General features: G+C 47.7%; 96 protein-coding genes, 18 tRNA genes, 1 pseudogene and 1 other annotated feature. Of the genes and pseudogenes, 18 read left to right on the top strand and 97 right to left on the bottom strand.

Features of this window, described 5'->3' with window-relative positions; genetic code table 11:
- The 22 genes and pseudogenes from EKM87_RS12525 to EKM87_RS07345 form a co-directional block, all read right to left on the bottom strand.
- Window positions 1–483 (bottom strand): annotated as a pseudogene (locus tag EKM87_RS12525) (RNA-guided endonuclease TnpB family protein); the annotation flags it as partial.
- Between the two features lie 195 nt (window positions 484–678).
- On the bottom strand, window positions 679–1134 hold the full coding sequence (locus EKM87_RS07445; protein ID WP_125683387.1) for an arginine repressor: 456 nt from the start codon (window positions 1132–1134) through the stop codon (window positions 679–681).
- 92 nt (window positions 1135–1226) lie between these two features.
- On the bottom strand, window positions 1227–2042 hold the full coding sequence (locus tag EKM87_RS07440; protein ID WP_125683385.1) for a TlyA family RNA methyltransferase: 816 nt from the start codon (window positions 2040–2042) through the stop codon (window positions 1227–1229).
- Window positions 2039–2947 carry a polyprenyl synthetase family protein gene (locus EKM87_RS07435; RefSeq protein ID WP_125683383.1) on the bottom strand — a complete coding sequence of 303 codons (909 nt, stop codon included), beginning with the start codon at window positions 2945–2947 and terminating at the stop codon, window positions 2039–2041. The genes EKM87_RS07440 and EKM87_RS07435 overlap by 4 nt, the downstream gene beginning before the upstream one ends.
- Window positions 2937–3185, bottom strand: coding sequence for an exodeoxyribonuclease VII small subunit (locus EKM87_RS07430; protein WP_125683381.1), 249 nt, complete (start codon window positions 3183–3185; stop codon window positions 2937–2939). The genes EKM87_RS07435 and EKM87_RS07430 overlap by 11 nt, the downstream gene beginning before the upstream one ends.
- Entirely contained in the window at window positions 3178–4530 is a 1353-nt protein-coding gene (gene xseA / locus EKM87_RS07425) for an exodeoxyribonuclease VII large subunit (RefSeq protein WP_125683379.1), read from the bottom strand. The genes EKM87_RS07430 and xseA overlap by 8 nt, the downstream gene beginning before the upstream one ends.
- 1 nt (window position 4531) lies before the next feature.
- Entirely contained in the window at window positions 4532–5383 is an 852-nt protein-coding gene (locus EKM87_RS07420) for a bifunctional 5,10-methylenetetrahydrofolate dehydrogenase/5,10-methenyltetrahydrofolate cyclohydrolase (RefSeq protein WP_125683377.1), read from the bottom strand.
- A 774-nt stretch (window positions 5384–6157) separates the two neighbouring features.
- A complete protein-coding gene (nusB, locus tag EKM87_RS07415) occupies window positions 6158–6589 on the bottom strand; it encodes a transcription antitermination factor NusB (RefSeq protein WP_125683375.1) in 432 nt (143 codons plus the stop codon).
- Window positions 6589–7029, bottom strand: coding sequence for an Asp23/Gls24 family envelope stress response protein (locus tag EKM87_RS07410; protein ID WP_125683373.1), 441 nt, complete (start codon window positions 7027–7029; stop codon window positions 6589–6591). Before EKM87_RS07410 ends, nusB begins: the two co-directional genes overlap by 1 nt.
- Window positions 7030–7067: 38 nt before the next feature.
- Window positions 7068–7628: an elongation factor P gene (gene efp / locus EKM87_RS07405; RefSeq protein WP_125683371.1), complete on the bottom strand. Its 561-nt coding sequence runs from the start codon at window positions 7626–7628 to the stop codon at window positions 7068–7070.
- A gap of 77 nt (window positions 7629–7705) precedes the next feature.
- The gene (locus EKM87_RS07400; RefSeq protein WP_225428412.1) at window positions 7706–8767 is read right to left on the bottom strand and encodes a M24 family metallopeptidase; all 1062 of its coding nucleotides are present in this window, start codon (window positions 8765–8767) and stop codon (window positions 7706–7708) included.
- 403 nt (window positions 8768–9170) lie between these two features.
- The gene (rpmA, locus tag EKM87_RS07395; protein ID WP_269801535.1) at window positions 9171–9464 is read right to left on the bottom strand and encodes a 50S ribosomal protein L27; all 294 of its coding nucleotides are present in this window, start codon (window positions 9462–9464) and stop codon (window positions 9171–9173) included.
- Window positions 9465–9488: 24 nt separating this feature from the next.
- Window positions 9489–9827: a ribosomal-processing cysteine protease Prp gene (locus EKM87_RS07390; RefSeq protein WP_125683367.1), complete on the bottom strand. Its 339-nt coding sequence runs from the start codon at window positions 9825–9827 to the stop codon at window positions 9489–9491.
- A gap of 27 nt (window positions 9828–9854) precedes the next feature.
- Window positions 9855–10163 carry a 50S ribosomal protein L21 gene (gene rplU / locus EKM87_RS07385; protein WP_011667708.1) on the bottom strand — a complete coding sequence of 103 codons (309 nt, stop codon included), beginning with the start codon at window positions 10161–10163 and terminating at the stop codon, window positions 9855–9857.
- 20 nt (window positions 10164–10183) lie between these two features.
- Window positions 10184–10264: a sequence feature (ribosomal protein L21 leader region), on the bottom strand.
- Between the two features lie 48 nt (window positions 10265–10312).
- Entirely contained in the window at window positions 10313–10954 is a 642-nt protein-coding gene (locus tag EKM87_RS07380; protein ID WP_225428411.1) for a TetR/AcrR family transcriptional regulator, read from the bottom strand.
- Window positions 10955–10992: 38 nt separating this feature from the next.
- Window positions 10993–11535 carry a dUTPase gene (locus tag EKM87_RS07375; protein ID WP_125683365.1) on the bottom strand — a complete coding sequence of 181 codons (543 nt, stop codon included), beginning with the start codon at window positions 11533–11535 and terminating at the stop codon, window positions 10993–10995.
- Between the two features lie 13 nt (window positions 11536–11548).
- Window positions 11549–12490, bottom strand: coding sequence for a hypothetical protein (locus EKM87_RS07370; RefSeq protein ID WP_125683363.1), 942 nt, complete (start codon window positions 12488–12490; stop codon window positions 11549–11551).
- Window positions 12483–13361 (bottom strand): exonuclease SbcC, encoded by an 879-nt coding sequence (locus EKM87_RS07365; RefSeq protein WP_125683361.1) that lies wholly within the window; start codon window positions 13359–13361, stop codon window positions 12483–12485. The genes EKM87_RS07370 and EKM87_RS07365 overlap by 8 nt, the downstream gene beginning before the upstream one ends.
- A 706-nt stretch (window positions 13362–14067) precedes the next feature.
- Window positions 14068–15408 carry a type I glutamate--ammonia ligase gene (glnA, locus tag EKM87_RS07360; RefSeq protein ID WP_125683359.1) on the bottom strand — a complete coding sequence of 447 codons (1341 nt, stop codon included), beginning with the start codon at window positions 15406–15408 and terminating at the stop codon, window positions 14068–14070.
- Window positions 15409–15452: 44 nt separating this feature from the next.
- Complete coding sequence (locus tag EKM87_RS07355; protein ID WP_125683357.1) at window positions 15453–15839, bottom strand: MerR family transcriptional regulator; 387 nt, start codon at window positions 15837–15839, stop codon at window positions 15453–15455.
- Between the two features lie 122 nt (window positions 15840–15961).
- Window positions 15962–16879 carry a tRNA (adenosine(37)-N6)-dimethylallyltransferase MiaA gene (gene miaA, locus EKM87_RS07350; RefSeq protein ID WP_125683354.1) on the bottom strand — a complete coding sequence of 306 codons (918 nt, stop codon included), beginning with the start codon at window positions 16877–16879 and terminating at the stop codon, window positions 15962–15964.
- Window positions 16880–16881: 2 nt separating this feature from the next.
- Window positions 16882–17631 (bottom strand): glycerophosphodiester phosphodiesterase, encoded by a 750-nt coding sequence (locus EKM87_RS07345; RefSeq protein WP_125683352.1) that lies wholly within the window; start codon window positions 17629–17631, stop codon window positions 16882–16884.
- 151 nt (window positions 17632–17782) lie between these two features.
- Between EKM87_RS07345 and EKM87_RS07340 the strand changes: the two genes are divergently transcribed.
- Window positions 17783–17959 (top strand): DUF3042 family protein, encoded by a 177-nt coding sequence (locus tag EKM87_RS07340; RefSeq protein ID WP_125683350.1) that lies wholly within the window; start codon window positions 17783–17785, stop codon window positions 17957–17959.
- A 107-nt stretch (window positions 17960–18066) separates the two neighbouring features.
- Here EKM87_RS07340 and EKM87_RS07335 read toward each other — a convergent pair whose 3' ends face one another.
- From EKM87_RS07335 to EKM87_RS07305, 7 genes are all read right to left on the bottom strand, one after another.
- Entirely contained in the window at window positions 18067–18483 is a 417-nt protein-coding gene (locus EKM87_RS07335) for a rhodanese-like domain-containing protein (protein ID WP_125683348.1), read from the bottom strand.
- Window positions 18484–18512: 29 nt separating this feature from the next.
- Entirely contained in the window at window positions 18513–19484 is a 972-nt protein-coding gene (locus EKM87_RS07330) for an ROK family glucokinase (protein WP_125683346.1), read from the bottom strand.
- A 4-nt stretch (window positions 19485–19488) separates the two neighbouring features.
- Window positions 19489–19719, bottom strand: coding sequence for a YqgQ family protein (locus EKM87_RS07325; RefSeq protein WP_125683344.1), 231 nt, complete (start codon window positions 19717–19719; stop codon window positions 19489–19491).
- 42 nt (window positions 19720–19761) lie between these two features.
- Window positions 19762–20442 (bottom strand): rhomboid family intramembrane serine protease, encoded by a 681-nt coding sequence (locus EKM87_RS07320; RefSeq protein WP_125683342.1) that lies wholly within the window; start codon window positions 20440–20442, stop codon window positions 19762–19764.
- A 15-nt stretch (window positions 20443–20457) separates the two neighbouring features.
- Window positions 20458–21009: a 5-formyltetrahydrofolate cyclo-ligase gene (locus EKM87_RS07315; RefSeq protein ID WP_125683340.1), complete on the bottom strand. Its 552-nt coding sequence runs from the start codon at window positions 21007–21009 to the stop codon at window positions 20458–20460.
- Window positions 21010–21067: 58 nt separating this feature from the next.
- The gene (rpmG, locus tag EKM87_RS07310; protein WP_011667723.1) at window positions 21068–21217 is read right to left on the bottom strand and encodes a 50S ribosomal protein L33; all 150 of its coding nucleotides are present in this window, start codon (window positions 21215–21217) and stop codon (window positions 21068–21070) included.
- A gap of 129 nt (window positions 21218–21346) precedes the next feature.
- Window positions 21347–23461, bottom strand: coding sequence for a peptidoglycan D,D-transpeptidase FtsI family protein (locus tag EKM87_RS07305; RefSeq protein ID WP_125683338.1), 2115 nt, complete (start codon window positions 23459–23461; stop codon window positions 21347–21349).
- Between the two features lie 151 nt (window positions 23462–23612).
- Between EKM87_RS07305 and EKM87_RS07300 the strand changes: the two genes are divergently transcribed.
- A complete protein-coding gene (locus EKM87_RS07300; RefSeq protein WP_318530970.1) occupies window positions 23613–26258 on the top strand; it encodes a YfhO family protein in 2646 nt (881 codons plus the stop codon).
- Between the two features lie 153 nt (window positions 26259–26411).
- On the opposite strand, the gene EKM87_RS07295 is transcribed toward EKM87_RS07300, so the two are convergent.
- From EKM87_RS07295 to pheS, 6 genes are all read right to left on the bottom strand, one after another.
- A complete protein-coding gene (locus EKM87_RS07295; protein WP_125683334.1) occupies window positions 26412–26720 on the bottom strand; it encodes a HesB/YadR/YfhF family protein in 309 nt (102 codons plus the stop codon).
- A gap of 261 nt (window positions 26721–26981) precedes the next feature.
- A complete protein-coding gene (greA, locus tag EKM87_RS07290) occupies window positions 26982–27458 on the bottom strand; it encodes a transcription elongation factor GreA (RefSeq protein ID WP_125683332.1) in 477 nt (158 codons plus the stop codon).
- Between the two features lie 106 nt (window positions 27459–27564).
- Window positions 27565–28248, bottom strand: coding sequence for a uridine kinase (udk, locus tag EKM87_RS07285; RefSeq protein ID WP_125683330.1), 684 nt, complete (start codon window positions 28246–28248; stop codon window positions 27565–27567).
- Window positions 28249–28251: 3 nt separating this feature from the next.
- Window positions 28252–29385, bottom strand: a complete 1134-nt coding sequence (gene mltG / locus EKM87_RS07280; protein WP_125683328.1) for an endolytic transglycosylase MltG — start codon at window positions 29383–29385, stop codon at window positions 28252–28254.
- Window positions 29386–29721: 336 nt separating this feature from the next.
- Entirely contained in the window at window positions 29722–32130 is a 2409-nt protein-coding gene (gene pheT, locus EKM87_RS07275) for a phenylalanine--tRNA ligase subunit beta (RefSeq protein ID WP_125683326.1), read from the bottom strand.
- A gap of 9 nt (window positions 32131–32139) precedes the next feature.
- On the bottom strand, window positions 32140–33186 hold the full coding sequence (gene pheS / locus EKM87_RS07270) for a phenylalanine--tRNA ligase subunit alpha (RefSeq protein ID WP_125683324.1): 1047 nt from the start codon (window positions 33184–33186) through the stop codon (window positions 32140–32142).
- Between the two features lie 225 nt (window positions 33187–33411).
- On the opposite strand from pheS, the gene EKM87_RS12615 reads away from it, so the two are divergent.
- A complete protein-coding gene (locus EKM87_RS12615) occupies window positions 33412–33543 on the top strand; it encodes a hypothetical protein (RefSeq protein ID WP_263853769.1) in 132 nt (43 codons plus the stop codon).
- A 22-nt stretch (window positions 33544–33565) separates the two neighbouring features.
- On the opposite strand, the gene EKM87_RS07265 is transcribed toward EKM87_RS12615, so the two are convergent.
- The 3 genes from EKM87_RS07265 to EKM87_RS07255 form a co-directional block, all read right to left on the bottom strand.
- Window positions 33566–33934, bottom strand: coding sequence for a winged helix-turn-helix transcriptional regulator (locus tag EKM87_RS07265; RefSeq protein ID WP_125683393.1), 369 nt, complete (start codon window positions 33932–33934; stop codon window positions 33566–33568).
- 35 nt (window positions 33935–33969) lie between these two features.
- Window positions 33970–34467: an HD domain-containing protein gene (locus EKM87_RS07260; RefSeq protein WP_125683322.1), complete on the bottom strand. Its 498-nt coding sequence runs from the start codon at window positions 34465–34467 to the stop codon at window positions 33970–33972.
- 123 nt (window positions 34468–34590) lie between these two features.
- On the bottom strand, window positions 34591–35361 hold the full coding sequence (locus EKM87_RS07255) for a TrmH family RNA methyltransferase (protein ID WP_125683320.1): 771 nt from the start codon (window positions 35359–35361) through the stop codon (window positions 34591–34593).
- Between the two features lie 116 nt (window positions 35362–35477).
- Here EKM87_RS07255 and EKM87_RS07250 point away from each other — a divergent pair, with 116 nt between their 5' ends.
- Window positions 35478–35750, top strand: coding sequence for an acylphosphatase (locus EKM87_RS07250; protein WP_125683318.1), 273 nt, complete (start codon window positions 35478–35480; stop codon window positions 35748–35750).
- 225 nt (window positions 35751–35975) lie between these two features.
- On the top strand, window positions 35976–36890 hold the full coding sequence (yidC, locus tag EKM87_RS07245; protein WP_125683316.1) for a membrane protein insertase YidC: 915 nt from the start codon (window positions 35976–35978) through the stop codon (window positions 36888–36890).
- 459 nt (window positions 36891–37349) lie between these two features.
- Here yidC and EKM87_RS07240 read toward each other — a convergent pair whose 3' ends face one another.
- The gene (locus tag EKM87_RS07240; RefSeq protein WP_125683314.1) at window positions 37350–37754 is read right to left on the bottom strand and encodes a YxeA family protein; all 405 of its coding nucleotides are present in this window, start codon (window positions 37752–37754) and stop codon (window positions 37350–37352) included.
- Window positions 37755–37956: 202 nt separating this feature from the next.
- On the opposite strand from EKM87_RS07240, the gene EKM87_RS07235 reads away from it, so the two are divergent.
- Together EKM87_RS07235 and EKM87_RS07230 are read left to right on the top strand one after the other, a co-directional pair.
- A complete protein-coding gene (locus EKM87_RS07235) occupies window positions 37957–38193 on the top strand; it encodes a hypothetical protein (protein ID WP_125683312.1) in 237 nt (78 codons plus the stop codon).
- A 199-nt stretch (window positions 38194–38392) separates the two neighbouring features.
- Window positions 38393–39265, top strand: coding sequence for a hypothetical protein (locus EKM87_RS07230; protein WP_125683310.1), 873 nt, complete (start codon window positions 38393–38395; stop codon window positions 39263–39265).
- Between the two features lie 112 nt (window positions 39266–39377).
- Here EKM87_RS07230 and EKM87_RS07225 read toward each other — a convergent pair whose 3' ends face one another.
- Both EKM87_RS07225 and EKM87_RS07220 read right to left on the bottom strand, forming a co-directional pair.
- Window positions 39378–41012: a HAMP domain-containing sensor histidine kinase gene (locus tag EKM87_RS07225; RefSeq protein WP_125683308.1), complete on the bottom strand. Its 1635-nt coding sequence runs from the start codon at window positions 41010–41012 to the stop codon at window positions 39378–39380.
- A complete protein-coding gene (locus tag EKM87_RS07220; protein WP_125683306.1) occupies window positions 41009–41695 on the bottom strand; it encodes a response regulator transcription factor in 687 nt (228 codons plus the stop codon). The genes EKM87_RS07225 and EKM87_RS07220 overlap by 4 nt, the downstream gene beginning before the upstream one ends.
- Before the next feature lie 417 nt (window positions 41696–42112).
- Here EKM87_RS07220 and adhP point away from each other — a divergent pair, with 417 nt between their 5' ends.
- Entirely contained in the window at window positions 42113–43129 is a 1017-nt protein-coding gene (gene adhP / locus EKM87_RS07215) for an alcohol dehydrogenase AdhP (RefSeq protein ID WP_125683304.1), read from the top strand.
- 43 nt (window positions 43130–43172) lie between these two features.
- On the opposite strand, the gene EKM87_RS07210 is transcribed toward adhP, so the two are convergent.
- A complete protein-coding gene (locus EKM87_RS07210; protein WP_125683302.1) occupies window positions 43173–43844 on the bottom strand; it encodes a matrixin family metalloprotease in 672 nt (223 codons plus the stop codon).
- A gap of 192 nt (window positions 43845–44036) precedes the next feature.
- Window positions 44037–44855 carry a Cof-type HAD-IIB family hydrolase gene (locus EKM87_RS07205; protein WP_125683300.1) on the bottom strand — a complete coding sequence of 273 codons (819 nt, stop codon included), beginning with the start codon at window positions 44853–44855 and terminating at the stop codon, window positions 44037–44039.
- 206 nt (window positions 44856–45061) lie between these two features.
- Between EKM87_RS07205 and EKM87_RS07200 the strand changes: the two genes are divergently transcribed.
- Window positions 45062–45841 (top strand): hypothetical protein, encoded by a 780-nt coding sequence (locus tag EKM87_RS07200; protein WP_125683298.1) that lies wholly within the window; start codon window positions 45062–45064, stop codon window positions 45839–45841.
- Between the two features lie 343 nt (window positions 45842–46184).
- Here EKM87_RS07200 and rpmF read toward each other — a convergent pair whose 3' ends face one another.
- The 26 genes from rpmF to EKM87_RS07070 form a co-directional block, all read right to left on the bottom strand.
- On the bottom strand, window positions 46185–46373 hold the full coding sequence (gene rpmF / locus EKM87_RS07195; protein ID WP_048731903.1) for a 50S ribosomal protein L32: 189 nt from the start codon (window positions 46371–46373) through the stop codon (window positions 46185–46187).
- A 66-nt stretch (window positions 46374–46439) separates the two neighbouring features.
- Window positions 46440–46991 (bottom strand): DUF177 domain-containing protein, encoded by a 552-nt coding sequence (locus EKM87_RS07190; protein WP_125683296.1) that lies wholly within the window; start codon window positions 46989–46991, stop codon window positions 46440–46442.
- A gap of 52 nt (window positions 46992–47043) precedes the next feature.
- Window positions 47044–48210 carry a nucleotidyltransferase gene (locus EKM87_RS07185; protein WP_125683294.1) on the bottom strand — a complete coding sequence of 389 codons (1167 nt, stop codon included), beginning with the start codon at window positions 48208–48210 and terminating at the stop codon, window positions 47044–47046.
- Between the two features lies 1 nt (window position 48211).
- Window positions 48212–48955, bottom strand: a complete 744-nt coding sequence (locus tag EKM87_RS07180) for a class I SAM-dependent DNA methyltransferase (protein ID WP_125683292.1) — start codon at window positions 48953–48955, stop codon at window positions 48212–48214.
- Entirely contained in the window at window positions 48952–49308 is a 357-nt protein-coding gene (gene rsfS, locus EKM87_RS07175; protein WP_125683290.1) for a ribosome silencing factor, read from the bottom strand. Before rsfS ends, EKM87_RS07180 begins: the two co-directional genes overlap by 4 nt.
- A 13-nt stretch (window positions 49309–49321) precedes the next feature.
- Window positions 49322–49930 carry a bis(5'-nucleosyl)-tetraphosphatase (symmetrical) YqeK gene (yqeK, locus tag EKM87_RS07170; protein WP_125683288.1) on the bottom strand — a complete coding sequence of 203 codons (609 nt, stop codon included), beginning with the start codon at window positions 49928–49930 and terminating at the stop codon, window positions 49322–49324.
- A complete protein-coding gene (locus EKM87_RS07165; protein WP_125683286.1) occupies window positions 49920–50552 on the bottom strand; it encodes a nicotinate-nucleotide adenylyltransferase in 633 nt (210 codons plus the stop codon). The genes yqeK and EKM87_RS07165 overlap by 11 nt, the downstream gene beginning before the upstream one ends.
- A gap of 15 nt (window positions 50553–50567) precedes the next feature.
- Complete coding sequence (yhbY, locus tag EKM87_RS07160) at window positions 50568–50891, bottom strand: ribosome assembly RNA-binding protein YhbY (protein ID WP_125683284.1); 324 nt, start codon at window positions 50889–50891, stop codon at window positions 50568–50570.
- A gap of 2 nt (window positions 50892–50893) precedes the next feature.
- The gene (gene yqeH / locus EKM87_RS07155; protein ID WP_125683282.1) at window positions 50894–52036 is read right to left on the bottom strand and encodes a ribosome biogenesis GTPase YqeH; all 1143 of its coding nucleotides are present in this window, start codon (window positions 52034–52036) and stop codon (window positions 50894–50896) included.
- Entirely contained in the window at window positions 52017–52559 is a 543-nt protein-coding gene (locus EKM87_RS07150; RefSeq protein WP_125683280.1) for a YqeG family HAD IIIA-type phosphatase, read from the bottom strand. Before EKM87_RS07150 ends, yqeH begins: the two co-directional genes overlap by 20 nt.
- Window positions 52560–52750: 191 nt before the next feature.
- Window positions 52751–53110, bottom strand: a complete 360-nt coding sequence (rplT, locus tag EKM87_RS07145) for a 50S ribosomal protein L20 (protein WP_125575242.1) — start codon at window positions 53108–53110, stop codon at window positions 52751–52753.
- Window positions 53111–53179: 69 nt separating this feature from the next.
- Window positions 53180–53374, bottom strand: a complete 195-nt coding sequence (rpmI, locus tag EKM87_RS07140; protein ID WP_125683278.1) for a 50S ribosomal protein L35 — start codon at window positions 53372–53374, stop codon at window positions 53180–53182.
- A gap of 50 nt (window positions 53375–53424) precedes the next feature.
- On the bottom strand, window positions 53425–53928 hold the full coding sequence (gene infC, locus EKM87_RS07135) for a translation initiation factor IF-3 (protein WP_125683392.1): 504 nt from the start codon (window positions 53926–53928) through the stop codon (window positions 53425–53427).
- A gap of 640 nt (window positions 53929–54568) precedes the next feature.
- The gene (gene thrS / locus EKM87_RS07130; protein ID WP_125683276.1) at window positions 54569–56548 is read right to left on the bottom strand and encodes a threonine--tRNA ligase; all 1980 of its coding nucleotides are present in this window, start codon (window positions 56546–56548) and stop codon (window positions 54569–54571) included.
- A 431-nt stretch (window positions 56549–56979) separates the two neighbouring features.
- Window positions 56980–57906 carry a primosomal protein DnaI gene (dnaI, locus tag EKM87_RS07125; protein WP_125683274.1) on the bottom strand — a complete coding sequence of 309 codons (927 nt, stop codon included), beginning with the start codon at window positions 57904–57906 and terminating at the stop codon, window positions 56980–56982.
- Window positions 57907–57909: 3 nt separating this feature from the next.
- Window positions 57910–59289: a replication initiation and membrane attachment family protein gene (locus tag EKM87_RS07120; protein ID WP_125683272.1), complete on the bottom strand. Its 1380-nt coding sequence runs from the start codon at window positions 59287–59289 to the stop codon at window positions 57910–57912.
- A gap of 3 nt (window positions 59290–59292) precedes the next feature.
- Window positions 59293–59814, bottom strand: a complete 522-nt coding sequence (gene nrdR / locus EKM87_RS07115; RefSeq protein ID WP_125683270.1) for a transcriptional regulator NrdR — start codon at window positions 59812–59814, stop codon at window positions 59293–59295.
- Window positions 59814–60443: a dephospho-CoA kinase gene (gene coaE / locus EKM87_RS07110; protein WP_125683268.1), complete on the bottom strand. Its 630-nt coding sequence runs from the start codon at window positions 60441–60443 to the stop codon at window positions 59814–59816. Before coaE ends, nrdR begins: the two co-directional genes overlap by 1 nt.
- Window positions 60436–61296: a bifunctional DNA-formamidopyrimidine glycosylase/DNA-(apurinic or apyrimidinic site) lyase gene (mutM, locus tag EKM87_RS07105; protein WP_125683266.1), complete on the bottom strand. Its 861-nt coding sequence runs from the start codon at window positions 61294–61296 to the stop codon at window positions 60436–60438. Before mutM ends, coaE begins: the two co-directional genes overlap by 8 nt.
- A gap of 21 nt (window positions 61297–61317) precedes the next feature.
- Entirely contained in the window at window positions 61318–63984 is a 2667-nt protein-coding gene (polA, locus tag EKM87_RS07100; protein ID WP_125683263.1) for a DNA polymerase I, read from the bottom strand.
- A 360-nt stretch (window positions 63985–64344) separates the two neighbouring features.
- Window positions 64345–65049: a Bax inhibitor-1/YccA family protein gene (locus EKM87_RS07095; RefSeq protein WP_125683261.1), complete on the bottom strand. Its 705-nt coding sequence runs from the start codon at window positions 65047–65049 to the stop codon at window positions 64345–64347.
- 165 nt (window positions 65050–65214) lie between these two features.
- Window positions 65215–65940, bottom strand: a complete 726-nt coding sequence (pnuC, locus tag EKM87_RS07090) for a nicotinamide riboside transporter PnuC (RefSeq protein WP_125683259.1) — start codon at window positions 65938–65940, stop codon at window positions 65215–65217.
- 142 nt (window positions 65941–66082) lie between these two features.
- The gene (murC, locus tag EKM87_RS07085) at window positions 66083–67414 is read right to left on the bottom strand and encodes a UDP-N-acetylmuramate--L-alanine ligase (protein ID WP_125683390.1); all 1332 of its coding nucleotides are present in this window, start codon (window positions 67412–67414) and stop codon (window positions 66083–66085) included.
- Window positions 67415–67554: 140 nt separating this feature from the next.
- On the bottom strand, window positions 67555–70422 hold the full coding sequence (locus EKM87_RS07080; RefSeq protein ID WP_125683257.1) for a DNA translocase FtsK: 2868 nt from the start codon (window positions 70420–70422) through the stop codon (window positions 67555–67557).
- 225 nt (window positions 70423–70647) lie between these two features.
- Window positions 70648–71286, bottom strand: a complete 639-nt coding sequence (gene ytpR, locus EKM87_RS07075; RefSeq protein WP_125683255.1) for a YtpR family tRNA-binding protein — start codon at window positions 71284–71286, stop codon at window positions 70648–70650.
- A gap of 26 nt (window positions 71287–71312) precedes the next feature.
- Complete coding sequence (locus tag EKM87_RS07070) at window positions 71313–71642, bottom strand: thioredoxin family protein (protein WP_125683253.1); 330 nt, start codon at window positions 71640–71642, stop codon at window positions 71313–71315.
- Window positions 71643–71819: 177 nt separating this feature from the next.
- Between EKM87_RS07070 and EKM87_RS07065 the strand changes: the two genes are divergently transcribed.
- Window positions 71820–72146: a hypothetical protein gene (locus tag EKM87_RS07065; protein ID WP_125683251.1), complete on the top strand. Its 327-nt coding sequence runs from the start codon at window positions 71820–71822 to the stop codon at window positions 72144–72146.
- Window positions 72147–72883: 737 nt separating this feature from the next.
- On the opposite strand, the gene EKM87_RS07060 is transcribed toward EKM87_RS07065, so the two are convergent.
- The gene (locus EKM87_RS07060) at window positions 72884–73390 is read right to left on the bottom strand and encodes a universal stress protein (protein WP_125683249.1); all 507 of its coding nucleotides are present in this window, start codon (window positions 73388–73390) and stop codon (window positions 72884–72886) included.
- 33 nt (window positions 73391–73423) lie between these two features.
- Window positions 73424–74824 (bottom strand): dipeptidase PepV, encoded by a 1401-nt coding sequence (gene pepV / locus EKM87_RS07055; protein ID WP_125683247.1) that lies wholly within the window; start codon window positions 74822–74824, stop codon window positions 73424–73426.
- Window positions 74825–74964: 140 nt separating this feature from the next.
- Here pepV and EKM87_RS07050 point away from each other — a divergent pair, with 140 nt between their 5' ends.
- Window positions 74965–75798 carry an NAD(P)H-hydrate dehydratase gene (locus EKM87_RS07050; RefSeq protein ID WP_125683245.1) on the top strand — a complete coding sequence of 278 codons (834 nt, stop codon included), beginning with the start codon at window positions 74965–74967 and terminating at the stop codon, window positions 75796–75798.
- A 78-nt stretch (window positions 75799–75876) separates the two neighbouring features.
- Here the strand turns inward: EKM87_RS07050 and EKM87_RS07045 are convergent, their stop codons facing one another.
- Both EKM87_RS07045 and EKM87_RS07040 read right to left on the bottom strand, forming a co-directional pair.
- Entirely contained in the window at window positions 75877–76557 is a 681-nt protein-coding gene (locus EKM87_RS07045; protein ID WP_125683243.1) for a 16S rRNA pseudouridylate synthase, read from the bottom strand.
- Window positions 76558–76567: 10 nt separating this feature from the next.
- The gene (locus tag EKM87_RS07040; RefSeq protein ID WP_125683241.1) at window positions 76568–78208 is read right to left on the bottom strand and encodes a putative polysaccharide biosynthesis protein; all 1641 of its coding nucleotides are present in this window, start codon (window positions 78206–78208) and stop codon (window positions 76568–76570) included.
- A 333-nt stretch (window positions 78209–78541) separates the two neighbouring features.
- Here EKM87_RS07040 and EKM87_RS07035 point away from each other — a divergent pair, with 333 nt between their 5' ends.
- Both EKM87_RS07035 and EKM87_RS07030 read left to right on the top strand, forming a co-directional pair.
- Window positions 78542–78862, top strand: coding sequence for a hypothetical protein (locus EKM87_RS07035; protein ID WP_125683239.1), 321 nt, complete (start codon window positions 78542–78544; stop codon window positions 78860–78862).
- Window positions 78863–78985: 123 nt separating this feature from the next.
- Window positions 78986–79750 carry a flavodoxin family protein gene (locus EKM87_RS07030; RefSeq protein WP_125683388.1) on the top strand — a complete coding sequence of 255 codons (765 nt, stop codon included), beginning with the start codon at window positions 78986–78988 and terminating at the stop codon, window positions 79748–79750.
- Between the two features lie 94 nt (window positions 79751–79844).
- Here EKM87_RS07030 and EKM87_RS07025 read toward each other — a convergent pair whose 3' ends face one another.
- The 3 genes from EKM87_RS07025 to leuS form a co-directional block, all read right to left on the bottom strand.
- Window positions 79845–80516: an AAA family ATPase gene (locus EKM87_RS07025; protein ID WP_125683237.1), complete on the bottom strand. Its 672-nt coding sequence runs from the start codon at window positions 80514–80516 to the stop codon at window positions 79845–79847.
- Between the two features lie 13 nt (window positions 80517–80529).
- Complete coding sequence (locus EKM87_RS07020; RefSeq protein ID WP_125683235.1) at window positions 80530–81288, bottom strand: hypothetical protein; 759 nt, start codon at window positions 81286–81288, stop codon at window positions 80530–80532.
- Between the two features lie 493 nt (window positions 81289–81781).
- Window positions 81782–84211, bottom strand: coding sequence for a leucine--tRNA ligase (leuS, locus tag EKM87_RS07015; RefSeq protein ID WP_125683233.1), 2430 nt, complete (start codon window positions 84209–84211; stop codon window positions 81782–81784).
- Between the two features lie 393 nt (window positions 84212–84604).
- Here leuS and EKM87_RS07010 point away from each other — a divergent pair, with 393 nt between their 5' ends.
- From EKM87_RS07010 to EKM87_RS07000, 3 genes are read left to right on the top strand one after another with little or no spacing between them, the layout of a single operon-like run.
- A complete protein-coding gene (locus EKM87_RS07010) occupies window positions 84605–85243 on the top strand; it encodes a phosphatase PAP2 family protein (protein ID WP_125683231.1) in 639 nt (212 codons plus the stop codon).
- Window positions 85244–85810 (top strand): class I SAM-dependent methyltransferase, encoded by a 567-nt coding sequence (locus EKM87_RS07005; RefSeq protein ID WP_125683229.1) that lies wholly within the window; start codon window positions 85244–85246, stop codon window positions 85808–85810. It abuts the gene before it with no gap.
- 28 nt (window positions 85811–85838) lie between these two features.
- Complete coding sequence (locus EKM87_RS07000) at window positions 85839–86177, top strand: hypothetical protein (RefSeq protein WP_125683227.1); 339 nt, start codon at window positions 85839–85841, stop codon at window positions 86175–86177.
- A gap of 56 nt (window positions 86178–86233) precedes the next feature.
- On the opposite strand, the gene EKM87_RS06995 is transcribed toward EKM87_RS07000, so the two are convergent.
- The 3 genes from EKM87_RS06995 to EKM87_RS06985 form a co-directional block, all read right to left on the bottom strand.
- Complete coding sequence (locus tag EKM87_RS06995) at window positions 86234–86953, bottom strand: adaptor protein MecA (RefSeq protein WP_125683225.1); 720 nt, start codon at window positions 86951–86953, stop codon at window positions 86234–86236.
- A gap of 199 nt (window positions 86954–87152) precedes the next feature.
- Entirely contained in the window at window positions 87153–87560 is a 408-nt protein-coding gene (gene spxA / locus EKM87_RS06990; protein WP_125683223.1) for a transcriptional regulator SpxA, read from the bottom strand.
- Between the two features lie 207 nt (window positions 87561–87767).
- The gene (locus tag EKM87_RS06985; protein WP_125683221.1) at window positions 87768–88508 is read right to left on the bottom strand and encodes an MBL fold metallo-hydrolase; all 741 of its coding nucleotides are present in this window, start codon (window positions 88506–88508) and stop codon (window positions 87768–87770) included.
- 126 nt (window positions 88509–88634) lie between these two features.
- Here EKM87_RS06985 and EKM87_RS06980 point away from each other — a divergent pair, with 126 nt between their 5' ends.
- On the top strand, window positions 88635–89147 hold the full coding sequence (locus EKM87_RS06980) for an antibiotic biosynthesis monooxygenase family protein (protein WP_125683219.1): 513 nt from the start codon (window positions 88635–88637) through the stop codon (window positions 89145–89147).
- A gap of 140 nt (window positions 89148–89287) precedes the next feature.
- Window positions 89288–90505, top strand: a complete 1218-nt coding sequence (locus EKM87_RS06975; RefSeq protein ID WP_125683216.1) for a DUF2075 domain-containing protein — start codon at window positions 89288–89290, stop codon at window positions 90503–90505.
- Between the two features lie 159 nt (window positions 90506–90664).
- Here EKM87_RS06975 and EKM87_RS06970 read toward each other — a convergent pair.
- The 18 genes from EKM87_RS06970 to EKM87_RS06885 form a co-directional block, all read right to left on the bottom strand.
- Window positions 90665–90738 (bottom strand) — tRNA-Asp (locus tag EKM87_RS06970).
- 2 nt (window positions 90739–90740) lie between these two features.
- A tRNA-Met gene (locus tag EKM87_RS06965) sits at window positions 90741–90814 on the bottom strand.
- 25 nt (window positions 90815–90839) lie between these two features.
- A tRNA-Glu gene (locus EKM87_RS06960) sits at window positions 90840–90912 on the bottom strand.
- 9 nt (window positions 90913–90921) lie between these two features.
- A tRNA-Ser gene (locus tag EKM87_RS06955) sits at window positions 90922–91009 on the bottom strand.
- A 4-nt stretch (window positions 91010–91013) separates the two neighbouring features.
- A tRNA-Ile gene (locus tag EKM87_RS06950) sits at window positions 91014–91088 on the bottom strand.
- Window positions 91089–91094: 6 nt separating this feature from the next.
- Window positions 91095–91165 (bottom strand) — tRNA-Gly (locus EKM87_RS06945).
- A 19-nt stretch (window positions 91166–91184) separates the two neighbouring features.
- Window positions 91185–91257 (bottom strand) — tRNA-Phe (locus EKM87_RS06940).
- 52 nt (window positions 91258–91309) lie between these two features.
- Window positions 91310–91383, bottom strand: a tRNA-Asp gene (locus EKM87_RS06935).
- Between the two features lie 2 nt (window positions 91384–91385).
- Window positions 91386–91459 (bottom strand) — tRNA-Met (locus tag EKM87_RS06930).
- 9 nt (window positions 91460–91468) lie between these two features.
- Window positions 91469–91558, bottom strand: a tRNA-Ser gene (locus tag EKM87_RS06925).
- A gap of 33 nt (window positions 91559–91591) precedes the next feature.
- Window positions 91592–91665, bottom strand: a tRNA-Ile gene (locus EKM87_RS06920).
- Between the two features lie 14 nt (window positions 91666–91679).
- Window positions 91680–91753, bottom strand: a tRNA-Met gene (locus EKM87_RS06915).
- A 27-nt stretch (window positions 91754–91780) separates the two neighbouring features.
- Window positions 91781–91854: transfer RNA gene (locus EKM87_RS06910), tRNA-Pro, on the bottom strand.
- A 6-nt stretch (window positions 91855–91860) separates the two neighbouring features.
- A tRNA-Arg gene (locus tag EKM87_RS06905) sits at window positions 91861–91934 on the bottom strand.
- 38 nt (window positions 91935–91972) lie between these two features.
- Window positions 91973–92044 (bottom strand) — tRNA-Gly (locus tag EKM87_RS06900).
- Between the two features lie 4 nt (window positions 92045–92048).
- Window positions 92049–92121 (bottom strand) — tRNA-Thr (locus EKM87_RS06895).
- Between the two features lie 51 nt (window positions 92122–92172).
- Window positions 92173–92245: transfer RNA gene (locus tag EKM87_RS06890), tRNA-Lys, on the bottom strand.
- A 3-nt stretch (window positions 92246–92248) separates the two neighbouring features.
- A tRNA-Val gene (locus EKM87_RS06885) sits at window positions 92249–92321 on the bottom strand.
- Between the last annotated feature and the right edge of the window lie 4 nt (window positions 92322–92325).

Raw genomic sequence — 92325 nt, 5'->3', positions numbered from 1 at the left:
CACGCAAGATTTTAGGCTGGAAGAGTCCATCTGAAGTTTTCTTTGGGACAAAGTTACACTTGATTTGACAATTCGTCCTACAAAAGAATAGTTGCTCTGACGAACAAAATCTGCTTGTGGTCGACGAAACTGGATGGATTTCACCAACCAAGTTAGGTCTCTAGGAACTTGAACCCATTTGCTTTCTTCGTTCTTGTAACGGTAAGGATGCTGTTTTATCTGTTTCTGCACAGTTTTGTAACGAGCTGAGACCGTCCGAAAAACAGATTGGATCATCTGACTATTGAGTGATGATTCTTGCCGAAATCGTTTGTAAAACTGGTGGTTGATTTTTAACCAACTCAGCTGGAACTCATGGTCAAAAATCCATCGACTGACAATGTTAGCTAATCGTTGATACTCTTGACTCATTGCTAGAAAAGCGGCTGCCTGATCAGTGTCCGGATAGAGTCTCAATTTGATTGTTCGCCCTAACTTAACCAATAGCTACCTCCCCCTGTAGATTGGATTAAGTATACCATGTTTAAATTCCTAGGGGAACGTATGTTTTGAAAAAGAATACTAAATTCCAGCATCCATCTCGCGATTAAGATTACAGGCTTTCTGCTTGGTTTTTAATAAAACGACCACCGCTGCTTCGTCAGCGCTAATGCTGGTGAGTCAGTCGTGGTCGGTGTCTTAATCCGCAAGCATGCGGTCAATCGTTTTTTCTAGTTGTAGGGCGCCTTGATGGTTGACGCACACCGTCAAAACGGAACTGTCATCGCCCACCGTACCAAATACAAAGTCATACCGCATCTGATCCAGCAACGAAGCAATCACGGGTCCGTTACCTGGCAAAACCTTTAAAATCGTAAATTGATCTTGCACAGCAAAGGAAATATAGGCGTTCTGCAAGGTTCGCTGCAATTTCTTTTGCGTATCGATTTTCTTTTGCACGGGTAAACTGTACCGATAGCCACCAGAATCAGCTGGTAACTTGACCAGCTGCATTTCCTTAATGTCCCGTGAGATGGTGGCCTGCGTCACGTGAATCCCGTCTTCGGCTAACAGCCGCACAAAATCCTCTTGTCGTTCAATTTCTCGGGTCGTCAGTAGCCGCTTAAGTAATTGCTGACGTTCTTGCTTCTTCATACCTAGCCCCCCTTATGTGATAAAAATGCATAATCTTATCATATACCAGACCTAAGTATTTGGAAAGCATATTCTCATAATTTTCTCATAATCTACTGATTTAGGCCTTTATAAGCATTGTCAATAGTATGTTCCACTGAGACAGAACTTGCAACAACTGCATGTTTATCAACTGACTGTAAGTGGACTAAGAACTCAATATTCCCTTCACCACCACGAATTGGTGAGAAATCGAGTCCTAAGACACTGTAACCGGTAGCCACCGCAAAATCCAAAATCCCGGTTACCACGGATTCATGGACCCGCCGTTCTCGAACGATACCATGCTGACCAACGTCTTCCCGATCCGCTTCAAATTGTGGTTTAATCAGGGCAACCACTTCCCCATTTTCAGGCAGAATGCCCTTCAACGGCGGTAAAATCAATCGTAATGAAATAAATGACACGTCAATTGAGGCAAACGTCGGTTGTCCCTGTGTGAAGTCGGCCAGCTTACTGTAACGGAAATTGGTGTGTTCCATCACAATAACGCGGGGATCCTGCCGTAGTTTCCAAACTAACTGATTACTCCCAACGTCCAGCGCATAGCTAAGTTTGGCTCCATTTTGCAGCATGACATCCGTAAAACCACCGGTTGAAGACCCAATATCCAAAACGGTGCGATCCTGAACGCTAATGTTAAAGCTTTCAAGCGCCTTAGCCAATTTAAATCCGCCCCGCGAAACGTATGGGAGCGGATGGCCCTTTAAATGGAGCTCGGTATCTGCCGGAATCATTGATCCCGGCTTATCCAGTCGCTCTTCGTTGGTTCCCAGGATTTCCCCCGCCATTACGGCGCGTTTTGCCTCATCCAATGAAGTGTAAAGACCCTGTTCAACTAAAAGGTCAGCGACGCGTTTCTTTTTCATCTATTTTCCACCCGTTTCGTGTCAAAGTAACTAAAGAATGCGGCCAATTGATTCCGGGCAGCACTAGCTGGCAACGTCTGTAAAGCCGTTTGACCGACCTGAATCGTGTCGATCAAGGCTTGGTTGGCACCTTGTAGCCCGAGCTTGCCTGGATACGTGTTCTTGGCTTCACCGGCATCCTTCTGCGTTGCCTTGCCCAACTCTTGCGGTGTACTGACCACATCCAAAATATCATCATAAATTTGAAAGGCCAGCCCAAAGGCGTCTGCGAATTGAAGGTAAGGTGCCCATTGATTTTGCGGTGTTTCACTCAGAATCAAGCCGGCTTGAACTGCGTAATGCAGCAACGCGCCAGTCTTTTCCTTGTGCAGAACTCGTAACCGTGCCAATGGCAGGTCCACGTGTTCAGATTGAACGTCCTTTGCTTGACCCGCAACCATGCCATGAGGTCCCGCCGCCTGGGCGAGCGCCTGGGTCAAAGCTGCTTGGGTCTGTGCTGGCAAATCCGTTGCCGTCAGCCACTGAAAAGCCAACGTCAGCAAGCCGTCACCAGCTAAGGTGGCCATCCCCGCACCAAATTTAACGTGATTGGTGGGTTCACCCCGACGCAAGTCATCATTATCCATGGCTGGTAAATCGTCATGGATCAGTGAATAAGTGTGCAAAAGTTCCAGGGCCATCACTGGTCGCCAGTGCCGATTGGCATCAAAAGATACGCCACGCGCCTGCATGGTCGCCACGGTCAGCAAGGGCCGAAGCCGCTTGCCGCCAGCCAGGACAGAATACTGCATGGCTTCGGCCAAACGCGCGTCCCCACTATCCGCGGCAATCGCTGCCGCTAAGGGCGCGTTCAATTGTGGGACCCAGGTCGTCTCAAATTCTTTTAACTGCGCATCAATCGGCATCACCCGTGCCCCCTTGTGGCGCCTCAAAGGCCACCTCTTGGTCTGAATCATTCATCATAGTCGTCAATGTCTTCTCGGCATCCTGCAGTGTCGCCTGCAAGTTTTTGCTGAGCGCAACGCCCTTTTGAAATTGATCCAAAGCTTGTTCCAAAGGAATATCGCCTTGTTCAAGTTGTGAAACAATGGTTTCTAGGGTCGTTAAATTTTCTTCAAAGGTTGGTTTCTTATCTTCACTCATGTGTATCCTCCGATGCTGGTTTAATTGCCGTAATGTTGGCTTCAGCCGTCCCATCACTCAGGTGGATGGTTGCCTTAGCCGGTTTCAAGTCACTGACCTGACGCACAACGTGATCGTCCTGCGTCACGTAACTATAGCCACGTCCCATAATTTTTAAGGGACTCAGGTAGTCTAGCCCATTAATTAACTGCGCGACGTGTTCTTGTTTCGTCGTCAAATACCGTTTGGCTTCCGTATTTAACCGCGCACTAATCTGGCTCACCGTCAATTGATCACGGTGCACTCGTTCCAGTGGGGACTGGCTGACCAGTCCCTGCTTAGCCAACTGAAAGCGCTGGTTCCGTTGGCGCAATGTCGTTTGCAGGTTACGGGTCAATCCCTGCTGGGCCCGATCAAGCCGTTGTAAATAGGTCTCATACAGCCGCTGTGGTTGCCGAAAAACGTAGGCGGTCATGAGTTTCTTAAGCCGCTCACGTTGAAAATTAAGACGGTTACTCATCGCGTTATAGAGCCGCGTACGCTCTTGCTGCAGCTTAAGCAGCTCGTCGTTCAAAACTGGAACCGCTAACTCCGCCGCAGCCGTTGGGGTGGCCGCCCGTACATCGGCCACCAGGTCAGCAATCGTCGTATCGGTCTCATGACCAACGGACGAGATCACCGGTAGCTCACTGGCAGCAATTGCGCGGGCCACACTCTCTTCGTTAAATGGCCAGAGGTCTTCGATTGAGCCACCACCCCGGCCAATAATCAGCGTGTCAAAGTTTCCCGCCGCGTTAGCGCGTTGAATCTGGCGAACAATGTCGGGCGCCGCAGCGTCACCTTGAACTACCGCCGGATACAGCACAATTTGGGCAATCGGATAGCGGCGCCGCGCAGTCGTAATAATATCACGAATAACGGCACCACTGGGACTCGTTACCACGGCGATTCGTTTCGGGAAACGCGGTAATAGCCGCTTAGGTGCATCGAACAAGCCTTCAGCAGCCAGTTTTTTCTTCAACTGTTCGTACGCCTGATAGAGCTGACCAATACCATCCGGCTCCATGCGTTCCACGTAGATTTGATAACTCCCACTGGGTTCATACAGGGAAATGCGCCCGGTCACGAGGACCTTCATCCCGACTTCGGGCGTAAATTTTAATTTTTCAAAGGCTGATTTAAACATGATGGCACTGATTTTAGCGTGGTCATCCTTGAGACTAAAATATTGATGCGCATGTGGTCGCAGACGAAAGTTAGAAATCTCCCCCGTCAGATAGACCTTGCCCAAGTATGGATCCACGTCAAACTTACGCTTTAGATACTGCGTCAGCGCCGTGACCGTCAGATAATCATTTGTCGCCAAGTTATTCACTCCACTCACATAAATCAACAGTTTGTTCCATCAAGGTGGCAATCGTCATTGGCCCAACACCACCAGGTACCGGCGTAATGGCTGCTGTTTTCTCCGCAACACCATCAAAGTCGACATCTCCGGTCAGTTTGCCATTTTCATCACGGTCCATTCCCACGTCAATGACGATGGCGCCAGGCTTCACGTCGGTTTCCTTGATCAAATGGGCCACACCGGTCGCCACGACTAAAACGTCGGCAGTCCGGGTCAATTCGCTTAAATTCTTCGTATAAATGTGGGCCACACTAACCGTCATGTCGGCATTCAACAGCATTGCTGCCATTGGCCGACCAACGATCATACTCCGGCCAACCACCACCGCATGCTTGCCCCGCAAATGAACAGGTAAGGAATGCAGCATCGTCATGATGCCCCGCGGAGTGCAGGAAACTGGATGATTCCCTGGCAAATTAGCAAACAGCCGCCCAACGTTCAAGGGGTGGAACCCATCGACATCCTTAGCAGGATCGATGGCCGCTACAATGGCCTGTTCATCCAAGCCCACTGGTAACGGAGATTGTACCAGAATCCCGTGAACGCTCGGATCCACATTGTAGGTTTCAACGATGGCCAGCAGTTCTTCCTGGCTAACCGTTGCGGGGAGCTCCCGCACAATGGAATTGATGCCCAATTGTGTGGCCTTACGGTGCTTGTTACGCACATAAATGGCACTGGCTGGATCATCCCCCACGATGATCACCACGAGCCCAGGAACGAGGCCACGCTCTTTCAGTGCGGATACCCGTTCCTTAGTCTTTGCGTTAACTTCCTTAGCAAGTTGCTTGCCATCGATGATGGTCGTCATGAAGCTCGTCCTCCCCAAAATTTAAAGTTACCTATTATTTTAGCATATTCGTCAGCAAAACGGGACCGAACACCTCAGTTCAGGTCGCACTTTTAGTTTAACCAATCGGATGTTTTCCAACCGGTCAAATAAGTTGCCTACTCATTTCCATTCAGAATTGTCACCTTGGTTTTGACCGGTCCAATGAGTCTGTTTTCCAGCCTTGACCTAATTAGTCGCACTCAGGGGGACAGAGATGTCGCCTGCTGAGGGGATGCTTCGGCCAAAGAGCGGGCTTCTCGCTGGATTTGAAGCCACGAAAACCACGTGTCTTCAAATTCGCCCGTGCTGTAAGCTGGAAAATCACCAGCAAACACCACAATCACGGCTGGATACATCTCCGGCCTCCCCTGGCTCTGATTATGGTATAACATTTTTCTCGCTAACAGGATTTAGTAGAACCGCTCATGACAATCTAGCCGATAGCAAACAGCTGAGCTGATAACTGATAGCAAAATCCGGTGTAAGCCGAGAGGTCGCCGGATATGGGCTCAGGCGCATCGTTCTGCTTTGTCAGTAGGTGCTTTTCCTACTGGCTTAGCAGAAGACCAAGCTTGGAGACTCGGGTCTTTCGAGGCTTCAAGTTGCGTCTGCACCGTTCCAGCCCATATCTGGCGGCCGGTAAGGCGGAAGTTCACACCGGATTGCCCAGCTTTCGGCCTTCGGACTTCAGACGGGAATAAAAAACGAGGACCCACCGGCTAATTGCCAGCGAGTCCTCGTTTATTTAAATGACTAGGATTCTGTGTTCGCGTCGTCGCCATCTAACGTATGTGCTAACACACCGTTGATGAATCGACGGGAGCGGTCGTCACTAAACTTCTTGGCTAATTCCAAGGCTTCGTTAACGGCTACTCGGTTAGGAACCTCTTCCACGTCATCGATTTCGTAAAATGCCAACCGCAAGATCACCAAATCAGTCTTGGCGATCCGCTTTAATTGCCACCCAGTACTCAGGTATTGGTCGATTTGCGCATCCAAATCACTTTGGCTTGCTAAAACGCCGTCTACCAGAGTCTGTAAGTAATCTGGCACTGGAACGAGTTGGTTCGGGTCATCCGTCAAAACACGTTGGAACAACGCATCATGATCGGCATCGGGATTGGCGTTCAAGGCAAAAAGCATTTGAAACGCGCGTTCCCGAATTTGATGTCGTGTAAGTGTCACTATTGGTCACTGTCTCCTTCATCGGTCTGGTTGAACAGGTTATCTGGATCGACCTGTTGCGCCGTCTTTTCGGGAATGACGCCTTCCACGTGAACGTTAACTTCACGTAAATCGAGGTCCGTCATGAACAACAATTGTTGCTTCACGCTATCTTGAATGGCCAAGGCAACCTTGGGAACCGCTACCCCGTAATTCAAGTAAACGTAGACATCGACCGCTAATTCGTCGCCGTCAAAGACTAACTTAACGCCCTTGCCGTGTTGCTCCTTGCGACCAAATAATTCGGTGACGCTGTTTGCCAGAGAACCCCGCATCCGAGCGACCCCTTCAGTTTGGCTAGCCGCGATGCCGACGATGATTTCGAGGACTTGCGGTGCCACTTCGATCTTGCCCAAAGCAGGTTCCTTGGATTCTAAAATAATATTAGTATCTTCTGCCATTCGTTGACCCTCCCTTACTGATTAAACGTGTGGTAAACCTAGGCGCGAGAAATGTACGTGCCGTCGGTGGTGTTGATGGAGAGCTTGTCGCCTTCGTTAACGAAGAATGGCACTTGTACGACTAAGCCAGTGTTCATGGTAGCAGGCTTGGAACCACCAGAAGCGGTGTTCCCCTTGATACCAGGTTCAGTAGCCGTAACTTCCAAGACAACGGTGTTCGGTACTTCGATTCCTAAGACTTCGGAATTGAATTGAACCAAGTCAACGTTCATGTTTTCTTGTAAGTATGGCAGTTGATCCTTGATCTGGTCATCTGGCACTTCGATTTGTTCGAAGTTGTCAGTGTCCATGAAGACCCGGTTGTCAGCGTCTTCGTACAGGTATTGCATAGAACGCGTTTGGATGTCAGCACGTTCCATCTTTGCACCGGCACGGAAAGTCTTTTCTTGAACGGCACCCGTCCGTAAGTTCTTAAGCTTTGAACGAACGAAAGCGCCACCCTTACCAGGCTTAACGTGTTGGAATTCAATGATCCGCCAGATTGCGTGATCGACTTCAATAGTTAAACCGTTTTTAAAATCAGCAGTAGAAATTGCCATAATGTGTTCAGCCTCCTAAAATATGTCCTCTTTATAATATCAATTCTTACCCATAAAAAGCAAGATACGTGGGCCACTTACAGAATAATTAAATTCCGGGGTACCGTCGTCAGGACTTCGTGACCGGTTGGCGTCACCAATAAGTCGTCCTCAATTCTGATACCACCCTTGCCGGCAAAGTAAACACCGGGTTCTACCGTAACGACCTCGTTAGCAGTCATTACGTCTGGCCAACCATGCCCAATGTTCGGGCCTTCGTGAATGTCCAGGCCAATTCCATGGCCGGTTCCGTGAATGAACGCCTCGCCAAATCCGCGTTCGGTCAAGAAATTTCGACCGATTGCGTCCAGTTCGCCGCCAGTCACACCGGGTTTAACCGCTGCCATGATTTTTTCTTGGGCACTTTGAACGGCCTGATAAGCCGTCTTCAACATTTCACCAGGGTCGCCCAAAGCTACCGTCCGGGTCACATCAGAGGTGTAACCATCCACGTAAAAGCCACAATCGACTGTTACGAGTTCGCCGTGAGCTAACACTTTGTCGCTCGCTTGTCCGTGTGGCCAGGCGGAACGCTCCCCACTAGCTACGATGGTCCCAAAGCTAGGACCCGTTGCACCGTGATCTTGCATCCAGCGTTCGAGCCACTGGGCAGCCTGCCGCTCAGTCATCCCGGGTTTGAGTACATCAAAGAGGGCTAATAGCCCTTCACTCGTCAGGGTCGTGGCGTGCCGAATAGCGGCTACCTCGGTCGGTTCCTTGATTTGACGGAGCCCATCGACCACACCAGCCATTGGCACGATGTCAGTCATCAGGTGCTCGTCTAACCAATCAAATTCGGCCAAGGTCAAACTATCCTCGATACCCAATACAGTCGCGTGAGCAGCCTCTAAGGCGTCGTCAACGGCCTGCAAATAGTTACGGGTGATTGTTTGTGGCATGTTCGGCATGGTTGCCGCTAATTCACTCTGATAGCGGGCATCGGTCACAAAGACTGCCGAATTGGCCGTCACTAATAAATATCCGTCACCAGGTTCGACACTCGCACCAGCTAGATATAACTGGTTGCTGGGTGATGAAACCAAAAAGCTATCGATACTCAGGTCAGCAAACTTGGCCTGCAACTGTTCAATCCGAGTCATCATGACCGCCTCCTTGAAATTGTTCCCTTAAACATGGGAATTCGCCTTACCGGTCGGCCCTCCTGGGCTGGAACGGTGCCGACACAACTTTAAGCCTTGAAACCCACAAGTCTTAAAGCTTGGTCTTGTTCTAAGCCGTAAACGGCTAAGAACAACGAGGCGCCTGAGCCCAGGAAGGCCGACCTCTCGGCTTACACAGCTTTTAACCACAATTAACCGGCATAATTATTCTTCATCAGTCAACAATGCTCGACGTTTTTAGCCGTTCAAGTTCCTGGTAAATTCACAATGACACTTAATCATGTTTTTCCAACTGGCACCCCATTTTAAGGCGAAAAAAGAAGAACTCAAAGCGAATTGGTCTCGCCTCAAGCTCTTCAGTCGTTACGAGGAAAACCTCGTGTTATTTAGCTGCTTCTTCTGCAACTGGGTATACGGATACTTGACGCTTGTCACGGCCAAGACGTTCGAATTTAACGACGCCAGCAACCTTAGCAAACAGAGTATCGTCACCACCGCGGCCTACGTTCAAGCCAGGGTAGATGTGCGTCCCACGTTGACGGTAAAGGATAGAACCACCGGTAACAGTAGAACCGTCAGCAGCCTTCGTCCCAAGACGACGACCAGCAGAGTCACGACCGTTAGCAGTAGACCCACCACCTTTATGGTGAGAGAAGAATTGTAAGTTCATGTTCATCAGCATAAGTTTCACCTCCGCGTTTCAATCTTTGGTTTCAGCGAATTGAATGTAATCCGCGTAATTTGTGGCGACATCTCTTAACCCATCCGCAAAACTCTGGAGGAGTGTTTGTCCCTTTAATTCGGTCGTTGCTTCCAGCTTTGGTGGAAGGTGGACTTCCAGATAACCACCTTCCTGATTACGATTCTCAACCTCTATTGGAATCTCAGCGATTCGTTGTAGAGCATTGACCGTCGTAATCGCAAGCACCGAAACCGCAGCACAAACAATATCTTGACCATACTCACCTGAGTCAGCGTGGCCAGTGATTTGGAATGAATCGATTCGGTTAGTTCCATGATGGAACGTCGCGTGAATCATCGAGATCGCCTCTCTTAATCTTTAGGCTTAAGCGTTGATAGCATCAACGACAACCTTAGTGTATGGTTGACGGTGACCCTTCTTCGTATGTTGGCCCTTCTTGGCCTTGTACTTGAAAGTAACAACCTTCTTTTCCAGACCCTGCTTTTCAACAGTCCCAGTAACAGTTGCACCTGCAACAGTTGGTGTCCCAATCTTAGGCGTGTCGCCACCGACAAAGACAACTTGGTCAAAAGTAACCTTTTCACCAGCTTCAACGTTCAACTTTTCGACATAAACAGCTTGGCCTGCTTCGACCTTGTACTGCTTGCCACCAGTTACGATAATTGCGTACATGTATGTGCACCTCCTTATATATTTAGACTTAGACTCGCCGAAAACAAGTGCTCCGCAAGCGAAAATCTTAACTAACTTGTCCCGAGCGGTTGCAGCTGTGGAAGTCCACAAATACAACATGAAAATTATACTTGATGGGGTCAGCCACGTCAAGCTTTTTCTACACCAGCTGTTAGATCTAACCCCACCGGAGCGAACCAGGCCGCCACTGGCATGGTTTCCGGCGTTATCATCTGGTAAAAAGAATTTGCCAAATAGTCCGGCCGGTACCGTCGATCATCGCGCAACCAATGTTGTACTAAGCCGATAAACGCCGCAGCTAAGAAGGCCACTTGCACGTCCAGTGGTGGCTCATCATTCAGCCGGTCGACCTGCTCGCCAAAGTGTGACAATTCCCGTTCGAACCGTTGAATCAACCGTGGGCGAAATTGGGTAAATTGCGGGTGTAGCAGAACGGCTAAAATCTGATGGTGGTCGTCCGCAAACCGCAGCGCTGGGCCCAACGCAAATCCGCTCACTGGTTCCCCATTGGGGGCTAACGTGGTCTTAGCAGCTGCCAGCCACTCATCAATTACCTGCTGTTCGGTCTGTTCAAAAAAATCAACCTTATCTTGATAATGTAGATAGAACGTTCCCCGCGTAATTTCCGCCGTTTGGGTTAACTTTTGAACAGAAATTTGTTTCAAGGAATTTTGTTGTAATAGGTGGCTCAACGCGGTTCTCAGACGTTCATTCGTCCGCACCACCCGTGGATCCGTCTGACTGATGATGGTCACTCCCTTCTCGTGCACAAAAAGCTAGCCCTTATGATAGCGGACTAGCTTCCGAATTAATAGTTATGTGCTTGCCGGTCTAAATTGACTTGGCGTTTGGCTTCATAAGCCGCTTGAATCTGGTCCTGTTTAAAACCAAAGTCAACGAATCCCCACTTCAAGAAGAACCGCCATGCGTGGCGAAAATCTTCCTGTCGGTGAGCAAAATGACTGTTGAACAGCATCCGTTTCAAAATCAAATACTGTTGGTCGAGATCTTTAGCGGGTCGACTATTTTCCAGCGTCGTTAGGTCCTCTTCTGTCAACATGATCAAATGGGTCCAGGTCTTTTTGGCCGCTACCAGGAAGAAGAAGTCCATGGCATCCGTGTACTCCGTCAATAACGTTTCTGCGGGTGTCTGGCCTTCATCAGCTTTCCCCCGGTGCGTCTTCCAAACCTTAAACCATTCTGATGTATTGGCAACCTCCGCCAATTCCACATCTAGGGCCACGTAGGCATTTTCAATCTGACTCTTGCGCGTCATTTCAATATCACGATCAGCGGTAATCTGTTCGTCCAAAGCAATCGATTGTTGCACTAATTTGGCTAATTCTAACACGCTGTGGGTCCTCCTATGCAAAAATCAAGGGATCTGAGGCAATCTCTAAGTCCGTGAGGTCTTCTAAGTACCAGTCGCGCATGAATGGGTATTTCAGGAGCACATCAAACCAAGAAACCTTTTGGTCATCATCGTGGACCGTCATAACCCATTCTGGTTGTCCTTCAAGTTGGTTGTTGAAGATATCTAAAACCACACCCTTATCGAGTTGAATTTCAGCACCGTTGCCGTTGACTCCGTTGGTCAGCATGTAGTCGTTCTTGGCAGCGGTCACAAACAACCGATCAACCACGCCAGCCGGCAAATCAGCTGACCGTACGGCATAGTTTTGCCGATTGGCAGCATCCAGGATGTTAAAGTCCACGGAATAGCCATAGTCTTCTTTTAAGTAACGAGCAAAGTCTAGGAGAATTTTAACGGACGTCTTGACCGTTTCAGCTGGCACCGTATCGTGTAGATCGATGATGAACAACTGAGTCAAGGCGTGGCTGTTAAAGCGGAACATCTTCCGTTCCAAGTTCAGGTAGAACAAGGATTGACCCGTTGCGCGTTCCCGGTAGAAGACGCCACCATTTTCGGAAGATTCAACCCGGAAGTTGAACGTTCCCCGGTCACCAAGTGGCGTCAATTGTTGGGTCAATTCTTCTCTGTGATCACGAGACTGTAAAATAACGTTCTTCCCCTGATCATGGAGTTCTAGCATCCGCGACATGAACAGCAGGTAGTAGTCTGCGTTGCTGTATTGGTGGGGAAACGTCACGAAGTCAGAGTCCAACGTAAAGTTAGCCAACTCGGTTGCGGCTGCCACCAATTTGTCAGCATCGTTCGTTTTGATCAGTTGGTCCATTAACTGGGTAAACTTCAAGCCAGTTTCTAGCCCGGACTTAATCGCGTCGTTATAGTTGACCAGTCGACCACTCGTCGTCAACGTTGATGGATCATTTTCGTTAATCATCGACAGTCACCTCACCCTCGCTCTTGCCTAATAAGCTATTTAGGTAATCGGCGTACAGACTGGCGTTGTGAGCCTCAAAGTGTTCGAAATCATCAAAGGAATCCCGAATACTCTGCTTTTCGTAGTTCAAGATGGTATCTTCTTTTGACAGCACCAAAATCTTATCGTCATTGGCTTTGATTAACTTGTGAGCGTTCAAAGCCTTTTCGTCCTCGTCAGCGAGCTTAGTCAATTGATCAATGATCCGTTGACGTTCGTCCTTCAGCTTGCCAGAGTCCCAAGGAAGGCTGCTCTTGCCACTATTTTCCTTTAATTGGTCTCGTAATTCAGACTTTTGGTTGTCCCGCGTTGCTTGGGCATCAACTAAGCTTTGTAGTTGTTCGCTTTCAGCGGAGATGGATTCAATTTTCGCCGTGTTGAGCCGTTGATTCTGACTTTCCAGGGCAAATGAATCTCGTAGTTTTTGATATTCAGTCTTGTCAAAATCGAACCGAACATTGATGACATCCAGGTCACCAAATAGACGCCGGTCCCACCAGTTCCCAAAGTAGATATGGAACAGGCCCGTCGTGTATTCTTCGTAGTAGAAGAATGGGTAAATGTGCCCCAAGTAATCAATCAACTTATCACTCAAATAGTGCGCGATTTGGGGGTGAATATTATCGACTAATTCAGCTAAATGGTTCACTGACCGCGTCGAACGGGTCTTCTTAACTTCTTCATAATAACGAACTTGGTCAAGCAGTTCGTAAACTTGTCGGTCATCGCTGTGCTGAACCGCAGCCTGCAACGTACTTAAGTAATCGAGTTTACTTGCGATTGCCTGCGTTAAGACATCGGCCGCACTAGCTTGTTGTTCTTGATTATCCATGAATTATCCCTCATTCTGATGTTCTCTAGCGCTTGCCGCGAACATTTGGTTATAGCTTCATGTTACCAAAAATCCGCACAGAATAAAGCAGTTTGCAGGAATTTCGCGTGAAAACCACGAAATTTTTAGCCCAAACCCCGAACTGTTAAAAAATTACGGTCATTCTGAAGACAAACATCCCCCATTTTATGGTAATAATCCATGAGCTGCTAAATATTTTCGACCACTAACTAAGCGCTCTTGAGGCTAGGGATTTCGGCTCTGATAGTGGTCTAACATGAATACCGCTGACAGAGATTTAGTTGAGCCACTCCTAACAGCCTCGTTGATAGACAATAGAACACTGTGTAAGCCGAGAGGTAGCCAGATATGGGCTCAGGCGCGTCGTTCTGCTTAGTTAGTAGGCGTCTTTTCCTACTGACTTAGCAGAACGACCAGCCTTGTAGACTCGGGGCTTTCGAGGCTTCAAGTTGTGTCCGCACCGTTCCAGCCCATATCTGGCTGCCGGTAAGGCGAAAGATCACACTAAGTTGCCAAGTATTCAGCACTCAGACAGAAAAAAAGCCTGAGATCACCTCTCAGGCTTTTCCAATTTCTATTGCCAAAACGTGTCCTGGCCAGCGGTTAACTGCCAACCATTTCACTCTCAGCGTGCCCACACTCCCGAATGTATTTAAGTTCATCCAGGCTGTTTATCTTTTGATTTTTAGTACAATTCCAAATACTGGTCACGTTCCCATTGGGAAACTTGCGTCCGGTAAGAGTTGTATTCCAAGTTTTTGGCTTCAATGAAGCTTTGGAACAAGTGCTTACCCATGGCCCCACGCATGACGTCGTCGGCAGCTAAGTCCTTCAAAGCGTTGTGCAAGGTATCTGGTAAGTTCGTAATGTGGTTTTCTTGACGTTCTTCGGCATCCATCCGATAAATGTTCCGGTCGACAGCCTCTTGTGGCGCCAGCTTGTTTCGTAATCCATCAAGCCCCGCTTCCAACATGGCAGCGATAGCCAGGTATGGGTTAGCTGCTGGGTCCACACTCCGAACTTCCAAACGGGTGGATAACCCACGGGAGTTTGGTACTCGAATCAATGGTGACCGGTTAGAACCAGACCAAGCAACGTAAACGGGTGCTTCGTAGCCAGGGACTAAGCGCTTATAACTGTTAACGATTGGGTTGCAGATAGCTGTGAAGCTTCGGGCATGTTTCATCAACCCACCCAAGAAGTGGTAAGCGTCTTCAGACAATTGCATCTTGCCCTTTTCATCGAAGAAGGCGTTCCCCTTGTCGTGGAAGAGCGACATGTTCAAATGCATCCCTGAACCATTGATGCCAGCCAAAGGCTTCGGCATGAACGTTGCGTAGAGACCGTACTTCCGAGCGATGGTCTTCACAACTAATTTAAAGGTTTGAATGTTGTCGGCCGCAGTCAATGCGTCGGCATACTTAAAGTCAATTTCATGTTGGCCAGGCGCCACTTCATGGTGCGCTGCTTCAACGTCAAAGCCCATTTCTTCCAAGGTCAAGACAATTTCACGCCGACAATTTTCGCCCAAATCCATTGGGGCCATATCAAAGTAACTCCCCTTGTCGTTGAGTTCAGTCGTTGGCTTGCCATTTTCATCCATCTTGAACAAGAAGAACTCAGGTTCTGGTCCAATGTTAAAGTCGGTAAAACCAGCCTTACGCATGTCGTTAAGAACCCGGATCAAGTTGTTCCGTGGGTCCCCTTCAAATGGTTTCCCATCAGTCGTGTAAACTTCACAAATAACCCGAGCGATTTTACCCCGTTCCGTACTCCATGGGAAAATCATCCACGTGGAAAGGTCTGGGTACAGGTACATGTCACTTTCTTCAATCCGGACAAATCCGTCAATTGAAGAACCATCGAACATTAACTTGTTATCAAGTAACTTACCGAGTTGGCTAATTGGTACTTCGACGTTCTTGATTGTACCGAACAAGTCAGTGAACATCAGACGAAGAAACTTAACGTTTTCATCCTTCGCCATTTGACGAATATCATCTTTTGAATAGTCCCGTTTTGCCATTAAAATCGCTCCCTGTTAGTTTTTAGCGTCTCATTACCTGTGGTTTAAAAGGGTCGTTGTTGCTGAATACCTGGTGACGGGTGGCCGAGGCCCCCCTGTCGAATAAATTCGTCCTGTAAAATTCGCCGGACATCATCATCCGTTAGTGGCTGGCTCTCAGCGACCTTCTTCTCCTGGGCCGCACGTTGCTGCTGGTTGTAGATTGCCTTGATTCCCGCCACATTGACACCATCGGCCAAGTAATCCTTGATTTCCAGTAACCGATCAACATCGTTAAGCGAATACATTCGCCGGTTGCCGTCACTTCGTTGAGGAAATACCAGGTCTTGAGCTTCATAGTAGCGAATCTGTCGAGCCGTCAAGCTCGTCAGTTTCATAACGGTTCCCATTGGCAACACGGCCAATGAACGCCGCAATTCTTTTTCCTTCATCACTACTGGCCCCCTTTAACTATGGGGTAATCATACCACCCTGAAAACGGGAGTCAAGGGTTCATGTTACATTTTCTAACATGAAGGGGCAAAAAAGTTAGTTCTTTAATTAATCGTAAGAATTAACGGATTAACCAGGTAGCCACTTGTTGGGTTATTTGTTCAAATTCAGCGGGATGTTGGACCAGATCATACCAAGTAGCGGTCGTCTGATTACGGAACCACGTCAGCTGCCGCTTGGCGTAGTGCCGAGAATCTTGCTTAATCTGGTCGATTGCCGCTGGATAAGCCGCTGGCTGATCAATTACTGGTAACAGTTCGCGGTATCCAATCCCAGTGGCAGCCGGTAAGTCTGTGCCGCCTTGTGTTGCCAACCAATGGACTTCATCCAGTAGACCCGACTGTACCATTAAGTCAACCCGCTGATTGATTCGATCGTACAAGCGTTTCCGGTCCGTATTCAGCGCTAGGTAACATTCATCGTACTGGGAACCGGCATCCCCCTGATTAGAGAAAAGCTTACCCGTCACCTGAATCACTTCCAGCGCCCGCACTGTCCGTCGAACATTGGTAACGGGAATCTTGGCTGCTGCCACCGGATCCTTTTCAGCCAACTGTTGCCAGAGGTACTGCGGGCCTTGTTCATTAGCTACCGTCCGCAGTTGTTCACGGATTTGGGGGTCCCCCGGTGCCTCTGCACCTAGCTTCAAGCCGTCAAACAGGGCCTGTAGGTAAAAACCGGTTCCGCCGGCAATGATTGGCAAATGGCCCCGGCTCGTAATCTCCCGAATCAATTTCTGAGCCGCCGCCACAAATTGTGCGACCGTAAACTGCTGATCAACATTGCGGACATCGATTAAGTGGTGTGGCGCTTGTGCTTGTTCCTCGGCCGTGGCCTTCGCCGTCCCAATGTCTAAGTGCCGATACACTTGCATGGAGTCGCCCGAGATGATCTCACCATTAAACTGCTGCGCCAAGCGGATCGACAACGCCGTCTTTCCCACCGCCGTTGGTCCCACGATTGCTAACACTTTTTCCATAGTTAAGATTCTCCTTGTATTTCCTCACGTACCGCGACAGCCCGCGCTGGGTAATCGGTGAACATTCCCGCAAAATGATGCCGGAAACAATACGTCATGTCAGCTTCACTGTTGACCGTCCAGGGCCGCAATTGCACGTGCGGCAGCCAAAAACGGTTCGCTTTGACCCAATGAATATCCGGATGCAATGCACCTACCTGATGCCGTCGCTGCATCCGCCGAGCCTGCTGCCCCGCCGTCTTAAATAGTTTGGCATACTCAGCTTCCGGGTACAATGTCCGCAGCGTAATCAATGATTTTGCCCGAAAGCTAGAAAAAACCACTCGAAACGGAACCGGTTGTCGCTGAAAATAACTTGCTAGCCGTTGTTCAATTCCGGGATAGGGAACTTTATTGGTCTTTAGTTCCAGGTTGAAGACTCCCCGAAAATCATTGCGAATCAGCAGCTGAATCACCTCGTCCAGGGTGGGAACCGGCGTGCCGGCATACTCCGGACTAAAAAAACGCCCGGCATCCAAGGCTTTGAGCTCCGCCAATGTGAAATCTTTAAGGTAACCGGTCCCGTCCGTGGTCCGGTCGACCCGTTCATCGTGCATGATAACCAGCTGATCATCCCGTGTGAGTTGAACATCCGTTTCAATCCCATCGGCCCCCGCGTCGATGGCCGTCTGAAAAGCAGCCAGTGTGTTTTCAGGTCGGGTTCCCTTGCTGCCCCGGTGCGCAATAATTTGAGTCAGTGGTCGTCTAAACAAGGCAAACGCCTTCCTTCCGCATTGAATTCTGTCTTCTTTCAGGTTACCACAGAATCCCCGATTTTCACCGCAAATTGCTAGCAATTTACTTAAAAAACAAGCATAATGGAAGCGGATAACTTAAATTCTTAAACGATGGGAGTCGAGTGATATGAAGCACTTCACAAAAGGTTTCTTATTTGGCGTTGTTGCGACTGCAAGTGCCGTTGCTGGCGCGGTCTTTTCCTTCAAGAAGAAGGTTGTTGAACCAATTGAGGATCAAGAAGCCCGGTTTGAAGAAAACCGGAAGCGAGCTAACCGCAAGAGCCACGCTGCACACCATAACTAATCGTTTTAGTAAGCTAAATTTAGCGTTAGAAAACAAGCTGGGATTTTAGCCCAACCATCAAAAAAAGGTATCACGGAAAACTTCCGTGATACCTTTTTTAATAAGTGCTACTTTGTCTTCTTAGTCTTTCCTTGCCAACGCGTGTAACCCGTCTTCAGAATCGAAATATCCTGAAAATCTTCCTTACTGAGAACCAAAGCGGCCCGAGTACTGAGGGCTTTACCTGAATCGTACAGGTAAACGGGTAAGTCCGCACGCAATTGATGATGGTAAGTCTTAAATGTCGAGTACGGGATGTTCCGGGCACCCAAAATGTGCCCCGCATCAAAATCCTTCTTCTCACGTAAGTCAACGACTTGTGCCTTACGCATCCCTGCTTGGAAGGTCTCCTCATCGATGACCGTGGCAACCCGGTTGCGACGCATAATCGTCACGCCTTGCCATGCTGCCCAGCCTACAATTAAGACCAGGAGGACGATTCCATAGACCGTCCACCCTGAAAGACCACTATCTCCAATAACCAAAACTAAATCTTCCTTCCTTAACGACTTACTTAATTAGTCTTTTGAAAACGCAAAGCCAACGAAGCGGCACCGATAACCCCAGCGTCGTTACCCAATTGGGCTAAACGAATCTTGGTTGAATCCCGCACAGCTGGAAAGGCATTTTCTTGGAAGTAACGCGTCGTTGGTTGTAACAACGTGTTACCAGCGTTAGACACCCCACCACCAATGATGATGTTAGCTGGATTCAAAATGTTGGCTACGTTAGCCAATGCCAAACCTAAGTAGAAGGTCACTCGATCAACCACTTGGTTAGCCAAGATATCACCGTTGTCGGCCAAGTAGAAGACCATCTTAGAGGTCACGCTTTCTTGATTGTCTTCCATTTCCTTCAAGCGAGACGTTCCCATGAAGTCCTTGGCCATATCGGCAGCGACGTGTACGACCCCGGTTGCGGAAGCGTACTGTTCAAGACAACCACGCTTTCCACAAGTACATAGGTAACCGTTGGGTTGAACCGTCACGTGGCCCAACTCACCGGCTCCACCATTGATACCGTGCAAGAGATGACCACCGGCGATGACCCCACCGCCGACACCAGTTCCTAAGGTAACAAAGACAACGTCCTTGTCTTTTTCACCGGCACCCTTCCAGTATTCACCCAATGAAGCCACGTTCGCATCATTGTCTAAGATGAACTGCAGACCGATTCCGGCTTGAATCTGGTCACGGACCTGTTGCCGTTTCTTCCAGTTTAAATTAAAGGCACCGATAACTGTTCCGTTCTCAATATCAACGGAACCCGGTGTCCCCATACCGATTCCCAGAAAATCATCTTTGCTAAATTCTGAATTTGTAATGTGTTGATTGATTGAATCAATGATATTTGGAACGATATGACTGCCCTCATCCTTAATATCAGTCGGAATGCTCCACTTTGCAAGGATGTCCCCATTAGTTGAGAGGAAGGCCATTTTCGTGGTCGTTCCACCCAAATCGATTCCAATTAAATTCCGTGCCATAACTCTAAATCCCTCCAATGGATTGGTGTTTAATTTTTGCTCGTTGTTCCTCTAAGCGGTGTTCATGTGTCAAAACAATCTTAGCCTGAACAAAGGTTTTGTCATCCACTACGCGGGCTTGCCGGAGGTGATCCAATTCCAATGCCATGACCTCAATGTCCCAAAGGCGTTTGCCAATATACACATAAATTCCGAATTGTTTTAGTAGCTGCTGGACATCATATAACGTTTTCATTGTGCCACAACCTCCGTAAAATTGCACGAGACTTTTCGTTGCTTACTGAGCCATACCATGTAAATACAACCAGACCAATCCACCGATTAGAACCGCGGTTGCCACGATACGTTTGACTAGACTAACTCGACCAATTCTAGGAACGCCCACTGTATACGCTACCAAAAAGCCAGCAGCCAACCCACCGATATGGCCCGCCAAGTCAATCCCTGGGGTAAACACATCAAAGGCAATGTTCATCACCACAAAGGCCATGAAAGTCCGAGCGAGTTGCTGAATCACGGGGTTCTGCCAGAAGGACTCTCCCAGCATCATGAACGCCCCGAACAACCCGAAAATAGCCGTACTAGCACCGGCAGAGAGACTATCTGAGAAACAAAAACTCGCGATGTTGCCCCCAATACCAGAAACTAAGAACATCACTAAGAACCTCGTGTGACCAAATGCTGCTTCAATCTGCATCCCAACAAAGTACAGTGTGATCATGTTCATTAGGATGTGGGTGAACCCAATGTGTAAGAACATTGGTGTGGCAAGGCGCCACCACTCACCTTGTTGAATCAGAGCGTTCACCTTGGCGCCATAGGTAATTAAGACGTTGACGTTCGTACTGCCACCAGACACTGTCATGGCACCGTAAACAAGCACCATAATGACAATTAAGCCCACCGTCATGAATGGGTACTGATTCCAGCGACTCAATCGATATTTAATTTGTGACACCGTCAGGCTCCCTTTCTACTTTACCGTTGCGGTCAAAACCGCATCTAGGATAACATCAAAGGATTCCACCTGCCAACTAGCTTGCTGAATCTGCTGGGCTGGTAGTGCTAACGCCACCTTGGCCCCCACTGTCCGTGGCAAGTAGCGGTCATAGTAACCACCGCCAAAGCCTAATCGTTCTCCCGTCGGAGCGAAGACTAACCCAGGCACAATGATCAGCTCAAAATCCGCCGGAGCCACAATCATCCCGTTGGTTGGCTCTAACAAGCCAAATTTCGTCCGAGCTAACTGAGTCTGATCATCGAGAACGTGAAACGCCATCTGACGCTTAGGCAGCGTCTCAGGGACCGCAATCGTTTTACCTTCGGCGTGTGCCCGTTCGATAATGGGTTGCGTTGCCAGTTCAAAGTCACCACTGACAGTCGTTGCAACCGTATGGGCTGTTTGCCAGTAATCGCTGGCAAACAACTGTTGGTACAAGTCGGCTGATGCTGCCCGGCGTTGCTCAGCTGGCATCATCTTTAACGCCTGAATAGTTTGTTGTCGTAGTTCAGCTTTTGTCGGCATGGTTTACCCCCTTGTAGAAAAATTTCAATAAAAAAAGGTGCGGACTCTCGCCCGTACCTTACTTAGTTTCACGATGCAAAGTTACTTTCCGGTCACGTGGGCAGTATTTCTTAAATTCAACCCGGTCCGGGTTATTACGCCGGTTCTTGCTGGATAAGTAATTGCGTTCGTGGCATTCTGTACATTCTAAAGTGATGTGTACACGCATTGTGGGTAACCTCCCAACTTATTCAAAATTACAGGCTAGAGCCCTTAACTCGTAATATATTACCATTAATCCGTGGCAATTACCAGTCATAATCTCAAATATGTTAAGGAAAAATACTTAACAGCTAAATTACCCGTTGGTGTTCTGGGCCGCACCCGACTTTGTTGCCTTGGTTGGGTTCGTCAACGTTGAGGTCGATTGAACGTATTTCCAGTAAGCAGCGTAGATGGATTTGGCCAACTTCATGTTGTTATCTTCGGCACCGACTCCCAAGTTAGGCATTGCTAGCGCAACGACAACTTGTGGGTCATTAGAAGGCGCATAGGAGGCTAAACTCAAGGTAACCGTTTCGTTCCCCTTGTAATACGTCTGGGCAGTCCCAGTCTTTGCTGAGATACCTGGGGAGATAGAAGCCAATTCGGCACCGGTCTTGTAAGTGTTGGTCCCATGAACAACGTCATAGAGCCCTTCCTTAACCAGCTTTTTCTCGGCTTCTGTCATCCCAATGGTGTTCAAGACCTTCGGTGTCACAGAAGACTTCACAGCTCCAAGTGATCCGTCAGATTTAGTCCCACGAATGGACTGAACCACGTGCGGCGCAATCCGAGTGCCTCCATTGGCCACCGTTGACATATATTGGGCAACTTGCATAACCGTGTAGGCATCGTAGTTCCCGTACGCCAAGTCAAGTGCGTTTCCGATGTGGGCTCGTGAACTGGACCCCTTCAAACCAGTGCTTTCGCCTGGGAGATCAATGCCAGTCTTAACACCTAATCCAAATTGGTTGAAGTAGCCCCGTTCAATATCAAAGGCCTTCGAACTCATGGTCAACGCCGCACCAGATGAGTACTTGAATCCAGCTTCCTTCATGGCTAATTGCATCATATAGGAGTTAGAGGAAACTTCCAGTGCCGAAGCCGCGTTGACCGCCATATTGGCACCACCGTTAGCATTAAACCAAGAAGCCTTCTTGACCCCACCAACTGTGATTGGCATATCAGTCAAGGTACTATTGGTTGGCGTAATGACTCCCTTCATCAAGGCACCAGAGACCATGGCGCCCTTGACGACGGACCCCATAACGATATCACTGTTGATGGTCCCCAAAGCATTTTCGGTAACCTTACCCGTCGATGGATTCCGGTCCACCCCGGCCATCCCAATGACGGCCCCAGTGTTCGGATTCATAACGACAGCGTAGGTTCCAGTTGAGTTACCACCAGCACCAGCTTCAGCCGATTTAACCAATGATTGTAACTTGCTTTGGAAGGTCGAATTGATCGTCAATTGGAGGTTATCCCCCTTCTGCCCACCGTACTTCTGAACTTCCTTGGTAACGGTATTGTTCCCGGCAACCTCGACCTGCTTTTCGGCCTTGGTTCCCCGCAAAACAGGCTCGTATTCCTGTTCCAGGTAAGACTGTCCGACACTGTCGTTACGAGAGTAGCCTTGTGCCAGCAGTTCGTTGACCCTGTCACTTGGTAACCCAGTCTTCTCTGAAGAAACGGTCCCGATGATCGACTGAATTGACGTCCCGTTCGGGTAGTTCCGTGACCAGCTAGTGCCCACCTTGATACCAGGCATTTCGGACAAATGCTCCCCAATTTCGGCAATTTCTTGACTAGAAACACCTGAGTCCTTGATATACGTGGTTGACAGGGCGTACGCACCGCTCATCTTTGCAAAAATTTCCGCAGCATTCTTTTGACTCTTAGTTAATTTAAAGGAAGCATCGTCCTGCAAATAACTCAAAGCCTTATCATACTTTTGCGTGGCCGTTGCCCCTTTAGGAAAGGAGAGCTTACTTTCAACAGCCTTCAATCGATCCACATCCGTTAAGTAGTAGTCGATTGATTGACGCGGTGTTAACGAACTGGTTGACACCGTTAAGTACGTTCCCAACCGATTGGCAATCTTGTACATGTCCGTAGACAAGACGTTGACACCCTTCGTGTAGGAAATGGCTTGGTGGGCCTTGTTGCCGACCAACACCTTGCCGTTGGAATCATAAACCATCCCCCGTTGTACGTTGGTGGTTTCAATCGTGGTATCGGTCTGGTTGACCTCCGCCTTGAACTTCGTTCCGTAAATCACTTGTAAGTACGCTAATTGACCAATTAACGCCACAAATAACAGGGCAACGATAAAGAAAAGAAAGTTTAACCGGAACGGAATTTGCGACTTGCTAGGGCCGCCACTAGACCGTTGGTTTCGGTTACTAACGCGATTATAAAAATTCTTCACAACAGCTCTGCTCCTTATTGTACAGTTACTATTTTACCAAACTTCGCCGTCGGCCACTATCCCACTACCGAAATTTAATCATTCTATGCTATTCTAGAGACCTGAACGGAAAATGTACAGGCTCCAAGTTAACTTTTATAATTTCTAAAGATTGAGGTGGCTTTTTTTGCAAGACAAAAAACGGCGCTGGTCCCTTTCCCGACGCCAAGCAACTTTATTGGGTGCGTTCTTCACACCCTTCATATTAATGACAGCCTATTTTATTTACCGACAAATGGCGCCGTTCGGATCAAGTAGTTTACTCACCGTTGACCTCGGTCAGCAGTACATCGATTTCTTCGCTTACCTACGACGAGCGATTCTTCACGATCCTAGCAGCATTTTCTATTCGTTTGCGAATGGCTTAGGTGGCGAAATGTTGGGAACCTGGGCCTACTACTTGTTGAGTCCTTTGAATTGGTTACTGTTACTGTGTCCTGGTGCATCACTAACCACCGGTGTGTTCTTTCTCACCGTCTTTAAATATGGCCTCGCGGGATTAACCTTCGGCTGGTTGCTGGACAAAACGACTGCCCAATCAGGACTCAAGTTGGTGACCTTTGCCACGGCCTATGCCCTGATGGGCTGGTCGATTGCCAATCAGTTAAACATCATGTGGTTGGACGCCGCCTACCTACTGCCTTTAATTTTCTATGGTCTGTATCTTCTGATGCACTCCGGCAAGTGGCGGACCTACGTCATCTGGCTGACAATTATGTTGGTCGTCAACTACTATATGGCCTACATGATCTGTCTTTTTATGATTCTGGCCTTTATCTGGCTGGCTGTCGATCGATTCACCACTTGGAAGACACTACTGCTTCAAACCGGTAAATTTGCACTGACCTCAATCGTCAGTGGGTTACTAGCCGCATTTATCCTCCTGCCAACCTGGTGGTCACTTGCCCAGAGTAAAGCACAATACACGGTCACCACGTTTAAATGGAAATTTGAATTCTTCCCACCCAAAATGTTGGCTAAGTTCTTCATGGGCAGTTTTAACTTCGATCAAATGCCTAGTGGGACTGCCAACCTCTTCATTGGGGCGATTGCTTTATTAGGAAGCATTTTCTTCTTTAGCGACCGCCGTGTCCGTCTACGCAGTCGACTGACCGCCGGCATGTTGACCATCTTCTTGGCTCTCTCACTCTGCGTTCAACCATTAGATTTACTCTGGCACGCCGGTCAGTTCCCCGTTTGGTACCCGTACCGGTTCTCATTTATTGTCAGCTTCTGGCTGATTTGGCTGGCCGCACGAACGCTCACCGACGACTTTCAACCTGGATGGCTGGCAATTGCCATTGCCACGCTACTGATTGCTGCTGGTGGGGCCTACGTGGCACTCAATCTAAAGGCCTTCAAGTTCCTGCAAATGAACCAGGTTCTCTTAGGATTGTTCTTCGTTGTTTTGGCGCTTGCCTTAACGACCCTACCCATGAAGACTCACTGGATCTACCCGCTGACATTCTTCGTGATTGGTCTGACTGAATTTTCCGCCAACGCCTTTATGTCGCTCAATAACATCAGCTACGTCTCCCAAGGTGAATATGGCAACTATACCAATGAACTCCAACAATTGGTCACCAAGGTCCAGCAGAGAGACTCTGGGGCCTACCGAATTGGCAAGACCTTTCTCCGGACTAAGGGGGATGCCTTTCAGACGGGATACAATGGCGGTGGTGTCTTCTCATCCGTCTTGACCAAAACGACACCCACTTTCTATGGCAACATTGGAAACCCCGATGGAGACGGATTCGTTGCGTACACTAATGGGACCCTGGTCACCGATTCTCTGTTGAACATGAAATACTATTTCCAACAAAAAGAATTGTCTGGCGCCCTCAGCGGTAGCAGTCTACTACCGGCCGCGACTAATGCCGCCGACCTAGCGGATTACCAAAAGATTGGGTCCGACCACTGGGCAACGACTTATCGTAACCCCTACGCACTCCCGATGGGCTACGCGGCCAATTCCCAAATTCTCAGGTTGAAGAATAAGACGGCTGACCCCGCCCAGTACCAGGCTAACTGGTTAGCAGCGTTGACTGGGAACCCCGCCGATCAGAAACTTTACATGGCACAAAACTTCAATCAAGTCACATTCCAAAATATTAATCAGCAGACTAAAATCACTGGCGCAGTTTTGCAAAAGAAGAATCTGCTGAAGCCAGCCAAGATTACGCTGACGTTCGTACCGCAAGACAACGACGCCTATTATCTGACGTTTGGCTCCACCGTGAACCCCGATAACGCAAACTTTGTTTTAAACGGCAAGGCCCTGAATCAATATAAGACCTACCGCAACACCATCATGGTGAGCGCGGCTGATCACGATCAAGGCCAACCGATGAAGCTGACGATTCAACTCAAGAAGGGGTCCCTCTGGTTGGATAACTTCACGTTATACCGATTAGATACGCACCGCTTTCAGTCAGCGGTTACCCAACTAAAGACGCAACCTTGGCACCTGACGAAGCACACCAGCCGTTACTTTAAGGGAACGGTGACAAGTCAAAGGTCTGGACAAGTGCTGAACACCTCTATTCCTTATTCACAAGGTTGGCACGCGACCGTCAACGGTCGTCCCGCTAAAACATTCAAAACTGTGGGGATGTTCACTGCTGTTAAATTACCTAAAGGCAACAACACAGTGACACTCGCCTACTGGCCCCCTCTCCTGAATGTCGGTATTTTAATTAGTTTAGGAACACTGATCACCTTGACTGGTGGCTGGTATCTTTACCACCGTCGGCATTAACCTATTTTCCTAGGTTTCGGCTTAATCAGATACAGAAGCGGCTTTAAGCTGCTTGGATTACCACCTCTGATATACAAAACAAAGGTCATCGTCAAAATTGACGATGACCTTTTTACTTGTGAAGCAATTTAGCGATAGTCCGACTGACAATAGCTATTTATCAAGTTCACCATTGTCATCGTATTGGTAGACGGGACCATCCGTCTTGGCGTCGTAATCAATTGTTAAATCATAACCCACGAAGAACCATTGGTCGCCCTCAGTAATGTAATAGGTCACATCATCCTTCTTCTCCGCAACAACTGGGTGGCGGGGATGATCGTCAGGCGTCATTCCCAGTGAAAATCCTTCGTGGACCGGGGTCTTGCCGTAAACTTTACCAAAGAAACGAACACCACGGCCGGTCATGCCCATGTCTTCCCGAAACCATTTACTTGCTGCATCAGTAACCTTAATTTTCATAATATAAGACTCCTCTTAGACAGACTATGAATCCGTTTTCATTCTATTTATACCACGAAAAACGGGTAGTTTGCAAGTATCATTTCACTAACTCTATTATGCACGATTTAATTGTGTATTACGAGCAAAACGCTCAAGCACCGTCGTCATCACGCTCATCCAAGTTTTCATTGGAAAATAGTTGATTAAAAAAGGATCAGGTTAGCGCCAGCTTTTGAGCAAGCAGCAACCCGATCCTTTTTAGTATCACTTTAAAAAACTTTATTCAACGTCTAAAACTTCGACGGACATGTCACCGCCCGGCGTTTCGAACGTAACCTTTTCACCCTTACGATGACCTAGAAGACCCTTAGCAATAGGTGAATCATTAGAGATTTTTCCTGACATTGGGTCAGCTTCTGCCGCCCCAACGATCGTGTATTCTTCAGGCTCTTCATCGGGAAGCTCCTTGAAGACGACCTTCTTACCAACAGTGATCTCGTCTTTGTCAGTCCCACCGTTGTCAATGATCTGCGCGTATTGGAGCATCCGTTCAACGGTGCTGATCCGCGTTTCCAACATACTCTGTTCGTCCTTAGCTGACTCGTATTCAGAGTTTTCTGAAAGGTCCCCGTAAGAACGAGCAATCTTGATCCGATCGATTACCTTAGGACGTTGGTTAATTTTTAAATCTTCGAGTTCGGCTTCAAGCTTCTCCTTGCCTTCCTCGGTCATTGGATACATTTTGTCTTGTGCCACTTTGGCCACCCCTTTAACAGTTTTTAAATGTCGTGAGTTTCCCTACGACTTAAATTTATTGTGATTTAGAAAAGGCTAGCTGTTTTGTCAGCTAACCCGTCCTATTCTATATGGTTGTATCTGGATTGTCAAAAACTTGTTCGTTACCACTAGCCTCAAGAATTGCCCGAATCTTGGTAACTAACAGGTCGATGGCGACTTGGTTCTCGCCACCTTCAGGCACAATCAGGTCAGCGTAACGTTTGGTTGGTTCAACAAATTGATGGTAAGTTGGCTTAACCGTCGCTAGGTACTGTTGAATAATGGATTCCAACGACCGGCCCCGTTCATTCATGTCCCGTTCGATCCGCCGAATAATCCGAATATCATCATCAGTATCGACGAAGACCTTGATGTCCATCAAATCCCGCAACCGTTCATCATCTAGAATTAAGATACCTTCCAAAATAATGACATCCCGTGGTTCCTGATGAATCGTCTTGTCACTACGTGTTGAGAGCGTGTAATCATACACAGGCTTCTCAATTGCCTGACGATCTAAAAGTTGCTTTAACTGGGAAATTAAAAGGTCTGTATCGAAGGCCAGTGGGTGATCATAGTTCACCGCTGCCCGTTCTTCCATGGTCATTTCAGACTGATCATTGTAATACGAATCCTGTTGCAAAATCATGATTGAATGTCCAATCAACTGATTGAAGATTGCCCGACTAACGGTCGTCTTACCGCTACCAGAACCCCCAGTTACCCCAATAATGATCGGTCGCTTTTTGTCTGCCAACACTGTCGCCATCCTTTATTTATTATCGCTTGCTAATGAACTTGTTTTTTCTTGATGTTGCGCATAGGTTTCTGAGAAGTATACCTTTCCCGTCTTGGTATTGGCGATGAAGTAGTAGTACCCCTTCTTTCGGTCAGCCGGATGTAAGACCGCCTTGATCGATGAAGCGCTTGGGTTCGCAAATGGACCAGGCCCGTATCCCGTATGAATGTACAAGTTATACGGTGACTTGACCTTCAAATCCTTGTAAGTCAACGTCTTCTTAGTCGTCTTCAACGCATACTGAACGGTAATATCAGATTGAAGCGCCATTCCTGCCTTGATCCGGTTTAAGAAAACCCCCGCAATCTTGTCTCGGTCAGATTGCGTGACCCCTTCACGTTCGACTAAGGACGCTAGGGTCAGAACTTCTTGAACGCTACGGCCTTGCTTCTTGATGGCAGCGTAGCTCGGTTGCAATTGCTGGTTCATGTTACCAACCATCTGGGTCACAATCTGTTTCAAGGTCATCTTCTTGCTAGCCTGATACGTGGCCGGAGCTAGATAACCTTCCAACCGATACCGGACGTGCTTAGCCTGTTTGGCTGAACCCAACAGCTGTGGATACTTGACCGCCAACTGATTGAAGAAAGCCTGATCTTTCATCAGACTCATGAATTCCTTCTTGGTGAAATCAGTGGTTTGTGGAATCTCAGCGGCTAGTTGATCAATTGTCTCACCTTCACGAACCAGGACCTTACCAGCTTGGCTCTGAATTGGTTCCGCCGAACCACCCTTTTGAAGCTGCGTAGCAATTTGCTTCAAACTCATTGAAGGTTTCAATTGATAATAACCTGCCTGAAAATTCGTGAATTTATTTGATTTGACGTAGTAGTTGAAAACCATACCACTCTTAACCACTTTTTTATCCTGGAGAATCTGACCAATCTTATTCGAGGTCGCTCCAAGGGGAACGTGAACTTGAACCACGTTTTGATCATCAGCATCATAGGGCTTCAGTGACGTCTGGAAGTAGTGGTACCCGAAGACACCAATTGCTACTGCCAGAATCACAAGCAGACTTGCCACACCAATGATAATGCGTCGTCCAAATGAACGTTTATTCCCCGCTTCATGCCGTGTAGGCGTGGGATCTGTGCCATTATCCAACTTATTTCCTCCGTTCTATGCCATAGTCTTCTCCATTATACAGAACTTCCCCCTAAGCGGGAACATGAAAATGGGACTTTGATGAAAATGTAATCTTTTTTTCAGCAATCAGTTGGCAACCTGACCCAACCAACGATCGTTTTTAACAAAAACGTGTTCAATCTTCCCGCAAGAAAATCAAACACGTTTTTAGTTGGTTTTTTAAAAATATAAATGAGAGACGTTAACAAGGTGATTCATCTGAAATCGTTAAAATTTCATGATACCAATTATCAATTTCGAAATAACTGTTCACTGTCGTATTCCTACCAACCGAAAGCGGTAATCAGGAGAAAATTAACGAATTTCAGCACCTAAGTCATCTTGCAAGCGTTTCTCAACCTTTTCGAAGGCTTGCGTAACGGCGTCATCGACCAACGTTTCATTCTTGTCTTGGTAAGTCAGGGTGTAAGCCAATGACTTCTTCCCCTTAGGGACCTTGACACCATCGTAAACGTCAAACAGCTTGACGGACTGCAGGAATGCTCCGCCCCGCTTTTCAATCAAGGCCACGATTTGTTCGTTCGTCACGTCATCGGCTACCAGCATGGCAATGTCCCGCGTAATCGCTGGGTAACGTGAAATCACGTCGTATTGGTTTTCCTGCTTAGGCATATCGATGATTGCCTGCAAGTTGAGTTCAAAGACGTAAGTGGCACCAATCTTAAATTGCTTAGCAATCGTAGGGTGAACTTGACCCATGAAACCGATCCGGTGACCGTGAACTAAGATATCTGCGGTTCGACCTGGATGCATTTCAGGCATATCGGTATTGGCTTCGTAAGTGACATCCCCGTTAACGGCCATGTCCTTCAGATAAGCTTCAACGATCCCCTTGATTTGATAGAAATCAACTTCTTGGGCAGGTTGGTTCCAACCAGCAGGCATCAGCGTCCCGGTGATTGCACCAGCAATGTGTTCCTGTTCGTTTGGACGGTCAGTACCATCCTCACGATAGAAGACCCGGCCTTGTTCGTACAAAGCCACATCCTTCACTTTACGAGCAGAATTGTAGGCAATATCGTCTAAGAGCCCCGTGACAACGTTCATCCGCAAAACCGCGTGATCAACACTCATTGGCCAAGCCAATTGGGTCGTTTCACTGTCTTGCATCAAGAACATCTTGGCCTTATCTTCCGTCGTCAATGCGTAAGAAATCGCTTGGTTCAAGCCCAAACCTTCCAGTGAGTGCCGCGTTGCTCGCATCAATTTTTGTGCGGAAGTCAACGTCCCCATCGTCATCCGCCCAGTGGGTAACGTCGTTGGTAACTCATCGTAACCGTAGATCCGGGAAATTTCTTCCAATAAATCAGCCGGAATGTGAATGTCGTTCCGCCGAACCGGCACCGTCACCGTAAGCGTTTCGCCTTCGCTAGCGACGTCAAAGCCTAAGCTTTCCAGGATATGGGTAACTTTAGTGAGGTCAAGGTCAGTTCCCAAGACGGCATTGATGTGGCCTAACGTAATCGTAATGACCGCTGGATCAGGAATGTTTGCTGAACCCACAACGGAACCCAGTTGCACTTCACCCGCGGCCAGTTCGTTCATCATTTGCGCAGCAGCGTCTAAGGCTTCTTGCACCCCTGCTTGGTTGACACCACGTTCGAACCGTTGAGAAGCATCCGTGTGTAAGTGATGCCGTTGGGCCGCCTTCCGGATGTGATCATGTTCAAAAACGGCAGATTCAATGGCCACCGTAACGGTCTCATCGGAAATAGCCGTGCTTAATCCACCCATCACACCAGCCAACGCGATTGGGGCTTTGTCGTCGGCAATGACGATATCTTGTGGGTCTAAGTCGTGTTCGCCTTCATCCAAGGTCGTCAGCTTTTCGCCAGCTTTAGCCGTCCGGACGTAAACGTCTTGGCCAGCAAACTTGTCGTAGTCAAAAGCGTGCAAAGGTTGACCATATTTCAGCATAATGTAGTTCGTGATATCGACCACGTTGTTGATTGGCCGGTAACCAGCGTTCCACAAACGAACCTGTAACCACATTGGACTTGGAGCCAGCTTAACCTGCTTGACTAACCGCATCCGGTATTGAGGGGCTAAATCAGCATCTACGTGAACAGCCAATTGACCTTCGATGGCGTGACCGGCTTCCTTCAAATCAACTTGATCAAGGGTAACTGGTCGGTCGTAGATGGCTGCCAAATCATGCAACGTTCCGTTCAAGCTCAGCATGTCACCCCGGTTAGGTGTCACATCCAAGTCGATCAGGCTGTCGTTCATCCCCAGGTAATCGTACACATCGTCACCCGGCGTGGCATCGGCTGGTAAAACATAGATTCCATCGGCGTATTCCTTAGGAACCACATCATCTGAAAAACCAATTTCTTGTAGAGCACAGATCATACCGGCGGAAGGAACACCGCGCATCTTAGACTTCTTGATTTTAACGTTGCCGGCAATGCGGGAACCAGGCAAAGCAACAATAACCCTTTGACCCTTATCAATATTAGGCGCGCCACACACAATTTGTAAGGGTTCGTCTTCGCCTACGTCTACTTGACAAATGTGCAAGTGGTCTGAATCTGGATGCATTTCAATCGACAAGACGTGGCCAACAACGATTTTCTTTAAACCGTCACTAGGCTTAACGACGTCATCAACTTCAACGGAAGTCCGTTCGATTTTTTCCGCCAAATCAGCGGGTGATACGTTTAAATCTAGATATTCTTTAATCCAATTGTATGAAATCTTCATGGTTGGCGGTTATCCTTTCTTCGTGAATTGCGTAAGGAAGCGAACATCATTTAAGTAGAAGTTCCGGATGTCATCGACCCCATACTTCAACATAGCGAACCGGTCTGGGCCCACACCGAAGGCAAACCCACCGTAAACATCAGGATCCACACCGGCCATCTTCAAGACGTTCGGGTGAACCATGCCGGCACCGAGAACTTCGATCCAACCGGTATTCTTGCAAACACCGCAGCCCTTACCACCACAGTTAAAGCAGGTAATGTCAGCTTCAACGGAAGGTTCAGTAAATGGGAAGTAGCTTGGCCGCAAGCGAACGTCAAACTTATCCCCAAACAATTCGTGAGCCAGAACTTGAAGGGTCCCCTTCAGGTCAGCCATGGTGACGTGCTTGTCGATAACCAGCCCTTCCACCTGATGAAATTGGTGGGAGTGGGTTGGGTCATCGGTATCGCGACGGTAAACAACTCCAGGCGAGATCATCTTCAACGGCCCTTGACTAAAATCGTGCTTTTCCAGTGTCCGTGCTTGCATTGGTGATGTCTGTGTCCGCATCAAGATTTCCTTCGTAATGTAGAACGTATCCTGCATATCCCGAGCTGGGTGATTCTTGGGCAAATTCATCATTTCAAAGTTGTACTTATCTTCTTCAACTTCAGGTCCACTCAAAACCTGGTAACCCATTCCCAAGAAGAGGTCTTCGATTTGATCGATAATTTGTTGAATCACGTGTGGTTCACCCTTGGCTACTGGTGTCCCAGGCAACGTTACATCGATTTTTTCATTCGCCAATCGGGCGTTCAAAACGGCATTTTCCAATTCTTCACGACGCTTGGTCAAAGCTGCCGTTAAATCATCACGAATTTCATTGGCAAAGGCACCAACCTTGGGCCGTTCTTCGGCGTCTAAGTCCCGCATGCCCCGCAAAACTTCCGTGATGGGACCCTTTTTACCTAACAACGATACCCGGACTTGGTTCACGTCCTTGAGGTCGCTTGATTTCTGAATTTCAGCCAAACCGCGTTGGTGCAGTTCGCTTAATTTATCTTTTAACGACATACAACATCCTCCATTTTTAATGTTCTGCTTCTAATCATAGTTTTACGACACTGGTAGCAAAGATTCAGTCGCGTTCTGGGCAAACAAAAAAGCTCCGCCCCTTAACTAGGGACGAAGCTTCGCGGTACCACCCTGATTTCAGCCAAAGTCCAAGACTTTGACCACACTCAGTCGTGATAACGGTCACTTACCGGTCGATCATTCATCGTGTTTCCACGAATCCCGATGGCAACTCAAGAACTGAATTCACCAACCCGTCTGAAGTTTGCTTACAGTCTAGGCAAACTCTTCCTGACAAACGATACCGGCTACTGCTTTTCTATCATCGTTTTTAACTATTACGTTCTCTTAGCCTAGCGGATTTTCTGAAAACTGTCAACTACTTCTGGTTGGTTTCCGTTGGGCAATACCACTTATCTGACCAAGCGTGAACGGCCAACATGATATCTTTGAACTCTTGCCCCTTTTGGGTTAATTCGTATTCGATCAACGCGTTGTCTGGAAAGGTCCGGCGAACAATCACGCCATTAACTTCCAATTCCTTTAAACGCTCAACCAGGACCCGATCGCTGCAACGCGGAATCTTCCGCGCTAAATCACGGAATCGTTGTGGACCTTCTTGAAGCAGAACATCAATAATTAAGCCATTCCACTTCTTACCCAAAAAAGAAAAAGTCTGTTCGAATCGTGGACAAAGTGTGAAATCCACAGTGGATTCGTCAGGCACCTTTGGTGACATTGTTTGCATCTTCATCGTTGCCTCCCATCCAGGTTTCACTGAAACTAGGCGTTAGGCGTAACCTTGTCCATCAGAGCTTCAACACGCTTACGGGCTGGTCCACAGAATTCATGAACAGCTTCATAGTCATCCACCAAAGAAACAATGACACTCTCCCGGTATTTAGGCATAGCGAGGGTGGCACCCCACATATGCTTCAGAATAATATCTTTTTCCATTGGGCTCAGGTCCGTCAGCTTCTCAGCGTTCCGGAGGGAAACTCGTGGATGGATGAATGCGTGCGAGCCCAGATTGAACTTCGTCGTGCGCCAATCATAATAAAACAAGTCATGTAACAACCCACCCCGCGCAGTGGCCCGGGTATTCAAACCAAGTTTCTTTGCAATCAAATAGCTATTGTAGGAAACCGAAATAGAGTGGTCTAATCGGTTAGAGTGGTGATGCTGGGTATAATTCGCCAGGCGTTGAACCGGCTCCTGTGCCAACAAGTCAGAAACTAAAGCAAGGTACTCGGGGTCATCGCGCCAAGTAAGTTTGGTCATAGAATGCTTCCTTTTCATTTGAAATTATGATTTTCAGTCTTCTTAACCCTATATCTTACTTGCTTTTGGCTAAATTGCAACCATTACGCTTCATTTTTGAGCGGGTTTACCGTTTCTTAACCATCAGCCCACTAGCCGAAACATCACGACTCCCGCAGCAATCGCCACGTTCAGTGATTCTGCCTGACCCTTGATGGGAATATACAGGTTTCTAGTCGTCATCTGCTGGAGGTCGGGCGCCATTCCATTACCCTCGTTACCCATGATGATAGCACCTGCACTGAGAGCGGGCACATCCCGGTAATCTTTCGCCTGTGGATCTAGATTCGTTCCATAGACGGGTAAGTGCCGACTCGTGAAGGCACTGATCCAGTCATGCAGGTCGGCTTCCACCACTTGGATGTGAAACTGACTCCCTTGCATGGATCGCAGAACTTTAGGCAGGTAGTGACTCGCCGTTCCCTTGCCAAAGACTACCCCGGCCAGACCCGCCGCATCTGCCGTCCGCACCATGGTCCCAATGTTACCGGGATCTTGTACGTAGTCGAGGAAGAGCCAGACACCAGTCGCCACAGCTGGATCAACGTCTTCATCGCGTGTTAACGGCGCAGTTGCAAAAATTCCTTGGGGGGTACCAGTATCCCCGATTGTATTGGCAATACTTTCAGTCAGTTCGAAAATATCGACGTTATCCGGTAGCTCAGCAGCGTGCCGGTCCAACTGCTCAGCCGTTCCCAAGATGGCAGTCAGTGGTTGCTGAGCCTTGATTGCCTCCTGAACCAAATGCCAACTTTCTAATAGGTAGGTTTGAGTTGCTTTCCGTCCCTTTTTACTAGTCAAAGCCCGCCACTGCTTGACGCGCTTATTTTGCCCTGACGTTATCTTTTCTCTCACGGTCGCTTACTCCCATCCAATTTGTTTTCCTAAGTTTACCATATTGCTAGTTGCTCTAGGGCGTTACGCGGTATGATTAAGAAAGAAATCACGCTTAGAAGGAGGCAATCAACACTGTGCAAACCCAAAAACTCATTATTAGTGGTCTGGTTCAGGGCGTCGGTTTTCGGTGGTCAGCAGCCAAGGTAGCCCAGCAACTAGGTGTCACCGGCACCGTCAGAAATTGTAGCAACGGTCAGGTCGAAGTATTGGCCACCGGCGACTCACACCAACTCGTTGACTTTCAAACCCAGCTCAATCATGGCCTAGCTCCCTGGATTTCCGTTCAAGCCATCGACGTAACGGACCTCCCCCTACACCACTTTAACGGTTTTCAGATCATTGCTTAGCCGATGCTAAATAACGTTATCTGCACCAATGAGTCCAATTTCATGGACTGATTCAACTATATGCTTAAGAGCACTCACCACCGTGAATATTATTTTATGGATAACTTTTGGTTATTATTTGAAAAAGGCCTCTAAATCAAGTAAGATGTTTGATGTTGACGGCGTTTTCGTCGTCGGGAGCGTTCACGCTCTACACAGCAATTATAAAGGGGTTCAAAACATAAAATGAAAATATCCAAGAAAGTCACAGCGCTCGGTTCGCTGGCCGGACTCGCACTTCTGCTAAGCGGCTGTGTGCAGACCAAAAACGGTAAACCTTACGGGTTCGTGTACGATTATTTAGCCGTTCCTGGACAACACGTCATGAACTGGTTTGCCAACATCTTCGGCGGTAGTTATGGTTGGGCCATTATCGCCCTAACCGTTATCGTACGGATGGTGCTCTTGCCAATCATGGTCAAGCAAATGCGTGGCGCCACGGTTCAACAGGAAAAGATTTCCATGGTTCGACCGCAAATGACGGCCTTGCAAAAACAACAGAAGGCTGCAAAGACACCCGAAGAACAACAGGCTGCCAGTCAAGCCATGATGGCTCTCTACCGGAATAACGGTATCAGTATGACCGGTGGAATCGGCTGTTTGCCATTGTTGATTCAAATGCCGATCTTTGCTGCACTGTACGCCGCCATTCGGTACTCACCAGAGTTATCGAGTTCCGTCTTCATGAACATCCCCTTAGGGAAGTCAAGTTGGATTCTGGCAATTCTCTCCTTCGCCTCTTACCTGTTACAAGGGTACCTATCCATGTTGGGGATGCCTGACGATCAGAAAAAACAAATGCGTATGACCTTGTTGCTCTCACCCGTGATGATTCTGTTCTTCACGATGAGTTCACCGGCCGGGTTAGGCTTATACTTCTTCGTCGGTGGGTTATTTGCCTGCATCCAAACGTTGATCATCAACTTCTACCGACCACGGATTCGTAAAGAAATCCAAGCCAAGATGAAGGAAAATCCCGCACCAGTAGTTGAACCCGTTGTTGCTAAGCCAGCTGAGCCCGAAAAGAAGGCCCTCGCTGCCAAACAAACGAGTACCAAGAATCGCAATCGGAATGCTGGCAAACAACAGCATCACCATTAAGCAATTCTGACTAACGCAGCTTAAAACCGCCATTCCAGATTAGTCCTGGGATGGCGGTTTTTGTGTAACCTTTTTAAAAAGAAGCGTGATTGGCTGGCCAATTGGCAAACCGCATTACTTGGCTTATTGATTAATACAAGCATCAACTTAACAGCTAAGAATCGACGACCATCGACGACCGCAGTCTGCCGAACTACCGCCAAATTTGCCAAAATGGTTAGTCATCGTGAAATCAGGACAATATTCATTATGATTGCCTATTACAAGAGGCTTACTTTCACCCTTCAGCTATCCATCTAGACCTCTTCTGGAAATTCAGATAGTTGTCAATCAATTGCTACCCTAGCGTAATCGTCACAAGTCATGTCAACACTTGACCATATTACAAAACGCTCCGATGTTGTTAGATACAGAAAGTGTAAATTAGGTATTTAGTCACCCCATCTAAGGGGAACTTGCTTACGACATCATCAAATTCTGCCGAACTCCGCTGGGGACTGACTCTTTTTTCGCTTCAGACCAAGACTCCACATTTTGTCCCTTTGTTTCAATTTTCAAAAAGCGCTGTGGTTTCAACCGCCACTGAGAATCAAAGGTCAACGTCCGCGATTTTCCTTGCTGATTGTAAGTTACCAGCTGGTACGTATATTCCTTCTCACCACCCCCACCAATAAACTGGCGTACCGGCTTAGCAGATGTCGACGCATAAACCGTTTCATTCTTCACTAACGGGTTCACATTATCGATAGCCATTGCCAATTCCGAATGTCTATTTTTGGTCAAGGCTGGCAATAAAATTGCGCCTACCCCAGCAACGGCCGCGAGTCCAATGATAAATAAACCAAATTTCCCCCAAATTTTCATAATATCCTCCTGCATTGGTTAATTACTATAGTAATTAAGTAGTTACCACAGAATAGCGAAATTTATAGAGGCTGTCAACCCCGCTTTTGAAAAAATCCTACTGCAATTCAGGTTTAAATATGGGGGTCTTCGGAACCGTGGTTAGGAAATGAAGATAGCCGGAGTTAATCTTAGCATAGTTCCGTTTTAGGAAACGTTAGTTTTGGAACAACCTGATGTTATTGGTATTGATGTCTCAATGGGAAAAGCAGTTGGGCTATCTACCACCAAAAGAAGCATCTTTATAATTTCACCTTTGCCCATACGATTACCGGTTTTAAAGCCTTGCAATCTAACGACTAATCCAGTTGTTTATTTTGAATCTACTGTTATTTACCCAAGACCGTTTGAGACTTTCTTTAAAAATAATCGTTTAAACGACGTTGAAAGGAAAGTGTGAAATCAAGTTCCCTACCGAAAAAACAATCCACCTTAAAAGTGGTGAGAAGACCGCTATCTTGGATATGAATCCTAGAATTTTACCGCCTAATCCCTTGATATAGCCTATTTTACGGAACTGAACGGCCTGTCTTAGCCATCGAGCATTGTTTTAATCCATCTCCAATTCATGGTAGACTCAAGTAAGAGGAGTGAATGCTATGAAATTAAGAAATGGACTAGGTATTGTTTTGGGCGTAACACTTGGCATTGCATTATGTCTCATATCTTCCCCATCGGCTCAAGCTGCAACAAAGTACACAGTAGTTTCAGAGAAGTGGTACAACGTGCCAGCAACTTCTTATCGGGCAAAGCACCCCAATAAACGGGTTGCTCTTTGGAATAAGAAGCACACTAAACGATACGGATATTTGACCGATCGTCCCAACACGACGTTCACACTTAATTCAATTGCGGTTCTTAAACATGGAAATACAAAAGCCGTCTATTATTATGTCGATGCTGGTGGCACCAAAAAGCATCCTAAAGGAACGCTTGGCTATGTTTGGCGTGGATATTTGACCAAAGGATTAGCAATGGATCGGCTCAAAAGCCGTTATGTTCGACTAGCAAAGTTTTCTAACAACGCAGACTATGCCAATTACATTAAATACTCTAAATCACAAAAAATTACTAAGGCTTTAGTCAAAGCATTACCAAATATGAAGTTAAACTTAGATTTAACTAATATTGCTGCTTATAAATTCGCGGAAACCATGTCCGATGAAGATTCGTCTCTTCCCGATGTTAAATTTAGCTCTCTAAAGACCAAAAACTATAAGCATATTACATATTTCCCTAAGGTTACTGCCTATTTAAAGCAGAGCAATAATGTCGCAACTGCTACCCGAGTTAAGAAAGTTAAGCGTATTCTAGCAAAAGACTACGGATTAACAACTGCAAAGCTAAAACGTTTGAAGAACTATCAAATTGGGCTAAATATTGCCGAAAATACAACTGGCAATAAGGCTAAAGATAATACTCCTCTTACCGTTAAGTTCTATGCTTTTGCTATTGCCCAGAGAGTGAAGTAATTACCCAATGGTTATAGCCAGAGAATAATTAATTCATCAAAAAATGGGAGATGGACCCGTATGGCCTATCTCCCATTTTTAATTATATTAATTTTCTAGCAACTAACGAAGGCTAAAGATCTGATTTAGATGAATCGTCTGACGGTTTAGGCGAATCCACCGGTGCATCCTCCAATAATTGTGACTGGATACCCGGAATATCATTGGCTGCTTGAATCTGCTCCTTCTTCGCATTTAAGACCTGGGCATCTGCATCCGACAAAATCGGTAGCGAGATCCGGAAAACGGAGCCGTGACCCAAGGCACTTTCGATGGTGATTCGGCCATGGTAAGCCTCAATCAACCGTTTGGCGATCGATAGTCCCAAGCCATTGCCCCCCTTGGTTCGAGAACGAGCCTTATCCACCCGGTAGAAACGGTTGAAGACTCGGTCGCGGTTCTCCTGAGAGATACCTTCCCCGAAGTCTTGAACGGCAATTTCGAGGTTTCGACGATCACTTTCGTACGTCAGATGAACCTCTTTACGTTTTTGAGAATACTTGACCGCATTATCTAACAAAATAATCAGAATCTGTTCCAAGTGATTCCGGTAGATCTGCGCCTGTAAGGTGTGACGGACATCGTCATCTAAGATGAAGACGTAGTCCGGATGGATCATCTTGAAGTTGTCAAAGACTTGTAGAACCACTTCACTGACATCAGTGACTTCGTTCGGGTAATTGACCTCAATCTGTTCCGCCCGCTGGAGATCCAACATTTCTTGAACCAGACTCTGCATCCGTTTCGTTTCCTGTAAGGAAGCTTTGATGGACTCATCCAGCACCTCTGGGTCGTCCTTGCCCCACCGATTAAGCATCTCCATGTGTCCTTGAATAATGGCCACTGGCGTTCTTAACTCATGGGAAACGTCCTCCACAAATTGCTGTTGCTGGTCCATATAGCGCTGGGTCGTGTCTAACATGTCGTTAAACAGTGCTCCCAGGTCGCTCAGCTCATCTTGATGGTGCATCTCGGGTACACGGACATCCGTCTGCGGATCCTCCCTAACGGCATGAATAGCATCCCTAATGGCCTCGACCGGTCGTAACAGGAAGGTTGCCAAGCTATAGCTCAGAACCGCCGCTGCTAACGCTGCCATCAACCCGAGCACAATTTCAACCTGCAACAGGGTCACTTGAGTGCTGTGATAATCCCGGAGATTATCAGTGACCTGCACGTAACCCAGCAGGAGATTTCCCTGCTTAGCCTTGATAGGCATGCGGCCCACCAAGTGTTTACGGTGGTTAATCGTCTGAGTCACAATTCGCTGACTGCGGGTTTGTTTGAAAGCCGTTTTACTTTGGCCCGTGGCAAACAGTTCCCTGCCCTGTGCATCGAAAACAGTTACCGTTTGACTATCACGCGCTAAACTCGTAATTACAGCATTATTATAAGAAGCACCCGGTTGTTTGGTCGTTCCGAGCACTGCTCGTGGCCGCAACTGGCGGTTCACCCCCGCACTAGTCAACGGTGTTTGCTGGCTATTCAACCGTTCAACCACTACGTTCATTGAATCCGCAACATGGGTCTTTTCCTGCCGCATCAATACCGTCATAAAGCTGTTAAAAATAAGAAAAACGATGACCCCAAAAATGACTAATACGCCAAAAACGGTGGACAGCGCCCATTCCCACTTCAGTGAAAAACGGAAGCCCTTAGATTTCTTTGGCTCATCATTCAAAGATTCATCGACTTGTGGCGATCTCACGAACGCATCACGTACCCTGTACCCCGGACAGTCTGGATATAACTCTTCTGACCGGCGACATCAATTTTGTTCCGAAGGTAACGCACGTATACGTCCACCACGTTAGTTTCAACTTCGGATTCGTAACCCCAAACCTTTGTCAGTAACACATCTCTGGCCAACACCACATTGATGTTTTCCATTAAGGCTAACAGTAACTCATATTCCCGCTTCGTCAGGTTAATCACTTCATCACCACGACGAACGATTCGGTTTTCTTTTTCAATCGTCAGGTCCTTGAACTTAACCGTCGTCTGCTTGGTGTTCTTCTGTTCACCTTCCAGATGAATCCGCCGAAGAAGTGCCCGCACCCGGGCCAATAATTCTTCAATAGCAAATGGCTTAACAATGTAGTCATCCGCACCATGATCCAAGCCGGAAACTCGGTCGATCACTGAATCACGGGCTGTCATCATAATGATTGGCGTGCTTTTTTCTTCACGAACCCGCCGGGCGACTTCAATCCCATTTAATTCTGGCAACATCAAATCAAGTAAAATAACGTCGAAATCCTGTGATAATGCTGCTTCTAGCCCCGTCCGGCCATTGAATTGCACGTTGGTTTCATACCCTTCGTGTTTGAGTTCCAATTCCACGAAACGGGCAAGGTTTTTTTCATCTTCAATAATTAAAATTCGACTCATTGCGCTTTAACTCCTCTAGGATAATTAACCGCGCTCGCCCTTCAAGTGTCCCAACGAATGAGCGAACGTCCGATATTCATTCAACATTTAATTTTATCATATTTTCTCATAATTGTATGCGAAAACCCCTGCGCCGTTCACAGAAAACTTGTGAATTTAATCATCTATAGACTTTTTTAACCTTTTCTGAAAACGTGCAACCGATTGTCCCGAAAATTTATTGTTGCCTATGAAAGCTCGCTAGTTTCACTATTCACATCCGTTTATTGAGCAAACTAATCAGGCCAAGTCAGTGCTACTGCGAATGGTTTAAATACTTTCACAAAAAAAGATGGTATATGTTAAAAAATTCACTTGAAACTATTTGGACTTGCTGTATACTGAGCATGTAGACAAAAAAGAAAAGGGGATTTTTTCATGAAAGCTGCTGTTATTCGCGATTCAGTCGACGGTTACGTTGATATTAAAGATGTTACTTTACGTCCCATTACCCATGGTGAAGCCTTAGTTAAGATGGAGTATTGTGGTCTTTGCCACACCGACTTGCACGTTGCCGCTGGTGACTTTGGCAAGCAACCAGGCCGGATCATTGGCCATGAAGGTGTTGGTAAAGTTATCCAAGTTGCCGACGATGTTGATAATTTGAAGATTGGTGACCGGGTTTCCGTTGCTTGGTTCTTCAAGGGCTGTGGCCACTGTGAATACTGCTTAACCGGTCGTGAAACTCTTTGCCGTAACGTTCAAAACTCCGGTTTTACCGTTGATGGTGCCATGGCTGAAGAATGCATCGTTGATGCTAACTACGCCGTTAAGGTCCCAGAAGGCTTGGACCCAGTAGAAGCAACTTCCCTGACTTGTGCCGGTGTTACGATGTACAAAGCTTTGAAGACTGGTGAAACGAAGCCAGGCCAATGGGTTGAAGTTGTTGGTGCCGGTGGTTTAGGTAACCTGGCTATCCAATACGCACACAATGTCTTCGGTGCTCACGTTGTTGCCGTTGATGGTAACCCTGACAAGTTAGCTGCTGCTAAGAAAGACGGTGCCGAAATCCTGATCAACCGTCATGATGACAACGTTGCTGAACAAATTCAGGAAAAAGTTGGTGGTGTTGATAACGCCCAAGTTACGGCCGTTACGAAAGACGCCTTCACCCAATCCGTTAACGCTTTGAAGCCAGATGGCAAGTTAGTTGCCGTTGCTTTACCACAAGGTGATATGGAATTGAACATTGCTAAGACCGTTCTGGATGGTATCTCAGTTCGTGGTTCCTTAGTTGGTACCCGTCAAGACTTAGCTGAAGCTTTCCAATTCGGTGCTGAAGGTAAGGTTCACCCTATCGTTAAGACACGTCGTTTGGACGAAGTTAACGACATCATTGACGAAATGAAGAGCAACTCAATCGTTGGTCGGATGGTCGTTGATTTCACGAAGTAATCTCCTCTAAAAACATCAAAAGTAGCGTTTCCCGTGAGGAACGCTACTTTTTTTGTCCTTTTTTCGGATACAGATACTGCAGAGCTAGGAGATCCCCCGTCGACAATCGTAGATGTCCCTGATCAATCGCATACATTACCGATCCTCGGTTCTGACTGTGATCTAGCCCCAGCACATGTCCAATCTCATGAATAGCCACGGACTCCTGGAGACCCCTGTCAGGATAGTGTGCATTCAATCCCGCGCGACCGCGATTAACCGTTAGCAGATTGATACCACTAATCGTTTGAATCTCTGGACCACCCTTTCCCAACTCCAAGTACCCCGGTTGGTTTGATAGATCCTTGTGATACGTATATAAGCTTATGCCATTTTGCCCGAGTCCCGGTCGGCCTGCTACCAAATTAACGATGCCCGTAGCGTTGTAGACGGCAATTGCCCGTTCAAATAGCGCCTGAGTCTTTGGGGGCGTCCGCGGTTCGAAATGATAATAATAGGTCGGCTTAAGCTGCCCGGGTTTAACAATTTTCTCAACGGGCGTCGCTCCGGCAGTCTCCTTGCGCCCAACCAATGGCAACTTAATGCCTAGCCGGCTTGCCGCTTTAGCGACCGTCACCTGGGAAGAACGCACGACCTGCGGCAAATCATGCCGCACATACAACACACTCAGACCACTCACGACCAGTAAGATTAGCACTAACCAACGTTTCCGCATTCAGATTCTCCTTATTCACTCGGTAACTGAACTAACTTAAGCCAGTGTACCCAGGAAACTAGCAGAAACCAAGTAAAATTCAAATTTCTTTCACTTAACGATGACCATCCATCGGAATTTGACAATTCGATGATTTCCTCCATTAAATTTATAATTATAACAATCGCCACCGGCTAGTATTCGCTCGGCGAGCTAAGCAAGCTTGGCAATCACCTGTTGAATAGTTTTCAAGACCCCATCCTCTTGATTCGACCATTCGGAAATCAGGTTACCAGTACGCTGAATTTCTACAGGCGCATTCTTCATGGCCACACCCTGACCAGCAAACTGTAACAATGGTACATCATTCGCACCATCACCAAACGCCATGATCTCTTCAGCCTGAATGTGCCAGTGCCGGGCCAACCACTGAACCGCTGGAAGCTTACCTACGTTAGTCGTCACCAGGTCAACGACCCCATAGCCGCTATCATGCGCGACCAATCGACCAGCTAATGCTGTATTTAGCGACTGGACCAATTGTGCCGCCTGCCCTGGTAGCACCGAGACACTAATTTTCTTGATCTTATCCGTCACGGCCTGCAAACTCGTGACCTGGTGGAGATTGTCGTAGAACTTTTCCGCAGCGTCAATCAGTTGCTGCGGCACCCCAATTTCCGTGTATGAACCCTTGGCCCCCGTCAGAATGATGTAGGCCCCTTTGAGACACGGTAAAAAACGATCAGTTTCAACAAACGTCTGCAACTGACTGGCCGTCAAGCTACCATCAAAGACCAACTGGTTGTCGTGGTAGATCGACGCTCCATTCTCAGCGATGATACCCAACTCTGGTGTGAGTACGTCAGCAAATAACTCCCGGAGATGGGCAAATTGGTTGCCAGAAGACAGAACCAATTTTACATTGTGCTTCGTTAATTCTGCTAAAGTTTCCGTGAACATCGCCTGGTTAAAGCTCTGGTCATCGTGCAACAGCGTTCCATTCAAGTCCGTTGCAATAAGTTTAATTGCCACAATCTCACTCCTCAATTTTCTTCGTGTGGTTCATTATACGCGAAATGTCAGGTCGGTCCCAAGTTCTTTTACGAAAAAATTCCCACAAATAAGTCGCAGACAGTCAAATTTCACCATCGCTGCAACCATTTTTGCTTCCAACTCCTGAGTTGCACCTCAATTTGCTACACTGGCAGTGCACGTCCAACTTCAAGGAGGAGAATATTGTGAAAAAGTTAGGCTGGTTCCTACTAGCGCTTACTGGGCCATTACTTGGACTGTCCGTCACCGCCCAGGCTAAACCCACCACTAAGCCCCAATACACCTGGGTCAGTTCTAAGAAGGTTCGCCCTTACCCGACCTATTTCAAGCTCGGGCAACCGAAACCCATGTGGAATCGGGCACATACCAAAAAAATTCATAATCTACAGAATTATCCCAGAACCACTTGGATCGTCCAACGCAAGGTTATCCTACAATCACCATCAAAGGGCCGCGATACCTACTATGAGGTCCGTAGCGCCAACAAAAGGGTTCACGGTTACGTGTGGCACGGCAATCTCAGTAAAGGGCTGAATCCCAACCGTGTCACCGCTGGTACATTGGCTGGTCCCCCCGGATATGCCGTGGACAAACGACTAATCGACGCGCACCTTAATCAACAGCTCACCAGCCTCTTTCCTGGCACCGTAGCCGATAAAAAACTCCAGGTATCAGCTAATCTGTTGATTCCGTCACTGACCATGAGTGACGGCGTGATGAACTGTTTGGTTTATTACTTTGGAGAGGCCTCTGAAGACATTTTATCATTTTCAGCCAACACTAAAATTGCCAAATCTACGAACTTTCTAACAGCGCAACGACGCCAATTAGGTCGTGCACTCAACCAAGCCGGTCTGACTTTCAATAGTTTTAACCGTTATCGAATCGGTGCCTACGCTTATCCGAAGAACCACGCTAAGTATGGTGAATCAGTCATCTATCTACTGGCACCAGCCGCCCGGTAACCTTGCCAGATCCATTCGATGATTATAACAACAATATTAGCAAGTAAATTAAGTGCCCTAGTGTTCCGTTGCCAAGTAAGCTATCCATAAAATATGTTACAGGTCATCCTTAAAAGGGCTGCGCAAACAACGCCTTTAGAAACAGACCTTCGTTCGTGGCTTCAAACCAAAGGTAAAGCCGCCTTTTGCTTGACACTTTGATCTCCGGTGTACATGATAGTAATATTGATACTTGCCAATGCTGGACGAAAGCAGCTGACTTACCCTTCATAGTTACGATTTGAATCCACAAAAAAACTCCCAGAAGCCGCGGACTTCATGGGAGTTTTTTAAACTAATAAAATTAGTTGTTTGCGTTCTTAACCGCAACGACCTGACGGCCATCGTAGAAACCACAACTTGGGCAAACCATGTGTGACTTACGTAATTCACCACAGTTAGGGCAAGCAGTTAAATTAGGCATAGTCAACTTGATGTGACCACGACGCATAGCCTTTTTCGTCTTAGACGTTTTCCGCTTAGGTACAGCCAAAGAAAACACCTCCTTCAAATAAAATTATATCCACTAGTGAAAAAATTTTAAGGCTTACAAAGAGGATTATTGATCATCCTGATCAGGGAAGAAATCCTTTAACTTTGCAAGACGTGGATCAACTGATTGATTTTCCTTCTCAACCTTTTCAAGGTCCTCTTCCGCGACAACTTCCCAGTCTTGACCAGTCGGCATCTCGGCACCTTGTTGTTCGGCCTTTGAAAGAATGTGCATCGGAATCTGTAAAAGAATGTTATCCCCGATAGCCTTATCAAAATCGATTTGGTCATCCTTAACTACCATCACAACGTCGGTTTTTTCAAACCGTTGGGTTGCGGCGGGGTCGGAAACATAAAATTCCGTCATCTTGAAATCTACAGGCAAGTCCACCGGCGTTAATGACCGGCTGGATGGAACCGTTAAGTCCGCCTGAACCTGCGCATCGACAACGACGTCACCATCCACGACAGAAGCAATACCCTTCACGTGGACGGGGCTTAAATCAAGCACATCGTCGCCATAGCGTTCCATTAAGTCCGCCTTTAAATCAAGTGTTTCTTCAAAAGAAAGCGGCTCGTTTCGGTAATTCTTGCGGAGCTCGGTCAACGACCATTTCATCGCAATCCCTCCAATGCAACGAGATAAATTATACCTGTCAAAAAATGTGATGTCAAGGTAATTTCCTTGATAGTCTGTCTGAATCCGCTATTTTTACGGGAATTCGGCCATAATCTTGTGGAATTCCCGTTAGCATGGTTCGTAGCGTGCCCAGCCGGTCATCAAATTCACCCGGTCCCTTTTGCCAATCACGGTCAGCTCGACTGATCAACGGCAAAGTGACCTGCTTCTTAATTTGATGTAGGTAGGACCGGCCTGCTGCCGAATACCCTAACACCCGCAAATACGTCGGTTCTGGATTCATTTCGGCCGGCCGTGCCTGAACTAATAGGTACGCCGCTTGCCGCTGCAAGCGCGTGTAAGTGTAGCGTTTGGTCTTCACTGTGTGCATGAATGCTTCGAAACTATCACTGGTCAACGCCGCCCGTTTCAAGCGGTACTCGACCCCCTCTGTAATCTGGTAATTGCGCCGCAAATCAGCCACGTGCCCGCTAAGCAGCAAGTAGCGTAAAGCTGGCCAATAGTGCTCCCAGGTCACCAACGGGCCCTGCTGAACCAATGCCAGTGTCCGGGGGGGCACCACAGATTGGACCTCTGCCCAATCCTGATGCAACACTGCTCGCCTAACTGCCGTAGCACTCGCATACGCGCCATCTGTGGCAATCTTGGTATCGGCATGCTGACTACCCTTTCGTGCCAGAGGAAGCAATTCTAGGGGGTCTCCTAGTCGCTGGTTCGCCAAGGCGTAGAAGAATCCTAGAATATCATTCCCTAGATTCAAAGTAATCCCCGTTTGTTCCCGGAGATACCCCTGAAACAGGGACGCATAGGTCTGGTCAAATTGCTTAAAGGTCGTCGGATCATCTGGTAAGTGGGCCATCAGCCGCCGGTAATCCATATTCGGATGTTCCGTCCCAAAGGCTAACCAGTGACACTGCATTGCCGTTAGCAAGGCGACGCCACCCTGTGCAAACAGGTGAGCAGGCTGTAACGCCGCGGCCCCCGGTAATTCAATCACCAGATCAACACCACCAGCCACCGCTGCTTCCGCTCGCTGCCACTTGTCCAGTAGGGCGGGTTCGCCCCGCTGGACCCAGTTACCGCTCATTGCCGCAACAACCACGTCAGCACCCGTCTGGCGTTTGGCCGTGGCTACCTGATAGGCGTGCCCATTATGAAATGGATTATATTCCGCAATGATTCCCACAGCCTGTAGCATTCTATGCCTCCCGTGTGACCTCGAAGAACCACCGGGTGGTATCTGCGGCCACTTCATGTTCACCAAAATCAGCACTGACTCGTTGTAACGTTAACCCTGCATCCGCTAAGGCCGTCTGATAATCCGCTAGCTCATAGGTCCGCTCATGGTGCAGTTCCGTCACCTTACGATACTGTCCAGTCTCTTGGTCCAGCGTAAAGAAAGCCAGTTCATGTTCGGCAGCGTGATCCTCGTCTTCAATCCCGTAACTGGTCCAGACAAAGGCCCGCGTGTCATCGACGTAGTTGTACATGTATCCTGGGTACACGTCGTCCGTTTGATGTGGCGTAATCACATCAAATAAAAACTTTCCACCAACGGCCAGGTGACCATGAACCTCGCGAAAGGCCTTAGTCACGGCTGGTAAGTCGGGCAAATAGCAAAATGAGTCCGCAAAACATGTAATCGTTTGATACGTCTCAATTTCACTCAAGTCTAACATGTTCCCCGCCATCAACGGCATGGTCACATTGGCCTCTTCCGCGTGTTCAGCAGCAAGGGCCAGCATTTCCTCTGAGAGGTCCAGGCCACTTACATCATAGCCTTGTTCAGCCAATAAGACGCCTAAGCGGCCACTTCCACACGCGAGATCTAATACACTCCCACTCTGCGGCTGCACACGCTTAGCGACAAAATCCAGCCACTGATCATACATGGCTGGATCGAAAAGTTCGTCGTAAAGCTCAGCAAAGGATTGATAAATCATGCTTCAACCCATTCGCCCAGATCCATGGTTGGCGCATCGGACCAAAGCTTTTCCAAGTTGTAATGGCTCCGTTGATCCTTCTGGAAGACGTGAACAACCACGTCACCCAAGTCAATCAGGATCCAGCTAGCGGCATCCTTACCTTCAACGTCACGAACCTCAACGTTGTTAGCAGCCATTTGGTCCGTAATTTCATCTGCAATGGCTTGGACTTGCCGCGTCGAATTTGCTTCCATGATTAAAAAGTAATCGGCTAACAAGCTAACTTTGGTCATATCTAAGGCAGTTAATTCCTCTGCCCGTTTGTTCTCTGCGGCTTTAACCGCAATTTCTAAAATTTGTTTACTTTCCATGCCTTTTCTCCTCTCAAACGTTTGGATATTGGGGTACCCACGCATTGTAGGTATCTAGAGATTTTGGATAAATTGGTTGATTATTGTCAATCAGGTAAGCCAGTGTATGTTTGGCCTGATAAGCCACACCCATGGCCAATTCTTTGTCCGTTAACCGTCGCGCATCATCAACACCGGGAAAATCCCGGGCCGGCTCAATAAAGTCCGCCATGTAGACGACTTGCTCCAGTGGCGACATGTACGCCGCACCAGTGGTATGGTGTCGAACGGCATTGAGAATGTCTTCGTCATAAATACCCAGCTCATGCTTAATCAGCTCAGCACCAACCACGCCATGCCAGATTGCGTTCCCGTAGTTCAATAATTCCGGCGCAAGCTGATAGTCTTTGATTGCCTGAATAAAGTCTTCAGCTGGTCGTTGCTTAGCGTAATCGTGCGTCAAACCTGCGATACTAGCTTTTTCCAGATCAACACCATTCGCTTTTGCCAATCGCAGCGCCGTTTGTTCCACACGTTGGACGTGCTTAAAACGCTTGGGTTTCAACTGTTTTTCAATTTTTGCTAATAGTTCATCCCGAGTCCCAGGAAAAATGTTTGCGTGATAGGTCAATTCAGTCACGATATAAGAGATGCTCCTTTATATAGAGATCAACCATGGTCGGCACTAAATAACGGACCGACTGGCCGCGCCGAACCTGATCCCGAACCATTGTGGAACTAATACCAATTTGTGGCACGTCCACCCATAGTACCGGATACGGTGATTGATGCGAAAATCCTTGGCGACAGACACCTACAAATTGAACTAATTTTAGGAGTTCATCAATGCGATACCACTTGGGCAAGTAAGCCACCATGTCGCCACCAATAATAAAGTAATATTGGTTCTCCGGATGAGCCCGCGTCAGCTGAAACATTGTGTCATAGGTATAACTACGTCCCCCCCGTTCAACTTCCGTTAACTCTAAATCAAACCGAGGATTGTCCGCAATTGCACCCCTAACCATGGCCACGCGGTCCTTCGCAGGAATCGTCAATTTGCGGTCAACGTGAGGCGGCTCAGCATCCGGCATGAAAAGGACCCGATCCAGCCCCAATTGGGTAGCAACCTGGTCAGCAATGACTAGATGTCCCAGATGCGGCGGATTAAACGTTCCTCCCAAAATTCCGATGCGCCGTTTCTTAGCGGTCGCTGTCATTTCAGTCACGACCTGCGTACTCGTTCGCTCTTGAATTTTTACCACGACTGCAAGACCTCCCTACATGTTTTCCACGATTGGTGAAATCTTTTGATTTTCTTGGTCCGTCGCAACCCGGTACAAGACTAGCACCCGGCCGATTGTTTGAACCACTTGAATGTCCGTATTATCTTCAATAAATGCTTTTGTCTCATCAACGGAGACTTCTGCACTCTGCTGTAAATTAACCTTGATCAGTTCCCGGTTTTCCAAGGCACCAGTCAATTGATCCAGCCAAGCACTCGTTAAACCATTTTTCCCAATAGAAAATAATGGTCGCATATTGTGGGCATGGGCCCGTAAGTAACGCTTCTGTTTCCCTCGTAACAAGTTGTCGTCCTCCATTTTTAAATCATTGCGCGACGTAGTAATACGCCAACACCGGCTGGTGCCCAGCCCGTCACATGTGCGTCGGCTGGAACGGTGATCCAACCCAATCCTTCAAAAACCAAATCACTCTTCATGGTGGTCTTGAATTCATGTGGCACTAACGGTGGGAAATCATCCATATTTTCGGCCCGTGGTGGTGTTAATAACTGTCCCAGTTGCCGTTCATAGAAATCATCCGCATTTTCCAATTTAGTCCGGTGAAGGTACAAATTATTTTCGAAGTACGCCGTAAATCCCGTCTTAGGACCCTTGGTGTAATCAAACCGCGCAACACCACCTAAGAACAAGGTTTGTTGTTCATTTAATTGGTAATTTTTAGGTTTGACAGGCTTCTGTGGCGTGACAATCTTCAGATCTTTACCATCAATGAAGTGCGCCATTTGTTGATTTTGAATAATCCCAGGAGTATCGACCAAGACGTGATCGTCATCCAAAGGTAATTCAATCTTGTCCAACGTGGTCCCGGGGAACCGGGAAGTCGTGATCAAATCCTTAACCCCAGTGTTTTGCCGGATAATTTGATTAATCAACGTTGACTTCCCAACATTAGTGACCCCAACCACGTACACATCACGGTCGCCCCGGTACTTATTGATCAACTGAAGCAGGCCATCAACGGACTGATTAGTCTTAGCACTCAACAGCGTCACATCAATTGGGCGTAACCCCTGTTCATTAGCCCGTTGACGCAGCCAATCCTGTAACTTACTGCGTTTTAAGGAGCGGGGTAGCAGGTCTTCCTTGTTCCCCACCAGTAAGATAGGATTGCTCCCAACGAACCGATGCAGACCAGGAATGACACTCCCATTGAAATCAAAGATGTCCACGACGTAAACAATCAGGGCGTTGGCGTCCTGAATCTGGGTCAATAGGTTCAGAAAGTCATCATCCGTTAAGCCAACGGGGACGATTTCGTTATAGTGACGCAACCGGAAGCACCGCTGACAATAGACCTCTTCCTTTTCCAATCCCTTATCTAATGCAGATTGCGGCGTGTAACCCGGTGCCGTCTTATCCGTCGTTTGAATCTCTGCACCACACCCAATACAGTGTAGTGGCTCACCGTCAATTAAGACGGGTTCAATGTCTTTGTCGTTCATCAAGATCCTCCTGCCAAGTTAATTCGGGATAGTCATGCCGTAAACGCCACATAACCACCTTTTCTAATAATCGATTACCTTTTGTGATCCACGCATCTGACTTTAAAATGGGCTTCACTAAAACGCTCCGGACACCACTATGGTGTGCTGCCCAGACGTCAGTCAACAGCTGATCACCCACCATGACCACCTCATCACGGCGTAGATGCCAACGATGAAGTGCGCGATTCAACCCCCATGGTAGTGGTTTTAACGCGCGATGAATGTAGGGCAACTCAAAAGGTGCCACGGCCCGATCGACCCGAGCACGACTGTTATTTGACACGACAATGACCTGAATATCAGCCATTTCGAGTAGTGTCAACCAGTGACGCAGTTCTGGTGTCCCATCCGGATTATTCCAGGCAATCAACGTATTGTCCAGGTCGGTCAACACCGCCCGGACCCCGTTTGCTTTTAGCTGCCCCGGTGTCAAATCGTATATGTTCGTAACCATCCACGTGGGTTTGAATCCAGAAACCATGCGGGTGACTGCCCCCCTTCGTCCTATTACCGTTACCGGCATGTCTAGCTTTTTATTATACGCAATCTAGGTCTATTTTACCACCAGGAACGGTTAGGTTTGCATGTCTAACTGAAATTGATCTTTGATTAAACCATTTCCTAGAATCTAAAAAAGACTCCGCATACGCGAAGTCTTTTCCAATCGACTGATTAAGCAGCCAAAGCTTCCTTAGCTTGGTCAGCTAAAGCCTTGAATGCAGCAGCATCGTTCACTGCTAAGTCGGCTAACATCTTACGGTTTACGTCGATGTTGGCTAACTTCAAACCGTGCATCAACTTGCTGTAGCTCAGACCGTTCATCCGGGCTGCGGCGTTGATCCGGGCAATCCAGAGCTTCCGGAAGTTACGCTTAGTGGCTTTACGGTCACGGAAGGCGTATTGACGACCCTTCATGACTTGGTCCTTAGCAACCTTGAATAAACGGTGCTTTGAACCACGGTAACCCTTAGCTAACTTTAAAACTTTCTTACGACGTGCGCGTGTAACAGTACCGCCTTTAACTCGTGGCATAATCTTTTCCTCCTAAATCAATTCAAACATTATGTCGACTCTTCGTCGACCCGAAAATTGGTGACCCGCTTACTTTTGTAACAGAGAACGGTAAGTCTTGATGGTCGTTTCGTTCATCATCCGGGTACCACGAAGGTTCCGGCGTTGCTTCTTGGTCTTACCGTGGAAACGGTGAGACGTGTAAGCGTTGGCACTCTTGATACCGCCCTTGGCAGTTACTCTGAAACGCTTAGCTGCGGCGCGGTTAGTCTTCATCTTTGGCATAATACGAAATATCCTCCTTAAATCGGTAGCCGAAGCTACCACAATCAACTCTACTTATTCTCAGCGATGGGCGAAAGCATCAAGAACATGCTCCGACCGTCCATCTTTGGTCGTTGTTCAACGGTAGCGACATCAGAAGTTTCCTGAGCCATTCGGTTGAGCACCTCACGACCAATGTCTTTATGAGTGATGGCCCGACCCTTAAACCGAATCGATACACGAACCTTTTCACCCTTAGCCAAGAACTTTTTAGCGTTCTTTAACTTGGTATTAAAGTCGTTGGTATCAATCGTAGGACTTAACCGTACTTCTTTGACACTGATCACTTTTTGCTTCTTACGAGCTTCGCGTTGCTTCTTTTGCAACTCAAAGCGGTATTTCCCGTAGTCCATAATCCGGGCTACTGGTGGCTTAGCTTTCGGTGCAACCAAAACTAAATCGAGGTTTGCTTCTTCAGCAATTTTTAAAGCTTCGCTTTTAGACTTGATCCCCAATTGTTCACCGTCGCCGGCAATCAATCGAACCTCACGTGCGCGAATCCCCTCGTTGACAATCGTGTCGTTTGCTATGGTAATCCACCTCCAAAAAATTCTCGAGAACTGCAGAAATCTCACTCACAAAAAAATGCGGGAACCTCTGATCAACAATCAAACGGCTCCCGCATGAAATCCAACTAAAATAGTCGAACTAACGTGCATATCCAGCCCAGCAGCGTTAGCCACAGGGCGAGAAGCGGAAGCCTCTGCTTAATTTCTCAACTTATTTATCATACCAGCTAACTGGTTACCTGTCAACGGGCATTTCCAAATACTTACAGAAAGACCCGTTAAATTTCACCAGGACCCTCTATCAGGTGTCCAACCAGGCTACTGCTCGGATTTAACACCAAGTATCTCATTACGGTGATCGAAGCGATTGATCACAATAACCAAGACCACGATCACAAATTCAATCGCATAACAGAGTAAAGCGTAACACAGATTGTTTAATCGCTCTAGTCCCCTTTAAAGACTAACAAACCGGGATTGCCATGGTCGACAACCCCGTTTGGAATATATCATCGATTTAACCTTGGAATCTACCTAAACAAAACCAGCCACCTCGAACGCAATCGAAGGTGGCTGGAAGAAATCTATTTACTTGTTTATATAATAGGAAGGAAGTAGTTTTTACATGTAGTTAGTTAGCAAGTAATTAGTTTTCCAATTTTTGTTCAACGGCGCTTTCTTCGGCGTCAGCATCACGACTGTAAGAAGCAATGTCAGCTAAGACTTGCTTAACGAAAGCATCGCTACTTTCGGAAACAGAGTCTTCTTCACCGTACTTACGTACAGAAACACTACCGTTATTCATTTCGTCGTCACCAACAACCAACGTGTATGGAATCTTGTGCGTTTGAGCATCCCGAATCAGGTAGCCCATCTTTTCACCACGCTTGTCGACGTTGACCCGAACATCAGCAGCCTTCAATTCAGCAGCCAGCTTGTCAGCGTATGCCCCGTTCTTTTGTTCAGAGACTGGGATAATCGTAACTTGCTTAGGAGCTAACCAGGTTGGGAAGGCACCCTTGTAGATTTCCGTCAGGTAGGCAACGAAACGTTCCATCGTTGAAACTAACCCACGGTGAATCATAACTGGACGGTGTTCTTCACCATCGGCACCAACATAGTGTAAGTCGAAGCGTTCTGGCATCATGAAGTCTAATTGGATAGTTGATAACGTTTCTTCGTTACCCAAGGCAGTCTTCGTTTGTACATCCAACTTAGGACCGTAGAATGCGGCTTCACCTTCAGCTTCAACATAGTCAAAGCCTAATTCGTCCATGGCACCCTTCAACATAGCTTGTGCCTTGTTCCACATTTCATCGTCATCGAAGTACTTTTCAGTGTTCTTAGGGTCACGGTAGCTCAGACGGAAAGTGTAGTCCTTGATGTCAAAGTCATCGTAAACCTTAACCATCAACCGTAAGATACTCTTGAATTCTTCTTGAATTTGATCAGGAGCAACGAACGTGTGACCATCGTTCAACGTCATTTCACGAACACGTTGCAAACCACTCAGAGCACCAGACTTTTCGTAACGGTGCATCATCCCTAATTCAGCGATCCGCATTGGTAATTCACGGTAAGAACGGATGTGGTGGTTGTAAATTTGAATATGGCTAGGGCAGTTCATTGGCCGTAATTCAAGTTCTTCGCCATCACCCATATCCATTGGTGGGAACATGTCTTCACGGTAGTGAGCCCAGTGACCTGATTGCTTGTAAAGATCAAGGTTAGCTAAGACTGGCGTGTAAACGTGTTGGTAACCGTTAGCAACTTCTTTGTCAATGATGTAACGTTCAATCACACGACGGATAGTTGCACCGTTTGGCATCCAGTATGGTAAGCCGGCACCAACTTTAGGATCAACGAAGAACAGATCCAATTGGTTCCCGATAACCCGGTGGTCACGTTCACGTGCTTCTTGGCGCTTCTTCAAATCTTCATCTAAATCAGCTTGGTTGTAGAAAGCAGTCCCGTAAATCCGTTGTAACATTGGGTTTGAAGACTTGCCTTGCCAATAGGCACCAGCAACTGAGAGGAACTTGAAGTGCTTAACGTCGCCAGTGTTTACTAATTGGGCACCGTCACTAAGTACTTGGTATTCACCGATTTGGAGGAAGGAAACTTCGTCGCCATCGATGGCTTTAATTAATTCTGAACTGTATTGGTCGCCCTTTACTGAAGCTAAGGCGTCATCCTTGCTTAAGGAGATCCGCTTGATGTCTAACTTGTCAGACACCAGCTTTTCAACGATAACGGCTAAGGAGTCTAATTCATCAACACTAACTTGTTGTTCGTCCTTGTCGGTATCAACGTAGAACCCATCTTCGTCGGCACTAACTTCACCTAAACGAATAGCTGGGAATGCTTTCTTTAACGCGATCCGTAATAAGGCAGCGGTTGTGTTCCGTAAAACAGCTAAGCCTTCAGCATCCTTCTTGGTGACGATTTCGATGCTCCCATAATCAGAAAGTGGTGCTAAGTAATCAACCAGCTTGCCGTTAAATTTAGCGGCAACAGCTTCTTTTGCTAAACTGATGGAAATTGACTTTGCGACATCTGCTGCGGATGAGCCAGCTGGGAATGCCTTTACTTTACCATCAGGGAACTTAATAGAAATATCTGCCATAATACATGATCTCCTTCTTGTTATGATTTTGGGGGAAAGAACGAAAAAGTCCCCAGTATCATCATAGATACTGGGGACGTCGTAACGTGGTTCCACCCGATTTTTCCACAGAACTAAGTTCCATGGACTCAACTCGTTAATAACGGAACGACCCGACCGGAAATTTCCTCCCGATAGCTAGAGAATGGTAATAATCATCAGCACACGAGCCGGCTTCCAAGCAAGACCAACTCTTCCTGTGAGTGCTAAGTGGTTATTGTGTTTCTCATCACCGCTTCAATACATACAGTAAACACCATTCTAGAATTATTGTCAAGGACAATATTAAAATAAATTGTGAAAATTTTTAATTAACCATTCGTTCACAATGGCAAACCATTACGGCACCATGGTTTTAGCACAAGGTAAGTTCATCCCCGATATAACGGAATTTATTGTGGTCGGCGGTTAACTCCCACCATTGTGATTTCTCGTGCTAAGAACCGAATTCGCTGCATCAAACGCTGCGCTTTCAAGGGTTCATCGTCCCCTCGCGTCGAAATTCTTAGATGCTCTTTCTCTAACTGAGCCATCGAAAAATTCGAGCTGAAAAAGGTTGGCAGCTCCTCCTGCATCCGATATTCCAGGATAACGCCTAAGACATCATCGCGAACCCAGGCCGACATAGCGTCCGCCCCAATATCATCAACCATCAAGATAGGGGCCCGCTTCAAAGCATCTAGCTTGTCTGCTACCCCATTCTGGGCGATGGCATTCTTCATCTCCACCGCAAAGCTAGGGAAATGAACTAACGTGGTGGAAAATCCATCAGCCGCTAATTGATTGGCAACGGCGGCCAGCAAATACGTCTTTCCAACGCCAAAACTACCAGCTAAATAAAGTGCCTGGTGTCGCCGTTTCGGACTGGCTTCATAGGCATCCACAAAATCTAATGCGGCCATTAAAGCCTCCGCGCGATCAGAATCCTGGTCAAAATTATCTAGACTTGCCTCACGAATACTCTTAGGCATGGCAATCGACTTCACTCGCTGACGAAGCTGTTGCTGGGCTTGCTTTTCTTGTGTCGCCGCCGTTGGAACATAGGCCACATCGATCAAATGATTGGAGACAATTAACTGCGGTTCATAACCAGTTGCAAAAGTGGTCCCACCCTTAGCCAATTTTTCACGTTCCGAAACGAATTCATAGAGTTTAGCAGCGGACCGGGTCAGAACGTCCTCAGTTAATTCTTCCTTGTGGGCCTGATAAAAGGCTGTCACCTTAGGGTCGTCGTAGACCTTAGCCATCAATTGCCGATAGTTGTCGTTCAAATGACGAGAATTCATCAATTGTTGCATGGTTTTACTGAGATCCTCCATCGCTTATTCCTCCTTCCCTTGTGCGTTACGATCTTTGAGTTTTGCGATTCGTGCCTGTAATTGGGTTTGCTGTTCCGGCGTCAGCTTCGCCGTTGCCGTCTCTTCATTTGCGGCGGGTTTCTTAGCCCAATCCGGCAAAGTCTCCTTAACGGTTGACTGCCGGGGCCGGGATTGGCGTGGCTTACGTGCGGCCTGCTGTCGTTCACGAATCTTCTGAATCGCCAACTGCGGCGTCGTAATCTTAGACCGACTCCAATCATTCGCAATCGTATCCAGTAGATTCTTGTTCAGGGTTGGCCGGTCCTCGTCTACCAAGACGTGGTAAATCATTAAATTCAAGACGGCTTCTGGGAACAACTGTCGGCTGACTAAATCACGAACGATCCTTTGTTCCCCATCCGTGACATACCCCCCGTTCTTTTGCTTGATGGCCTGCAAAAAGACTGCGGGTGCTGTCTTGCTAGCAACCTGGAGTAAAGCCTGTTCGGCAGAGTTTGCCCGGGATACCTGACTCGCTGGCTGAGCTGCCGGCGTGGCCTGAGTGCCCATAGCAGCTGCCGTCACCCCTCGATGCTGCTGCCCAAAGTGCTGAGCAATAATCCGTTTAAACTGTTCGGCATTAAATTGATTGGTAGCCAGATCCGTTGCCTCTCCGACGTAACGGGCCATTGTAACCTCGTCCAGGCCATAGGTGGCATGCTCAGTCAAAAGTAACTGACGTTGTCCGCGCAATGCCTGGGTTTCGATGAATGAATGTTCTAGAATTTCACCTAAGAGTTTGAAATCAAAATCCTCATCCTGCGTGGGTAAAATTGCCGGAGCCGCACTGCTCGTCGGTAGTGTTTCTCGAGTAGCCGTAATTGCAGCCGGCAAGCGACTGAGTTCCTGTCCGTCGACATGAAAAACATCCAAAAAGTTTTTGGTGATGTCTTGCTCATCATTAGCTGGCAGCGGTTTAGACGTCGTATTGGTAACGAGCGTGCGATACAACTCTTCACCCACAACCCCTAAAAGCTGCACACTGAGAAGATCATCCTTGAAAAAGTCCACTGGTAACAAGGGCGCGTGCAACTCGTAGGTAAAACTCGTCAGTTCATCACGCGTCTTGTAAGTTGTCACCAAGAGTCCGGTCGCTTCCAACCGCAATCGTGCCTGATAAAAATTTGCCAGGTCCATCCCGAGTAAGCCTAAAATCGTGGCATGTCGCTTATAATTAGACCGTTCAGGGAGCCAAAAAAGGGCCGAGTAGAGCCCCGCGGCACTCGGTCCAATAATCGGCTGGTAAAGCTGCGTCAAAGTTTGCCAACTTTGATCGGTCAACCGGTCTGCCAACCGAACCAAAAAGCCGGTCTTTGGTTGCAACTGGTGCCAGGAATCCTCCATGCCTTATTTCGCCTCACTTTGGTGGTTCGTTCGTTTTTTACTTGAATCCTTTTCTTTAGTCGCTTTAATCTTATCCTTGTCTAGCATGTCCTTTAATTCATTAAAGAAGACACCAGTATCCTTGAATTGCCGATAGACACTAGCAAATCGGATATAGGCAATCTCATCGACATCCACTAACCGGTTCATCACATATTCCCCGATTAACTGACTTGAAATTTCGTTGACGCCCAGCGCCCGAATCTTGTTTTCAACCTCATCGACAACGTTCGTCATAACGTCCATGCCGACTGGTCGCTTTTCTGCTGAACGAATAATCCCTCGCAAAATCTTTTCGCGGTTGAACTCTTCACGAGTCCCATTCTTCTTGATCACCAACAACGGCGTCACTTCGACCCGTTCAAACGTCGTGAAACGAAAGCCGCAGCTCTCACACTCCCGGCGCCGGCGAATAACTCGTCCGTCGTCTGTGGGCCGGCTATCGACGACCCGCGATCCATTATGATGACAGTGCGGACACTGCATTATTGGTCACCTCGTTTAATTTGTTGACTTTTTCCAAAATTGTTCGTGTCAAGCCATTTTACCACTTGTTGTAACGTTTGGGCAATCGTTCCCCCGTTATCAATAACAACGGTAGCGCGGGCAATCTTTTCCTCAATGGGCCATTGTCGCGCCATACGGGCCTGAGCATCCACTGCAGAGAGGTGATTCCTAGCCATTAACCGTTGCTGTTGTGTGACTGAGTCCGTAGCTACCACTAGAATATGGTCGACGAGGTCTACCAAGTAACCCACCTCAAAAAGGGTCGGGGCATCAATCACGACAACAGGCGCCTTAGCCGCACGATAGACAGCCAATTGGCGTTGAATCTCAGCTTGAATCCGTGGCGTCGTGATGCTTTCTAGTTGGTGCAGTTGTTCGGGATCATGAAAGACAAGTTGGCCCAATTTCTGCCGGTCCAACGCACCATCGTGAATAAATTCAGCACCAAAAGCCTGTTCAATTCGACTAAGTCCTGGCGTCCCAGGTGCCACCACTTGGCGGGCAATCACATCCGCATCAATAATCGGCAGTCCTGCCTCACGTAACCAGGTACTGACCGTCGATTTACCCGTCGCAATGCCACCGGTCAGCCCCCAGATTTCACTCATCGGTTACCGCCTCTAAAGCTTCAGGTGGCAGTGGCTGGCAATGTGGACAGTAGTGCGTACCACGTTGAGCCACCTTGATTTTAACCAGTTCAGTTCCACAACGTTCGCAGGCTTCGCCCTCTCGGCCATAAACATGAAGCTGATTTTGAAACTGACCGGCCTCACCAAAAGCGGTCGAAAATGAATGCACGGTTGTTCCGTGTCCCTGAATTGCCATGGCCAATTCTTGAATGATGTTTTCCCGTAAGGTTTCCAATTGTGCATTCGTCAATTCATCGACTGGCGTCAATGGATTAATTTTGGATAACCAGAGGACTTCATCCGCATAAATATTGCCCAAACCAGCAATTTTCGTTTGATCCAGCAAAAATGGTTTCACAATTTTGTGAGACTTACCAAAAATCGTCTGCATGTAAGCCAGCGTTAACGAGTCCTCAGTCGGTTCTGGCCCTAACTTGCCTAACGATGGCAGAGCCGTTTCCTCAGTACCAGTCGGCACTAGGCGCATCCGACCAAACTTCCGGGTATCGGTATAGCGAAGCTCACGATTGTCCGTCAAATGAAAAACCACGTGGGTGTGCTTCAAAACCGGGCTACCCTCCGGCTGGACATCATACTTTCCTTCCATCCGCAGGTGTGAAACCAGTGTTAGGTCACCACTAAATCGAAAGAGGAGATACTTTCCCCGTCGATCAATTCGCTCAATCTTTCTGCCAATTAACTCCACGGTAAACACCTCGGCTTCAGGTGTCACCATCTTACGATAAAAAACCTCAACGTGATCAATCGTGGCCCCCTCAACTAGGCGGGTCAACCCCCGTCGAACTGTTTCAACTTCAGGTAATTCTGGCATACTGACCTCTCCTTTTACCGACTATTTAGCGTCATACCAGGTTGGTCCGTAATGACTTTCCACCTTCAACGGAATTTCTAAGTCAATGGCAGAGTCCATCACACTGGGCACCAATTTGGCCAGCGTTTCAATTTCTTCAGCTGGTGCTTCAAAAATCAACTCATCATGAACCTGTAGCAACATGGTAGCTTGTAGCTTCTTTTCCTTTAAGGCCGCTTCCATCCGGATCATAGCAATCTTAATAATATCAGCTGCACTCCCCTGAATTGGCGTGTTCATCGCCGTCCGTTCAGCAAAAGAACGCTGATTAAAGTTGCGGGAATTGATGTCCGGTAAATACCGCCGCCGGTGCGCAATCGTTTCTACATACCCAAGTTCGTGGGCTTGTTGGACCATTCGCTCCGTGTACGCCTTAACCCCAGGGTACTCCTCAAAGTAGGTGTCAATAAAGTTCTTGGCCTGTTTACGTGAAATACCAATATTTTGTGACAATCCAAAGTCGCTGATACCATAGACAATTCCAAAATTCACGGCCTTGGCCTGCCGCCGAATATTCGGTGTAACTTCTTCGTCCGGCCCCATCTTGAAGATTCGACGCGCAGTAGCGGCATGAATATCTTGACCCTCGCGGAAGGCCTCCTGCATATTGGCGTCGTGACTCATATGAGCTAGCACCCGCAATTCAATTTGCGAGTAGTCAGAAGAAAAGATTTCCCAATCAGGGTGCCGGGGGACAAACGCCTTACGAATGGCTCGCCCCTCTTCATTGCGCACTGGAATGTTTTGCAGATTAGGATCAACGGATGATAGCCGCCCCGTCTGCGTCAACGTTTGAAGGTACCGCGTGTGAACCTTATGGTCATCCGGATGAATCACCTTCAACAATCCTTCAACGTAGGTGGACTGAATCTTCGCAATCTTCCGGTAGCGTAAAATATTTTCAGCGATAGGTGCCTCAGCTGCTAGTTTTTCCAGAACACCAACGGCCGTAGAATAACCTGTCTTGGTCTTCTTGATAACGGGTAACCCCATCTTCTCGAACAAGATGTGCCCCAGTTGCTTAGGTGAGCCAATATTAAACTCTTCGCCCGCTTCGTTGTAAATGGTCTGTTCAATTTCAGCCAACTGTTCCGTGAATTTGCTACCCATGGCCTCCAGTTCTGAGGCTTGAACCGTAATGCCGGCAACTTCCATTCGTGCCAAGACAAAGGCCATTGGCAATTCAATCTCACGGTAAAGTTTCGTCTGTTCATTTTCCTCTAGCCCTTTAAATAATTGCGGCCGCAACTGCTCAATGGCTCGGGTCTTCCGTGCTAGGTGCTTGAAGAAGACATCATCGTCATCGGGAATAGCCTCCTTAGCACCCTTCCCATAGACATCTTCGTCCGTAGCAACTTGGTGATAGCCATGTTCCATCGCAACTCGGCCCAAATCATTGCTATTGTCATAGGTGTTCAAAAGGTATGAACTCAGGAGTAGGTCAAAATCAACCCCTGCTAGAGTAATGCCTAAGCGTTGTAAAGCCACGTATGTCCGCTTGGCGTCAAAGACTTGTTTAGCAACCTTAGACGACTCTAAAAGCGTCTTTAAGGGTGCCTGCTGTAAGAGGCTGACATCTCGACTGACCCACCAATGATCTTCATTACCGATCGCGAATCCAGCCAAGTCCGCTAAATGATAATTATCGGCTAACATTTCTAAATAAAATTCACAACCACTCTCAAATGCTGGCAATTTCTGTAAATTGTCCGCCGTTAAGACCGTGTAAGTAATTTCTTCCAAACCTGGCGTTGCCGTTGGTGCCTCACCGTCAATGCTCATTTTGCTTAAAAATTGATTGAAGTTCATCCGTTGATAGAAGGCCACCAAACTGTCCGTATCATCTCCGGTGTAAACCAAGTCCTCAACGCGCTTGGCTACGGGCGCATCCCGTTTAATTGTGGCTAATTGTTTGGCTAGAAGTGCCTGGTCGTGGTCCTCAAGCAGATGTTCCTTTAGCTTCTTAGCGGTAATCTCATCAATATGATCATAGATGTTCTCGATGCTACCGTATTTGCCAACCAAATCAACGGCACGCTTAGGGCCAACACCAGCGACCCCTGGATAATTGTCAGAGTTATCCCCCTGTAACCCCTTGATGTCAATGATTTGCTCTGGCGTCACACCCATCTTTTCTTTCACGTAAGCGGGCGTGTAGTGTTCAATCTCACTAACACCTTTTTTGGAAATTGAAACTGTTGTATGTTCGTCAGCCAATTGCGTCAAGTCCCGGTCACCGGTCACGATGGTCGTGGTAAACCCATCTTCCTCAGCTTGACGAGCCAAGGTCCCGATGATGTCATCAGCTTCAAAGTCGGGCAATTCGTAGGTTTGGATGCCTCGTGCAGCCAAGAGTTCCTTAACGTAAGGGAACTGTTCCGAGAGTTCTGGTGCCGTCTTGGCCCGGCCACCCTTATAGTTGTCGTACATTTTTGTCCGAAACGTTGTCTTCCCCGCATCAAAAGCTACTAATGCGTGTGTGGGCTTGACCACATCTAACATCGTTTCCAGCATCGTATTGAAGCCGTAAATGGCGTTGGTATGGAGGCCCTCACTGTTGGTGAACTTCCCCAATGCCGTGTATAGCGCGAAAAAAGCCTTAAAAGTGACACTGTTACCATCAATCAATAATAAACGTTTTTCCGCCATGTTCCGCTCCTTTCGAGTCATGCTAACCATGCTCGAGTATTCTAAGTCTATTTTACCAAAAAACTGTCCAAACCCGAAACAATAACGGGTAATCCGTTGGAAATTATGGTAGTGGGATAGCGTTTTTCACTCCTCCATTACCAAAAACTGATCACCTGAGATGCCGAATAATGCCGTTACCATCTATTAGCCAATGCCGATATGTTACCTAGCGTAGCCTAAATCCAGTCGTCACACCTGCCATTTCAGACACATTTAATCGTCATTTTCCGCCCCCATCTAACCAGCAGTATTGAGGGCGGTGAGAAAAAGAAAAAAGGAGCCGAGACAAGTGTCTCGACCCCTTAAGTTACCGGACGGTTAATCGTTGTTGCCGCCGAATATACCAAAGATTTGTAAGAGTTGTAAGAACAGGTTGACGAAGTCCAAATACAGTTGCAAGGCCCCGTTAACAGCTAAACCAGTGACAGAAACCTGATCGCCATACTTGAGGTACATCTGTTGCATCCGTTGCGTATCAAACGCCGTCAGAACGGAGAAGATAATCACAGCGACGAATGAAAAAATCAACGTTAAGAAACTGTTCTGTAAGAACATGTTGATGACCATCGCCACGATTAGTCCGATTAAAGCCGCTGTGGCCTGAGTCCCAAATTTACTGAGATCACGCTTCGTGAAGAGACCGATACCGGCCATGGTCACAAAGATAGCTGCCGCTGAGACAAACGCACTGGTCATGGCTTCCTTCGTAAAAATCAAGGAATACGTGGACACGACAGCCCCCGTCACGGCCGCATAAACGAAAAGCCCTACTAAAGCCACGGTTGGCCGTTTCATGGACTGTCCACTAATTACGAACGGTAGGATAAACCAAACAATGATTGGAATCCACAGGCTGCCACCGTGTAAGCTCTGCAAGAGAGTTACCTGCGTGGACATGTAAAACGCCGTCACAGCGGAGACCAACACGGCCGCACCCATCCAACCAAACATCTTGGTTAAAAAGCTATTAAGGCCGACCTCGGTGTTGACCGTCGTACGGGGTTGCTGATCAAAGTTGTTCATTGAAACGCTCCTTCTTTCAATCAATTCCCGACTTGGTCGCCACTAAAATCACAACCAGTTTCGGGGTTATTAGAGTATATTTTAACAAAACTAACCGTAAACACAAGTAATCAGTCGTCCTATCGTTAACTTTACCCTAATACCTTAGATTAACAGAAGCTAACCCTACTTACCGGCACCACCTTCATTATCAGCTTCCCCACTAGCCCAGACTTTGTTCGCATAGACAGCGTTAAATAGCAGGGCCAGTTGTAAGGCTACCTGAGAAAGACTGGCCCCCAATGTGCCAACTTGAGCAGTTCCCATCAGGGCCTGAGTGGTCAGAGCCCCCCAGTAGATGACGTTGGCAATATTGACGACGATCCACAGCGACCAGTTTTCCTTGAACTTCAGAATGTACAATAATTGCGCAATCAAGCTAACCACAAAATTAATGGAATCAAAGTATGGTAATTGGCCATGCAATAACGATAGGACGACCCAACCCACTAGCCAAGCAGCAAAGGCACCGGCGAAGATCCAGCGTTTTGTGGTTGGTTTAAACGACCGGGTTGCTTCGTCTTGCCCCCACATAACCCACCCAATGGGTTGTGAAATTACGTAAATGATGTCCATAGCAAAGGACCCATATGCGTGACTGATCCAGGCGATGTAAGTCATAGCGAGGCACTGGACTAACCCGAAAATAAAGGAAATCTTGCGGCCCTTCATCCCGTACACCAGACACAATACCCCAGCAACGCCTGAAATCATTCCAATAATGCTATCCGGTGCAATGAAATACACCACAATCTGTAAGAGAATCAGAACAATTACATAACTAATCTCAAACTTCTTCCAATTCGTAAACAGTTGGTTTTTTAACCAACTACCTTCTGTCTTTGTTTCCAAACGTAAACGCCCCCAAATATGTAATAAGCCCAAGCATACAACTCCGCAAAAAAAAGGCAATTCTTATCATACTAATTGAATCAGGACGTTCAATACAAAAACGCCGAACAACTAATTCGACTAGTTGTCCGACGTTCTAAATTTAGTTATCTTTTAAAGATAAGTGACTCAGTAGTTCTTCATAGGACCGTTCGTACTTTTGTACGTCTCCGGCACCCATGAAAACTACGACAGCATCATGGAAGTCCAACAATGGTGACATATTATCCACCGTCAGAATCTCGCCACCCTTGGCGATCTTTTGCGCAAGGTTCTTGCTTGAAACAGCCCCTTGTGTTTCACGAGCTGAACTGAAGATGTTGGTCAAAAAGACCTTGTCCGCCAGATTCAGGCTCTTAGCAAAATCATCCATCAACGCAATCGTCCGACTGAAAGTATGTGGCTGGAAGACTGCAATGATCTCTTTATCCGGATACTTTTGCCGAGCAGCGTCCAATGTGGCTTTGATTTCTGAAGGATGGTGCGCATAGTCATCAATGATGGTCATGTCAGCCACTTTCCGTTCAGTAAACCGACGCTTGACCCCCTTGAAGTCCAGGAGTTCGCGCTTGATTTCATTCATGTCGACCTTTTCAAAATAGGCAACAGCGATAACAGCCAAACTGTTCAACACATTGTGTTCACCGTACAAATGAATTTCAAAGTTACCTAAGGATTCATCCCCGTGCATTACATCAAATGACGAGCCAGTCGTTGAACGCTTGATATTAACAGCTTGGAAGTCGTCTCGTTCGCTAGTCCCATAGTAATAAACGGGGACATCCGTCTTGATCTTTCGTAACTCAGGATCATCTCCCCAAGCGAAGATACCCTTTTTAACCTGCTTAGACCACGTTTCAAATGCGTTAAAGACATCATCGATTCCGGTGTAGTAATCGGGATGATCAAAGTCAATGTTAGTCATAATTGCGTAGTCCGGCTTGGTGGCTAAGAAGTGACGCCGGTATTCATCCGCTTCGTAGACGAAGAAGCGGGCGTTAGGGGTTCCCTTACCACTCCCATCCCCAATCAAATAAGAGGTCGGCGCAATTCCACCCAACACATGAGCTAATAAACCGGTAGTGCTGGTCTTTCCATGAGCACCAGCGACACCAATACTGGTATAGCCTTCGATCAAATGGCCTAAGAATTCATGATACCGGTAGACGGGTAGACCCATCTCCCGGGCCTTCTTAATTTCAGGATGATCATCCGTAAAGGAGTTCCCCGCAATGACGGTGAGCCCTTCGTGAATATTGGCTTCATCGAACGCCATTACGTCGATGCCGGCCTGTTCCAAGCCACGTTGTGTAAACGTGTACTGGGTGATATCGGAGCCTTGTACTTTAAAACCCTTATCATGCAAAATCAGAGCGAGCGCACTCATCCCTGATCCCTTAATTCCTACGAAGTGGTAAACCGTTGCGTTGTCCATTAAATGATCCTCTTTTCTACTCAAGTAAAACCGAGGCGCAGTTTCCTCAGCCAGTCGAGTGATTACAATTCTTATTTTAGCATATCCCCTACCGCCGGAAAAGGATTCCTCAAGGATAGAGAACGTGGCTTAACAATGACTTAATGGGTGCCCCCCGCGTGAGGTTCAGGCAAATCCTTGTCTAAATCTTCAGGTGTTAAATAAACTTCCCGGGGTTTTGACCCGTGTTGTGGGGACACATAGTGGTGCTGTTCCAAATCATCGATCAGATTAGCCGCTCGGTTATAGCCAATGGAGAAGACCCGTTGCAACTTCGAGGTCGAAACAGACTTCTCTTCGGCAATATAGGCTAAGACCTTCGGCAATAACTCGTCTTGATTCTCTTCAGCCGTCTCTCGTTGTAACAATCCCTTAGGTTCAAACGCGTAATGGGGTTGACCCTGTGTTCTGACATAGTCGGTAATGGCATCCACTTCCGATTCCACGAATGCTCCTTGCAACCGCATCGGCTGACTAGCGCCGTTGCCCAGGTACAGCATATCTCCACGACCCAGCAGATTTTCAGCCCCGGCCGTATCTAAGATAGTTCGTGAATCGATCTGGCTTGAGACCATGAAAGCAATTCGCGTAGGAATGTTGTTCTTAATCGTTCCAGTCACGATATCAACACTTGGCCGTTGCGTGGCTACCAGCAAATGAATCCCGGCCGCCCGCGCCTTTTGCGTGATTCGCACAATATAATCCTGAACTTCACTAGCTGCCATCATCATCAAATCAGCTAATTCATCGATGATGATTACAATATATGGCATTTTCAGCGCGGGTTCATCATTGGCATCCGCGCGGTCATTAAACTGTTCAATGTTTCGGACTCCTGCCGCAGCAAGCTTTTCGTAGCGTTGATCCATTTCAGTCACGACCCACTTCAAAGCCGCCGCAGCCGCCTTGGGGTCAGAAATAACTGGTGACAGCAAGTGAGGTAAGCCATCATACGGCGCCATTTCAACGGCCTTAGGGTCGATCAAGAGCAACTTGACTTGAGCCGGCGTGGCTTTATACAAAATTGACAGCAGCAGCGAATTGATAAAGACACTCTTCCCGGAACCAGTGGCCCCGGCAATCAACCCGTGCGGCATCTTCCGCAGATCTGTGACCTGGGGCTTACCAAAGAGGTCGACCCCTAACGCCACAGTCAACGGCGATTCACTGTTCTTGAAGGCAGCGGAATTCAAAATTTCAGACAGCATGACTGGTCGCGACTTCAGATTAGGAATTTCAATACCGACCGTGGTCTTCCCAGGGATTGGTGCTTCAATTCGAATATCCTTCGCTGCCAGGGCCAGTTTCAAGTCGTCATTTAAATTGGTGATCTTATTGACCTTTACTCCCAGTGCCAAACTAATTTGGAACTGTGTGACGGTTGGACCGACCGTCCAATCAGTCACGTGGGCGTCCACGTGGAAAGCACTCAACGTGGCGTCCAGAACCTCAGCTTGGTGTTCAATCCATTCATCTAAGGCAGCTTCATCAGGCACTACGGGCTTAGGCAAGAGCGCCACGTCAGGGAAATGGTAGCCCCGCGTCGTGTCCAGAGGTTCCTCCTCAGATGTGGCGATAACTTCTGGGCGATCAAAGAGTGCCAAACTCCGTTGATCATTGCCCTCCTCTTGCATGATATCGCCAAGTGAGTGGCCCAGTCCGCGGGCAGGTTTAGCCTTAGCAGCCTTGGGTAATGGCTTTACAGGTTCAGGCCGCGTATCCGCAGGTAAAACAACTTGATCGGACGCATCCTTCGAAGCTACGGATTCAGACGTATCCGTTTGATCATCCATAGCGCGGTTCAGCAATTCTTGGACCTCCGCCGGTTGAGCCGATGCGTCTTCGACTGGTTTGTGGTCGGCATTGGTGTTTCCTTCGACATCAGCTTCAGTGTTATCCTCATCGTTAACTACCGGTTCAGTCTCTACTAAGTCAGAATTCTGATCATCAGTAGGGGCTTCTGGGGCTTCTGGGGCTTCTGGGGCTTCTGGGGCTTCTGGGGCTTCTGGGGCTTCTGAGTCACTCATTTCGGTCTCTGAAGCCGTTTCAGGGCTCTCCCCTACCCTAACTTGCTTGTCGTCGACTGACGTTCCCACAGGCAAATAAGCGGCCTGCCGAGGGTCAACCGTCTCGTTCTTAGTCGCTGTTGATTCAGCCTTCAATAGGTGCTCGTCCTGAGCTGAATCTTCTTCAGATAAAACTTCTTCGACGTCCCCAATGGTGGGACCTTCCGGCTCGCGATTTTCTTCGTTAGCTTCACCGTCTGCTGGCACTGACGCCTGACTCACAGTATCTGCCGTGGCTGCTTGATCAGCAATGGCCGATACGTCGTCACTTGCGTCATCTGCCTGAACGGGTTCCTTAGCTGCGTGCTGTGGATAGAACACGACAGTTGGGGCAGCCGGTGTCGAAATCTGATCCTCTTCCGGCAGAGTTTCCGGCTGGTCAGCTACCGTCGCTGGCGTTGACTGTGTGTTCGTCACCGTCAAGGTCCCCGGCGTGGTCACGGCCATCTCTCCTGGCTGACCAATCAGGAAGAAACTGTCAGCGGGCTTTTGGAGCTGCGCCACTAAGCGCTGGTAACGTTGTCGGGTCTTCGAAACCGACCGCTGCCGGTGCAGTTGCTTAGGAATCGGGGTAATTTGAAATGGCCGGTAGCTGGCACTGCCAGCTACTGGTTCCTTTTGGGCTTCTACGGGTTCAGCTGGCTTGCTAACGGTCGTTCGACTGGGACGTTGGTCACGAACTTCTGATTGTCCCTTAGTGACTGATTGCTTAGGTGTCGCGACCGGCTGGGTTGCCGCTTGTCGCTTCAGTTCCCGTTCCTTTCTGATGCGCAAGCGTTCGTTGCGTTGCTCGCGTTGTTTGACCTGCCGTTCTGCACGCTGGTCCATTGTATCTTCTAACTGTTCCGGGGTCGGTTCTACCGGAAACTTCCGGAAAAAGGCCGGTCCGTCATAGTGCTCCATGTGTTTCTTCCTCCTTGACGAGCGTACTCGTCGATTTTCATGGTGTGGGAGGAGACGCCGCCGTTTGACGGCCACTTTACTCATTCCCCAAGTGTTTTTAAGCCTAGCCACAGGGGCTAGTTTATATTTTAAATTATTGGCTATTAATCCCTTGATAGTCAGTCTAGTCTATTGTACACAAAAAAGCGGGCTGACGACAAGGTCAGACCCGCTTTGTAATATTTCTTAACCATTAAAGATGGATTGACCACGTTCAAAGTCGAACGCGTCACCGACTTCATAATCATCGGGCAAAATCAAGGCACCTGGGCGTTGTGGTGCATTTGCTAGGCCTAATTCACGGCCTGAACAAATCATCCCATCACTCTTAACCCCGCGTAATTCACCGGGCCAAATAATGAGACCACTAGGCATCATTGCCCCAACTTTTGCAACAACGACCTTAATATCGGCCTGCATGTTAGGCGAACCACTAACGATTTGGACGGATTGATCATTATCAACCACCGTCTCCGTCACCAACAGATGGTCAGAGTCTGGATGTGGCGTTGCCGTCTTGACATACCCAACGACGAACCGAGAACGCGTTTCAGCTTCCAATTCACCGGCAAAACCGGCATCCTCGAGAGCGGTGTTTAAAGCCGCTACGTCGTCTTCCGTCAGGTGTACCTGACCGGCACCCGTAATATCCGGCAAAATGCTGGAGACGGCCAGGAAATTGTATCCTAACGTCTTCTCCGTGTCCGGGTCGTAAATTCGTGCGATATTGTCGCGAACGGTGTGCGCCTGCTTGGGGGTATCTTGGGCAACAATAATAATCAATGCATCCCCTAATTCTTGGGGATTGTAACTAGCAATTAACATGTCTGAATCCTTTCCAACGGGTTATATTAAGCGTTGGTCGCTAAAGAATTGATAAATCCTTCAACCTCTGCTTTGGTTTTACGATCTTTGTTTACTAACCGACCGATTTCTTGACCATCGGCGTAAGCAATGAAACTTGGAATGCCGAATACATTAAGTTCAGCGGCTAAATCGATGTTTTCGTCACGATCGACAGCAATAAACTTAAAGTCGGAGAAATCCGCTTCAATCTCAGGCATAGCTGGTTTGATGAACGTGCAATCTGGGCACCAGGTTGCGGAGAAGAAAAGCATCGTTTTGCCATCCTTCACGACATCTTTCAGTTCAGCGGCTGACATCTTGGGTAATTGTTCCATGGTTAGCACTCCTTTATTAAAGAATAAAATTTTGACAAAGTCCATTATAGCATGGATGAAAGAATTTACACGATTTTTGCCTTTTTACGGGAACTTCCCCCCAATCATTGGTATACTGGGGGCAGAAGTGATGGGGTTGATGCCCAACAGGACCAACTTGCTTAGGAGGCGGTAATTATGGCTGCAAAAAATGGACAATTGTATCAACTAAGTCTCACCGGCGTACTCGGTGGGTTAATGGGCATTTTCATCACGCGATTCTTCGGTAGTGCGTCTCGCCTAGATCCAGATATTATTCTGAATCAGGTCAAGCACCAATTCCGGCAAGAATCACCGATTGAGGGTGCCTGGATAGAAAAACGGGCGGTTCCCTTCCAGAAATATGCAGTCAAAGCGCGGGTCTACTACGGTGGTATCACGCGCTACGAAGACGACCAATTGGTTCAGTACCAGTTCATCGCCGACGCTGCCACTGGAAGTGTCCTGGATATTCACCGGCTTTAATCGTGCATTCGCAATCATATAAAATTAGGAACACCAGTTGTGGCTGGTGTTCCTTTTTGTGTCGTCAAGTTCAGCTTCGCAATCCAACACAAAGGTTGAAAGTTCGAAAACTGTTATCAAAGCAAAGCCTTACCCAGCCACCTGCGTCGGTCAGAGATTCCGCCTGCTGTGGGGAACGCCTACGGCCTGAAAAGCGGTCCTTCGGCTCGGTTTGAAGCCTGGACAAACCACTAGTCTTCAAACACGTCTCACGCTGTAAGCCGAAAATCGGCTAACACCGTCGACACGGCTGGCTCCACCTCTGACCGCCTCCAGTTAAATGCGTTCTCAGAAAATAAGTAGCTTAAATGCCTGAATAACGGTACTTACTCAATATTATTGACCCTCCACTAGGTAACCGAGAATGAGCCAAATTTGGACTCAGCCGTGGGATTTTCAAGTGATTTTCTTGAAAATGGCGACTTAAAAACATGCTTTGCGGCTTCAAGCGAGGGGTAAGACTGCCTTTGGGCTTGTCCCGTCCTTCCCACCGCGTTCCGGTCCAAATTTGGCGAACGGTAAGGCGGCAATTTCCCACTTTGTCTGACTAAGCCTCAACACACGATTCTCGTTACATCAGGCATAGTGGGTATTTCAGTGTTTTCAACCTTTAGATCCAACACAAAAAAAATGAAGCCAGGCTAACCACGTTAACCCAGCAACATCTTTTACAAGGCATTTATGACAGTTAAACCTAACTAGGCCGTCGGTAAATGCTTCAAGCTCGACGCATGGTTCTCTAAGTCAGTCCGAACAATCAGCACATCACAGACAGCGTTCGCAACGACGTAGCTCGCTGTGGATCCCATCAACATGCGCTCCACAACATTGACCCCAGTTGCCCCGATCATAATCAGATCCGCGTGATATTCCTTGGGCAAGGTCCGCGCCAAGTCGACCTTCGCGTGACCGTAGTACACGGAAGTCACCACCTGCTTGACGCCCGCCTTTTGGGCCCGTTGCCGGTATTCGTCGACGGTCTTTTCTTGAATTTGCCGCTCTTCATCCATCACCTGTTGATCGACATAGCCAAAGCCAACACGCGTATTGTTTCCGAGCCCCACGTAATCGCCACCACTCATGATGGTGATAATGATCAGTTCGGCATCATTTCTGACCGCCACTGCAATGGCTTTGTCCAATGCCCGTCGTGCCTGCTTAGAACCATCTACACCAACGAGAATGTGTTGATATCTTTCTGTCATCCCTACCACTCCTTTGACCAATTTTTAAGTGAACTACTTGGTCAATTCGTAGATGGCTTGACCGTAAATGGCCATGGCCTTCAACAAATCAGCTTCTGGTTGGAATTCATCAGCTTGATGCATCGTATCCTGAGTTCCGGGGAACAGTGCACCGAAGGCCACGCCCCGTTTCATCAACCGACCGTAAGTTCCGCCACCCACAACTTCTGGTTGGGCGGTCAAGTCGCCAGTCTGTTGCCGATAAACGTCCATCAAAGTTGCCACGATTGGATCTGCCGGATCAACGTAGTGCGGCACCATCTCCCGCCCTTGTTTCAACGTCACGGCCATCTCAACTTCGGCTTTTTCCAAACCAGCCTTAATATCAGCAGCACCAGTCCCAGTTGGGTACCGGAAGTTGGTGTTGATCAGACCACCTTCATCAGCCTTAAAGGTCATCACCCCGACGTTCATGGTGAGGTCGCCCATCACCTTGTCCGTGTACGCAATCCCCAGCTTAGTTGCTCGGGAGTCGTCATGGAGACTATTTGCTAACAGACTGAGAAAATCAGCCGCATTCCCACCAAAATCGTACTGGTTCAGGAACGTTGCTAAGAAAGTCCCAGCATTGATACCATTCTTGGGTTCCATGCCGTGCGCCGCTTTACCAATTACTTGTAAGTGAACGCCACCGGCTACCTGTTCAGCTTCACCGGTTACGGGAACCTTCGTCAGGAAGGTCGTGAAGTCAGCAATAACTTTTTTAGCATCACTCACTGCAACCGTTGCTTCAGCATCTCGCGGAACCATGTTCTCTCGTAGACCAGCCTCAAAGTCGCGTAAACTTACGGTGCCCCCATTACCACCGGCAAAGTGGGAAGTGAACGTGACGTTACCCTTTTCACCGTTGATCAGCGGAAATTCGGCGTCAGGTGAGAAGCCCAACGTTGGTGCGGGTTCTAGGTCGAGGTAATGGTTCATCCCCGTCCAGTCGCTCTCTTCGTCGGTACCAATGATGAACCGAATCTTCATTTGGGGGATAATTCCTTCGTCCTTCAACATCTTCAAGCCGTAGTAGGCTGCCAGGGCTGGCCCCTTGTCGTCAGACGTGCCACGACCGTATAGCTTGCCATCCTTCTTAGTCAACGTAAAGGGATCCGTGTGCCACCCCTTACCTCCGGGCATCGTGTCGGCATGGCCCAGAATAGCAAGCGTGTCATCACCTTCACCGTATTCTACGTACCCTACTAAATTATCTAAATTCGTCGTCTTAAAACCGTCACGCTTGGCCAAGTCTAAAAATGCGAGCAAGGCCTTGGCGGGACCAGGTCCCAATGGATAATCATCGGTAGCCTTGGAATCATCTCGTGAACTATCAATGCCGACCAACGTGGTTAGGTCTGCAACGTAGTCCTGGTGATACTTTTCTGCTAGCTTTTGCCAATCAATTGCCATGATTGGACCTCCTTCATTTTATTCGGACCAAACGTCCAGGTTAACTGTCTCCAATTTTAGCATACCCCCCGCCAAATGTAAGCCGATTTCATGCCGGAACATGCTATACTAGAAAAGATACATAAGAGGAGGCTAATCGCATGCAAGAAGCACAACCTTTAACTGAAAATATTCTAGCGGCAACGATCCAACAACGCGCCGCCGATAGCTACAAGGGAACCTACGGCCGGGTGACCTTGATTGGCGGTAATCGTAATTTTGGAGGCGCTATCATTATGGCTAGTGAAGCCGCCGTCTATTCTGGTGCCGGTCTAGTAACGACCATCACCGACGCCAGTAACCAAGACGCCCTTCACGCCCGGTTGCCAGAAGCGATGTTTGCCGACATCACTGACTTTGACCAATCCCGTGAACTCATCAAGGGATCTGACGTCGTGGTCGTAGGCCCCGGTCTCGGAACAGATGATGACGCCGCAGCCGTTTTGGCAGACGTCTTCAACGTCATTCAACCCAATCAAATTTTGATCATTGACGGTTCCGCAATCACCCTAGTTGCCGAACGTCACCTACCTTTACCAAAGACTCATCTCATCATGACGCCGCACCAAATGGAGTGGCAGCGGTTGAGTGGCATTGCCATTGACAAACAAACGGTAGACTGGAACTTAGCTATCATCGATCAACTGGACGCGACCATCGTCCTGAAGTCCCACCGCACACAAGTTTATACGAGTAACGGAGTCTACGAAAATACCATTGGCACCCCTGCTCAAGCGACTGGTGGTATGGGTGATACGTTGGCCGGCATGGTCGGTGGCTTCACCGCTCAGTTCAAGGATACGGACCAAGCGGTCTTAGCAGCGGTCTACAGCCATAGTGCCATTGCTGAGGAACTAGCAAAAACACAATACGTGGTCCTGCCCCACCAAATCGTGGCACAATTGCCACAATTTATGAAGGCACACGAAGGTTAAAGCCTACCAGTTAACGTGTGATGCAAAAGCTGTGCAAACCAACTTACGGTCTGCACAGCTTTTTATTAACGCTTAAATTTACTTTGCGGGAATGCCTTCACCCAACAAACTGTCAATCTCAATGGCAGTCAGTCCGCGATAGGTCCCAATAGCTAAGTCAACGGGACAACCCAATGGCCCCAGTGCCGTCCGTTCAACCGGACCGGTCACACCGGGCAGTTGACTCAAGGTCGCTACCGCAGCTGCTAAATCAGTTGTTTCCAGACTGACAGTCGTGGTTTGACTGGCCTGATCAACTTGGGTCGTTAGCTTTTGAAAAGCTGTATTGGCAGTTATTTCAGGAGCGACGACCCCCGTTAACTGTACCCGACAGGTACTGGACCAATTCTGGGCAACCACGTCCGTCAAAAACTGCACGTCATCACTAGCAATCACAGCGCCCACGGCTTCCCGCGGCAAATCGGCTAGCGATTCCAACTGCCACTGCTGATCAAAGCCATTTAGCAGGCTGCCCAAGCTCCGCGGTACCGTTGGGTCCATGCTTAGCTGAAAACCCATGGGCTTATTAAAGACGTAGTACTGCGGCTGGCGGCCAGCAACGGCCAGATTGTCAACGCGGACGTCATCCTGAGTCATCACCGGTCTACGAGGAGAATCAACCACGACATCATTGACCGTAACTCGGCCTTGTCGTAGCAGTCGGAAAATTTGGCCGGGTGTTCCCTGGCGGTGTTCCGTTAAGTAACGTTCAATGTTCATGTTTGACCTCCTAACGAATGTGTAGACGCCGGCGTAACCCAGCAACGCGCGAACCAAGAATTGCATCGGCCAACCGTGATTTCAACACGGAGTATACGTAGAAGTATCCCCCAATAACCGCGGCAACTGCCACAATCATAAAGTTGATGCTCCGACCCTGACTACCCAGCAAACCACCCAGCAGAGCAACACCACGGGCTAATACGAAAGTTCCTAAAGCTGACAGCAGAATACCGTTGGTCTTTTTGGCAATACTTGCGTAGTTAATGCCAAATTGGTTGTTTAGCCAATGGACAATCAAGTAACAAGCCACCAGGAAGCCACAACCAGTCGCAATCAATGGCCCAAAAGCACCAAAGAAGTAAACCAGTGGCCACTGAATGATAAATTTCACAATGGTTCCGACCAAAAAGTAACGAACGGCTCGTTTATTTTGAGAAATCCCTTGCATCAACGCTGCAACGACCGTATAGAGGCCCAACAGAATTGACAGGTAGGACGAGAAAGCCAGTAGCGAAGCAGCCAAAGCCTCGTGCGTTGTCCCATAGAACACCAGGTTCAGTGGACGGGCAATTGCAGCCATCCCCAGCGCACTGGGAATCATGATGAATTCAAACATCATGAACGCATTCGTCAATTGTGCCGAAATATCCTTTTTATTGCCCTGCGTGTAACTTTGAGAGAGTAGTGGTACAACGGTTACGGCCAGTGCTGAAGACAGGGAGATAGTAATCATGATTAACTTATTAGCATTAACTCCGAACAACGCGAATAAGTCATTCAGGTGCGCGGCCGTATAGGTACCAGCCATGTGCATAATTGGTGCAAAGGTGTACTGGTCAATCAGTTGAAAAATCGTAATCCCAGCACCCAGAACAATGAATGGCACAGCTTGCGCAATAATTTCTTGATACAGTTGTTTGGCCGGTACGACCATTTCATTATTACTATTAGCCACCAGCGAGCGGAATTCATGACGCCGACGCCAGTAGTAGACGCCGAGAATCATCAATCCCCCAAAGGCCCCAACTGCGGCTGCAAAAGTTGACTGTGAAACCGCAGTAATCCAGTTGCCCTTCAGGACCCGCATGATGATAAAAGCGGCGCCCAACATGTAAACGACCCGAACCAATTGCTCCACAAACTGTGAAATAGCAGACGGGGCCATTTGCTGAAAGCCCTGGAAGTAACCCCGAGTCAGACTCATGGTTGGGATGATCAAGATTGCCCACGCTAACGAGTGAAGGACGGGAACTAGGTTTGCGTCACCCCCGGTAAAGAGTGGCGCCCCAAAATACATCAACGAGGCAATGACAACACCTGTTAAAATAGCTATTTCTAAACCTCGCTTATAGAGGCGAACACTGATACCGTACTCGTTTAAAGCGTTATAGTGGGCCACCTGCTTAGCAATTGCTGAGGGAACCCCTGCAATCGCCGCAATCAGGAAAAAACTATAGATGTTGTACCCTTTTCCATATAACGCGTTTCCTTGCAAATAAAAGGCTCCAAACCAAATATTCCAAGGGATAATGTAAACCGCTCCGAGAATCCGCGAGAGAATACTTCCCGCCGTCATCCACGCTGAACCCGCAACCATCTGGTCCTGCGTACTGGCTTGGTTTCCAGAATTTTCTGAACTTGCCGCCATTTGACACCCTACTTTCAATTTGTAAAATTCAACGTAATCCGGGCTTGGATAATTCCAAGCTAATCAAACAAACATTATACCATAGCTTTTCTCTCGCAAAAGTCAGAATTCCGTTAAGATTTTTATATTGGCCGTAAGTTCTACAGTGGCCGCCAGAGAATTAAGACCGAGTCCATTTAGCGGGTCCTAACCACAAAGTTACTCATTTCGTCAAAATAACGAGATTCTTCTCTCAAATCAATCGAAATGCTAGCAGATTTCTTACCGAAGGTCTGGAACAGTGGTATGCTGGAAGTAGGCAAAGACACAATATATTCAAGGAGGAATGCCAATATGACGCAGGCAACAGCTGGTTCCACCGCAGCACCAAAGATGCAGATGTCACCAGAACGGGCAAAACAAGTCGTGAAGATGACCAAAAGCATCCGGGGAAATTTCCCAGAGTTAGCGGCGATTTCTGATGCGCAATTAATTTATTCGACCTGGCGCAGTTTCAAGCGGATCGACCAAACCAACGATAGTGATTACACCACGATGGCTGACGTCTTCTTCCACGAATTTGACCGACACGTTTTAAACTATCAATTCTCTAAGACGGGGCAAACGGAAACCATTCGTCACCGTTTTTTCGCCGTCTTAACTGAATTACTCTAACCTAAATCAACTGGACCCGTCGACTATCCGCGGGTCTTTTTGTTTGCCCGTCTTCTTTTTGTCCAACTAAATTAGATGCGGTATACTGAAGAGGTAATTAGTTTAGAGAGTGAGGCGATTCATTTGCGTTATTTAGCGTTACTTGGCAGTCATGAGCGTCACGGCATCACTGCTGGTTACATGGATGCTGTGACCGCGGCCCTTCCCAATTCAGCAAACGTGGAGACGGTTTTTCTACGCGACTACGATATTTATCCTGATACCAAAGAGAAGACCTGTCCGGCATTGGACGAAATTGAAGCAAAAATGGCCGCCAGTGATTTTTGGATTATCTGTGCCCCGACTTATTGGGGTGGCATGCCTGGCGTCATGAAACAATTCTTTGATTGTATGCGGTTTCGTCTGGTCCGAATGAACTCTGTGGCGGACACCCTACCTGGCAAATACAAAGATAAACACTACTTGAGCATGACGAGCTGCTTCATCAGCTCCACTGAAAATTTGGCGACTGGCATTACCGACCAAACCTTTGTAACCATCGACCGAGTGCTGACCGGCGCCGGTCTAATCAAAGTCGGTGAATTCGTGGGAACTGGTACCTGGGGAACGAAGGCACCACGACCCGAAAAGCTCGCTGAGTGCACGCGTTGGGGCAAAAAGATTGCCAACCGGCCACGAAAGGATGATAACACTTTGAAACGATATATCTTATTATTCATCATGATTGCCGTCATGGCTCTGATTACGATGGGGCTCCAGGCATGGTGGTTTGGCGTCTTTGCTGCTGGAAAATTCTGGCTGACCTACGCCACATTTGTCGTTATCTTCTACGTTTTACTCGCCAGCATTTTACATTTCTTCACTTTTGTCAGACATCGTCGTCGGTAATTCAGTCATTTTACATACCAGGGTTTGGAACAAACGTTCCAGGCTCTTTTTTGCGCCCTAAACGTATATAGCTAACTGTCTGCTGGCCCCTGCTTCACCCGTTCTCTTTGAGATAAGCAGCCTCTAAACTCTCGGTCTGGGTCTCCGCCATAAACGCGGCTGGTGTTCCTGCAAACGCAATGCACTGGCCAGCTAGGACCAATACCCGAGCAGTCCCCTCTGGCAAAGTACGCAACTGATGGGTCGTCATAATGACCGTTCGTCCGGACGAAGCCAAACAGCTAATCTGTGCCATGACCCGTTTAACCGCCCGGAGGTCCAGACCATTTTCTGGTTCATCGAACAAGTAAAGTTCACGCTGCAACTGGCAAACGCCAGTGAACAAGACTAATCGTCGTTGTCCACCAGAAAGATCCCGGAAACGGGTATGCGCTATTGGCTGTAACTCTACCGGCAGGTCCGCCTCTGCGAGAGTTGCCGAAGGGACATCTAGCACTCGCATCATTTGTAAGGCTTCCAGCACGGTGACATTTCCTGTAAAGGGTGCCCCTTGCATCTCATAGCCAATGTGGTCCATAGTGGGAAAACCCACCAGATGTGACCGATCACCAACGCTCACTCCGGCAATTAAATCGAGTAGGGTCGTCTTGCCCACACCGTTGGCACCTAATAAAATATTAACCTTACCCGGCACGAATTCCGCGGTAAGCCGATTAAAGAGTTGTCGCCCATCTGGCAACACCAGTGAGTAATCCTGAATTTGCATAACCCATCCCCCCTTAGTATCGACTAGTCAGTGACTGTAATCGCATGTGACGGACCGGATAGTAGCCCACCATAAGATAGAAGAGGCCCACTACCACTAACAACGTGCCGTTAAAACTAGTCGTTGCGTGTGCCAGATTGAGAAATGCCGCGTAAAACAACACAACGTAAGAACACGGATTAAGACTGGTTAATAAAATGTTCAGGGCCCATTCATTCGGGAGGCTGACGTTGATCAACAACATGCCCACCATAATATAACCCATCACAATCAGCGAAATAGCATTCCCCTTAATGGGCATCAACAAGAAAAAGTTGGTGAACCCAGCAATGATTGGAACTAACAAAAAGTTTAACAGTAGAGCGGCCGCCATGTCTGGTAGATACTGAACTGCTGTCGGATCAAGGGCAATGACCACGACGTCGAAGCATACCATTTCAACCTGAATAAATAACGTTTGAATTGCCAAGTTACTATAAAAAATCAGTCGCCGATCACCAGCAATCACCGTAAACATTTTCAGAAAATTGGTCTCTCGCAAGTTGATCAAGCCAAATTCAAAGCCGTTTAACACACCCACCAAAACGATGTAGGCCCAGTAACCGGTAAGCTGTATTAACGCGTTACCAGTCCCCAACGGATGACCATTTGTGTTCAACGCCGCCACCACAAAATAAATCGTAGGTGCAATGAGTGTAAAGAATAGGATGGACTTGTCTGCCCAGGTCATCTGCCACTCAAACTTACTTAACGTCCGCAGTTTTCGCCACATACGCGACCCCTCCCCCTTAATAAGTCTCATTATGATCACTGCCAGGCGAATTGCACGACTAAAACCTTCATTAGTTTAGCCACCAACGCTATTAGCGTGCAAATAAGTAGCCGAGTGTGATTTGGCGATCTCTCGGCTCACAGAGTATTCTGTTGCTAACTAATGTGTTATCAGTTAGTCATCATGAATACGCGTAACATCTTTTACTGTGATTTGGCTAAACAACAATCACCACGTCTGAATCCTCTGGCCTCTGACGTGCAACCAATTTATAGACACTGGGTAGTAACAATGCCTGCTAATACGGGAGGGAAGCAAATAATTTATTTTCAGCCTTCTGTTACCCAATTTTAAAACTATCAAAATATGGGACATGAGCCACAGTATCTTGCCTTTTGCACCCGTAAAACTGGCGCCAAAAAGGGTCCAAGACTTTTGTCTCGGACCCTTAAAATATATTTAAACTAAACTTTTCAGCAACAAAGGCTTGTGCTTAATTAGCCACAATGTTAACCAATTTACCTGGAATCACAATGACCTTGCGAATCGTCTTGCCATCGGTATGGGTCTTGACCACATCGTCAGCCAGAGCAGCCGTCTCGATATCATCCTTAGCTGCATCCTTTGCAACCTTGAGGTGCGCCCGGACCTTACCGTTCACTTGAACGACCATTTCGACCACGTCTTCAACCAATTGCTTTTCGTCATAAGTTGGCCACTTAGCGTAGGCAATCGTCTCATCATGGCCCATCAATGACCAGAGTTCTTCGGCGATATGTGGCACGATTGGTGAAATCAACTTGACGAAGCCTTCCATGTAGATCAATGGCAGACTGTCTGCCTTGTAAGCTTCATTAACGAAGACCATCAATTGCGAAATGGCCACGTTGAAACGCATGGCTTCAAGGTCTTCGCTCACCGTCTTAACCGTCTGGTTGTAGATCTTGTCCAACGCACCATCGTTGATCATCGTCACCCGATCACGCAAGTGGTTGTTGTCATCGATCAACAGACGCCAAACCCGATCAAGCCAGCGACGGGAACCGTTGATACCCTCGGTACTCCAAGGCTTTGAGGCTTCGATTGGGCCCATGAACATTTCGTAAAGACGCAGCGTATCGGCTCCATCCTTTTCGACAATTTCATCGGGATTGATAACGTTCCCCTTAGACTTGGACATCTTTTCGTGGTTGGTCCCCAGGATCATCCCCTGGTTAACCAACTTCTGGAAAGGTTCCTTGGTTGGTACTACCCCGAGATCGTACAGGAACTTGTGCCAGAAGCGAGCGTACAGCAAATGGAGAACGGCATGTTCAGCCCCACCAATGTAAAGGTCGACTGGCATCCAATACTTGAGTTTGTCTGGATCGGCAATGGCTTCGTTGTTTTTAGGATCAACGTAACGTAAGAAGTACCATGAACTCCCCGCCCATTGTGGCATGGTGTTCGTTTCACGTTTCCCTTTACGCCCATTCTCATCCACGACATTAACCCAGTCATCCAAGTTTGCCAGTGGACTCTCACCGGTTCCAGAAGGTTCCAGTTGCTTGGCAGCTGGTAACTTGAGTGGTAACTCGTCTTCCGGAACCAGCGTGGTTTCGCCATCTTCCCAATGGATAACGGGAATTGGTTCACCCCAGTAGCGTTGGCGGGAGAAAATCCAATCGCGTAACCGGAAGTTGACCTGTTTGTGACCAGCGTGGTTCTCCTCCAACCAATCAATGGCCTTAGAAACGGCCGTCTGCTTATCCAACCCATCCAAGAAGCCGGAGTTGACGTGCGCACCATCACCGGTGTAAGCGGCCGCTTGCACGTCGGTATCATCATTACCAGCAATCACTTGAACGATTGGTAAGTTGAATTTCGTAGCAAAATCGTGGTCCCGGTCATCATGAGCCGGCACGGCCATGATAGCCCCAGTTCCGTATGATGCCAACACGTAGTCCCCAATCCAGATTGGTACCTTGGCACCGCTCAATGGGTTAACGCCATAGGCACCGGTGAAGACCCCGGTCTTATCCTTGTTCAAGTCAGTCCGTTCCAGGTCTGACTTACTTTCAATGGCTTCTTTATAAGCCTTAACAGCTTCAGCCTGTTCCGGTGTCGTGATCTGATCAACCAGGGCATGTTCTGGTGCTAAGACCATGTAAGTAGCCCCAAATAGCGTATCAGGACGAGTCGTGTAGACCTCAACCTTGGTATCTTCTTGCCCAGCAACTGGGAAGAAGACACTGGCCCCTTCGGAACGACCAATCCAGTTCCGTTGCATTTCCTTGATACTCTCTGGCCAATCCAGATCATCCAAGTCATCCAACAACCGGTCAGCGTACGCCGTGATTTTTAAAACCCATTGACGCATTGGCACGCGGTAGACGGGGTAACCGCCCCGTTCCGTCTTGCCGTCAACGACTTCTTCGTTGGCCACAACGGTCCCACCCATAAAGTCAGGCGCCCAGTTGACCATGATTTTGTCTTCATAGGCTAAACCCTTCTTATACATTTGTTCGAAGATCCATTGCGTCCACTTGTAGTATGATTCGTCAGTGGTGTTAACTTCTCGACTCCAGTCGTAAGAAAAACCTAATGACCGAATTTGGCGTTTAAAGTTTTTGATGTTGTGAGCAGTGAAGTCTTTAGGATTGTGTCCCGTCTTCAAAGCATACTGTTCAGCGGGCAGACCAAAAGCATCCCAGCCCATTGGGTGCAGGACGTTGAACCCTTGCATCCGCTTTAAACGAGCCATGATATCGGTTGCCGTGTACCCTTCTGGATGACCCACGTGCAACCCTTGGCCTGAAGGGTAAGGGAACATGTCTAAGACGTAGTATTTCGGTTTATTCTGATTGTCAGCAGTCTTGAAAGTTTCATTGACGCGCCAGTAGTGTTGCCATTTGCGTTCGATAATTTGGTGTTTGTATGCCAAAAGTCTTCGCTCCCTTTATAAGTTACGTTGTGCCACAAAAAAAGCCCCCAGAAGCCCAAAATGGGCCTCTGCAGGGCGTTTTAGCGCGGTACCACCTACATTTCCCCAACCATCCGTTGGGGCTCATTCCGGCTGATAACGTCGCCAAACGCCCACCTTGCGGCAGAGAAAAACTCGGAGACAAGTTCGTCTGGCACGGTAACGGATTCACATCACCCATCCGCTTGCTGGATACCCCGCCTGACTACTACTTCTCGTCAACGTTTTGCATAATCAAATTGTTTTCATCTTAGCAAAAGCCTCCATGAAAAGCAAGGGGAACACGGGTAAAACCCATTTACGAACGGGGGTGTGCTATACTAAATTCATTAAAAAGCTTAAGGAGGTCCACCATTGACGACCATTTCTAAATTACGCTGGCGTTGCACCTGGGGCGCTGGCATTCTCTTTTTACTGGACCTTTTTGGCGTGGCCATGCAGCAAAACTGGATTAAGGTCATTGATCAGACAATTATTCACCTAGTTCGTCACCCATTGCCTCAATCATTGACCAAACTGATTATTGCCATTACCAATTCGGGCAATCCTCGTCCAGTGACCTGGGTCACCTTACTCTTGGTTGCTGTCCTGGCAATCTTGCGGCGCTACCGAGGGGCCCTATTCTTGACGGTCAACGTGCTGATTTGGGCAGGCATTGGCAATAGTTTGATTAAACACATGGTCCAGCGGCCTCGGCCCACCGTCGATCGACTGGTTGCTGCCAGCTCATATAGTTTTCCCAGCGGACATTCAATTACGGCGATGCTCCTGTGGGGTTCAGTTATTGTGTTACTGGGTTGGTCGCTCCAGCGGCATCGTAATTGGCGCTGGGGAGTCACCTTGCTATTGAGTTGCTGGATTGTTGTTATTGGCCTATCACGAATCTACGTCGGCGTACATTACCCAACGGACGTGATTGCGGGTTGGTCATTGGGCTTTGTCCTGCTGACTTTGAGCCAATGGTTCCTAACGCGCTATGGAGATGGATTATAAATGAATTTACCAAATGCTTTAACGTATAGTCACACGTTGCTGACCGAATGCGTGGGATCCGGTGCCACCGTAGTTGACGCTACAGTGGGTCAGGGCCACGACACCATTTTTCTGGCAAATCTAGTCGGACCAACCGGTCACGTCATTGGTTTTGATATTCAACAAGCTGCTCTGGATGCCACGCAACAGCAGTTGACGTTGACAGGACTGGGACAACAGGTCGACCTGCATACAACCGGCCACGAAAATGTGGCAACGTACCTGGCCCCCGAAGCCCAGGTCAGCGCTGCTATTTTTAACCTAGGATATTTACCGGGTGGCGATAAGTCCGTCATCACAAAACCCAATACCACTTTAACGGCAATCAAAGCTTTGCTGCCACATCTTCCCCGCGGTGGTCGCATTATCTTAGTCGTTTACTACGGTCATCCTGGCGGGCAAACGGAACGGGCCGCGGTGGTCGATTTTTGTGAGCAGCTACCACAAAAGACTTACCAGGTTCTGCAGTACGGATTTATTAACCAAATTCACCAGCCGCCCTTTTTATTGGCAATCGAACGCCGGTAACCTAATTTTAGATAGAGGATAACCAAACATGAAAAAGATTCTATTGCTATTACTTGCGGTAACCCCGATTGGGATTATCACTGCCCTACCTGCACCAGCACAAGCGGCCACCTGGCATTCAACTGCCATCCCGCACAAGCTCCGCGGCCACTGGGTTGCCCGTGACAACCACGGTCAGGGCGTTCACATTTACAAACATAAGATTCATTACACTGGCGAGAAAGCCGTCAAGGTTAAATGGCGATACGCCGGGAACCGCAAATATCATTTTAAATACGCCCATTCACAAGGATTTACAATCAACCTGCATTATTATGGCCGGCATAAGATAACTATGAACTCCTATTGGCACAACTACTACCGTTAATAAATCGAACCACAAAAAAATGCTGAAGCAAAATTTGCTTCAGCATTTTTTAATTACTAATCACTTAAAAAATGAAACCGAGTCAGTTCTAACGCACTGTTTTCCATGATTAATTGACCATGTTCAGCTAGGACGTCAGGCGCTACCTTGGTTTTATTCCCATATTCGTACGCAACGGCGAGTTCATCCTTGATGGATTCGCGGGAGGATTCATTCACAAAGAAGACCAGTTCTAAGTAAAAGTCATCGTTGTACCGGTATAAATTGGAGGCTGCGTTTTCTAAACGCAACACCCGGGCAAGGTTAATCATGTCTTCAAACGAGTGGAGTTTAACCACCCGTTTAGTGGTCGGTTGACCACTGTCACTTAAATAATCTTCAATATCGTTTGAGTCGCTAGTAGCTGATTTAAACGTGGAGAAGAGATCCTTTTGGCCATCTTTTTCCAATAAATGCTCCTTAATTTGATCCGATACTTGATCGGGGTGATCACTATCGACGCTGGCATCGGCATCTGCCTCTTCCGCAGCGTCTTCGTCCGCATTCTTACTGATAAACAATTCTAGACCATTACGGTTAGGCAGCACCTGGAAGGTAACTGCCTCATTATCTTGAAATTGATGATCGACGTCGACTTCTTCCAAAATACTATAGAAAAAGCCCTCAATTTGCTTGTGGTTACCCAACAAGTCTAAGACGGTGATACCGCGTTCGCTCAGGTCATCGTTACCGATAACCACCCGAATCGTATTCTCATTGATTCGTTCCATCTCCATGAATAACACCCCTTTCTCGTGGGTTTTGGGTATTGTCCTTGATACTCATTCTAGTCATTTAAACTTACTTGTAAAGTCATCATACCAAAAAAACCGGACTGCAAGTAATATTTTCTCACAAATCCGATTAGATGCAACTAATTAAGCTTACAGATGAGGTTTCCATAAGTTTTTTATTGAATTCCCCAATATTTGCCATTTATCTGGACCCATTAACCAGCCGCTGTGCCCGTTCCAATTCTAATGCGCGAACCTTACGGGGCAGGAAACGCCGAATCTCTTCTTCATTGAAACCAACCTGGAGTCGCTTATCATCTACCATAATCGGTCGACGCAAGATTCCTGGATTCTTTTGAATGAGATCATATAATTCTCGTAAAGGTAAGTCGTCTAGATCCACAGTTAATTCTTGATAAGCCTTAGACCGAGTTGAAACAATTTCTTCGGTTCCATCTTCAGTCAACCGTAAAATCGACTTAATTTGATCAATTGTCAAGGGTTCGGAGAAGATGTTTTGTTCACGATACGCGATACCGTGTTCTTCAAACCAAAGACGTGCCTTGCGGCAAGAGGTACAACTGGGTGATGTGTAAAGTGTGACTGTCATAATCTTTTCCTCCCTCTCGAGCTCTTTGTATAAATCATTTAATAGCTCTATTATACAGAGTTTTCTGAGAATTGGAAGGGCTTTTTAGAAATAAATTAATAAACAATATCACCCAATATGACTATTTCTACCCATCATCATTACATAATCATCATTTATTGTTAATCAGACGGTTTCGGCCAATTTACTTTTAACGAATGGGAACGATTAGATTTCGTATGTTTTTCCTGGCTGAACGACTGCGACTGGAATCTTTGTTCCCGCCGCTGCCTGGGCTTCCACCTGCAATTGATGTAAGCTACCGGTCTGTGGCAAATGTGTCAATAGCAAATGCTTAACCGCCGCATCACATGCTAACCGGCCCGCTTGTGTCGATGTAAGGTGCCAAGCCGTCCCCTGATGATCAGCGTAGAAATTGGTATCGGCAAGCAACACATCCACATTCTGAGCCCATGGGATCAGCCCCTCAAAGGCAGCCGTATCCGCCGTAAAGGCCATAGTTGCGCCCGTTTGGACCTCAGTAATTCGTGGTGCATAAGCTGGAACTGGGTGATGCGTCTCTAGAAAATCAATCTTGAATGGTCCTAAGTTCAACGTCTGCCTAGGATCATAAGCTTCGCCAACTGTAGCACCGGGCCAAGTCAGCGCGCCAAAGTTCAATGGGTCGGCTGTATGCCCATAGATTGGTAGGACCGGTTCAGCCTTTGTTCCTGCCGCCAATTGCCAAAGATACTGGAGCACGCCAACATCGGCCGTATGATCGTGGTGATAGTGAGTCAGTAAGACAGAGTTCAGCTGGAGCGGATTTAGAACTTTTTCCAGTGCTAGTAGGGCCCCACTACCACAGTCTAAGAGTAGATGGTAATCACCACTGGTTAAGAGATAACTACTCGTTCCTACCCCATTGTGGGGGTAACCACCGTAACAGCCTAAAATTGTGAGTTGCATAATGTCATCCTTTCTGGTTCTTCTAATTGTCACTAGTGTAGCGCGTCGGCTTCGGAGTGTAAACGTTTCGCTTTTCGTTGGAAGTCTCTTATACTATAGTTAACAAAGTTGTTAGGAGGGATGGGTATGCTTCATGAATTATCGTTTTCGTTTGGAAGTCCTGCTGTACTGAAAAAAATTGTCGCTGAGAATCCGGATCGTCAGTTTAAATTACTCGCCAATTCGGGTGGTAACGCAGAAGAATCCTTACAGCTATTAGACGTTTCTGGTCAGCCAAGTCAGTTTACTACCGAACTTGACTATAATGTCCAACTGCACGCGGGTGTATCAACTTGGGACGGCTTTTATAGCTATAATTACTTCACGTTCGATGCAGATGCCGCCAAAGTATTTGATGCCAAAGCAAACTTACTAGCAATCAACGACCTACCAATGGGACTACGTGCCATGTACGTTTTAACCAAGAAAAAGAATCCCGGAGACTACGTCCTGTTAACTCTTTGGGAAAGCAGTCAAGCCTTCTCACTTTGGCGAAATTCTGATGCATTTAAACCCTTCAATCTTTATGCAACTAGCGCAAATCACCACCATTCAGCCACTTACCAGCCTACCCGTTTTCCTAAAGAAGACGAAGAATAGTTTGCTATCATTTGTGAATATAATCATTTGGCAGCCGGCCAGACTCGGTTGCCTTTTTTATCGGATTTCTACCCAAATTTTTGATTTCAGCAAAGTTCGCGGTACAATGGGGCTATTCTGTTTAGAAAGATGGCGACAATTTGACCAGTCAGTTTTCCAACGCAGCGACAGACAAAATCTCACCGAATCTGCCCCTCACTGCTGAACAAGCGCGGCTTGTAAAACACATCATATCCTTTACCGAGCAGGAGATTGTTAACCCAGGACCGGCTATCTTCACCATTTACGGGGACGCCGGTACCGGTAAGAGCGTCGTTTTATCTCACCTCTTTGCTCAAATTCAGACCGCCGCCCGGACAGACGCAACGACACCATTGGCTGGCACTGAAAACTACTTCCTCGTTAATCATCCAGAAATTCTCAAGGTCTACAAGGAAATTGCGGGTCCTCAGCCACACTTGTTTAAGAAAGATTTTCAACGGCCAACATCTTTAATCAATCAAATTGCTCAGGGTAAGAAACAGGCCGACGTTCTGGTCATTGACGAAGCACACCTTCTATTATCACAAGCCGACCACTACAATAACTTTTACGGATCGAATCAATTGGTCTCCCTGTTGCAATCAGCCAAAGTGATTATCCTCGTCTTCGATGAGGCCCAGGTATTACGGATGAAAAGCTTTTGGACAGAGTCCCGGTTAGAGAAATTACTGGTACCTTATCGACACGAGACCTATCGTCTGACTCACCAATTCCGAATGCAAGCCAGTGATGAACTAGTTGCATGGATTAATGCGTTCAGTCATGGTCAGTTGCAACCACTCCCACACAGCGTTGGTCCAGCGTATGACCTCAGGGTCTTCACTGATGCAGAGAAAATGCGCCAAGCTATCGTCGCTCGTAACACAGCAGTTGGCCTATCACGCGTCGTTTCAACATCAGGATATCCATCAACCCTAGACGGCGGTAAACATTATATCCAAGAAGGACCCTTTCGAATGCCTTGGGATCAGTATAATTATACAAAGACTCCCTGGGCGGAACTCCCACAGACTATTGATGAGGTTGGGTCGATCTACACTTGTCAGGGGTTTGATCTCAACTATGTCGGTCTAATTTTAGGACCACCAATAAGTCTAAATGAACACAATCACCTTCAGGTTAACCTAGACCGTTATACAGATGTCGAAGCCTTTAAGCACCGAGCTGATTTGACTGACCCCGAAGAATTAATTACGATAAAAAAGCAATTAATCCTTAATTCAATCAATGTTCTAATGAAGCGTGGCGTTCACGGTCTCTACCTTTTTGCACATGATAAACGCTTAAGTCATTATCTAGCGCAATTGGAACATTAGTCCAAACGGCGTCACAACCAATTCTCCTACAAGAATGGTTGTGACGCCGTTTTTATTTTTTATTCCTAGTATGCCATCTGTCAGTCAACGCTTGAATTGTTCATCAAATACCAACCAAAGATACAAAAAAAGCCTTCCTCACAGGAAGACTTTCACTGACGGTCCGTACGAGACTCGAACTCGTGATCTCCTCCGTGACAGGGAGGCGTCCTAACCAACTAGACCAACGAACCAATTGCGGGAGCAGGGTTTGAACCTGCGACCTTCGGGTTATGAGCCCGACGAGCTACCAGACTGCTCCATCCCGCGATAATATTAAATTAAGCTATGACAATGACCCGTACGGGATTCGAACCCATGTTACCGCCGTGAAAGGGCGGTGTCTTAAACCACTTGACCAACGGGTCATAACTAAACGGAGAAGGAGAGATTCGAACTCTCGCGCCGCTTCCGCGACCTATACCCTTAGCAGGGGCACCTCTTCAGCCACTTGAGTACTTCTCCATAATGGGCCTAAATGGACTCGAACCATCGACCTCACGCTTATCAGGCGTGCGCTCTAAACCAGCTGAGCTATAGGCCCAAATAAAGCGGGTAACGAGAATCGAACTCGCGACAACAGCTTGGAAGGCTGTGGTTTTACCACTAAACTATACCCGCATCATTTGAGTAAATTTAATGGCGCGGGACGGAATCGAACCGCCGACACATGGAGCTTCAATCCATTGCTCTACCGACTGAGCTACCGAGCCATACCATCATGTAATATGTTTGTTGTGTATTAAATTGTTAATAACATAACAACGGTCCGTACGAGACTCGAACTCGTGATCTCCTCCGTGACAGGGAGGCGTCCTAACCAACTAGACCAACGAACCAATTGCGGGAGCAGGGTTTGAACCTGCGACCTTCGGGTTATGAGCCCGACGAGCTACCAGACTGCTCCATCCCGCGATAATATAAAGGAGGATGAGAGATTCGAACTCTCGCGTGATTTTACTCACCTGACGGTTTTCAAGACCGTTCCCTTCAGCCAGACTTGGGTAATCCTCCATAATAAAACAAATACAAGTGCCCTTCTGGTAATGGACCTTGTAGGACTCGAACCTACGACCGAACGGTTATGAGCCGTTTGCTCTAACCAACTGAGCTAAAGGTCCAGTCCAAGTCCAAATCGCGGCGGGGGGGATCGAACCCTCGACCTCTCGGGTATGAACCGAACGCTCTAGCCAGCTGAGCTACACCGCGAAGTGTTAAATAAAGTTATTTATTTAATCGGGAAGACAGGATTCGAACCTGCGACCCCCTGGTCCCAAACCAGGTGCTCTACCAAGCTGAGCTACTTCCCGTTAAAATGCACCCAGTAGGAGTCGAACCTACAACCTTCTGATTCGTAGTCAGACACTCTATCCAATTGCGCTATGGGTGCAAAATATGAAATTAATTGCTTAACACCTCTCGGTGCTAAGCGGAAGACGGGATTCGAACCCGCGACCCCCACCATGGCAAGGTGATGTTCTACCACTGAACTACTTCCGCAAAATGCCGACTAGAAGATTCGAACTTCCGACCCCCTGTTTACAAGACAGGTGCTCTGCCAACTGAGCTAAGTCGGCATAGCCAGTATTGACGTTCTTTATCTAAATGTCACTCACCTAAACGGTGAATGAGCCGTGACAGGCTCGAACTGTCGACCCTCTGATTAAAAGTCAGATGCTCTACCAACTGAGCTAACGGCTCATATGGAGGATACAGGGCTCGAACCTGTGACCCTCTGCTTGTAAGGCAGACGCTCTCCCAACTGAGCTAATCCTCCAAAA

Origin of the sequence: Levilactobacillus yonginensis (assembly GCF_003946265.1) — a bacterium.
Taxonomy (GTDB): Bacteria; Bacillota; Bacilli; order Lactobacillales; family Lactobacillaceae; genus Levilactobacillus; species Levilactobacillus yonginensis.
The sequence above is the reverse complement of the archived record's forward strand: the minus strand, read 5'-3'. Positions and strand labels throughout refer to the sequence as shown.

Excerpts from the sequence above, each read along its gene's own strand:
- EKM87_RS07445 (WP_125683387.1), bottom strand. The coding sequence starts at position 1,134 with ATGAAGAAGCAAGAACGTCAGCAATTACTTAAGCGGCTACTGACGACC.
- EKM87_RS07440 (WP_125683385.1), bottom strand. The coding sequence starts at position 2,042 with ATGAAAAAGAAACGCGTCGCTGACCTTTTAGTTGAACAGGGTCTTTAC.
- EKM87_RS07435 (WP_125683383.1), bottom strand. The coding sequence starts at position 2,947 with ATGCCGATTGATGCGCAGTTAAAAGAATTTGAGACGACCTGGGTCCCA.
- EKM87_RS07430 (WP_125683381.1), bottom strand. The coding sequence starts at position 3,185 with ATGAGTGAAGATAAGAAACCAACCTTTGAAGAAAATTTAACGACCCTA.
- EKM87_RS07420 (WP_125683377.1), bottom strand. The coding sequence starts at position 5,383 with ATGACGACCATCATCGATGGCAAGCAACTTGCTAAGGAAGTTAACGCA.
- EKM87_RS07410 (WP_125683373.1), bottom strand. The coding sequence starts at position 7,029 with ATGGCAGAAGATACTAATATTATTTTAGAATCCAAGGAACCTGCTTTG.
- efp (WP_125683371.1), bottom strand. The coding sequence starts at position 7,628 with ATGGCAATTTCTACTGCTGATTTTAAAAACGGTTTAACTATTGAAGTC.
- EKM87_RS07400 (WP_225428412.1), bottom strand. The coding sequence starts at position 8,767 with ATGACTCGGATTGAACAGTTGCAGGCCAAGTTTGCTGACCTGAGTATC.
- rpmA (WP_269801535.1), bottom strand. The coding sequence starts at position 9,464 with ATGAACATGAACTTACAATTCTTCTCTCACCATAAAGGTGGTGGGTCT.
- EKM87_RS07390 (WP_125683367.1), bottom strand. The coding sequence starts at position 9,827 with ATGATTCACGCGACGTTCCATCATGGAACTAACCGAATCGATTCATTC.
- rplU (WP_011667708.1), bottom strand. The coding sequence starts at position 10,163 with ATGTACGCAATTATCGTAACTGGTGGCAAGCAGTACAAGGTCGAAGCA.
- EKM87_RS07370 (WP_125683363.1), bottom strand. The coding sequence starts at position 12,490 with ATGATTAACGAAAATGATCCATCAACGTTGACGACGAGTGGTCGACTG.
- EKM87_RS07365 (WP_125683361.1), bottom strand. The coding sequence starts at position 13,361 with ATGGATAATCAAGAACAACAAGCTAGTGCGGCCGATGTCTTAACGCAG.
- glnA (WP_125683359.1), bottom strand. The coding sequence starts at position 15,408 with ATGGCAAAACGGGACTATTCAAAAGATGATATTCGTCAAATGGCGAAG.
- EKM87_RS07355 (WP_125683357.1), bottom strand. The coding sequence starts at position 15,839 with ATGAAGGAAAAAGAATTGCGGCGTTCATTGGCCGTGTTGCCAATGGGA.
- miaA (WP_125683354.1), bottom strand. The coding sequence starts at position 16,879 with ATGGAAAAAGTGTTAGCAATCGTGGGACCAACGGCGGTGGGAAAGACG.
- EKM87_RS07340 (WP_125683350.1), top strand. The coding sequence starts at position 17,783 with ATGAAGCACTTCACAAAAGGTTTCTTATTTGGCGTTGTTGCGACTGCA.
- EKM87_RS07330 (WP_125683346.1), bottom strand. The coding sequence starts at position 19,484 with ATGGCACGGAATTTAATTGGAATCGATTTGGGTGGAACGACCACGAAA.
- EKM87_RS07325 (WP_125683344.1), bottom strand. The coding sequence starts at position 19,719 with ATGAAAACGTTATATGATGTCCAGCAGCTACTAAAACAATTCGGAATT.
- EKM87_RS07315 (WP_125683340.1), bottom strand. The coding sequence starts at position 21,009 with ATGCCGACAAAAGCTGAACTACGACAACAAACTATTCAGGCGTTAAAG.
- rpmG (WP_011667723.1), bottom strand. The coding sequence starts at position 21,217 with ATGCGTGTACACATCACTTTAGAATGTACAGAATGCCACGAACGCAAT.
- EKM87_RS07295 (WP_125683334.1), bottom strand. The coding sequence starts at position 26,720 with ATGAAAATTAAGGTTACTGATGCAGCAAGTAAATGGTTTCGGGAAGAC.
- udk (WP_125683330.1), bottom strand. The coding sequence starts at position 28,248 with ATGGCGACAGTGTTGGCAGACAAAAAGCGACCGATCATTATTGGGGTA.
- pheT (WP_125683326.1), bottom strand. The coding sequence starts at position 32,130 with ATGAAGATTTCATACAATTGGATTAAAGAATATCTAGATTTAAACGTA.
- pheS (WP_125683324.1), bottom strand. The coding sequence starts at position 33,186 with ATGTCGTTAAAAGATAAATTAAGCGAACTGCACCAACGCGGTTTGGCT.
- EKM87_RS12615 (WP_263853769.1), top strand. The coding sequence starts at position 33,412 with ATGGCAACTCAAGAACTGAATTCACCAACCCGTCTGAAGTTTGCTTAC.
- EKM87_RS07265 (WP_125683393.1), bottom strand. The coding sequence starts at position 33,934 with ATGCAAACAATGTCACCAAAGGTGCCTGACGAATCCACTGTGGATTTC.
- EKM87_RS07260 (WP_125683322.1), bottom strand. The coding sequence starts at position 34,467 with ATGACCAAACTTACTTGGCGCGATGACCCCGAGTACCTTGCTTTAGTT.
- yidC (WP_125683316.1), top strand. The coding sequence starts at position 35,976 with ATGAAAATATCCAAGAAAGTCACAGCGCTCGGTTCGCTGGCCGGACTC.
- EKM87_RS07240 (WP_125683314.1), bottom strand. The coding sequence starts at position 37,754 with ATGAAAATTTGGGGGAAATTTGGTTTATTTATCATTGGACTCGCGGCC.
- EKM87_RS07230 (WP_125683310.1), top strand. The coding sequence starts at position 38,393 with ATGAAATTAAGAAATGGACTAGGTATTGTTTTGGGCGTAACACTTGGC.
- EKM87_RS07220 (WP_125683306.1), bottom strand. The coding sequence starts at position 41,695 with ATGAGTCGAATTTTAATTATTGAAGATGAAAAAAACCTTGCCCGTTTC.
- adhP (WP_125683304.1), top strand. The coding sequence starts at position 42,113 with ATGAAAGCTGCTGTTATTCGCGATTCAGTCGACGGTTACGTTGATATT.
- EKM87_RS07210 (WP_125683302.1), bottom strand. The coding sequence starts at position 43,844 with ATGCGGAAACGTTGGTTAGTGCTAATCTTACTGGTCGTGAGTGGTCTG.
- EKM87_RS07190 (WP_125683296.1), bottom strand. The coding sequence starts at position 46,991 with ATGAAATGGTCGTTGACCGAGCTCCGCAAGAATTACCGAAACGAGCCG.
- EKM87_RS07185 (WP_125683294.1), bottom strand. The coding sequence starts at position 48,210 with ATGCTACAGGCTGTGGGAATCATTGCGGAATATAATCCATTTCATAAT.
- EKM87_RS07180 (WP_125683292.1), bottom strand. The coding sequence starts at position 48,955 with ATGATTTATCAATCCTTTGCTGAGCTTTACGACGAACTTTTCGATCCA.
- rsfS (WP_125683290.1), bottom strand. The coding sequence starts at position 49,308 with ATGGAAAGTAAACAAATTTTAGAAATTGCGGTTAAAGCCGCAGAGAAC.
- yhbY (WP_125683284.1), bottom strand. The coding sequence starts at position 50,891 with ATGGAGGACGACAACTTGTTACGAGGGAAACAGAAGCGTTACTTACGG.
- yqeH (WP_125683282.1), bottom strand. The coding sequence starts at position 52,036 with ATGAACGACAAAGACATTGAACCCGTCTTAATTGACGGTGAGCCACTA.
- EKM87_RS07150 (WP_125683280.1), bottom strand. The coding sequence starts at position 52,559 with ATGGTTTCTGGATTCAAACCCACGTGGATGGTTACGAACATATACGAT.
- rplT (WP_125575242.1), bottom strand. The coding sequence starts at position 53,110 with ATGCCACGAGTTAAAGGCGGTACTGTTACACGCGCACGTCGTAAGAAA.
- rpmI (WP_125683278.1), bottom strand. The coding sequence starts at position 53,374 with ATGCCAAAGATGAAGACTAACCGCGCCGCAGCTAAGCGTTTCAGAGTA.
- thrS (WP_125683276.1), bottom strand. The coding sequence starts at position 56,548 with ATGGCAGATATTTCTATTAAGTTCCCTGATGGTAAAGTAAAGGCATTC.
- dnaI (WP_125683274.1), bottom strand. The coding sequence starts at position 57,906 with ATGGAGGATCTCAGTAAAACCATGCAACAATTGATGAATTCTCGTCAT.
- EKM87_RS07120 (WP_125683272.1), bottom strand. The coding sequence starts at position 59,289 with ATGGAGGATTCCTGGCACCAGTTGCAACCAAAGACCGGCTTTTTGGTT.
- nrdR (WP_125683270.1), bottom strand. The coding sequence starts at position 59,814 with ATGCAGTGTCCGCACTGTCATCATAATGGATCGCGGGTCGTCGATAGC.
- coaE (WP_125683268.1), bottom strand. The coding sequence starts at position 60,443 with ATGAGTGAAATCTGGGGGCTGACCGGTGGCATTGCGACGGGTAAATCG.
- mutM (WP_125683266.1), bottom strand. The coding sequence starts at position 61,296 with ATGCCAGAATTACCTGAAGTTGAAACAGTTCGACGGGGGTTGACCCGC.
- polA (WP_125683263.1), bottom strand. The coding sequence starts at position 63,984 with ATGGCGGAAAAACGTTTATTATTGATTGATGGTAACAGTGTCACTTTT.
- EKM87_RS07095 (WP_125683261.1), bottom strand. The coding sequence starts at position 65,049 with ATGAACAACTTTGATCAGCAACCCCGTACGACGGTCAACACCGAGGTC.
- murC (WP_125683390.1), bottom strand. The coding sequence starts at position 67,414 with ATGGACAACGCAACGGTTTACCACTTCGTAGGAATTAAGGGATCAGGG.
- EKM87_RS07080 (WP_125683257.1), bottom strand. The coding sequence starts at position 70,422 with ATGGAGCACTATGACGGACCGGCCTTTTTCCGGAAGTTTCCGGTAGAA.
- ytpR (WP_125683255.1), bottom strand. The coding sequence starts at position 71,286 with ATGTTAATTGCTAGTTACAATCCCCAAGAATTAGGGGATGCATTGATT.
- EKM87_RS07070 (WP_125683253.1), bottom strand. The coding sequence starts at position 71,642 with ATGGAACAATTACCCAAGATGTCAGCCGCTGAACTGAAAGATGTCGTG.
- EKM87_RS07065 (WP_125683251.1), top strand. The coding sequence starts at position 71,820 with ATGGCTGCAAAAAATGGACAATTGTATCAACTAAGTCTCACCGGCGTA.
- EKM87_RS07060 (WP_125683249.1), bottom strand. The coding sequence starts at position 73,390 with ATGACAGAAAGATATCAACACATTCTCGTTGGTGTAGATGGTTCTAAG.
- pepV (WP_125683247.1), bottom strand. The coding sequence starts at position 74,824 with ATGGCAATTGATTGGCAAAAGCTAGCAGAAAAGTATCACCAGGACTAC.
- EKM87_RS07050 (WP_125683245.1), top strand. The coding sequence starts at position 74,965 with ATGCAAGAAGCACAACCTTTAACTGAAAATATTCTAGCGGCAACGATC.
- EKM87_RS07045 (WP_125683243.1), bottom strand. The coding sequence starts at position 76,557 with ATGAACATTGAACGTTACTTAACGGAACACCGCCAGGGAACACCCGGC.
- EKM87_RS07040 (WP_125683241.1), bottom strand. The coding sequence starts at position 78,208 with ATGGCGGCAAGTTCAGAAAATTCTGGAAACCAAGCCAGTACGCAGGAC.
- EKM87_RS07035 (WP_125683239.1), top strand. The coding sequence starts at position 78,542 with ATGACGCAGGCAACAGCTGGTTCCACCGCAGCACCAAAGATGCAGATG.
- EKM87_RS07025 (WP_125683237.1), bottom strand. The coding sequence starts at position 80,516 with ATGCAAATTCAGGATTACTCACTGGTGTTGCCAGATGGGCGACAACTC.
- EKM87_RS07020 (WP_125683235.1), bottom strand. The coding sequence starts at position 81,288 with ATGTGGCGAAAACTGCGGACGTTAAGTAAGTTTGAGTGGCAGATGACC.
- EKM87_RS07005 (WP_125683229.1), top strand. The coding sequence starts at position 85,244 with ATGAATTTACCAAATGCTTTAACGTATAGTCACACGTTGCTGACCGAA.
- EKM87_RS07000 (WP_125683227.1), top strand. The coding sequence starts at position 85,839 with ATGAAAAAGATTCTATTGCTATTACTTGCGGTAACCCCGATTGGGATT.
- EKM87_RS06995 (WP_125683225.1), bottom strand. The coding sequence starts at position 86,953 with ATGGAGATGGAACGAATCAATGAGAATACGATTCGGGTGGTTATCGGT.
- spxA (WP_125683223.1), bottom strand. The coding sequence starts at position 87,560 with ATGACAGTCACACTTTACACATCACCCAGTTGTACCTCTTGCCGCAAG.
- EKM87_RS06985 (WP_125683221.1), bottom strand. The coding sequence starts at position 88,508 with ATGCAACTCACAATTTTAGGCTGTTACGGTGGTTACCCCCACAATGGG.
- EKM87_RS06980 (WP_125683219.1), top strand. The coding sequence starts at position 88,635 with ATGCTTCATGAATTATCGTTTTCGTTTGGAAGTCCTGCTGTACTGAAA.